Source organism: Microbacterium sp. GXF0217 (assembly GCF_054798195.1).
Window position 1 is genome coordinate 278,893 of sequence record NZ_JBSJZG010000002.1, and the last position, 115,343, is coordinate 394,235.

Below are 115,343 nucleotides of genomic sequence, written 5' to 3' on the forward strand. Positions count from 1 at the left end.
ATCATCGTCGGCCGCGCGGACTCCGTGACCGGTCCGTATCTGGACGCCGACGGGGGAGAGCTGCTCGATGACGGCGGCACGGTCGTGCTGACGGGCGAGGGCGACCGCATCGGACCCGGTGGCCAGTCGGTGTCGGGCGACATGCTCGCATTCCACTTCTACGACGGCGCCGCCGACGGCATCCCGACCCTCGGCCTGCAGCCGATCGTGTGGCGGGACGGGTGGCCAGAGGTCCCCTCCGAGAAATAGTTCTTGGCCGGGAGCGGGCAGTCTGCTAGCTTTGCCGGTAGTTAAATCAGGGGTTATGTTTATCCCTGTTCATCCGGAGCGTCAGTGCTGACGCCCCGACCGCAGAGAGGCGGAGGATGGCTCTGACTCAGGTACCACGACGGCGCAGATCCGTGTGGGCGCAGATCAAGACCAGCAGGATGCTGATCTTCATGTGCGTTCCGGCGATCGCGTTCTTCCTGGTCTTCAACTACGCGCCGCTGCCCGGTGTCTGGATCGCGTTCACCGACTTCAACTACCGCGACGGCATCTTCGGCAGCCCGTTCGTCGGCTTCAAGAACTTCGAGTTCCTCATCAAGTCCGGGATGCTGTGGGATCTCACCCGCAACACGATCCTCTACAACATCGCGTTCATCGTGCTCGGCAACATCCTGCAGATCGCGATCGCGATCATGTTCAACGAGGTGCGGCTGAAGTTCTTCAAGAAGGTCACGCAGGGCATCATGTTCCTGCCGTACTTCATCTCGGTCGTGCTGATCGGTGTGATCGCGTTCAACATCCTGAACTACGACACCGGCGCGCTGAACACCCTGATCGAGCAGACCGGCGGCGACCCGATCAAGATCTACAGCATGGCCGGCATCTGGCCGCTGATCATCATCATCGTCCACCTGTGGCAGAGCACCGGCTACGGATCGATCGTGTACTTCGCGGCGATCATGGGCATCGAAAAGGGCCTGTTCGAAGCCGCCGAGATCGACGGCGCCTCGGCATGGCAGCGCATCCGCTACGTGATCCTGCCGAGCCTCAAGCCCACGTTCATCATCCTGTTCCTGTTCTCGCTCGGCGGCATCATGAGCGGCAACTTCGGGCTGTTCTGGAACCTCGTCGGCAACAACGCGGCGCTCTTCTCGACCACCGACATCATCGAGACCTCGGTCTACCGGATGGTCATGTCGCAGAACAACTTCACGACCTCCACGGCTGTGGGGCTGTACCAATCCCTCTTCGGCTTCGCCATCGTCATGACGGCGAACTGGATCGTGCGAAGGATGAACAAGGACTATGCCCTCTTCTGACGTCACCCTGACGGCACCCGCTGCCGATTTCGCCGACACCGGAGCGACGCGCACCCTGCTGCTGCCCAAGAAGGGCAAGGGGCTGTTCGACCGGTCGCCCAAGCCGCGTGCGATCAAGCTCTCCGCGAGCGATCGCTGGCTGCGCGGGATCTCCTACGTGTGGATCACGCTGTTCGCGCTGTTCTGCCTGCTGCCGTTCGTCCTGATCGTGTCGGCCTCGTTCTCCAGCGAGTCGGCCATCCGCACCGACGGATTCGGGCTCTGGCCGAAGGAGTTCACGTTCGCGGCTTACGAGCTGATCTTCCAGTCGCCGCGGCAGATCCTCGGGGCCTACGCCGTCACGGTGACGATGACGGTGCTCGGAACCGCGATCGGCCTGTTCGTCATCGCGATGACCGGCTACGCGCTGTACCGGCAGGACTTCGCCTTCCGGAACCAGATCTCGTTCTTCATCTACTTCACGACGCTGTTCTCCGCGGGCCTCGCACCCACGTTCCTGTGGGTGGGGCGCGACCTCGGACTCCGCGGCACGTACCTCGCGGTGTTCCTGCAGCTGCTCATGACCCCGTGGCTCATCATCCTCATGAAGAACTTCATGAAGACGGTGCCGTACGAGATCGTCGAGTCGGGCAAGATCGACGGCGCCGGCGACTTCCGGATCTTCGCGAAGCTCACGCTGCCGATGATGAAGCCGGCGCTGGCGACGATCGGACTGTTCCTCGCTCTCGCCTATTGGAACGAGTGGTATCTGTCCTCGCTGTATCTCGGCAGCACCGTCGAGTTCAAACCGTTGCAGTACTACCTGTACAACGTGATCAACACCGCGAGCGCCCTGCGCAACTCGGTCGCAGGCGCCAACGTGAGCATCGCGGATCTGCCCAGCAACACCCTGAAGATGGCGAGCGCCGTCGTGGCGACCGGGCCCATTCTGCTGTTCTACCCGTTCGTCCAGAAGTACTTCGTCAGCGGCATCACGGTCGGTGCGGTCAAGGGCTGACCCGCCGAAGCTGACGTCCCTGGCCCGACCCGGGCCGCCCCCTGCAATCACAGAGCCGAAGGAGTCTCACATGAAGAAACGGATCCTCACATCCGCAGCGGCGCTCGCCGTCGTCGGACTGGGTGTCGGAGCCCTGGCGGGCTGCTCGCCCGCCGGCGGCGAGGAAGGCGGCGGCGACGCCACCAAGATCACCATGCTCGTCCTGGGCAACAAGCCCACCAACGGCCGCCTCGAGGCGATGCTGGACGAGCTCAACCCGAAGCTGAAGGAGAAGGTCAACGCGACCCTCGACTTCTTCTACGTCGAGTGGGCCGACTGGCAGACGCAGTACAACGTTCAGCTGCTGTCCGGTGATGACAACATCGACCTGATCACGACGGCGACCGACTGGCTCTACGCGTGGGAGAACTCCGAGAAGGGCGCGTTCCTGCCGCTCACCGAGGACATGCTCAAGGAGAACGCCCCGCAGACGTGGGAGCAGGTGGATGCCGAGGGCCACTGGGATCTCACCAAGCTGAACGACGAGATCATGTTCATCCCGGAGGACAACTACACCCAGTACACCAACCACGGGTTCTTCTACCGGGGTGACTGGGCGACCGCTGCCGGGTTCGAGAACGGCGAGATCACGAAGTTCGAGGACTTCACGACCTACTTCCAGTGGGTCAAGGACAACCAGCCAGAGGCGTACCCGTGGGATGTCGTCGGCACCAACGAGGCCGCGCTCACCGGGTACTGGCAGGGCCACACCGACCTCGTCACGCTGCAGGGCGTGAGCGCGGGCATCTTCGCGCCGTTCCAGCTCTCGGCGGCCGACCCGACCACGGTCACCTCGGTCTACATGGAGGGCGACGAACTGCTCGAGGCGGCTGAGCTCGCCAAGGAGTGGAACGACATCGGCGTGTGGCGCGAGGACGCGCTGAACTACGACGGAGATACCCGTGAAGAGTTCTACGCCGCCCTCAGCGGTGTCGACCAGCACCACACCCAGACGTACATCGGCGCCATCGTCGACAACATGACGAAGAAGCAGCCCGGCTCCGACCCCAAGATGTTCTACTGGGGCCAGGAGAACGGCAACGTGTACAAGGACATCCTGACGCACGGTGCCATGGCAGTCAGCGCGAACTCCAGCAACCCCGAGAAGGCGCTTCAGGTGTACGACCTGATCCGCAACGACGAGGAGATCTACGACCTGGTCAACTTCGGCATCGAGGGCACCGACTACGTCATGACCGATGACGGGATGCTGGGCTTCCCCGAGGGCTACGACCCGTCCGTCGACTCGCTCGGCTCGAACTTCTGGGCCGGCCGCATGGACGAGTACGAGCCGCAGCGCGTCACCGAGGCGCCGAACAAGGATGAGATCTACGCCTCGCTGGATGAGGTCGCCAAGGAGTACCCGTACTCGACGCTGATCGTGGACAAGAGCATGATCGACCCGACGCTCGCCGCGATGGGCGCCGTGCTCTCGGAGTACATCCCTCAGCTGCAGTACGGCAAGTTCGAGGACCCGGCCGCCGCCATCGACGAGATGCGGCAGAAGCTCACGGACGCTGGCTACGAGGACGCCAGGGACTCCCTGCAGGCGGACATCGACGCCTGGGCCGAGGGCCAGGACCTCGGTTAGACCACAACGCCGGGTGGGCCGAGAGGCCCACCCGGCACTGCATCCTTCTTCGACCGAGAGGATCGAGCAATGCCCGGCATCTTCGCCGCCGATTCCGCGCTCATGCGCACGCTCTCGCGCATCGCGGACGTCATGATTCTCAACATCCTGTTCATCGCGACGTCGTTGCCGATCGTGACGATCGGCGCCTCTCTCACCGCGCTGAACGCGACGGCCATGCGCATCGTCGCGGGCGAGGACCACTCGATCACGCGCGACTACTTCACGGCGTTCCGGCGCGACTTCCGCCAGGCGACCGTCATCGCGCTGCTTCTCGCGGCGGTCTGCGGCGCCTTCGCGGCCTGGTACCTCGTCGTGACGAAGCTGATCACCGACCCGATTCTTCAGTTCGTGCTGCTCGGCGCCTGGTACGTGCTCGCCTTCATCGCGGTGACGTCCGTCCTCTTCGTCTTCCCCTACCTCGCGCGCTTCGAGGATTCGACGCGCGACGTCTTCCGCAACGCTCGCCTGATCGGTCTGCGTCACCCGCTGGCCGCGCTCGCGGTCCTCGCGGTCACGGTGCTGGCGGTCGTCGTCAGCATCTTCTCCCCGCAGGTCACCGGTTACGGCCTGCTCTGGCTGCTCATCGGCTTCAGCGGCCTCGCCGTCGTCCACGCGGTCGTCTTCACGCGGGTGTTCGCCCGCTACGCGCCCACGGCGGATGCCGCATGACCGGCGTGCAGACGCTCGCCGTCACGCAGTGGCTGTTCGCACTCGAGGATCACCGCGGTGCGTGGGCCAAGGGATTCGATGACTCCGACTGGCGCGCGGTCACGGTGCCGCACGATTGGAGCGTCGAGCAGGACTTCGCGTCGGAGCACGCCAGCGGCACCGGATACCTGCCGGGCGGCATCGGCTGGTACCGCGCCCACGTGCCGCTCGACGCCCTCGCGCGCGACGAGGACTCGCACATCACGCTGGCCTTCGGCGGCGTCTACAAGAATGCGGACGTCTGGGTCAACGGCTACCACTTCGGCGGACGCCCGAACGGTCACGTCCCGTTCGCCTTCGACCTCACCGAGATCGTCTCCTACGCTCCGGATGACGATCTCGTCATCAGCGTGCGCGTCGATCGCACCGAGATCGCTGACTCGCGCTGGTACAACGGCTCCGGCATCACCCGGGGGGTCTCGCTCGACGTGCACGGACCGGTCAGGGTCGCGCCGCAGAGCACGGCCTTCACCTCGTCGGACGTCACGGCGGAGTCCGCGGTGATCCGCATCGCGCAGACTCTGGTCAACGACCGGGCAGAGGATGCCGATGTGCGCGTGCGGCACGAGCTGCGCTCGCTCGGCTCCGGCGTCGAGCACGTCTTCGAGCGGGACATGCGGGTGCCGGGAGGCGGCACCGTCGAGCTCGTCGTGGACGGTCGGCTTCCGCATCCCGAGCGCTGGTCGGATACCGATCCCGCACTGCACCGCCTCACGACGCAGCTGACCTGGCGGACCGGTGCCGCGCGCGGTCGCAGCGAGAGCAGCGAGACCGTCGGCATCCGCTCCCTCGTGTTCGACCCGAACGGCGGGCTGTTCGTGAACGGGGAGTCCCGCACGCTCAGGGGGGTCTGCCTGCACGAGGATGCGGGCTGCTTCGGCGTCGCGGTGCCCGCCCAGGTCTGGTTGCGGCGGCTGCTCGCCCTCAAGGACATGGGGTGCAACGCCATCAGGATGGCGCACAATCCGCACGACCGGGTGCTCTACGCGCTGTGCGATGCGCTCGGCTTCTACGTGATCGACGAAGCGTTCGATGAGTGGGACAACCCCAAGAACAAGTGGTGGCAGGGGCACAACGTGTACCCGCCGAAGCACGAGGGCTACGCGACGCACTTCCCGCAGTGGCACGAGCGCGATCTGCGCGACATGATCGCCGCGCACCGCAATCACCCGTCGATCATCGCGTGGAGCATCGGGAACGAGGTCGACTACCCGAACGACCCGTACGTGAGCGAGCTGTTCCAGGAGATGACCGGCAACAACGACGCGAACAAGCCGGCGCAGGAGCGCGTCTACGATCCGAGTCGACCGGACATCCGCCGGCTCACCACCATCGCGCGTCGGCTGGGGCGGATCGTGCGCGAGGCGGACCCGAGCCGACCCGTCACGCTGGCGGCCGCCTTCCCCGAGCTCTCCAGCCGGACGGGACTGCTCGATGACCTCGACGTCGTCGGCTACAACTACAAGGAGCAGCTCTACGCCGCCGACCACGAGCGCTTCCCTGCCAAGCCGTTCCTCGGGAGCGAGAACGGTCACGGCTACGCCGAGTGGCGCGCGGTCGCGGACAACGCGTACGTCGCGGGCCAGTTCCTGTGGACCGGCATCGACTACCTCGGCGAGGCCCGCGGCTGGCCCGTCCACGGATCCGGGGCCGGGCTGCTGACGCTCGCCGGGTTCCCGAAGCACGAATGGCACCTCCGCCGGAGCTGGTGGTCAGACGAGCCGACCGCGTACCTCGCGGTGCGGACGCACGAGCCGCAGACGGCGCGCAAGAACTTCTGGACCCACCCGATCTCACGGCAGTGGGATGCCGGGGTCGGGGCGATCGAGGTCCTCGCTTTCGCCTCCGGCGGTGACGCACGACTCACGGCGGACGGGACGGACGTACCACTGGAGTTCGACGTGGACGGCGGGTACTGGCGTGCGGTCGTCTCGGCATCCGCTGCGGTTGTCGCGCTGCGCGTGCAGGACGGAGAGGACCTCGTGGCGAGCGATGAGCTGCGCCTGTCCGGGGCGCCGGACCGACTGGATGCCGTGGTGTGGACGGCACCCGAAGACGCCGCCCGCCTCTGCCGCGCCGCGGGGATCGAGATCGACGACGTGATCCAGATCGAGTGCGCCCTGCGCGCGGAGGATGCCGACGCGAACGGCGACGCGATCGTGAGCGTCGGTGTGGAGGGCGGGACGCTGCTCGGACTGGAGAACGGCGACCTCGCCGACGTCACACCGTATCGACAGGCGGAGCGCCGCACATTCGGTGGGAGACTGGCAGTCTACGTTCGACCAGGGGAGGAGACGACGGTGCGGTTGACTGCGGCCGGTCTCGAGACCGCTGAGGTGCGGGCGTGAGTTCCGTAGTGCCTCGACGCACGTCGCGCGACATCCGCAGCGACTCCATCATCGACGTCCTGCACGCGGTGCTCTCGGCGCGTGAGACGACGCGCGCCGCGCTCGCCAGGGCCACGGGCCTCAGCGCGGCGACCATCGTCACCATCGTCTCCGAGCTCATCGACGAGGGCATCGTCGTCGAGACGAAGACGTCTGCCGGTCAGGTGGGTCGACCGACCGCGGTGCTCGCGATGAACACCGCACGCGGGAGGGTCGTCGGCATCGACGTCGCCGAGACGTACGTGCGCGCGGTGATGTTCGACACCGCGCTGAACCCGCGGGCACAGGCCGAGAGCGTGCACGACGAGCATCTTCTCGAGCCGGAGGGCTTCGTCGAGGCGATCGGCACGGTGCTGGACGACCTGCTCGCCAGGGAAGGCGTCGAACGATCCGAGGTCCTCGGCGTCGGGATCTCGATGCCCGGGCTGATCCAGGAGCCCGGGGGCATCGCCGTGGTCATCCCGAACTGGGAGTGGCGCAACGTCGAGTTCGATCAGCTCCGGGAGCGGATCGGTCTGCCTCTCGTGATCGACAACCCGCTCAAGGCGATGGTGGCGGCTGAACTCTGGCTCGGCCGTGGGCGTTCGGCCTCGAGCATGGCGACCGTGAACCTCGGCACCGGCGTCGGGGCGGGAATCGTCCTGGAAGGCCGGGTGCTGCGCGGATCGACCAACTCGGCGGGGGAGTGGGGGCACTCGCTCCTCGTGCTCGACGGGCGACGGTGCCGCTGCGGGCGGCACGGATGCGTCGAGGCGTACATCGGCGTCCCCGGCATCCAGCAGACGCTGCGCGAACTCGCTCCGAGCCATCCGCTCGCGGATGTGGACATGCAGCGCGACTTCATCACCGGACTCGCCGCGGCCGCGCAGGCGTCGGATGCGGCGGCGGAGCAGACGGTCGACCGCACCGCTTACTACCTCGGCTCCGCGCTGGCCGATCTCGTGGCCGTCGTGAACCCGGAGGTGGTCACGCTCACGGGCTGGACCACCTGGTCGCTCGGTGAGCGACTGCTGCCTGCGGCGCGCGAGCGGATGCGCGATCAGTCGCCCGGTCGTGCTGGGGAAGCGCTCGAACTCGAGGTCTCGACGGTGCGGGGCAACCCGGTCGCCACCGGGATCGCCATGATCGCGCTCGAGCGCTCGCTCGTCGACGTCGGCCTGCTCACCACGCGCATTCCCGTCGCGCTCTGACGCGAGCAATTTATCGATACAATCTGAGCTGTCAAGATCCTGCAGTCAAGTCAGACGGAGACGTGCATGCCCATCGAAGCCGACGACCACCGCCTCGCCCCCGAGTACGTCGCCGCCCCAGGCCGTTACCAGGACGTGCCGTTCCTGCGGGCCGGTGCCAGCGGCATCCCGCTGCCGCGGGTCTCGCTCGGGCTGTGGCAGAACTTCGGACGCGATCGCTCGCTCGACTCGCAGCGCGAGATCCTGCTGCATGCGTTCGATCGCGGAATCGTGCACATCGACCTGGCGAACAACTACGGCCCGCCCTACGGTCAGGCGGAGAAGACGTTCGGTGCCGTGCTGGCGAGCGACCTCGGCCGCTACCGAGACGAGCTGTTCGTCTCGACCAAAGCCGGCTACGACATGTGGCCGGGGCCGTACGGCGACGGCGGCTCGCGCAAGTATCTGATGCGTTCGCTCGAGCACAGCCTGCGCAGCATGGGCACCGACCATGTCGACCTGTTCTACTCGCACCGCTTCGACCCCGACACCCCGATCGAGGAGACGGTGCAGGCGCTCGCCGACATCGTCCGCAGCGGCAAGGCGCTCTACGTCGGCATCTCGAACTACTCCGCCGAGCTCACGCGCCGCGCGCACGAGCTGCTCGCCGCTGAGGGCGTCCGCCTGCTCGTGCACCAGCCGCGATACTCGCTGTTCGACCGCTCGCCCGAGGCCGAGCTATTCCCGGCGCTGCGAGAGCTGCAGGTCGGGTCGGCCGTGTTCTCGCCGCTCGCGCAGGGACTGCTGACCGGCAAGTACCTGGACGGCACGGTGCCGGAAGGCTCTCGCGCCACCCGGTCGTGGTACCTCGACGGTTCGGCGCTCACCGACGACTACCTGCGTCGCATCCGCGGGATCGACCAGGTCGCCAAGGATGCCGGGATCTCGATCCCGCAGCTCGCGGTCGCCTGGGTCCTGCGTGATCCCGTGGTCACGACGGCGATCGTCGGCGCCTCGCGCACGAGCCAGCTGGATGACGCGGTCGCCGCGAGCACGCTCGATCTCTCGGCGGACGTCATCGCCCGGCTGGAGGAGTTCGGCGCCCCGGTGGGCGGCTCGATCTGACGCACTGAGACGCCTGCATCCTGCAGTGGATTCTGCATCCTGCAGGTCGACCCTGCGCGAGCGGCCCTGCATTCACGCGGATGTCCTGCAGGATGCAGGCGCTTCAGCGAGGCGGCGATCTGGACCGGGCGCGCTGACGCCCGTTGCTTCCGGATAGGCGGGGTCAGGCCAGACGCAGGAGGTCGTCATCCTCGAGGACCTCGTGGAGTTCGGCGCGCACGCGCGGCGTGTTCATCCCCCGGTGCAGCACGAGCATGAGGCGGCCGTCGAACGTGTCGAACAGCATCCCGTGTCCGGCGTTGCCGTCGACCAGCACGTCCAGCTGCTCCCACGGGCCCTGCAGTCGTCCGGAGCGCGAGCGGGCCATCGTCTCGACGTACTCCGAGCCGCCGTCCGATGTCGGTCGGTAGGTGGCCCAGATCATCAGCAGCGCGCCGCCGGGGAGCCGGCGCAGCTGCGGACCGTCGGTGACGTAGGGCATCCGCGTGCGCGCGCTCGGCGGGAGCTGATCGAGCAGGAGCGCCGAGGAACCGCGGAACAGCAGGATCGGGTCGCCCGAGGCGGAGTGCAGATCGTCGGTGAGGGGCACGGCTTCGATCGTGCCGTCGAAGATCTGCACCCACTCGTGCGCGTAGACCATCCATGGGGCGCCGTCGTCGTCGATGAACAGCGTGCCGTCCAGCGTCATGAACTCCGCAGGGGTGACCGGAGCGTCGGTGCGGAGCAGCTCGAACGGCCCGGCTGGATGGTCAGCGACGGCGATCACCGTGCCCCGCGCGGTCGGTACGATCTCGCGCGCGGACTGGTCGGACACGGCGCGGAAGCGCGCGCCGCCGGGGATCTCGATTTCACGACGGGAGTCGTGCAGCGTCGTGAACAGGTAGTACCGGCCGCGGTACTCGTGCACCTCCGGCGCCCAAGGGGCCTCGTCTGGTGCTGCCCAGCTGCCCTCCGGCACGCGGAACACCTCGACGGGTTCTGCAGACCAGTTCTCGAGATCGGTGCTGCGGTAGGCGACGATCGCCGTCGTGCCGCGGGCGGCGGTGTAGAGGTAATAGGTCTGCTCCGGCACGAACGGCAGGATGAAGGGGTCGTGGGCCCAGAAGTCGTCGAGTCGCTGCGTCATCGTGCGTTCCTTCGCTTGTTTCCTGAAACGATACACAGCTCTCGAGTGCGAAAGCGTGGCGTTCCGGAGGGCGCGACAAACGTCGGACTCGTCGATTCTGGCCGATATTCAATTGTGATGCAACTAGTTTCACTTTTTGCTTGGAAAGCGCTCGCCGCCTGGGTTACAGTCCCTTCTGACGGAGCCGCCACGGCCCATGATCAAGGGAGATGCAATGACACACGCAATGATGCGTCCGATGAGTCGTCGGGTCGCGTTGGTCGCCGTCTCGGCGGCCGTATCGATGCTCGCGCTCGCCGGCTGCTCCAGCGCGGACGACGCCGGTGCGACGGGAGACAAGACCACGATCCGCTTCCTGTACGCGACGGGAGACGAGACCTGGAACGCCACGGTCGACGCGCTCGTCCAGGCCTTCAATGAGCAGAGCGACTCGACCGTCGTCGAACTCGATCCGCTCCCCGCGGGAAGCGACTACGCCACGGCGCTCAAGACGGTCGACGCGACCGGAAAGTGGCCGGCGATCGTCGACATGCGCGACACCTTGACCTACGTGAACGCGGGCAAGCTGGCCCCGATCCCCGGTGACGTCACCGAACTGCTGCAGCCGGACGCCTTCGCGGCGGCGGCAGACGGCAACGTGTACACGACGCCGTACAGCGCCCTGAACGGTGAGATCGGCATCAACGTCGTCTACAACAAGGACTACTTCGAGGAGAACGACCTCGAAGTGCCGACCACCTACGACGAGTTCATCTCGCTCATGGAGGAGATCAAGGCGAACGGCGACGTGCCGCTCGCCACCGCTGCCGCCGAGGTTTGGCCGGCGGATCAGCTGTGGAAGCCTCTCGCCGCTCCGACCTTCGCGGAGTACGGCGACCAGGGCGGGTTCTGGAACGTCGCCGCTGAGGGCGGCGCGGACGTCGAAGACCTGCGTGCGCCGCTCGAGCAGCTCGAGTACATCACCGACAACTTCCTCCTCCAGGGATGGCAGTCCACAGCGGATGCTCAGACGACCACGCTGCTCGTGAACGATCAGGCCGTGATGGCGACCTCATCCGCAGGCCTCGGCCGGCTGATGGACATCAGCAAGGTGGACCCGGACTTCAATGCAGGAATGTTCATCATCCCCGCCGAGGACGGCAAGCTCTATGTGCTCAAGAACAGCCCCATCGGCGACACCGCCGGAGGCCTCGCGATCTCGTCGCAGGCGGCGGAGGACGAGGACGTGATGGCGTCCTCCGTGGAGTTCCTGAAGTACTTCTACTCGGTGGACGCGGCGAACCTCATGCAGGAGAACGGGTGGCTGTCCCCGAACATCGTCAAGTCCGACGAGGTCACGCAGAACGACTCGATCCCCGGTGCCGATGACTACTTCGCGTTGCTGGAGAACCCGAACCTCGTCTGGTACGAGAACGCACCCGAGATGAGCACGTTCAGTGCTTTCAACACGTTCTTCCGTCAGGCGCGCATCGAGATGCAGGACAAGCAGACGACGATCGATCAGACGATCGAGAAGTCCCAGGCGGAGTTCGACGCCCAGGTCGCAGCCGCCGGTTGATCTCCTGTCGGGGGTCCGAATGCCGTTCCGGCCGTTCGGACCCCCGACACCCCATCCCACGTCCCGTGCCCGTAGGAGGACACATGAGCGATCAGAGCTCGATGGAGGGCGGTGCCGGCGTCGTCAGCGCCACGGCGCTGCTCACCGGCGAACCGCCCCTCAAGGGTGCGCCGGATATGGCGCCGCCCACGGCATCGCGCAAGCGCGGCCTGCGCGTCGCGACACGAGGACGCCTCGTACTCTTAGGTTTCGTCGCCCCGGCGCTGGTCATCTACCTGCTGATGGTGATCGTCCCGTCGCTGCAGTCCGTGCAGCTCAGCTTCACGGACTGGGACGGCATCAGCGAGTCGTACGACTACGTCGGTGTGAAGAACTACGAGGACATCCTCACGAGCAGCCGCTTCTGGAACGCGGTGAAGAATACGCTCATCCTCGGACTCGGCTCGGCGCTCGTCATCAACGTGATCGCGCTGCTCGTCGCCCTCATGCTCGACAAGCTCAACCACGCGCAAGGGCTGTTCCGCACCGCCGTGTATCTGCCGGCACTGGTCAGCGCGTTCATCATGGCGACGATCTGGAAGTACCTGCTGAACTACAACTTCGGCATAGTCAACACCCTGCTGCGCGACCTCGGGATGCCGGACTGGGCGAGGGACTGGCTGGGCGACAGCAGCATCGTCGTCTGGGTGATCCTCTTCATCACCTGCTTCACGCTCGGCGGGAACACCACGCTGATCTACCTCGCGAACCTGCAGTCCGTTCCGCAGGAGCTGCTGGAGGCGGCGCGCATCGATGGGGCCGGCAGCTGGAAGGTGTTCTGGAACGTCACCTGGCCGATGATCGCGGGCGCGGTGACGGTCAACATGACGCTGGCGATGATCGCCGGCTGGGTGATCTTCGATCAGGTCATGGTGCTGACCTCGGGCGGTCCGGGCTTCGTCAGCGAGACCATGGCGTTCTTCATCTACAAGGTGGGCTTCGGCGAGTACCGTGCCGGGTTCGGCTCGGCCGCCGCCGTCGTCCTGTTCCTCGTCGTGATCGTCAGCACGGTCGGAGCGAACGCATACATGCGCAAGAGGGAGATCCAAGCATGAGTGCTGCAGACGCGACGCGCGCGCAGGTCCTGCCGAAGAAGACGAGGACGCCGCGCGAGAAGAAGAAGTGGACGATCGGCGAGATCATCGTGATGGTCGTCCTGTCCGTCCTGGTGCTGGCCGTCGCCTCTCCGGTCGTCTACGCGCTGCTGCAGTCCTTCCGGTCGTACTCGGAGATCACGATCGACCCGATGGGGCTGCCGACCCGGTTCACGCTCGACAACTACGTCGCGCTCTTCCAGCAGACCGACTATCCGGAGGCTCTGCTGAACACCCTCATCATCACGGTCGGCACGGTGGTTCTGCTCGTCGCCATCGTCCCGATGGCCGCGTACGGCATCGAACGCGTCGGCGGGTGGACCGGCCGGTTCCTCTACATCCTGTTCATCGCCGGACTCATGATCCCGTTCCAGGTCCGGATGATCCCGCTCGTCAAGGGCTTCAATGACGTCGGCCTGTACAGCACGTTGACGGCGGTCATCCTCGTCCATCTCGGCGGTGCGGCCAGCTTCGGGATCCTGTTGTACTGCAGCTTCATCAAGGGCATCCCCGTGGAAGTCGAAGAGGCGGCGCACGTCGATGGTGCCGGTCGCCTGCGCACCTTCTGGCTGATCGTGTTCCCCATGCTGATGCCGGTGACGAGCGCGTTCGTCATCATCCAGGCGCTCGGGCTGTGGAACGACTTCTTCATCCCTCTGGTGTTCCTCGATTCGTCGTCGGCCGGAACGATCAACGTCGCGATCAACCGGATGGTGGGGCTTCTCACTTCGCAGTGGCAGCTGATCTACACCGGAGCGATCCTCGCGATCATCCCCTCGATCGCGATCTTCGCCGGCTTCCAGCGCTACTTCATCAAGGGCATGTCGGTCGGGGCGGTGAAGGGATGAGTGCCGTCACGACCTCCAGGATCGGACGTCTGCTCGGGTATGACGGCGCTGTCGCCACCATGCTCCTCGCCGTGTTCCAGTACTTCCTCCTCTCGGCATCCTTCGTCGTCTGCCTCATGCCGACGCTCGTGTTCCAGGCGCTGGTGGGATGGCAGCTCACGCATCTCGCCCTGTCGCTGGGAGCGGTATCGCTGCTGCCGCTCGGACCCGCGCTCCAGGCGCTCGTCAAGGCAGCCGATCCGCTGCGTGCACGCGGTGCGAATGCGCGTGCCGGGCGCATCTTCTGGTCGGCGTTCGCGGATGCCGCGCGCACCCGGTGGGCGATGGCCGCCGTCATCCCCGTCGGCGTGCTCCTGCTCGGCTACGACATCGCGGTTCTCGGTGGGAACGCCGAAGCGCTCCTCGCCGTCACCGCGCTGGCGGCGGTGGGCGCCGTCGTGCTGATCTCCTCGATGTTCGCCGTCGCGGCCGGCTCGGGACTCCGCGGCATCGCGCTCGCCCTCGCTGCCGGCCGGATCGTGCTGCGGCGCCCGCATCTCGCCCTGGTGTGGCTCCTGCTCGCGGGCGTCTCGATCCTCATGACCACGCTGCCCGTGGTCGGTGCGATCGCCTGGTTCTCTGCGCCGGCGCTCGCTGCCGTGGCCGCGGTGATCTGCAACCGCACGCTCGGATTCGCCGGCGCCCTCGAGCGGGTGGACGCATGACCGCTGAACTCGGGGCCTTCACCGTCTCCTGGAACGCGGATCGGCCGGCGTCGCTGTCGTTCAGCGGAGGCCGTGCGGTGCCCCTCATCGAGATCTTCACCGCATCCGAGCAGCGCGCTCGCACGAGCCAGGCCTACACCCGATCGTCCGTCGGGTCGCGGTTGCGGTCCGCGCACGCGGATGCCGGACCCGACACCGTCACGATCGTGCAGCGCGACAGCGAGACCGGGCTCGAGGTCGAAAGCACTCTCACCCTCTCGGGGGCCGCATTGCGCGCACAGCACAGCGTGCGCTCGACGACCGAGGAGACCGTCGTCCTCACGGCGATCAGCTCGCTCAGCTTCGGCCTGGGATCGGGAGCAGACGCGGGCGCTGCCTACGACCTGCTGACGGCACGCAGCGAATGGCTCGCCGAGAATCGCTGGTCTCGGCGACGCCTCGTCGACGAGCTCCCTCCGCTCGCGCTTCCCCTCCATGGTCAGGACGGCCGTGGCCACGCCTTCGTCACCAGTCATGGCGCGTGGTCGACGGGCGAGCACCTTCCCGTCGGCGCGCTCGTGCACGAATCGGGCGCAACCGTCGCCTGGCAGATCGAGAGCGGCGTCGGTTGGCACGTCGACATCAGCCAGGGCCTCGAAGGCATCGGCGTATCGCTGCTGGGTCCGACCGACCTCGAGCATCAATTCGCGCACGCCCTCTCACCGGGCGAAGCGTTCGTCACGGCGCCGGTCGCACTCGCTCTCGGGACCGAGCTCGAATCCGCATTCGTCGGTCTCACGAGCCACCGGAGGGCGATCGTTCGCCAGTGCGGCCCGGAGCTCCCTGTCGTCTACAACGACTTCATGAACACCCTGATGGGGCAGCAGAGCTCCGAACGGCTGCGGCCGCTGATCCTCGGCGCGGCCGAGGCCGGCGCCGAGGTGTTCTGCATCGATGCGGGCTGGTTCGCCGACCCCGAGGTCGGCGACTGGTGGGACACAGTCGGCGAATGGCGGGAGGCGCGCAGCATCTTCGACGACCGCGGCCTGCGCGGGATCATCGATGACATCCACACCGCGGGCATGCGCTCCGGGCTCTGGCTGGAACCGGAGGTCGTCGGCGTCCGCAGTGCAGCCGCATCCGAGCTTCCCGAGGAGGCGTTCTTCCGACGCTTCGGTACGCGGGTGCGCGAGCACGACCGGTACCACCTCGACTTCCGCCATCCTGCCGCACGCGCGCATCTCGACGAGACGGTCGACCGGCTCGTGCGCGATTACGGGGTGAGCTTCCTGAAGCTGGACTACAACATCAACCCCGGCGCGGGCACGGAGTGGCGCGCGACCGCGGCCGGTGATGGTCTGCTCGGGCACGTGCGGGCCTTCGGCGAATGGCTGGATGAGGTGCAGGCGCGGCATCCTGGTCTCCTGATCGAGAACTGCGCGTCTGGGGGGATGCGGGCCGACTACGCCTACCTGTCCCGAACCCACCTGCAATCCACGAGCGACCAGCAGGACTTCCGGCTCTATCCGCCGATCGCGGCTTCGGCGCCGGCGTCGATCCTGCCCGAGCAGTGCGGGAACTGGGCGTACCCGGCCGTGGACATGACGGATGCCGAGACGGCGTTCACGCTGGTCACCGGCCTCAGCGGTCGGCTCTACCTCTCCGGTTTCCTCGGCGAACTGCGCGAAGCGCAGCGGGAGCTCGTTGCGGAGGCGGTCGCGCTGCACAAGCGTCTGCGCAGCGGTCTCGCGCGAGCACAGGCGTTCTGGCCGCTCGGGCTTCCGGGGTGGGACGACGACGCCGTATGCCTCGGGCTCCACTCCGATGGCGAGACGCTGCTGTTCGTCTGGGATCGCAGCGACGACGCCCGCTCGATCCGGATCCCGGGGGTCACGGGCGACGTCGAGCAGGTCTTCCCCGCGGGGGACGCATCGTGGGCGCTCGATCGCGAGACCGACGGCATCCGTCTCGACACGAGTGCAGGGATCGGAGCACGTGTGCTGCGCGTGACCGGAGCCGTGCGATGAGCGCCGGTATCCGAACGGGCGAGCTCTTCGTCGACGATCGGGGGCGCGTGGCGCAGCTCCACGGCATCGGCATCCAGCGGGTCGGCGAGCACTGGTACGCCTGGGGCGAGGACAAGACGGCGGGCGATCGGTTCACCGCTGTCGCGTGCTATCGCTCCGCCGACCTCGCCCACTGGGAGTACGTCGGAGACGCCCTGCGCGCAGGCGAAGGGGATCTGTCGCCCGATCGCATCATCGAACGCCCGAAGGCGCTGCACCGCCCGGATGGCCGATGGGTGCTGATCCTGCACGTCGAGAGCGCGGACTACTCGGACGCGCGGGTCGGCTACGCGGTCGCCGACCGTCCCGAGGGCCCGTACGAGTACCTCGGCAGCGAGCGTCCGCTCGGCAACATCAGCCGGGACATCGGCGTGTACCAGGAGGACGGTGTCGGTTATCTCCTCTCCGAGGACCGCGAGAACGGGCTGCACATCTACCGGCTGCGCGATGACTACTGCGGTGCGGAGGCGGTCGTCGTGACGCTGCGCCAGCAGAATCGCCCGGAGATCGGCTACGAATCCCCGACGCTCGTCAAGAGCGACGGCGTCTACTACCTGTTCGGCTCAGACCTGACCGGGTGGGATCTCAACGACAACAAGTACGCCACGGCGACGGCACTCCATGGCCCGTGGTCCGACTGGCGCGATTTCGCCCCACCGGGCAGCCGCACGTTCGATTCGCAGGTGAGCGTCGTGCTGCCCGTGGGAGCCGGTCATGTCTATATCGGTGACCGCTGGTCGCGGGACGACCTCGCCTCATCGGCACCGGTCTGGTTGCCGCTCAGCGTCGGGGAGGGTCGCGCCGCACTGCGGTGGCGCGACGAATGGAGCATCGAGGAGATGAAGAAGTGACCCGTCGCCCGCGCGCCGTGTCGGTGATGAACCCGCCAGCGCTGGCCGAGAACCTGTTCGGTCCGCACTGGCAACGACTCCATGAACTCGTGGACCTTGACCGCTCCGTGATCACCGACTTCAGCGAGCCGCGCGACCGTGAGCGTCTCATCGAAGCAGAGGTCGTCCTCGCCGGGTGGGGCTGCCCCTACATCGACGCCGACCTCCTGGACAGGTTGCCGAAGCTCGGCGCCCTCGTGTTCGCGGGCGGCGCGGCGAGCGCCGTGCTGGACACCGCAGAGGCGACGCGTCGCGGCATCGCATTCACGAATGCCGGAGACGCCAACGCGCAGGCGGTGGCGGAGTACACGGCCGCGACGATCCTGCTGGCGGGCAAGCGCGTCGGGTTCGCCGAACGCCTGTACCGTCAGCGGCGAGCATTCGTCGATCGCGAGCTCGAGTTCGCCGACACCGGGAACTACGAGCGCACGGTCGGGCTCATCGGCGCCTCGCGCATCGGTCGACGCGTCGCCCAGCTGCTGGTGCCGACCGATCTGCGCGTACTGATCTACGATCCGTACGCGTCGGAGTCCGAGATCGTCGCCCTCGGTGCGGAGAAGGTCGGACTCGACGAGCTGCTCGTCGGGTCGGACGTCGTCTCGCTCCACGCGCCGGCATCACCGGAGACCGAGCGGATGCTGGGGGCGGGAGAGCTCGCTCTGCTGCGCGACGGCGCCGTGATCATCAATACCGCCCGCGGTGCTCTGATCGATCACGACGCGCTGCGAGTGCACCTGCGCGACGGGCGCATCGAGGCCATCCTCGACGTCACCGATCCGGAGCCGCTGGCTCCGGACGACGAGCTGTGGACGCTGCCCAACGTGAACCTCACCCCGCATCTTGCCGGCGCGACCGGCAACGAGCTGCACCGGCTCGGACGGGACATCGTCGACGAGCTCGCGCGGTACATCGCGGGTGAGCCGTTCCACGCCGTCGAACAGGTGCCCGGGTTCGTGAGCGCCCGGTGAGGGCCCGGCTCGTCGTCGATGACGAGCCGCTCGCACTGAACTGAACCGCGCGCCTGCGCGCATCGGACGAAGGAGACCGCATGCCCCCCATCAGCCGTCGCACATTCGTCCAGGCCTCCGGCCTGGCGTTCGCCCTTCCGGCGATCTGGACGCCCTCGGACGCGCGTGAGTCCGAGGCGGCGAAGGCCTCGACGCCCCCGCGCCCCCGAGCGCTCGACCGGATCGGCTTCGGCGACGTCGTCTCCGAGCAGGTACACGGTTTCGCGGCATCCGGATCCTCGGCACTCGTCGGAGCGCTCGTCCAGCCTGCGCGGACCCTCGACCCGACCGAGCCTGCCGAGGTGTGGGGCGGCACCATGCGCTTCCGCATGAAGGTCGACCCGGCCCGCACGACCTACGTCTCGGTGAAGCTGTGGGGTGAGGACTTCGGCACGGTGGAGCAGGAATGGCGACTGCAGCTGTTCGTCGACGGGAAGGCTGTCGGCTGGTTCGAGCAGGGTCCGGTGGACAGCCTCGACCAGAACAGTCAGGAGCCGCGCATCGCGGGGCAGTTCTACCTGCACACGATCCCGCTTCCGGAGACTCTGACGGCGGGACGGACGGACCTCGAACTCGAGGTCCGCTCGCTGGGCCGGCTGTGGTCCTACGGAAACGCGGACAACTACTACCGGGCGATGACGACATCCACGCGGCCCATCTACGCCGCGTACACGCACGTGGACGCGTACTTCGTCCCAGCGCCGGACGACGTGTTCGGCAGCCCCGTCGCCGAGCGGCGACGGGCGGATGACTCCGCGGATGCCGTGGCACTGGTCCGTGAGCGCGTCCTGGATGACCAGCGTCAGCTGCTCCACGGCAAGCCGTCGGCGTCCATCGATCCCTGGGCCTGGATGACGCTCGCGCTCGGGTACGGATGGAAGGACAGCCCCGCATACGGTTCCGAGCTGGCCCTTACCAAGATCTGCGAGGCGATCGATGCGAACTATGTGGCGTGGAAGGCGAACGACGCGGTCCTCACGGCGTCCGGCCAGCAGTGGCTCGGCTTCGGGCGGGTGGCGCTCGCGCTGGACACGCTCTGGGGCGACATCGAACCGCTGCTGACGGCCCAGGTCGCGACCGGGAGCATCGTCGTTCCGAATGCCGGGTTCGAGGCGGGCACGGCGGGATGGTCGGTCCAGAAGTGGCGCGGCACCGGTGCGGTCTCAGCAGACACCGAGATCGTGCGTTCCGGCGCGGGGGCGATCCGGGTCGTCGCGGATCAGACGGCGATCGGCAGCGTTGTCGGCGTGACGCTCGGATCGGGCAGTCGGCCGCTCGTCGGAACGGGGACCTATCGGGTCTCGGTGTGGTGTCGCGCCGAGGCCGTGACCGGCGTCGGCCCGTACCTCGACGTGCTGTTCTACGATGCCGCCGGTGCCGTGCTGCAGGCCGATCGCAAGTTCTTCGCCGATGGCGGCACGCATGACTGGCAGCAGATCACCGCGACGCTGGATGTCCCGGCGAAGGCGGCGGCGATGCGGATCGACCTGCGACTCGAAGGGGCGGGTACCGCCTGGTTCGATGACGTCGAACTCGTTCAGACCGCGGGCGCCCCGCCGCAGTTCCCCGACATGCCGGTGCGTCGTGACGCGTACCGTGAGATGCTCGTGGCCAGCCGGGAGTTCTGGCGCCAGAACCAGCGGCACTACACCAACCAGGTGCAGTTCACGAGCCTGGGCATCTACCTGTGCAACAAGGGGCTCGAACTGCTCTCGCCTGCGGATGCCTGGCCGGAGGAGCGCGCCCGCGAATGGATCTACGAGGCAGTGGGGCTGCTTCCGCTCTCCAGCGGAGAGAATGCCGACGGCAGCAAGAAGTGGAAGCTCGGGCGCGACTACCGGATCTACAGCGCGCAGGGGCTCAGCCGTGAGCTCGGCTACGTCGGCGGCTACGGGGAGATCACCGGAGACCTGCTCACCGGCATGTACGAGGCGGTCACGCGCGGCAGCATCCGTCGAGAGGACGAGAAGCTGCGCGCCCACATCGAGACCTGCCTGCACGCGCGCGGCTGGTTCCGCCATGAGGGCTTCACCGCCGACGGTGAGCGGGTCATGCGTCTGGAATCGATCGTCGGCTGGCGCAATGAGCACTACGCGGGAAAGGTCGTCTACGCGACGCCGACCGACAAGGACGTCAACCCCATGCAGGCGGCGTCGGTCTTCCCGACAGCGCAGCTCGTGGGGTGGACTCAGGAGATGATCGACGACGGCCAGTTCGGGCCGATCCTCGAACTCCTGCACACCGACCGTTCCAGCCGCATCGGACTCAACGCGGCACGGTTCCTCATGCACGACCTGCCGACGTTCCAGGCGACTGCGGCCAGCAGCACGCGCCTGCCCGCCGGATGGGGACGTCCGGACTTCCTCTTCGCGGATGCCACGGCCGGTGTCGTCGCACTCAAGCGGGGCGACGAGGTGCTGTACGCGTCGCTGTACTGGCGGGCGCGTCAGGCAGTCAACCGCTGGTCGCGCGTGCACCTGCTGCGCCCCGACACCGAGCGCAGCGGAACCGTGGTGAACGAGGTCGAGTTCGGCTCCGCTGCCCCGGTCGGAAACTTCACGATCCAGGACTGGGTCTGCTGGGACTACACGATCAACGACAGCGACGGGAACGGGCTCTTCCCCGGCGGGTTCACCCCTCCTGGCCCTGCGCTGCACCAGGCGTACGCGGGGGAGCAGCTCCCGATCGCACGGACTCCCGCGGACATGGACCCGAAGCTCGGAGCCACCGAGATCGGAGTCGAGGCCGTCGAGTCAGGGCGGGCGCCCTTCTACCGGCTCTCGTACGCCGGCTACCACATCGCCATGAACACGACCAAGGATCAGACCTTCGCTTACAAGTGCCCTGCCACCGGTCGCGGCATCGACTGCGCGACCGGGCGTTCCGTGACCCTGCCCAAACAGCGCTGGGTCGGCCCCGGCGAGACCGTCGTGCTGTTCGATCCGGCCAGCCGCCGCTGATGAGGAGAGCCACCCGCATGACCGCCGCCGTCCGCAACCCGATCCTGCGGGGCTTCACCCCCGACCCGTCGGTCCTGCGCGTGGGCGACGACTACTACATCGCGACGAGCACGTTCGAGTACCACCCGGCGGTGCGCCTGCACCACTCGACGGACCTGCGGTCCTGGCATGTGGTCGGCCACGCCCTCGAACTGGACCTGCGCGGCGTACCGGACTCCGGTGGTGTCTGGGCTCCCAGCCTCAGCCATGCCGAGGGGAAGTTCTGGCTGGCCTACTCGATCGTGCGCTCCATGGACGGCGACGACAAGGACATCGACAACTACCTCGTCACGGCCGAGAGCATCGACGGCCCCTGGAGCGAGCCCGTGCACCTGGGCTCGCGCGGGTTCGACTTCTCGTTCTTCCACGACACGGACGGGACGCATTGGATCGTCGGTGTGCAGTGGGACCAGCGCCCCGAGCATCCGTCGTTCGGGGGCCTCGTGCTGGAGCAGTATCTGCCGGACGAGAGGCGCACCGCCGGCACCGCGACGCTGCTGTACCAGGAGCCGACGCTCGTCGAGGGACCGAACCTCTACCGGATCGGCGACTGGTACTACATGCTGATCGCGGCCGGTGGCACCGGCTGGAACCACGCGATCACGATGGCGCGCTCGCGGAACCGACTCGGGCCGTACGCGCGGGACCCGCAGCCGTTCGTGCTGACGAGCCGCGACGCCCCCGGCATCCCTCTGCAGAAGGCGGGGCACGGAGAGCTCGTGCGGACCTCGGAGGGGGAGTGGATGCTCGTGCACCTCGCTGCTCGCCCGACCCTGCATCTGGGAGAGCGGTACAGCACGCTCGGCCGCGAGACCTGTCTGCAGCGCGTGGTGTTCGACGACGAGGGCTGGCTGCGGCTGGCGGGCGGCGGGCATCACGCCGTCCTGGGCGCGGAATCCCGACCGGCGTCTTCGTGGACGGAACGCTTCGCGCAGCCCGTGCTCGACGATCGCCGCTGGTCGACGCTGCGTGCACCGCTGTCATCGGGATCACTCACAGAGCGGCCCGGATGGTTGCGGCTGCGGGGTGGTCATTCTCCGGCATCCGTCTTCGACCAATCGATGATCCTGACGAGGGCCGAAGAGCACGAGACCGACTTCGCGGCGCTGGTGGATGCCGAGCCGCGCTCGACGCGCGAGAGCGCGGGCATCATCGCGTGGTACGACCGCAACGGGTGGATCCAGCTGCAGGTCGCTTGGGATGCCGAGAACGGCCGACACCTGCGTGTCGTGTCCCGCGACGGGGTGCGGACCACACGGTCGGATGCGGTGCCGGTCGCAGAGGGGCCGGTGCGCCTGATCGCGCGGTTGCGGGGCCCCGAGCTGACTTTCGCCTGGGCGGATGCCGACGGCGATGAGCATGTGGTGCCCGGCGTCTACCCGGCGTGGACGCTGTCGGACGATCACGGCGGACGGCTGCGGTTCACCGGGCTCTTCCTCGGCGTGCGCGCCGATGATCTCGACGGGCGCGGTTGGGGTGCTGACATCGGACCGATCACTCTCGAGCAGCGGGAGGTCTGATCCATGACGCCCGCTTACGACCCCCGCGACTTCGGTGCGGCCGGTGACGGCATCACGAAGGACACCGCTGCGCTGCAAGCGACGCTGGACGCGTGCGCGGATGCCGGCGGCGGCCGCGTCGTCGTCGAGCACGGCACCTATCTCACGGGCACCCTGCGGCTGCGCTCGAGAGTCGAACTGCACATCGCGGCATCGGCTCGCATCCTGGCGAGCGCCGACGCCGCGGACTATCCGGAAGACGTCCATCACAACCGCTATCGCAATGAACCCGACCTCGATCGGTGCCTGCTGTTCGCCGAGGACGTCGAGCACGTCACGGTGAGCGGGCCCGGTGAGATCAACGGCAACGGTCCTGCGTTCCCCCGGGTCGGGCAGTCCCGCCCCATGATGCTGCGCACGCTCCGCGCGAGCCACGTGCGAGTGAGAGACATCCAGCTGCTCGACGCAGCGGGCTGGACGACGGCATTCCTGGATTCGAGCTGGATCTGGGTCGAGAACGTGCGGATCCACAACGAATCGAACCTCAACGGCGACGGGTTGAACTTCGACGGCTGCCAGCACGTCTACGTGCGCGGATGCCACATCACCGGGACGGACGACAACATCTGTCTGCAGGCGTCGAGCCGCGAGCGCCCCACTCGCGATGTCCACATCAGCGACTGCGAACTGACCTCGGTCTGCGCCGGCGTCCGCATCGGTCTGAAGTCCATCGGGACGATCAGCGACGTCACGATCCAGGGCATCACCATGACGCGCGTTCTGCGCGAGGGCGTGAAGATCGAGTGCACCGAGGGCGGCGTCATCACCCGGATCGCGATCAGCGATCTGATCATGCATGACGTCCGTCGGCCGCTCTGGTTCCTCCTGAACAACCGTTTCGAGCCGGACGGCCTCGGCTCCTCCAAGGAGTTGGACGGCATGCCGGCGATCGGCGAGCTCTCGCACATCCGGGTATCGGGTCTGACCGCGGTCGACTCCGCCGAGATGGCCGCGGAGCAGTGGCGGTTCGACCACGACGTGCAGGGCACCGCCGAGTTCGCCGGTATCCGTGTGGATGCCGCCCGCGGCCGACCGATCCGATATCTCACGCTGCGCGACATCACGTATCTCCCCTGGGGCGGGGTGCAGGTGCCGTCGCACCGGCTGGAGGACTACCCCGAGGTGGTCGACGGCGCGCTGGTGAATACGGAAGGCGCATCGTCCAACTACTTCCCGACCTGGAGCCGGACGACCTTCCTCGACGTGCGCAATGTCGAGCAGCTGCGGCTCGAGGCCGTGCTCTTCGAGGCTCAGCAGCCAGACGCGAGGCCGCCGTACCTCGTTCAGGGGTGCACCGTGCTCGTAGACGACGTCACCGTGCTGGATGCGGCTGGACCGCGGACACCGGTGATCTGAACGAGCGCGAATTCGCAAGAGACCCGAATTCGCACGAGAGAAGGAGAGAGATCGATGAGGATCCACGCACGACCGTTCGCACGGCGAGCGGTCGGCACCGTCCTGGTGGGGCTGATCGCCCTCGGTGGAGCAGTGACGACCGCGCAGTCGACCATAGCGACTGAGGCGCCGCTGCCGCCCGAGATCGTCCAGACCGTCAGCGATGAGGGCTTCGCCCACCCGGGCGTCGGATTCAGCGGAGACCATCTTGAGAACATGCGCGAGCAGGTGCTCGCCGGCGTCGAGCCGTGGGCGAGCTACTACGACGCCATGTCCGAGACGAAGTACGCGTCGGTGGACTTCCGTGCCGAGAACGCGCAGCCGGGGACCGACACCCCCAAGAACGACGCCTATGCGAGCGCCGGCATGCGGGCGAGCGCGCTGCGCGACAGTCTCGGTGCCATGGCGCAGGCGCTCGAGTACGTCGTCACCGGTGACGAGCGCTACCGCGCGAACGCCTTGCACGTGCTGCGCACCTGGAGCAGCCTCGACCCCGCGGAGTACGCGTACTTCGCGGACGCGCACATCCACACCGGCGTCCCGTTGTACTACATGCTCATCGCCGCCGAGGTGATCCGCAGCACGGAACCGGCGAACACCGAGCTCGACGGCTACGATCTGCGCTGGACGGACGAGGATCAGCAGCGCATCGAGGACAATCTCGTCCGTCCGGTGATGGAGACCTTCCTGTACTCGCAGAACAGGCTGTGGAACCAGCACCTGTACGGCGTCATCGGCATGGTGGCCGCGGCGATCTTCCTCGACGACGCCGACCTGTACGCCGAGCGCGTGGAGTGGTTCACGGTGAACGCCGGGTACGAGAGCGAGCACGACCTCTACGGCGGCAACGTGAACGGCTCGCTCGCCGAGCTCTTCCGCGAGATCCCCGCCGACGACCCCGCCAACACCACCGGGGAGAGTTACATCCAGCACAGGGAGATGCTGCGCGATCAGGCGCACGGGCAGGGCGATGTCGATCTCTTCGTCGCACTCGCCCGCATCGTCGAGGTCCAGGGCACCCGGCTCGACCCCGAGCACGGCACGATCTCGGAGGCGTCGGACGCGGTCTCGGCGTACGACTTCCTCGACAACCGCATCCTCGAGGGTGCCGACACCTTCTACGCCTTCATGATGGGGGAGGAGGTGCCGTACGTCCCCGCGACCGAGGGCGGCGCAATCTCCCAGGCCTACCGAGGGCGCCTGCAGGATCCGCTCAGCGAGGCGTACCTGCAGTACACCTACGTCGCCGGAGTCGATGTCGAAGAAGAGGCGCCGTACGTCGCCGCCCTCTACGAGCAGCGTGACGGTCCGCTGTACCACTACGGCGCGAACGTGCAGAACTTCTGGAACGACCGCGGATCGGATTACACCGGCGCCGAGTACTGGGTCGCGTTCCCCGAAGCACTCGCCGAGGCGGACGACGCCGTCGCGCCGCTGGAGGCGGATGCCGAGCTGTCGGTCGCGAAGTTCGGCCGTCCGCTCGGCGACGGCGCGCGTCGCGAGTCGGATGCCGACGGCACCGCGTTCATCCGGCTGGATGCCGCCGCGGATGACGCGCAGCTGGCCGTGCGGCGGGCGGTCTGGGGGGATCGGAGCAAGCCGTCGCTCGTCGGCATCCGGGTCCGCAGCGACAGCGTCGCCCGCCTCCAGGCGTCGCGCACTGCCTCCGACGTTCCGTTCGCCGAGATCGTCGTCCCGGACACCGGCGGCGAGTGGCGATCCGTGTGGGTCGATCTGAACCTCGCGCAGACGCCAGGCGCAGTGGGCGACAACATCGTGTTCCTGCGAGCGACCGGATCGGATGCGCGGGTCGACGTCGCCGGAGTGCTCGCCCAGGCGAACGGCGTGCTCACGCCGCCGGTGTTCGCGGACGCGCCACGGCTCGACGCCGTCGCCGTCGTCGGCGAGGAGTGGTCGCGGACCCTCGAGGTCACGGATATCGGCGGCGATGCCGTCACCCTCGCCCTGCAGGACGCTCCGGAGGGTGCCGCGATCGCGGCGACCACGGTGTCCTGGACACCGGCCGAGGCGGGCGACGCGGCCATGGTGGCCGCGGCATCCGACGGCGCGGCGGTCACGGCGCTGCCGATCTCGGTGACGGTCGCGGCGACGAGGGCGGAGGCCGTCCAGGAATGGGCCGCAGGGCTCGGGGACGCCGGCGCGTACACCTCGGCCAGCTGGGCCGCGTTCTCGGATGCCCGGGGTACTGCGGAGGCAGGCATCGACTCCGCGGACGATGCCGCCTTCGCCGGGCTGCTCAGCGACCTGGGCGATGCGGTGCACGGCCTCGTCGCCCTCAATCCGGCCCTCGCCGACGGCACGCTCGACTACCGGGGCCTGGTCTCGGCGGCACCGCTGGCGACCGCGCAGCTCATCGCGCTCACCGACGGTGACAATCAGACGCACTGGGGCGACCAGCGGGTCACCGGCATCGTCTTCGACTTCGGGACCGGCTTCCGGGTGAGCGCCGATCGCTTCGGCATCCAAGCGAGGGACACGTTCGCGAACCGTGCCGAGGGCACGAACGTGTACGGCTCCGACGATGGCTCCGACTGGACCCTGCTCACCGAGCATCCGAACGCGGGGCAGGATGCCGCGATCGAGTGGATCGACGTGCACGAAGACGTGCGGGACCAGCGATTCCGGTTCCTGAAGTTCCAGGTCGACGAACCGGGCGTCCCCTCCGACCCGAGCTATCCGGGCCTGTGGAGCATCGCCGACATCCGCATCGACGGTCGGCGCACCGAGGCGGTGGGGACGATGGACACCGTCACGCTGTCCTCGCCGGATGCCGTCGCAGGACGCGTCGTGCCCGGAGACACCGTCGAGGTGCACCTGGCCGGTCCGGTGGACAACGCCGATGTGAGTGTCACGCTCTTCGGCGCGGCGGCCGAGGTGTCCTCGCCCGAGCCAGGGCAGTGGATCGCCACGGCACCGGTGCCGCAGGAGGCCCCACGCGGTGCAGTCGCGTTCTCGGTCGCGTTCACCGCGCCGGGCGGACAGGCCGCCGCCCCTGTGGCAGCGACCACGGACGGCTCCGTGCTCTCGGTATCCAGCGATGATGGTCTTGCCGATGATGCGTTCCGTGCGGCGACCGTGCTCCGCCCGGACGGGCAGGCCGATCCGGCGTGGACGCAGAACGCGGCGCGGATGTTCGACGGCGACGCGGCCACTCATTCGGATACCCGGCTGAACAGCGGCGTCTACGGCAACGTGTGGGACTTCGGCCCGGATGCCGCGTTCGCCCTGACCGGAGCGGAACTGCTGGTCCGTCAGGACGGGTACGGCACGTCACGAATCGCCGACATGCGGCTGGAGGGGTCGCAGGATCTCGTCACCTGGACGCGGCTCACCCCCGCGGTGCCGGCGAAGACACTGTCATGGCAGCAGTGGGCTGTCGACGACGACACGGCCTACCGATACGTGCGCATCGCGAACGGCCAGATCCTCGGCGTGGCCGAGCTGCGCCTGTTCGGCGAGCGCGTGAGCGTGGCCGTCGAGCCGACCTGGGATGCGGCCGCCGTCTACGACGACGGAGACCGCGTCCAGCACGAGGGCGCCGTGTACGTCGCGCAGTGGTGGACCAAGGGGCAGGAGCCTGGTGCGTCGACGACGGGCTCGTGGATGCAGGAGGGATCGCTCGTCGCCGATGCCGGCGAGGGCGTCCGGGCGTGGACGTCGTCCTGGGTCTACACCGGCGGTGAGATCATCGCCCATGAGGAGCGCGCGTATCGTGCCCGCTGGTGGACCCGCGATCAGGAGCCCGGTGCGGCGAACGGGCCCTGGGAGGATCTCGGCGCCTATTGACGGCGGACGACGGGGCCGGTGCTAAGAACGCACGGGCCCCGTCGATCCGCGGACGATCAGTTCGCTGGGCAGCACGATCGGCCCGTCATAGGGCTCGCCGACCGCGATGCGTCCGGCCAGCTCGCCGACGTCGTGGAAGGGCGCGCGCACGGTGGTGAGGCCAGGGGTGAGGTCGGCGACGAGCTGCATGTCGTCGAAGCCGACGACGGAGATCTGCTCCGGGATCGTGATGCCGGCGGCGTGCAGACCGCGGCAGACGCCGACGGCCATGATGTCGGTCTGGCAGGCGATCGCGGTGACGTCGGGATGCCGCTGCAGCAGAGCGGCCGTGACGGCCGCGGCCTCCTCCGAGGAGTTGCCGGTGGCCACCGTCAGGTCGTCGTCGAACTCGATCCCGGCTTCGGCCATGCCATCCTGGTAGCCGAGGAAGCGCTGGTGAGACGTGGTGGTCTCGTCGAGTGAACCGACGAACGCGATGCGTCGGTGGCCCAGATCGGCGAGGTGGCGGACTCCGCTCGCCACGCCTCCGCGATGGTCGTAGTCGATCGAGGCGATGTGCGGCAGGTGCGGCAGCGCCGCGCGGCCGCACAGGATGAGCTGGGCGCCGACGCGCGCCAAGGTCTCGGAGTAGCGCTGAGCCCGCTGCTCGAACTCCTCGGTGGCCGGGGTGGCGCCGACGAGCAGCACGGCCGCGACGCGCTGCTCCGTGAGGGCGTCGATGAGCGCGGCCTCGCGCTCGGCGTCCCCGCCGGTGGTGCACATCGTGAACAGGTGGCCGTTGGCGGTCGCGATGTCCTCGGCGCCGCCTGCCATGGAGGCGAAGGTCGGACCGACCATCACACTGGACACGAAGGCGATGCTGCGCCGGCCAAGGCCCATCATCGACCGAGCGAGGCCGTTGACCACGTAGCCGAGCTCCTCGGCCGCCGCGAGAACGCGGGCGTGGCTCGCGGCCTTGCCCGCGGCGCGGCCGGCGAGGACGCGGGATGCCGTGGCCCGTGAGACTCCGGCCAGCCGCGCGACGTCCGCGAGGTTGGCTCCGCCGGCTCGTTCCGGCCCTGGCGACGCGGCGCGACGTGCGGGGGCGTCGTCGGGGGTGCTGATGCTCACAAGGGAAATCTACGCGATGGGCGGACGTTTCCGGGGCGCCTCGACGCAACTAGTTCCACCCGTTCCCGCGGATGCTTCGCGCCTGCATCCTGCAGTGGATTCTGCATCCCGCACGTCGACTCTGCGCGAGCGGCACTGCATTCATGCGGATGTCCTGCAGGATGCAGGCGCCTCAGTAAAGGCGGGTGCGGCTACGCGAGCTCGATCACCGACCAGGAGACCGGCGGCAGCGTCGCGCGGACGACCCCGTCGACGACCTCGACGCCCGCGAGCGGCACCATGCCGACGCGATCGGGGGCGGTCTCGAGGTTCGCCGTCAGACGGTCGCCGCCCTCGGGGATCGTGAGCGTCTCGGCCGCTGCGACCCGCAGATCGCCGAAACCGCGGAGGTCCAGCGTCAGATCGTTCGACGACTCGAGCGACCGGTTCGCGACGAACACCACGACGCGTCCGGTCTCCTCGTCCCAGGTCGCCGCGGCATCCACGGCATCCACGTCGCCGTATCGTTTGGTGCTGATCTGCGTCGCGTTGACGGCGAGACGCAGAATCCGCCCCTTCGCCAGTCGGGCCACCCGCTCGAACGGCCAGAAGCTCGTCTGGCGCCACGCGGGCCCGCCCTCCTCGGAGCGGATCGGCGCGATCACGTTGACCAGCTGCGCCTGGTTCGCGATCTTCACGCGGTCGCCGTGCCGGAGCAGGCTGTTCAGCAGGGTGCCGACGACCACGGCATCCGTCACGGAGTAGGTGTCCTCGATCAGGCGGGGGTGCTCCTTCCAGCCGGCCGCCTCGATCTCGCCCACCTCGACGCTGTTGTACTTGTGCTGATCCCACACGTTCCACTCGTCGAACGAGATGTTGACCTGCTTGGTGTGCTTGCCCGCGGCCTTGACCGCGTCGACCGTGGCGATGACGCCCTCGATGAAGGCGTCCATGTCGACGGCATCCGCGAGGAACGACTCGGTGTCGCCGTCGTGCTCCTGGTAGTACGCGTGCATCGAGATGTAGTCGACCTCGTCGTACGCGTGCGTGAGCACGGTGTGCTCCCAGGTGCCGAACGTCGGCATCCCGCGGTTGGACGACCCGACCGCGACCAGCTCGATCGACGGGTCGACGAGCTTCATCGCCTTGGCCGTCTCCTGGGCGAGGCGCCCGTACTCGGCCGGCGTCTTGCCGCCGATCTGCCACGGACCGTCCAGCTCGTTGCCGAGGCACCAGAGCTTGATGTCGAAGGGCTCGGCCGCGCCGTTGCGCCGGCGCAGGTCGGACCAGTACGTGCCACCGGGATGGTTCGCGTACTCGACCAGTGCGCGCGCCTCGTCCATGCCCCGCGTGCCGAGGTTGATGGCCTCCATCACCTCGACATCGGCCTCACGCGCCCAGTCCATGAACTCGTGCAGACCGAACGCGTTGGTCTCGATCGTGTGCCACGCACCGTCCATCCGCACCGGACGATCGGCGACGGGGCCGACGCCGTCCTCCCAGTTGTAGCCGGAGACGAAGTTGCCGCCCGGGTACCGGATCACGGTCGGACCCATCTCCCGCACGAGGGCAAGGACGTCACGGCGGAACCCGCGCTCGTCCGCCTGCGGGTGCCCTGGCTCGTAGATGCCGGTGTACACGCAGCGCCCCATGTGCTCGACGAACGACCCGAAGAGCCTCCTGGGCACGTCGGCGATCGTGAAGTCGCGGTCGATGGTGATGCGGGCCTGAGACATTGCTCTCCTTGTTCGGTGGGCTGTTCGATGGGTCGGGCGGGATCACTGACCGCCGAAGCCGCTGGTCGCGACGCCCTTGACGATCTGCTTCTGGAAGATGATGAACACGATGATGAGCGGCAGTGCGGCGAGGACAGCCTGCGCCATCACCTGGGCGTACTGCACGCCGTAGGCGCTGATGACGGTCTGCAGACCGACCGGCAGCGTCATGAGCGTCGTGTCGTTGATCACGAGGAACGGCCAGAGGAAGTTGTTCCACGCGCCGATGAACACGAAGATCGCGACCGAGGCCAGGATCGGCCGGGAAAGCGGCAGCACGATCGACCAGAAGATCCGGAATCGGCTCGCTCCGTCCACCCGAGCCGCGTCCTCGAGCTCGATCGGGATGGCGTCGAAGAACCGCTTCAGAATGAACACCATCGCCGGTGCCACGACCTGCGGCAGGATCAGGCCCCAGTACGTGTCGATCATGTTGAAGGTGAGCATCTGGTAGAACAACGGGATGATCAGCACCTGCGGCGGCACCACGATCGACGCGATGATCACGGCGAACAGCCACTTGCGTCCGGTGAAGTCCAGCCGCGAGAACGCGTAGGCCGCGAGGGCCGAGATCGCGAGAGTGATCGCGGTGACGGCCACCGACGTCCACAGGCTGTTGAACGCCCAGATGTAGACGTTGCCCTGCGACAGGATCGCGACGAACGACTCGACGGTGGGCCCGGACGCGCCGATCCACGACGGGTCGCCGGAGGCGGCATCCGTTTCGGTCTTGAAAGCCGTGGCGACCGCCCAGAGGAACGGCAGCAGCCAGCCGATCGCCATGAGCAGCAGCACGATGAACGCGGTGACGCGCAGCGGGCCGAAGGGCTTCTGCCCCGGAGCGTGCGAACGGCGAGCGCGCCGCGGCTTCGCGACGGTGATCGTCTCGGTCGGAGAGAGAGTTGCGGTGGACATCACTGCTCCTTCCGGCGGCGCGTGACCAGGGCCTGGGCGACGCCGATGATGACGATGATTGCGAAGAACACGTAGGAGATGGCGGCCGAGTATCCGAATCGGTAGCTGACGAAACCGGCTTCGTAGATGTACTGGACGATCGAGCGCGTGGTGTCGCTCGCGACCCCGCCGAGCATCTGGTACGCCTGGTCGAACAGTTTCAGGGACGCCAGGATCTGCAGGATGAGGATCAGCACGGTGGCCGGGCCCAGCTGCGGGAGAGTGATCGACCAGAACTGACGCCATGCTCCTGCGCCGTCGAGGGATGCCGCCTCGTACTGCTGCGGCGGGATGTTCTGCATCGCGGCGAGGTAGAGCAAGAAGTTGAAGCCGACCGTCCACCAGACCGTCGCGATGACGATCGACAGCATGTTGGTGTCCGGATTCTGCAGCCACGCGATCGGTTCGAGACCCAGCGACGTGAGGATGTTGTTGGCTGCACCGATCTGCGGATTGAAGATCCACACCCAGATCTGCGAGATGACGGTCGAGGCGAGCAGGTAGGGCATGAAGAACGACAGTCGCCACAGCCACTGACCTGGCAGGCCGCGGTCGACGAGCGCCGCCATGATCAGCGCGATGACGACGAGGGGAACGGTCGACAGCAGCGTGAACCACACGGTGTTCCACAGCGACTGCCACATGACCGGGTCCGTGAGCGCCTCGGCGTAGTTCGCGAAACCGACGAGCGAGCCGCCGGCCCCAGTCAGGGACTGATCGGTGAAGCTCAGGTAGATGCCGTGCACGATCGGCCAGACGAGGAACAGCAGGAACGCGACGAGGAACGGGGCGAGGAACGCCCAGCTGATCAGCTGCTCGCGCTTCGCTGGTCCGGACTGGCGGCCGCGGTGATCGGATGCCTTGCCGGTCACGATGACGCGCGTCGAGGAGGAGGCGGTCGTGGTCATGACTTCCAGGTCCCTTCGGGGTCGGCCGGGTTCGGTTGGGCGAGCATGGTGTTCACCCGCGACTCGAAGCGGTCGATCGCGGCGGCCGGGTCATCTCCGGAGAGCAGGACGCCCTGCACCGCGGCGCCGAACTCGCCCTGGAAGTTGGATCCGGACCCGGTGAACCACGCGATCGGGTCGTACACGACGTGCTGCGCGGCCTTGGCGTAGTGCGCCTGCGGGATGAGGTCGGCGTACTCCGGCGACTCGGTGACCGGCAGGAACGCCGGGATGTGCCCGGCCTCCGCCCAGCCGAACGAGCCCTTGAGCATGTCGGCGACGAACTGATAGGTCAGGTCGCGCGTGACCGGATTCGCGTTGGTCTGGTGCGGCAGCACGAAGGAGTGCGAGTCGGCGTAGACCGCCTGGGTCCCGTAGATCGCCGGGATCATGGTCGCATCGAAGGGGATGCCGGCGTTCTGCATCGTCCTCAGCTCCCAGACGCCGGTCATCAGCATCCCGCTCTGACCCGTCGCGAACTCCGCCACGGCGGTGCCGTAGTCGGCCTGGGCCGCGGCGATCTCGCCGTCGAGCAGCGACTGCATGAAGGTCAGGACCTCGACCGCGGCATCCTTGTCGATGACGGCCTTGCCGCCCACAGGCAGCTCGATCTCGAGACCGTGCTGCGCGTACAGGCCGTAGAACAGGCGCCACATCTGGGCGCCGTCGCCGAGGTAGCCGTAGGAGAGCGCGTGCCCGTCGGCGGCGCCGGCCACCTCGCGGAGCTGGTCGAGGAACTCCTCGGGGGAGCTGGTCTCCTTCAGGGATCCGTCGGGCTCGAGAGCGCCGGCCGCATCGCAGATGTCGGTGTTGAACATCAGGACGAACGGGTGCGCGTCCAGGGCGATGCTGTACATGCCCTCGCCGACGAAGCCCTTCTCCCAGATCGGCTTCGGGAAGGTCGAGCTGTCGATGCCGAGCTCCGCGAGCTTGTCGAGATCCCAGGTGTCCAGAAGGCCGCCCGGTGCCCAGCCCACGGTGCGGGTGGCGTGCATGATCGCGACGTCGGGTGCGCGTCCGCCGGCGCCGGCCATGGCGAGCTTGGTGTAGTACGGCGTTCCCCACGCGAGGACCGTCGGACGGATGAAGTACGCGCTCTGGGCGTCGTTCACACCCTGCAGCAGGTTCGACATCGTGACGCCGTCACCGCCGGAGAGCAGGTGCCAGAACTGGAGCGTCTGGGTGTTCGAACCGGTGGCGGTTCCTGGGGCGCAGCCGGCGAGCAGCATGCTGCCGGCAGCCACCGATGCGGCAGCGAGGAACTGCCTTCGGGACAGATCGAGCGGGGGCGTCATCGTCACTCCTTCGTGACAGTCGTCGTTGCTTCGGGGATCGAGCGGTCTCATCATTACATCGTGGTAATCCGTGGCGCAAGCCTTCGGCCGAAGTGCGTGCCGGCCAGCCGGATCAGCCGGTGTAGCCGCGCGGGGCAGCAGCGGTGCTGGTGCGATCGAGCAACCGATGCGCCATCGTCCGCGCCCGCAGCGGCGCCGTCGGCTGATCGATCCGGGTCAGGAGCAGCTCGAGCGCAGCCTCGGCGAACGTCTGCCGATCGAACCCGATCGTCGTGAGCGATGGAGACGTGAACTGCGAGAACTCGACGTCGTCGAAGCCCGTGACGATGACGTCCCCTGGGACGTCGATGCCGTGGTCGTGCAACGTGTGCAGGGCGCCGGCGGCCATCGAATCCGTGAGGGCGATCACGGCATCGAAGGCGATCCCTCGCGCGAGCAGTTCCTTCATGCCCTCGGCTCCCGCAGCCATCGACCAGGGCAGCCGGTTCACCTCGCGCGCACGTTCGACGGGCAGTCCGGCTTCGCGCAGTGCGTCATGGACGCCGGCGAGGCGGAGCCGACTCGTCGCGGTGGCGACCTCGTTGCGCTCGTCGGCGCCGATCACGGTGATCCGGCGCGCGCCTCGAGCGATCACGTGCCGTGTGACATCGGCCGCCGCGAGTCTGCTGTCGATGAGCACCTGGTCGGTGCGGTGCTGCTCGACCTCGCCGATCACGACGATCGGAGGCAGCCGGTCGGCGTAGCGGATGGCGCTGTCCTCCAGTCGGATCGGATTCAGGATCAGTCCATCCACGAGGTGGGCGCGTGCGCGGGAGAGCAGTTCCCTCTCGCGGTCGGGCTCCAGCGCGGTCTCCTCGATCTGCACCGCGAGCCCGCGCTCGTGGGCGGCCTCGACGATCCGGTGCACGAGTTCGGCCGAGTAGGCCGTCGCGAGATCAGGGAGGGCGAGGGCGATGATGCCCGTGCGTCCCTGCCGCAATCCCCGAGCGCTCAGGTTGGGGACGAAGTCGAGCTCGGCCATGGCGGCCTCGACACGCGCCCTGGTCTCCTCCCGCACGACGATCGTGCCCGTCACGACGTTGGAGACCGTCTTGGGAGAGACGCCGGCGAGTGCGGCGACGTCCTTCATCGTCGCGCGCGTCGGCGTCGTCGCTGTCATGCGGGCCAGCCTAACGGCGGGCCGGTCGGGTGCAAGTGCGACGGTGCGCGACCGGCGCGCGCCGCGGTATCAAGGGTGGTCCTGCGGGCGGTGATGTCGATTCGCCGAATCCGAGGGGAACGCCTCAGCTCGTCGGGATCCAGACCCGCATGGTCGACGGACCGCGTTGCGCCCACGAGTGGTACGGGATGAGCGCGACATCGGAGGCGGCTCCGGTGTCGCGCTGTGCCACGCGGACACGAACCGTGCCGTCCGTCTCGGCCGGGGCGATCGTCGCATCGAGGACGGCCTCGGCGACGTCGGCACCGAGATCGGTCGACTCGAGCACGAGCACCTCGGGCCCTCGCTCGACGACGACGCAGCCGCGGACGGCATCCACGCGGGGATCCGGCTCCGTCACACGCGGCGCGACGGGCAGGTCCAGCTCGACGACGTCTCCACGGCGGAAGGCGCGTCGCACGGTCGCCACGCCCGGTGAGACGGCAGACTCGGCGCGGTCCACGCGCAGTGTCGCCCCGTCCGCCCACGACGGCACCCGCAGGGTGAGCGTCCATTCGCCGTCCTCGACGATCGTGATCCGCACGCGACCGTCCGTCGGGTAGTCCGTCGAGACATCGAGCGCGACGACGCGTCCGTCGGGCAGCGTCGTACGCACCCGTGCCGGCGCGTACTGGTGCAGTTGCACGCCGTCCTCGTCCGCCGTGGCGATGTACGCGTCCAGGCTCGCGAAGGTGCGGGCGACGTTCGGGGGGCAGCACGACACCTCGAACCACGGCGCGCGCAGCGACGACGACGCCCTGGGCGACGTCGCAGAAGGATCGGCCGGAACCCCGGGGACCCGCTGATGCAGCGTGTTCGCGTAGTAGAACGCCGTGCCATCCGGGGAAGGAGACGTCGCCACGACGTTGAACAGCGTCCGCTCGATGAGATCACCGTACGACGGGGATCCTGTCGCCAGCAGCAGCCGCCACGAGAACATCACCGAACCGATTCCGGCGCACGTCTCGGAGTAGGCGCGGTCGGTGGGCAGCTCCCAGTCGTCGCCGAACGCCTCGTCCTGGTGATGCGACCCCTGGCCGCCGGTGATGTAGGTACGACGTTCGAGCGTGCGGTCCCACTGGCCGAGCAGCGCCGCCAGCAATCCCTCGTCGGAGTGCTCGACCGCGACATCCGCAGCTCCTGCGGACAGGTAGTTGGCCCGAACAGCGTGCCCGCGCAGCGCGATGGCATCGCGCACCGGCACATCGTCCTGGTAGTACTTCCGACCCCATTCGATGTCCCGCAGCGAGCCTCGTCCGTGTCGCTCGATGAACAGGGCGGCCTGATCGATGAATCGCTGCTCGCCCAGAGCGCGACCGAGTTCGGCGAGCCCGACCTCGACCTCGGCGTGCCCGCAGATCGCGTCACGTCCGTGCGGCCCGAACTCGCGGCACACCAGGTCGGCGGCGCGCCGAGCGATCCCGATGAGGCCGTCGTCGGCATCCGGTCGGGTGCGCACACGCGCGACGGCCGCCTGGAACAGGTGACCGAGGCAGTACAACTCGTGCCCCCATTCCAGGTTCGACCAGCGCGCGCCCTGGCCAGGCCGGCCGAAGTTCGTGTTCAGATAGCCGTCCGGCTCCTGGGCTGCGGCGACGCGCGCGACGATCGCGCGGAAGCGCGCTTCGAGGGGCGAGGAGGCCGAAGCATCCGTCCGTCCGATCTCCCACGCGAGCGCTTCGAGGTACTTGTAGATCTCGGAATCGGCGAACTCCCTGCCCTGCCGGCCAGCGGGAAGGCTCCCGGATGCGGCGAGGTCGAAGTTGCCCAGCCATCCCTCCGACTCCAGGCGCGACTCGATGTGATCCAGCGTCGCCGAGCCGTTCACGTGCTGGCGCTCGGCCCAGAAGCCGCCGGTGATCGTCACCTCGTCGAGCCCCAGAGGGCGCAGGCGTCCGCGCGTGGGGACAACGGGGGCAGCGGGCTGTGAAGTGGTGTCGTACATGGTCATCCCTTGAAAGCGCCGGACATGAAGCCGCGCACGTAGTGCCGTTGGAGGATCAGGAACAGGAGGATGCAGGGGAGTGCGAGAACGACGACACCGGCCTCGGTCGCGCCGTAGTCGACGACCCCCTGCACCTGCCCGCGGAGATTGGCGACGGCCAGGGGCAGCGTCATCCGGTTGGAGTCGCTGATGAGGATCAGCGGAGCCATGAAGTCGTTCCACGCCGTGAGGAAGGCGAACAGTCCGACCGTGACAAGGCCCGGCTTCACTGCGGGCAGCAGCACGCGCCAGAGGGCGCTCCAGCTGGAGCATCCGTCGACCATCGCGGCCTCGTCGAGCTCACGCGGGATCGATTCGAACGAGATGCGCATCATGAACATCGAGAACGGCAGCTGGAACATGGTGATGACGAGCGCCACGCCGACCAGTGAGTTCTGCAGGCCGACCGAGTTCAGGATCACGTAGAGCGGGATCAGCAGTGTCGCGTACGGCACCATGAGGATCGCCAGCGTCACGAGGAACAGCGCGTCCTTGCCGGGGAACGAGAAGCGGGCGAAGGCGTAACCGCCCAGCAGCGAGATGAACAGGGTGAGCGCGACGGTCAGCACCGAGACGAACAGTGAGTTGCCGAGGTACACCCAGATGCCCGCCTGGTACTCGCCGAGTGCGGCGTAGTTGCCGAAGCCCCAGCCATCGGTCTGGCTCGTCCCGGCAAGGGGGCTCACGCTCGAGACCCCGGTCCAGATCAGCGGGTAGAGGAAGATCACGGCCAGTGCGGTCGTGAAGACCCAGTACGGGATGCCGTAGACGAGGCGTCTCATCCTGGAGCGGTACCGCGGGGCGGTCGGCTGGTGATTCGGCGCGATGAGGGTGCGGGTCAGTGTCTGAGACATGGGATCGGCCTTCGACTCAGTTCTCATCCGGGCGCCGGAAAGCGCGTAGCTGGAAGACGTTGATGATGATGAGTGCGAGCAGCACGATCACCGAGAGCGCGCCGGCGATGCCCAGGTCGTTCTGGCCCTGGAACGCGACGTTGTAGATGAGCTGCACGACCGTCATGGTGCTGTTGTCCGGTCCGCCCTTGGTGAGGATGTAGAACTGCTCGAACGCGAGCAGCGACCCTGTCACGCACATGACGATCGTCAGCGCGAAGGTCGGACGCAGCAGCGGGACCGTGATGTCTCGGAAGGTCTGCCAGCGACTCGCCCCATCGATACGGGCGGCTTCGTAGACGTCGTCGGGGATGCCCTGCAGGCCGACGAGCATCAGCAGCATGTAGAACCCGGCGTAGCGCCAGACGATGAGGAAGATCGTCGACCACAGCGCCCCTTCAGGCGTGCCGAGGAACGTGATCCCCCAGGACTTCATGAGATCGGCGAAGGGCCCGGCGATCGGGGAGTACAGCACGTAGAACAACAGGGATGCCGAAGCCAGGCCGAGAGCGCTGGGAATGAGGAACGCGGTGCGCAGGAATCCCTTCCAGCGGGTGGACTCCTGGACGAGCAGTGCGAGGCCGAGGCCGAGGCCGATCAGCAGCACCGTCGCGATCAGGGTGTACTTGAGGGTGAACCAGATCGAGTCCCAGAACAGCCGATGGTTCACGGCGTCCACGTAGTTCTCGGGGAGGTTGACGCCCTGATTGCCGCTCAGCAGCGGCCAATCGGATGCCGACATCTGGAACACCAGCACCAGAGGCACGACGAACAGCAGCGCCACGAAGATCGCGGTCGGGGCTGCATACAGCCAGCCCTGGACGGGGCCGCCGTAGCCAGTGCGCGACCGGCGGCGGCCCCTCAGGAGTGCAGTCGATGTCATGGTCACTGCGAGAGGATCGCGGTGATCTCGTCGTTGTCGGCGTCCACGGAATCGGTGCCCTTGAGCACCGCGTTGCGCACGAGGTTCAGCCAGGGGCTGCCGGGCGCGTTGAACGCCTGCTGGAAGTTGATCGCGACCGGGGTGTCGCCCTGCGCGGCCACCTCGTTGATCGTGACCACTCGCGGGTCGGCTGCCGCGTACTCGTTGTCGGCGAGGTCGCCGCGCGAGACCGCGCTGCCGTCCTTCGCGAGCACCTCGACCTGCGCGTCCTCGGACATCATCCAGTTGAGGAAGTTCCACGCCTGCGGTGACTGCTCCGAGTCCTTCGAGATACCGATCCCGTCACCGCCGACGAACGTGGATGCGCCGCCGTCGACACCGGGAAGACCCGCCACTCCCGCGTCGAACTCGAGCGTGGGCAGCAGCGTCGCCGGGAACGGCATGACGCCGACCTTGCCCTCGCTGAACGCGGCCGTCCAGGTCGGACCCGCCTCATCCGTCGAGCTCGGCAGGATCGCGCCGGCCTCCTGGAGCCCTGCCCAGGTGTCGTACACCTCCTGGGCGGCATCGCTGTTCAGCAGCGACTCCGTCCCGTCGTCGGAGAGGACCTCCTCATCGGATGCCCAGACCGAGGGGAACCACGTGAACACGAGGCATCCACCGCAGTTCAGACCGGTGGCGGTGCCGTACGTGTCCGGCTTGTTCAACGCCTGCACCGCCTCGGCGGCGGCAGCGAACTCCTCGAGCGTCGCCGGTGCCTTCTCCGGGTCGAGGCCCGCCTCGGCGAAGAGCTCCTTGTTCCAGAACAGCATGGACAGATCGAGCACGAACGGCAGCACGTACTCCTTGTCCTCGTAGGTGCCTGCCGACAGGTGGCCCTCGTTGATCGAGTCCTTGAAGTCGAGGCCGTCGATCTGCTCGCTGATGTCGGCGAACAGGCCCTGCTGCACCCAGTTCGGCACGTACACGATGTCGGCGGCGAAGAGGTCGGGCAGCCCGCCGGAGCCGGCGGCAGCCCCGACTTTGGCCACGTAGTCGTCGTTGGGGACGACGGTGAGCTCGACCTGGTTCTCGTGGGTCTCGTTGTAGGCATCGACGAGAAGATTGGCCTGGTGCTCCAGAGGAGCGCGAGTCCAGAGAGTCAGCGTCGACCCGTCGTCGACGCCCTCGGCGGGGATCGCCTCGGCCGGTTGCTCCGGGTCGCCTCCACCCGCGCAGGCAGCGAGCGAGCCCACCAGTGCGGCGGTCGTGGCGATGGCGATGGCCGCACGTCTGATCGTGCGGCGTCGTGGGGTGTGCATGAGGTGCCTCCTCGGCTCTTCTTCGAGCGGTATCGAGCGGATGCTGAAGACGGGGATCAGGGCGCGAGCGAAAACTCCGAAACCCCTTTCGAAAAGGTATAGCGTGTGAATCATCCGCCGGTCAAGAGGCGGTCCGATAACCTTTCAGCAACGAGTCGGCACCCGTCGGGACCAGGAGGATGCGGTGGCAGCAGGCGAGACCACGGCGAAGGCCGCGACGCTCAACGATGTCGCGCGTCGTGCGGGAGTATCGATCGCGACGGCATCTAAAGCGCTCAACGACCGGGGCGACGTCGCCGCGACGACCCGCGTCCGCGTCCGTGCTGCCGCCGACGAGCTGGCCTTCACGCCCAACGCCATGGCGAAGGGACTGCTCGCCGGACGGACCGGGACGGTCGGGCTTCTCACCAGCGACCTCGAGGGCCGGTTCATGCTGCCCATCCTCATGGGAGCGGAGGATGCCTTCGGCGCAGGGCGCGTCAATGTGTTCCTGTGCGATGCGCGCGGAGACGCGATCCGCGAGCAGCACCATCTGCGCGAGCTGCTGAGTCGCCGCGTCGACGGGATCATCGTCGTCGGACGGCAGACCGACCCGCGGCCATCGCTCGGACAGGACATCCCGGTACCGGTCGTCTATGCGTACGCGCCATCGGACGACCCGCACGATGTCTCGCTGACGCCGGACAACGTCGAAGGCGGTCGACTCGCCGTCGAGCACCTGCTCGCCTGCGGGCGCCGGAGCATCGCGCACATCTCAGGCGACCCCGCCTATGCGGCGGCGCAGGATCGACTGACCGGGGCGCGTGCGGCGCTCGCCGACGCCGGGCTCGACCTCGTCGGGTCGCCGATGTTCTCGGAGTGGACCGAGCACTGGGGGCGCGATGCCGCGGCGCTGCTGCTGCAGCGGCATCCGGAGATCGATGCGATCTTCTGCGGATCGGATCAGATCGCCCGCGGAGTGCTGGACTCGGCCCGCGACCTCGGTCGCGCCGTGCCCGATGATCTCGCCGTCATCGGATACGACAACTGGGAGGTCCTCGCGACCAATTCCCGACCCGAGCTCACGAGCATCGACGCCAACCTGCAGCAGCTCGGGCGTCACGCCGCTCAGCGCGTGTTCGACGCGATCGACGGCGTGGACATCGGAGACGGCACGCGGACGCTGCCGGTGCGGCTGGTCATCCGTGGGTCGACGATCGCGCGGCGATAGGACGGCCGCCCCCGCGCGTCACACGTGGTCGCGCCAGGAGTGCTGAGGGTCGAAGCCGAGCACGCGTCGCGCCTTGTCGATCGAGAGCAGGGTCTCGTTCGGCCCGATGGCGCGCGTCACGGGGACGTCGGGGAAGACCTCAGCGATCAGTTCGGCGTTCGGACGCGACATCACGGTGTCCGCCGCCGCGATGATGAACGCGTCGAACCCGGGCCCGGCGACTTCCAGCGCACGCTGCACGGCCTGCGCGCCATCGCGGGCATCGATGTAGCCCCAGAGGTTCCACTTGCGCAGCAGCGCATCCCGGTCGAACGACGGGAACTGCGCGTAGTCCTCGGGATCCATCACGTTCGAGAAGCGCAGGGCGGTGATCGAGGCCTCCGGATGCCAGCGCACGAGTTCGGTGGCCAGTTGCTCCTCGAGCGTCTTCACGAGCGAATAGACCGATTCGGGGCGTGCCGGATACTCCTCGTCGACCGGGATGTACGGCGGCGGCACGTCGAACGGGAGCCCCAGCACGGTCTCGCTGGACGCGTAGACGATGCGCCGGATGCCGAGCCGCATCGCCGCCCAGAACACGTTGAACGTGGCCGGCATGTTGTTGTGGAAGGTGGCGACGTCGCTGCGGATGCCAGGGGCGGGGATCGCGCCCAGATGCACGACCGCGTCGATCCCGTCGTGCCGGTCGCCGACCGCGGTGAATGCGTCGACGACCTGGCCGTAATCGGTCAGATCGACCTGGACGAAGTCCGGCCCGCGGACGCCCGTCACATCCATTCCGATGACGTCGTAGCCGTTGGATCGTAGTTCGCGTGCGACGACGCGGCCGAGCTTGCCCGAGGACCCCGTGAGAGCGATGCGCATGTCACCAGACTGGCACGACGACGAGCGGATGGCTCCGCTGGCCATACACTCGACGGCGTGAGCGAGTCGATCAGCACCCAGGGGCGCACGGTCGGCGTGCGCGACGTCGCCGCCCTCGCAGGTGTCTCGCGGCAGACCGTCTCGCGGGTGCTCAACGATCACCCCGAGGTCGCCGCGGACACCCGTGACCGCGTGCTCGCCGCCATGGACGACCTCGGCTACCGCATGAACAACGCCGCCCGAGCGCTCGGCACGCGGCGGACGCGCACGCTCGGCATCCTCGCGTCCGACGCCCTGCTGTACGGTCCGTCGCGGAGCATCGCGGCCATCGAATCCAGCGCGCGCGAAGCCGGGTACTGGGTGTCCGCCGCCTTCGCGGATGCCGCGGACGATGCCGCGGTCGCCGCAGCCGTGGATCACCTGATCGCGCAGGGGGTCGAGGGCATCGTGGTCGTCGCGCCGCATGCGCGGACGCTGCTCGCGCTCGACGTCTCGCGCATCGGCATCCCCGTCGTCACGCTGCACTCCGCCGGACGCGGCGCCCGTGGCCTGTCGGTCGACCATGCCGCGGGTGCGCGGCTCGCCGTCGCCGCGCTGGCGGATGCCGGGCACGCACGCATCGCGCATCTGGCCGGTCCCGTCGACTGGCTCGAGGCGGAGTCCCGCGTCGAGGGATTCCAGGCCGAGCTGGCGGATCGCGGGCTGCCGCCCGGACGCGTGCTCGTCGGCGACTGGACGGCCCGCTCCGGCTACGACGCGGCAGCCGAGATCCGCGGCACGGGCGCCACGGCCGTGTTCGCCGCGAACGACCAGATGGCGCTCGGCCTGCTCACCGGCCTGCGCGAGGCCGGCCTGGATGTGCCGGGGGACATCAGCGTGGTCGGCTTCGACGACATCCCGGACTCGGCGTACTACTGGCCGCCGCTCACGACAGTCAGGCAGGACTTCGGCGAACTCGCCCGTCGCGCCGTGGCGTCGCTGATCTCGGGAGCGGATGCCGCGGCATCCGCTCTCGCGCCCGTCGCGCCCGTGCTCGTGTCGCGGGCGTCGGTGGCGCCTCCTCGCCCGCAGGGGTGAATCCGGGGGCGGTCGGTGCGGCCCGTTTCTGCCCGCCGTCTTGACGCCGGCAGCCCCGCATGGCACACTACTGTGACCGGTCACAGTGACCGGTGAATCCGCTGCATGATGAGGTATCCGTGAGCAACGAAGCCCCTGTCTTCGCCCCTGAGATCGAAGCCGCCATCCAGACCGTCCGCGAGGACGTCGCCCGACTCCACGGCGAACTGGTCCGCTACGAGCTGATCGTCTGGACGGGAGGCAACGTCTCCGGCCGCGTCCCCGGTGCCGACCTGTTCGTGATCAAGCCGTCCGGCGTGAGCTACGACGACCTGGCCGCCGACAACATGATCCTGTGCGATCTGGACGGCAACGTCATCCCCGGCACCGCCGGCAGCGAGCGCAGCCCGTCCAGCGACACCGCTGCCCACGCCTACGTCTACAAGAACATGCCCGACGTCGGCGGCGTCGTGCACACGCACTCGACATTCGCCGTCGCCTGGGCGGCGCGCGGCGAGGAGATCCCCTGCGTCATCACCGCGATGGCCGACGAGTTCGGGGGACCCATCCCGATCGGCCCGTTCGCGATTATCGGCGACGACTCGATCGGTCGGGGCATCGTGCAGACCCTCACCGGCCACCGCTCCCGTGCCGTGCTCATGCAGAATCACGGACCGTTCACGATCGGCGTCGACGCGAAGGACGCCGTCAAGGCCGCTGTCATGGTCGAGGACGTCGCCCGCACCGTGCACTACGCCCGTGAGGCCGGCCCCCTGATCCCGATTCCGCAGGAGGCCATCGACAGCCTCTTCAACCGGTACCAGAACGTCTACGGCCAGAACTCGGACGCCCGCCGATGACCGGTCGGCACGGATCGGCGCGCGAAGATCTTCTCGCCGGCCGCACGAGCCTCGGCATCGAGCTCGGCTCGACCCGCATCAAGGCGTGCCTGATCGGCTCCGACGCCACCGAGGTCCTCGCCACCGGCTCGTTCTCGTGGGAGAACAGCTTCGAGGACGGCCTCTGGACCTACGCGATCGACGAGGTGTGGGAAGGCCTGCAGGCCGCATTCGCCGACCTGGTCGCCGACGCGCACGACCGCTACGGCGTGAAGCCGACGACGTTCGGCGCGATCGGCGTCTCGGCGATGATGCACGGCTACCTCGCCTTCGACGAGGCGGGGGAGCTGCTCGTCCCCTTCCGCACCTGGCGCAACACCAACACGTCGGTGGCTGCGGCCGAACTGACCGAGCTGCTCGGTGTGAACATTCCGCTGCGCTGGTCGATCGCGCACCTGCATCAGGCCGTCGTGGATGCCGAGGCGCACGTCCCGCAGCTCGACTTCGTCACGACCCTCGCCGGCTACGTGCACTGGCGTCTCACCGGCGAGCGCGTGCTCGGCGTCGGTGACGCCTCCGGCATGTTCCCGATCGACTCGGCGACCGGAGACTACGACGCTCGGATGATCGCGGCCTACGACGAGCGCGTCGCCAGCCGGCTCCCGGCTCCGGTGAAGAACCTGCTCCCCGCTGTTCTGCCCGCCGGCGCTTCGGCCGGCACGCTGACTGCGGAGGGCGCGGCCCTGCTCGATCCGACCGGGGCGCTGGCATCCGGCATCGCGCTGTGTCCGCCAGAGGGAGACGCGGGCACCGGCATGGTCGCGACCAATTCGGTCGCCCCTCGAACCGGCAACGTGTCGGCGGGAACCAGCATCTTCGCGATGGTCGTGCTCGAGCATCCGCTCGCCGAGGTCCACCACGAGCTGGATCTCGTCACCACCCCGGCCGGCGACGCCGTGGCCATGGTGCACTGCAACAACGGCGCCAGCGAACTGGCTGCCTGGGCCGGCCTGTTCACCCGCTTCTCGGCGGCCGCAGGGCAGCCGCTGAGCGATGACGCCGTTTTCGAGGCGCTCTTCCGCGAGGCGCTCGAAGGCGAAGCGGATGCCGGTGGCCTGATCGCCTACAACCACCTCGCGGGTGAGCCGATCGCCGGTCTCACCGAGGGGCGGCCGCTCTTCGTCCGCACACCGGACAGCGCCTTCACGCTCGCCAACTTCATGCGCGCACAGCTGTACGGCGTGTTCGGAACCCTTGCGCTCGGCATGCAGGTGCTCGCCGCCGAGGGCGTCGGACTCGACCGCATGTTCGCGCACGGCGGGATGTTCCGCACGGCGGGGGTCGCGCAGCGCTTCCTGGCCGGCGCACTGGACGCTCCTGTTGCCGTGGGAGAGCTCGCTGGCGAAGGCGGGGCGTGGGGCATCGCGGTGCTCGCGTCCTACCTCGCGCACGCGGAGGATGCCGACCTCGGCACCTTCCTCGAAGAGAGCGTATTGGCCTCGGCGTCCCTCTCCACCGTCGACCCGGACCCTGCCGACGTCGCCGGTTTCACCACCTACCTCGACCGCTACCGTGCGGGTCTGGCCATCGAGGCCGCCGCCACCGAAAATCTCTGAAGGACCATCGCATGCCCCAGCTCACCACCTCCCTCGACGGCTACGAAGTCTGGTTCCTCACCGGAAGCCAGCACCTGTACGGACCCGAGACGCTCGCGCAGGTCGCCGAGCAGTCGCAGGAGATCGCCCGCGTTCTGGATGCCGCGGGCGACGTGCCCGTGACCATCGTCTGGAAGCCGGTGCTGACCGACTCCGCCGCGATCAAGCAGGCGGCGCTCGAGGCCAACGCCGACGACAAGGTCATCGGCCTCGTCGCCTGGATGCACACGTTCAGCCCGGCCAAGATGTGGATCGCGGGGCTCGACGCGCTGCAGAAGCCGCTCGCGCACCTGCACACGCAGGCCAACGTCGAGCTCCCGTGGGCCGACATCGACTTCGACTTCATGAACCTGAACCAGGCGGCCCACGGCGACCGCGAGTTCGGCTACATCCAGACCCGCCTGGGCGTGCCGCGCAAGACGATCGTCGGCCACGCATCCGACCCGCGCGTGCAGCAGGAGCTCGGCACCTGGCAGCGTGCCGCCGCGGGTCTCGCCGCCGCCCGCTCGCTCAAGCTCGCCCGCTTCGGCGACAACATGCGCTTCGTCGCGGTCACCGAGGGCGACAAGACCGAGGCCGAGCTGCGCTTCGGCGTCCAGGTCAACACGTGGGGCGTCAACGAGCTGGCGGATGCGGTGGCTGCGGCATCCGATTCCGACATCGACGCTCTCGTCGCCGAGTACGAAGAGCTCTACGAGGTCGTCCCCGAGCTGCGCAAGGGCGGCGAGCGGCACCAGTCCCTGCGCGACGGCGCCGCGATCGAGATCGGCCTCCGCTCGTTCCTGGAGGAGGGCGGCTTCGGCGCCTTCACCACCAGCTTCGAGGACCTCGGCGAACTGAAGCAGCTTCCGGGCCTCGCCGTGCAGCGCCTGATGGCGGAAGGGTACGGCTTCGGCGCCGAGGGCGACTGGAAGACCGCCGTCCTGGTCCGCATCGCGAACGTGATGGGCGCCGGCCTCCCCGGTGGTGCGAGCCTCATGGAGGACTACACGTACGACATGACCCCTGGCGACGAGCTCATCCTCGGCGCGCACATGCTCGAGGTGTCGCCGTCGCTGACCACGGCGAAGCCCACGCTCGAGATCCACCCGCTGGGCATCGGCGGCAAGGAGGACCCCGTGCGCCTGGTCTTCACCGCGGATGCCGGACCTGCCATCGTCGTCGCCATGAGCGACATGCGCGACCGGTTCCGCCTGACGGCCAACGTCGTCGAGAACGTCGAGCCGCGCGCATCGCTGCCCAAGCTCCCCGTCGGCCGTGCCGTCTGGAAGCCCGCGCCGGACTTCAACACGAGCGCCGCCGCCTGGCTGACGGCCGGTGCCGCGCACCACACCGTCATGTCGACGGCAGTCGGGCTCGAGGCGTTCCGCGACTTCGCCGAGATGGCCGAGGTCGAGCTCCTCGTCATCGACGAGGACACCACGCTCGTCGAGTTCCAGAAGCAGGTCCGCTGGAACCAGGCCTACTACCGTCTCGCGCAGGGGCTCTGAGCCTCAGCATCCCGCGTCACCGACCCACCACTGCGTCGGAGAATTCCACAATGTCGGACGGATCCCCCGGAGTCCTCCGACATTGTGGATATCTCCGACCGAAAGGACCCGCATGACCCCGATCTCCGGCCGGCAGTTCCGCATCGCGGCATCCGGATACGAAGCCGACATCGCGAGCATCGGCGCGTCGCTGCGCTCGCTGACGTTCGACGGACGCGACCTCGTCGTGCCCTTCGATGCCGATGAGCTGCGTCCCGGCTACCGCGGTACGACGCTCGCTCCGTGGCCGAACCGCATCGTCGACGGCCGCTATTCCTTCGCGGGCGTCGAGCATCAGCTCGCGCTCACCGAGCCGAGCCGCGGCCAGGCGCTGCACGGGCTGCTGTCCTGGGTGGATTTCGCCGAGCGGACCGTCGAGGCGGACCGCGTAGTGCTCGGGGCGGTCATCGCGCCGCAGGACGGGTATCCGTTCCGCATCGACGTCGAGACCGAGTACCGCCTCGACGCGGACGGTCTGCAGCAGACGGTCACGGCGCGCAACCTCGGGACGGATGCCGCACCGTGGGGCACCGGACCGCACCCGTATCTCGTGGCCGGTGACGGATGCGTGGACGAGTGGACGTTCGCGCTTCCGGCATCCGAAGTCCTGACCGTGACGCCAGACCGGCTGAGCCCCGTGGCCGTCGATCCGGTGACCGACCACCCGGAGTGGGACTTCCGAGGGGCGCGCGAGATCGGCGAGGTGTTCATCGACCACGCGTTCACCTCGCTCTCGCGCACCGACGGCATCGCCGAGGTGCGGCTGACCACAGCCGACGGCACCGGCGTCGCGATGCGCTGGGATGAGCGCTGCCCCTGGGTGCAGGTGCACACCGCCGACACCGGCATCGATGCGACGCATCGGATCGGCCTCGCCGTCGAGCCGATGACCTGCCCGCCAGACGCCTTCAACTCCGGTGTCGACCTCGTCGTGCTGGAGCCGGGTGCGTCGCACGCAGCCTCCTGGCGGATCGCCGCGCTGTGACCGTGTCGCGACCGCCGATGGGGTGGAACAGCTGGGACTGCTACGGCACCACCGTCACCGAGGCCGAGGTCATCGCCAACGCCGAGTTCATGGCCGAGCACCTGCTGCCGTACGGATGGGACACGATCGTCGTCGACATCGACTGGGCCGACCCCACCGCGCGATCGCACGGCTACAACGCGGATGCCCCGCTGCACCTCGACGCGCACGGCCGGCTGATCCCCGACCCAGAGCGCTTCCCGAGCTCCGCCGGGGGAGCGGGCTTCGCCCCGATCGCGGCGCGCGTGCACGAACTCGGCCTGCGCTTCGGCATCCACACCATGCGTGGCATCCCGCGGCGGGCCGTCGCGCAGGACCTCCCGATCCTCGGAGCGGATGCACTCGCATCCGCGGTCGCCGACGCGACCAACGTGTGCGAGTGGAACCCCGACATGCTCGGGCTCGACCACACGCAGCCGGCGGCGCAGGCGTACTACGACTCCACGCTCGCGCTCTACGCCGAATGGGGCGTCGACTTCATCAAGGCCGACGACATGCTCTGGCCGTACCAGGCGGCCGATGTCGCGGCGTACGCCACGGCGATCGAGCGCTCCGGACGCGACATCGTGCTCAGCCTCTCGCCCGGCCGCGACCTGTCGCTCGAACGGCTCGATCACCTGCGCGAGCACGCCGACATGTGGCGCATCTGCGACGACCTGTGGGATCAGTGGTCGGATGTCGAGGCGAACTTCGCCCGCTTCGCCCGCTGGGCGCCGTTCGCGGGGCCCGAGGGCTGGCCGGACGGCGACATGCTGCCGCTCGGACGCATCGGCATCCGTGCGGAACGCGGCGAGCCGCGCGACGATCTGCTCACCCCTGATGAGCGCATCTCGCTGCTGACGCTGTGGGTCATCGCCCGCTCGCCGCTCATGATCGGCGGCGACCTGCCCTCGTCCGACCCGGCGACGATCGCGCTGTTCCAGAACGCGGACGTGCTCGCGGTCCTGTCCCGGTCGAGCCGCAACCGCGAGGTCTTCCGCGAGGGGGCGCTCGTGCTGTGGGCCGCGGACGGTGCCGACGGCGAGCGCTACGCCGCCGCCTTCAACCTGGGCTCCGAGCCGATGGATGCGGTTCTGGATGCCGGAAACATCGGCTTCCCGGCATCCGGTGCCGCGACCGAACTGTGGACCGGACGCGACGTGCCGCTCGCGCCGGTCGTCGTGCAGAGCGACGACGCGCGCGGCGTGGCCCCGGGGAGCGCAGCCCTGCGCGTGACCCTTCCCCCGCACGGCGCGGCGCTGCTGCGGATCTGACGCGCGCTCCTTCCGGTCGCAGCGGGCGCCGCCCCTGCGACCGGAAGCGGCGTTCCCGTCGCAGTTCGCGCCGCCTCCGCGGAGGTCGGCAGCGTTCCGGTCTCACTCTGTGCCGCTTCCGCGTGGTCTGAGCGGCATCAACTGCGACCGGAACCGCGGCGACCGCACCGCTCGCACGCGACGCGGGGCTTGTCACCGGACGCCGCGGACTGCTTGGATATGTGTTGACGTCAACTGTTGACGTCAACACACCCGTCGGACGGGTGCTTCGATCCACAAGGGAGTGCGAATGACGAAGTCGACCCGCGCCGCGATGGTGGCTTGTGCCGCCGCGGTGCTGACCGTGGTGGCGGCGGTGCCTGCGCATGCCGCCGTGCCGACCGGAGACCCGGTGACGTACACCGCGTATCCGGCGATCCAGGATCCGGGAGCCGGTGCAGCCGGCTACTTCCAGCCGTTCTGGTTCGACGACAACGGCGCGCACATCCAGGCGCACGGCGGCGCCGTGGTCAGTGCGCAGGAGCTCGGCGTCGACGGCGGCGACGTCGTGACCGGTGCCGAGGACGGGCGCACCGTCTACTACTGGTACGGCGAGGACCGCAGCAACGGCTACTACGGCAGCCCCGGTGTGCATGCGTACAAGTCCTACGACACTCTCAACTGGACGGACGAGGGCATCGTCCTGCGCTCGGTCTCCAGCGCAGAGGAGTTCGAGACCGACTACTTCGATGCCCTGTACGACACCGTCGACGATGCAGGACAGCCGCGCACCGAGCGCATCGCCGAGCTGAACTACCACCTCAACACGAGCGACGCTGCCGAGTTCACCACGATCTTCGAGCGTCCCAAGGCGCTGTACAACGCGAGCACGGGCAAGTGGGTGCTGTGGTGGCACTCGGACGGCCAGACGACACCAGGCGGCAGCATGTACGCCCGTTCGATGGCCGGCGTCGCCGTCTCGGACAGCCCCACGGGTCCGTTCCGGATGACCGGCGTGTACCGGATGCCGAACCGCACCGACTACAAGGCCTGCATCTCCGCAGCGGTGCCAGGCCAGGCGCGCGACATGACCGTCTTCCAGGACGACGACGGCATCGCGTACATCGTCTACTCGTCCGAGGAGAACCGCTCGCTGTACATCGCGGAGCTCGACGCGTCGTACACGAACGTCACTCACACGACCGGCTCCGACACCCTGAACGTCGGGCAGTACTCGGAAGACGGTCGCTACCCGTACGTCTTCGCCGACGGAACGGCCGACGCACCCGTGCGCGGCGAGGACTTCCAGATCGTGAAGGAGTGCGGGATGCTCGAGGCCCCCGCGCTCTTCCAGCACGGCGGCAAGTACTACGCGGTCGCATCGGGAGCGACGGGCTGGGCACCGAACCCGCAGACCTATCACACGGCTGACAGCATCCTCGGCACCTGGATCCGCGGCGTCGAGTCCGACGACTCCTCCGAGACCGTCGCCTACAACGCGATCCCGGAGGGCGGCGACGGGCTGCTCTCGATCGGCGACACCCGCCGCACCACGTTCGGCTCGCAGTCCACGAACGTGCTGGATCTCGGTGGCGGACGCTTCGTCTACATGGGCGACCGGTGGAACTCCGGTGCCGCGGATTCCACCTACGTCTGGCTTCCCATCACGATCGGTGAGAACGGGCGCGCCGAGATGCGCAACCCCGCTGTCGAGGATCCGACCCGCTGGGCGAACGGCTGGGATGCCACGTACTTCGACTCCCACGGCCTCGGCACCGAGATCTGGAGCGTCACGGACGACGGTCTGCCCGAGACGGTCGAGCCGGGTGCGGACCTGGCCGGCGTTCTGCCCGCCACGGTTCCGGTGAAGGTCGGCGAGACGACCGTCGAGACCGCGGTCACCTGGAGCGCCACGTCGTTCCCCGAGCGCGGCACGCAGACGATCACCGGGACGCTGGCCGCCGACGCGGACTTCACCGAGGGGCGCACCTTCACCCGCACGATCGAGGTGGCCACCCCCGGCATCGTGAACCTCGCCCTGGAATCGGCGGTGTCGGCGTCCAGCAGGCTGGACCTCGCCCCCACCGTCGCCGACGGCAACGTCAAGGGCAAGGGCTGGGATGACTGGGTCGGCGGCGGCGCGTACCCGAAGTCGAGCTGGCTGTCGTTCTCCTGGCCGCTCGCGCAGGATGTCGACGAGGCCGTCGTGCACACGTACAAGGACGGTGCGGGCGCGACCTGGCCGTCGCACGTCGCGGCCGAGTATCTGGATGCCGCGGGCGACTGGGTCCCGGCGGACGCCGGTGTCGACATCGCACAGGATGCGTCGGCATCCGCTCCGGTGGCGAAGCTGGACCTCTCCGACCTTCCGCAGACCAACGGGGTGCGGTTGCAGCTGACGACGCAGACGAGCACCTGGCAGTCGATCTCGGAGGTGCAGATCTGGGGTGCGGACGGCATCGATGACATCTGCGCCGCCGAGGGCACGACGGTGTCGGCGAGCTTTCACCAGACCGAGTGGGCCACGCTGCCGGCGCAGAACGCCTGCGACGGCAAGGCGACGACCTCGTGGTCGACGTGGACCGGCGGCACGGCGCAGGACTCGGCGACTTTCACTGTCGAGCCGGCCGCTGCCGCGGTCATCGACCGCGTCGGATTCACCAACATCGAGGGGACGATCGCCGGCGTGAGCGTCGAGTACCGCGACGCGCAGGGCACCTGGCACGCGACCACGGCGCAGGACGTCGCGCCGAGCGCCAACGGCAAGCCCACGACGGTCCTGTTCGATCCGGTGCTCGCCTCGGCGCTCCGGTTGAACTACGCGACGCCGGGCTCGTACCTGAAGATCCCGGTCCTCGCGGTGGGAACGACGCCTGCCGATGTCGTGCCGGCCGTGACCACTCGGTGCATCGCCGGCAAGGTGCAGCTCGTCTCGACCGTGCGCAACAGCGGCGCGAGCACGACGGATGCCGTCGTCGAAACGCCGTTCGGCCGCCGTGTGATCGAGGAGGTCGATCCCGGGGCCACCGGCCAGGCCGTTGCCGCCACCAAGCGCGCAGCGGTCGACGCGGGTGAGATCACGATGACGGTCGGCGAGACGCAGGTGACCGCGGGCTACGCCGCGGCGACCTGCACGAAGTAGCCCCGGCGTTTCGAATCGCTCGGATGGCCCTCGGATGCGTCCGGGAACGGTCATTCGGGCGATTCGAACGCGGGCGCGGGAGCGGGACCGGCGAGTAGGGTTCAAGAGTGAGCAGGACCACCGGACGCGTGACGATCGCGGACATCGCGGCCCGCGCCGGTGTGTCGATCGGTGCAGTCTCGTTCGCGCTCAACGGTCGCAAAGGGGTCTCGCAGGAGACCCGCGCCCGCATTCTCGCCGTCGCCGATGAGCTCGGCTGGGCGCCGGCGAGCGCCGCGCGCTCGCTCGCCGGAGCGAAGACCGCGACGTTCGGGCTCGTGCTCGCGCGCGATCCGCGCAACCTCGGTGTCGAGTCCTTCTACATGCAGTTCCTCGCCGGCATCGAGACCGAGCTCTCGCTGCGCAACCACGGCCTGCTGCTGCAGGTCGTCCCCGATCTCGAGAGCGAGCTCGAGACCCTGCGCGGCTGGCACAAGGCCCGTCGCGTCGACGGCGTGATCGTCACCGATGTGCGCGTCGACGACCCGCGCATCGCGTATCTCGCCGACACTCCCGGGCTCCCGGCCGTGGTGGTGGGCGATCCGAGCGTGGCCGAGGGCCTGACGACGGTCGGCACCGACGACGCGACCGCCGCCCGTGCGGCCGTCCGTCACCTCGTCGACCTCGGCCACCGGCGCATCGCCCGCGTCGCGGGGATGGTCGAGCTCGCGCACACGCGCATCCGGGACGAGGCCTTCCTCGACGAGATGCGGATGCGGGATGCCGAGTCCATCGTGCTGCACACTGACTTCACCCCCGCCGAGGGCGTGGCGGCGACGAGATCGGCTCTGACCGGACCGGACGTCCCGACCGCGATCATCTACGACAACGACATCATGGCGGTGGCGGCGCTGGGCGTCGCGGCTCAGCTCGGCATCCGGGTCCCCGACGACCTGTCGATCATCGCGTGGGACGATTCGGTGCTGTGTCAGCACACGTATCCGCGGCTGACGTCGCTGAGCCATGACGTCGTGAACTTCGGCGCGCACGTGGCGCGGCGGCTGTTCGACGTCGTCGGGGGAGCGGCCCCGGAAGCCGATCTCGACTCCACGCCGGTGCTGCAGCCGCGCGAGTCCACCGGACCCGCGCGGCCGTAAGCCGTTCAGTCGACCGCGGTCAGGTGCAGCACCAGCGCCTGAGCCGGCCACAGGGTCGGCAGCTGAAGGCCGACCCGCTCGAGCACCGCACCGGGAAGAGTGATCTCTCCTGCCCGCACCCACGGCGGGAGGACCCAGCCCATCCTCGTCTCGCCGATCTCGTCGCGCACGCGCACGCGGTAGTGCCGGTCGGGGTTCAGCCCCGGCAGGCGCAGCCGCTCGGCTCGGGCGTCCTCGATGCTCGCGACGGTCGCGATCACGAATACGGCCTGTGCGGCATCCCGTGCCACGTGGCCGGACACGCGCCAGGCGGGGTCGCGCAGATCCGGGTGCACCACGCGACCGGTGTGCACGATCGGACGCAGCTCGCGGTACAGCGCCGTGAAACGCGCCAGCGCCGCAGCCTCGTCGGCGTCGCAGGCGAGAATGTCCCACTCCAGGCCCGCGCAGCCGAGCAGGCTCGTCGCGATCCGATACGAGAGGTCGGTCACGCGCCCCGAGCTGTGCGACTCGGTCGGGCCGACGTGCGCGCCGACCAGCTCGGGCGGAAGCAGCAGCCCCGTCCAGCGCTGGATGTCCTGCCGCTCGATCGGGTCGTTCGAATCGCTCGCCCACACGCGATCGGTCACCTGCACGATGCCGAGATCCGTCCGGGCCCCGCCGCTGGAGCACGACTCGATCTCCAGCCCTGGATGCCGTGACGTGAGCGCGCCGATCAGCTCGAGCACGGCGGCCGTCTGGGCGTGCGACCCGGGGATGCCGTCGTGCACGCTCTCGACCAGGTCGCGATTGTGGTCCCACTTGATGTAGTCGATGCCGAGCTCGCTCACCAGGGCGCTCATCTGCGCGAGGATGTGGGCCGCGGCATCCGGGTTCGCGAGGTCGAGCACGTACTGCGTCCGCCAGCTCAGCGCCGGGTCGTGCGCGAGATGGCGCTGGTCGTGCAGGAGCCAGTCCGGATGCGCGCGGGCGAGGTCCGAATCGAGGCTGATCATCTCGGGCTCGAACCAGAGGCCGAACTGCATTCCGAGCGCGTGCACCCGGTCGGACAGCACGCCGAGGCCGTCCGGCCAGGCGCGGGTGTCGACGATCCAGTCGCCCAGGCTCGTGGTGTCGTCGTCGCGGCCGACGAACCAGCCGTCGTCGAGCACGAAGCGTTCGACGCCCACCTCGGCGGCGCGCTCCGCGAGCGCGATGAGGCGGTCGGGGGACTGGCGGAAGTACACGGCCTCCCACGTGTTCAGCGTGAACGGCCGGTCGGTGCGCGGATGCTGCGGGCGCGAGCGCAGCCAGTCGTGCACGCGCGCCGCCATCGCGTCGAGGCCATCCGCGGCGTACGAGAACACGACGGTCGGGGCGGAGTACGCGGCGCCTGGCGCGAGCACCAGCTCGCCGGGGCGGAACAGCTCGCCGCCGCCGATCAGCGTGATGCTGTCGGTCACGCGGTCGGTGCGGTACGTCGTATCGCTCGGCCACGCCACGTGCGATGCCCACACGCGCCCCGAGCGCCAGCGGGGCTCCGCCTCGGAGGCGATGAGGAGCGTCGCGGCGTCGTGCCCGGGGCGGCCTCGGCGGGACTGCCTCGCGATCGAGCCCGCCGGGAAGCCGGTCGTGACCGGGCGCTTCTCCCTGGTCCACCGGCCGTCGAAGGTCGTCAGGTGCGAGGCGGTCGTCGGAACGGGAAGCGTCGGCTCGAGCCATTCCACCTCGACGGCTGGCGCGTCGGCGGCCCCGGCGTGCCGCAGCGCGGCGTCGACCAGGACGAGCCCGCCGTCGGCGATCGCGATGCGCTGCGTCAGCATGAGACCGCTGGATCCGTCGCGGGCGGTCACCTCCAGCGCTTCGGCGGTGCCGGATGCCGTCTCGAGCGTCCAGCGGGGGTGGTGCAGGCGGCCGTCGCGGCGCAGTTGCACGCCTGGTCGTCCGCTCCAGCCGTCGGCCTCGGCGGGCAGGAGGTTCAGCTGCACCGCGGCATCCAGGGTGCCCGGCGCACTCTGGCGGCCGAGGGCGTCGGCCGCGGACTCGAGGTCCGTCGCGCTCAGTGGGCCGAGGGTGTCCCCCCAGTGCAGGATGCGGGGCAGGTCATCGCCGCGGGCGTCGATGACGAGGCAGACCCCGTCGCGCTCCAGTGCGAACATTCCGGTCATGCGTCGTTCCTCTCCTGCGGCGGGCGCTCGCCCGTGCCGCGTTCGACGATCCAGGTGGGGAGTTCGATGCGGCGAGGAGGGCCCGCGGGGTCCTGCATCCGCTCCATCGCCAATCGTGCGGCCTGGCGGCCCATCTCGACGGGGTCGTAGGTGATCACCGTGACGCCGATGATGTCGGCGGTGTCGAAGTCGTCGAAGCCGATGAGCGCTGTGCGCTCGTCCTCGCGGTCGCTCAGGGCGCGCAGGGCACCGATGGTCATGCGATTGTTGCCCGTGATGATCGCGGTCGGAGCATCCTCCGAATCGAGCAGCTCGCCGACGATGGCGTCGGGAAGTTCGGTGCGGTGGTCGCTCAGCCGGCACCACGCGTCCGTGTCGTGGATGCCCGCCTCGGCCATCGCGGCGCGATAGCCCGCGATGCGGTCCACCTGGGTGGAGACGCTCGACGGGTTGCAGACATACCCGATGCGCCGGTGCCCGAGCGCGAGCAGCCTGCGGGTCGCCTCGTGCAGGATCCGGCGGTTCTCGAGGACGATCGCGTCCGCCAGGACGTTCGTGGCGGCACGGTCGATGGAGATCACCGGGGTCCCCAGCTGGCGCTCGCCCTCGAGGTACGCCTGGTCGTCCGCGACCGGGATGATCAGCAATGCGCCGATGCGCTGCCCGAGGAGTGCGTCGACAACGCGCGCCTCGCCGGCGGCGGTGTCATCCGTCGTCGCGAGCAGCAGGTGGTGGCCGTGCGGGGCGATCTCGGTCTCGATGCCCGAGGCGACCTTGTAGTAGAACGGGTTGCCGAACTCGCCCATCACGAAACCGACCGTGTCGGTGCCGCCGCCGCGCCGCAGATGCTGGGCGAGGGTGTTCGGCCGGAAGCGCAGGCGCGTCGCCGCCGCCTGCACGCGCTCCGCCGTCCCCGGCCCGACGAGCTCGGGCTGGTTGAACACCCGGGAGACCGTCTTCGCGCTGACTCCGGCGAGGCGCGCGACATCGTCCAGGGTGGCCCGAGGCTGCACAGTCGTCATCGAAAAGGCTCTCGTTCGGAGTCGTGAATGCGCTCCATCGTAGCCACGAAACCAGCCATGACAACGACGGACAGCAGACGCGCTCGAGCGGACGACTGAAAGAGCCGGTGAGAAAAGCCCAGATCATTCGGTAGAAGAGGGGTCGAATTTCAGGCCCGCGGTGGGGCAGTATTTGACTAAAGCGCTTTACATTCGCCGGACTCTGTCCTACGCTGACATCCACATCCGGCGGGTCCTGTTCTGCTGCTCCGCCGGTCGACTGCCACCACATCAAGGGAGATTCACATGGCATCACGCAAGGCAATTGCCGGCCTTGTCGTCGCAGCGACGACCGCAGCGCTCCTGCTCACGTCGTGCTCGAGCGGCGGCGGCGGCGACGACGCGGACAACACGATCGACGGCGAGGTCACGGGCGACATCAAAGTCGTGACCTGGCGCACCGACCTCGTCGAGGACGGCACGCTCGACGCGTACGCCGAGGAGTTCACCAAGAAGTATCCGGACGTCACGGTCACGTTCGAGGGCATCACCGACTACGCGGGCGAGATGCTCACCCGCATGAGCACCGACAACTACGGCGACGTGATCGGCATCCCCGCGATCCAGCCCGACCAGTACGAGCAGTTCCTCGAGCCGCTCGGCGACACGGCCGACTTCGAGGACACCTACCGCTTCCTCCCAGCGGCGAGCTACGAGGGCACCCAGTACGGCATCGCGTTCGGCGGCAACGCGAACGGCGTCGTCTACAACAAGAAGGTCTTCGAAGCGGCCGGCGTCTCCGAACTGCCGACCAGCGAGGACGAATGGCTGGATGCGCTGCAGAAGGTCAAGGACTCGACCGAGGCCGTTCCGATGTACACGAACTACAAGGACGGCTGGCCGCTGACGCAGAGCTTCGGCAACCTCGGTGGCATCACGGACGATGCGGATGCCCCGATCACCCTCGCCGAGGACCCCGCTCCGTGGACCGAGGGGACCGACATGTACGCGATCGATGGTCTCCTGTACGAGACGGTCGCCGCCGGTCTCACCGAGGCCGACCCGCTCACCACGAACTGGGAGCAGTCCAAGGTCGACCTCGGCACGGGCAAGATCGCCACGATGCCGCTCGGCTCGTGGGCGATCTCGCAGGTGAAGCAGGCCGCCGAGGACAATGGGGCCTCAGCGGACGACATCGGCTTCATGGCGTTCCCCGCCAACGTCGACGGCACCCAGCTCGCGGTGATCGGCGGCGACTACAACCTCGCCGTCAGCAAGCACTCGAAGTCGAAGGCCGCCGCCTGGGCGTGGATCCAGTGGGTCGTGTCCGAGTCCGGGTACACCGAGACGCAGGGGATGGTCTCGCCGCTCAAGGATGCGCCGCTGCCGGACTCGCTCACCGATTTCGAGGCGGCCGGCGTCGAGCTCATGGAGATCAACGCGGCCCCCGCAGGCAAGGAAGGGCTGCTCAACGAGGTCTCCAGCGACTCGCAAATCGACCTGTACGGCCCGATCTACCGGCAGAAGCTCATCGATGTGGCGCGCGGCGCAGCCGACGGCGACAAGGAGAGCTACTTCGCCGAGCTGAACGAGCGCTGGGGCGCGTCGGTCGACAAGCTCGCAGGCTGAGGCAGAGGGCGGCAGAGACATGGCCATCGCAACATCGGGCGCGGCGCCCGCGGACAGCACTGCCGCCCTCACGACGCCCACGCGGCCCGGTCGGTTCGGCGGCACGCGCCGTCGGACCGACCCGACCCGCAGCGGAGTGGCGGGCAAGGGCCCGCTGCAGAAGCTCACCCCCTGGTTCTTCCTCGCCGGCGCGGTCGGACTGCTGCTGCTGTTCACCTACTGGCCGGCGCTGAACCTCTTCTACTTCAGCGTCACCGACTGGGACGGCATCGATCTCGAGAAGAACTTCGTCGGGCTCGACAACTTCGTCGAGGTGTTCACGGATCCGCGCATCTTCTCGGTGTTCGGGGTCAGCCTCTACTACTTCGCCGCGTCGTTCGCTCAGATGGCGATCGCGCTGTACTTCGCCACGATCCTGAGCTTCTCGACGCGGTTCTCGAACCTCTTCCGCGGCATCCTGTTCTTCCCCTATCTGATCAACGGCGTCGCGATCGGATTCGTCTTCCTCTATCTCTTCCAGCCCGGCGGCACGCTCGACACCGTGCTGGGCTGGTTCGGGATGGTCGATCCGCCGCAGTGGCTCGGCGACCCCGACATCGTCAACTGGTCGCTGTCGGCGACCTCGGTCTGGCGCTACACGGGCATGAACTTCGTGCTGTTCCTCGGCGCGATCCAGTCGATCCCGCATGAACTGTATGAAGCGGCGGATCTGGACGGCGCCAGCCGATGGCAGCAGTTCTGGGCCATCATCTTCCCCGGCATCCGACGCGTGATCGGACTGTCGTTCATCCTCGCGATCTCGGGCAGCCTGGCCGTCTTCGAGATCCCGTTCATCATGACCGGCGGGGCGAACGGCTCCGCCACCTTCGTGATCCAGACCCTGCAGACCGCGTTCACGTTCCGCAACGTCGGGCTCGCATCCGCCATGGCGGTGGTGCTGCTGGCGATCGTGCTGGTCGTCACCTGGATCCAGCGCAAGGTGTTCCCTGACGAGAAGGTCGACCTGACATGACCACCGCAACCGAGCGCACCATGCCCGTGCGCACCACTCCGCCGCGGACGATCCGCGGACGCTCGTTCCTCGATCGTCTCAAAGGAGGCAGCGCGACCACCGCGAAGTACACCAGCCTGGTGATCGCGGCGATCGTCACCCTCCTCCCGCTGTCGGTGCTGCTGTTCGCGAGCATGAAGACCGCGCCCGAATACGCGCAGACGGGGCCCTTCGACCCGCCGGCGAACTGGCTGAACTTCGAGAACTTCATCACCGCGTTCACGAGCGGGAAGATGCTCGAGGGGTTCGTGAACACCACGATCGTGCTGGTGGTGTCGCTGGTGGGCACGATCCTGCTCGGCACCATGGCCGCCTATGCTCTGGACCGGTTCGAGTTCCGTGGCAAGAAGCTCGTCTTCGCCCTGTTCCTCGTGGCAACCCTCATCCCGAGCGTCACGAGTCAGGTCGCGACCTTCCAGCTCATCAACGGCCTCGGCCTGTACGACACCAAAGCCGCACTGATCCTGCTCTTCATGGGCACCGATATCATCGCGATCTATCTGTTCATCCAGTTCATGCAGTCGATTCCGGTGTCGCTCGACGAGGCGGCCATGATCGACGGCGCCAACCGCTGGACGATCTACTGGCGCATCGTGCTGCCGCTGCTGAAGCCCGCCATCGCGACGGTCGTCATCATCAAGGGCATCGCGGTCTACAACGAGTTCTACACTCCGTTCCTCTACCTCCCGTCCGAGGGCCTGATCTCCACCTCGCTGTTCCGGTTCAAGGGACCGTTCGGTGCGCAGTGGGAGGTCATCGCCGCTGGTACCGTGCTCGTCATCATCCCCACTCTCATCGCCTTCCTCCTGCTTCAGCGCTGGATCTACAAGGGCCTCACCTCAGGAGCCGTCAAGTGACACTCGTCCGCACGCCGCTGCATTCCGACTGGACCGTCCGCGCCTCGCACGGACCGGCGCCCGAAGACATCGACGGCCGGATCATCCCCGCCGTGGTGCCCGGAGTCGTGCACATCGACCTGCTCGCTGCGGGGCTCATCCCGGATCCCTACCTCGATGACAACGAGTCTCTGCTGGCCTGGATCGGGCAGGTCGACTGGACCTATGAGACGACCTTCGGCTGGACCGCCGACGCGCACACCAGGCACGATCTCGTCTTCGACGGGCTCGACACCGTGGCGCAGGTGCGGCTGAACGGCCACGTCGTGCTCGAAGCCGCCAACCAGCACCGCACATACCGGGTCGACGTGCGCGACGCCCTCGTCGAAGGCGCGAACCGGCTCGAGGTCGCCTTCCGCTCGCCGGTGCGGCACGCGAACGCGCTGAGCCAGGAGCTCGCGCCCAGGCCGCGTGCCTACCCGACGCCGTTCGAGGCCATCCGCAAGTCGGCCTGCAGCTTCGGCTGGGACTGGGGCATCGCGACCGCGACGAGCGGCATCTGGCGGCCCGTGCGACTGGAATCGTGGTCCGTCGCCCGGATCGCCGAGGTGCGCGTGGCCGCCGACCGGGCCGAGCAGGGCGGGCGGCTCACCGCTCGGGTGCTGATCGAACGCGCGGATGCCGCAGACACCGCACCCCTGACGCTCGACGTGGCGGTCGCCGGCAGCACGACGACTGTGGATGTCGCAGGCGTCACCGCCGATATCGCCCTCGACGCTCCGGAAGCCGACCTGTGGTGGCCGATCGGCTACGGCGCGCAGGCGCTGCACACGGCATCCTTCACGCTGTCGGATGCCGACGGCGTGCGCGACGAGACCGAGCGCAGGGTCGGGTTCCGCTCGATCCGCTGGAACACCGAGACGGATGCCGATGGCACGCCGTTCACCCTGGTCGTGAACGACCAGGAGGTGTACGTCAAGGGCGTGAACTGGATCCCGGACGACGCGCTGTTCCCCCGCGTCGACCGCGCGCGCTACGAGCGTCGCCTCCGCCAGGCGGCGGCCGCGAACCTGAACCTCGTGCGGGTCTGGGGCGGGGGTATCTACGAGTCCGAGGACTTCTACGAACTGTGCGACGAGCTGGGGCTGCTGACCTGGCAGGACTTCCTGTTCGCCTGCGCCGCGTACCCGGAGGAGGAGCCCATCCGCAGCGAGGTCGAGGCGGAGGCACGTGAGCAGATCGTCCGGCTCTCGACGCACCCCTCGCTCGTGCTGCTCACCGGCAACAACGAGAACATCTGGGGCTACGAGGACTGGGGGTGGAAGCAGGAGCTCGACGGGAAGACCTGGGGCGCGTACTACTACTACGATCTGTTCCCGAAGCTCGTCGACGAGCTCGCCGCGCACGTGCCGTACAGCCCTGGCAGCCCGTTCAGCCCGAACGGCGAGCATCCGAATGCCGAGCCGCACGGCACCATGCACCTGTGGGAGCAGTGGAACCGGCAGGACTATCTGACCTACCGCGATCACGCGCCGCGTTTCGTCGCCGAGTTCGGCTGGCAGGGCCCGCCGGCGTGGTCGACCATGACGCGTTCGATCTCGGATGAGCCGCTGACACCGGAATCGCCGGGCATGCTCGTGCACCAGAAGGCGATGGAGGGCAACGTCAAGCTCACCCGCGGTCTGCTGCCGCACTTCCGCATGCCGACCGACACCGACACCTGGCACTGGGCGATGCAGCTGAACCAGGCGCACGCTGTGCGGTTCGCGCTCGAGCACTTCCGCTCGCTCGCTCCGCACAACTCGGGAGCCGTGGTGTGGCAGCTCAACGACTGCTGGCCGGTGACCTCGTGGGCCGCGATCGACGGCGACGAGCGGCTGAAGCCGTTGTGGCACGCCCTGAAGAACGCGTTCGCGCCGCGGGTCGTCACGATCCAGCCGCGCCCTTCGACAGGCTCAGGGACGGATGCCGGCCTGAGTGTCGTGGTCGGAAACGACACGGACGCCGCGTGGAGCGGTGACCTCGTCGTGCGCCGTGTGCGATTCGATGGGACCGCGCTCGCCGAGCAGACGGTGCCGGTCACGGCATCCGTTCGAGGGACGGCGACCGCCGCGATCGCCTCCGACGTTGCGACCGCGCAGGATGCCGCGGGCGAGCTGATCGTGGCGAGCATCGGAGATGTGCGCGGGTACTGGTACTTCACCGAGCCGCGGGACTCGCAGCTGCCGGCCGCGGACGTCTCGGTCGAGACGGTCGCGGTCGATGGGGGCACCGAGGTGCGCGTGACGGCGAACACCCTGGTGCGCGATCTGGCGCTGCTGGCGGACAAGGTGCATCCGGACGCGTTCACCGAGGACGGCCTCATGACGCTGCTGCCGGGCGAGACCGCGACGCTGCTCGTGCAGCACGTCGTCCCGATCGACGCGGCAGCGCTCGCGTCGCCGCGTGTCCTGCGCACCGCCAACGAGCTGGTCGGCCGGTGACCTCGTCCCCCAACTCCCTGAGCATGTCGAAGGGCGCCCCCTCCCTCGGATACATCGCAGGAATGACGTGGGGCTGGACGGGCGTTCGCGGCACCTGGGCGGCGGATGCGGCATCCGATTCGATGGCGGCGATGGTCGATCACGGGGTCACCTGGACCGCCCTCGCCTACGCTGTCGAGCAGGCCACCGCGCAGTCGACCGAGATGCCGTGGGATCAGGCGCCGACGGTCACCGAGACCGAGATCATCGGCGCGATCCGACAGGCCAAGGCGCTCGGGCTCAAAGTCTGTCTGAAGCCGGTCGTGAACGTGTCGGATGGCACGTGGCGCGCGTACATCGGGTTCTTCGACTGGGACGTCCCCGGGGAGCCGAGCTGGACGCAATGGTTCGCCTCGTATACGGAGTTCATCCTGCATGCGGCACGCATCGCCGAGGCGGAGGGGTGCGAGATGCTCTGCATCGGCTGCGAGATGGTCCGCGCGGATGCGCGCGCAGAAGAGTGGCGTGCACTCATCGCGGCCGTCCGCGAGGTCTACAGCGGCATCGTCACGTACAACTGCGACAAGTACCAGGAGGATCACGTGTCCTGGTGGGATGCCGTCGACGTGATCACCTCGAGCGGCTACTACCCGATCGACCGCTGGGATGCCGAGCTCGACCGCATCGAGGAGCTCGTCGCGGCATCCGGCAAGCCGTTCTTCTTCATGGAGGCCGGATGCCCTTCGCGCACCGGCTCGTCCGACAGGCCCAACGACTGGAGCCTGTCAGGGTCGCCATCCGGCGCGGAACAGCTGCGCTACTACCGCGCGATGTTCGCTGCCTGCGATGCTCGGCCGTGGGTGGGCGGCTTCATGCTGTGGGACTGGCCTCCGGCGCTGTACTCCGAGGCGGATGCCGCGGCGAACGACGACTACTGCCCGTACGGCAAGCCTGCGGGGGAGTTCCTGCGCGAGACCTACCGGGCCAAGACGTCCGGTGAGGCTTCCGGACGCTGAGCGCGTGACGGAAACCGCAGCCGTTCGAGGAGGGCAGATGACGCGCTGCCGGACGTCGTCAACCGAACCTGCGTGGGACGCCTGCTTGGTCCTACGATGAACTCGTGAACGAGACGCCGGAGAATCCGCAGCCCACCCCGCCCTCCGCGCCGGATCAGCCGGGCGCCGGTGATCACGCGTTCGAGGCAGTCATGTCGTCGGGCTCGGACGCACCGGTGGAGCCGGGCGCGTCGGATGCTCCGGCCTCCGCGCTGGCCGCCGCTCAGGCCGCTCCGGTGCCGGATGCCATCGCCCCGGCATCCGCGGCGTCGGACGCGAGCCAGCCGGACGCGGGTCAGGCGAACGCTGCCCAGCCGGGCGCTGCCCCGTCGGATGCCGCCCAGCCGCGCGCCGCGCAGCCCGAGTTCGTCGCTCCGGGCGTGCAGCCGTCGCCGGCGTCGCCCGAGGTCCCGGCGCAGCCGTACTCCGCTCAGCCGTATCCGGACCAGGCGTACCCGGCGCAGCCGTACACCGGTGATGCGTACGCGGCGGCTCCCGGCACGGTTCCGGCGCAGCCGTATCCGGGGGCGCCAGGCCAGCCGTACGCCGCGGCCGCGTACCCGGCCGGCTACGACCCGAATGCGCCCGCATACGATCCGAACGCCCCGGGAGGCGTCCCGCCCTACGGCGGCTACCCCGCCGCGGCTCCTGCGCCGAGGAAGCCGCTGTCGAAGGGTGCGCTGTTCGGCATCATCGGCGGCGCGGCGGCCGTCGTGCTCATCATCGCTGCGGCCCTCATCGTCCCCGCGATACTGCGCGGGCCGGCGATCACGGCATCCGATGTCGTCGAGGACTACCTGACCGCCCTCTCAGAGGGCGATGCCGAGGCGGCCCTCGAGTACGTCGAGACCTATGGTGATGACGCTCTGCTGACGGACGAGGTCCTCGCGGCGTCGCTCCAGCTCGGGGCGATCGACGACATCGTGGTCGAAGAGGTGTCAGACGGCAACGAGTTCGAGACCAGTGTCCCCGTCACGTTCACGATCGGCGGTGAGGAGGTCTCGCGCGACTTCCTCGTCTACAGCTACCTCGGGGACGACGACGACTGGCACATCGCCGACGGGCTGATCTCGGTCTCCGGCTTCTACGGATTCGAAGGTCTCGGGCTCACCGTGAACGGTGCCGAGGCGCCCGAGAACGCCGCGGTCTTCCCCGGCACGTACGAGCTCGCAGTCGGCGTTGAGCAGTTCGCGATCGAGGGCGACACGACGACCTTCGTCGTCGCCTCGGATGCGGATGCGGAAGCGCTGTGGGACCTGCGGCCGACGCTCACCGAGGACGGCGTCGCTCAGTTCCGGTCGCTCGTGCGCGCATCGGTCGAGGAATGCGTCGCGATGAACACCCTGACCACGCCGTGCGGTCTGGATCTCACCGGCATCGATCTCGACGGAGCCACTGCGGTCGACGGCACGGTGACGCGCACCATCACCGCCGAGGGACAGGCGACGCTCGACAGCATGACCGCCGAGGTCTCCTCCGGTTCGATCGTCACCTCGTACGACTCGGTCGACATCGACATGACCCTACAAGGCGACCAGGGCGGCTCGCGCCTGGACTTCGAGGTCCTGTTCGGCGGATACCTGAACTCGCCGAAGGTCGATTTCGCTGCCGAGACTCCGGCGGTCACCTGGGAGTGACCACGGCATGACGAGGGGGGATGCCGCGGCATCCACCCCCCTGCTCGGTCCGAAGGCCTCAGGCCAGCGCGTCCATCAGCGCGCGGGCGGCCGACGCCGACGACTGCGGGTTCTGGCCGGTGATGATCCCGCCGTCGACGACGACATGATCGCTCCACGGCGCTGCCGTGGCCACGTTCGCCCCCTGCGCGCGCAGCGCGGACTCCAGCAGGAACGGCGCGTGATCGGCGAGACCGCCCAGGCGCTCCTCTTCATCGGTGAACGCGGTGATGCTGCGCCCAGCCACGAGCGGCGTTCCGTCGGCGGTGCGCGCCGGCAGCAGAGCGGCGAGTCCGTGGCAGACCGCGGCCAGCGGGCGACCTGCCTCGACGGTGGCGGCGATCAGGGCACCCGAGGCCGAATCGCTCGCGAGATCCTGCATCGGGCCATGTCCTCCGGGGTAGTACACCGCGTCGAACTCCGCGGCATCGACGTCGGCGAGGACGAGGGGCGCGTGCAGTCCGGGCACCGCGGCGATGGCCTCGGCATCCCCGTCCTGCAGGCTGCCGGCGTCGACGGCCGGAGCGACGCCGCCGGGTGTCGCGAACGCGACCTGATGGCCAGCCTCGGTGAGCAGGCGGTACGGGGTGAGCAGTTCCTCGGCCCAGTAGCCGGTCGGGTGCTCGGTGCCGTCCGTGAGCGTCCAGGTGCGGGCGCCGGTGACGACGAAGAGGATGTTCGACATGCGTTCTCCTAGGTTCGAGCGGCATTCCGAGAGCGGATGCCGCGGGCGGGCGATACTCGGACCAACCACGGCTCCGGCCGTCTGATTCCGATACATTTTCGATATGAGCGATCGGAATTCCGATGGACTGGCCGACCTGAGCCTGTGGCGCAGCTTTCTCGCCGTGCACCGGTCCGGATCGGTGTCGGCGGCGGCGAGGACCCTCGGCGTCGCCCAGTCGACGATCACCGCGCATCTGCAGGCGCTCGAGCACACGGCGGGCGAGGTGCTGTTCACCCGAACCGCCAGGGGAATGCTCCCGACCAGCAGCGGCGACCAGTGGGCGGTGCGGCTGTCCGAGCCCTTCGCGCGTCTCGCCGATGCCCTGGGCGGTGCAGGCCGTGGCGCGGTGGCGCACAGCATCCGGATCGGAGCGGCCGCAGAGTTCGCCGCCGCTGTCGTGATGCCGGCGCTGGCGTCGGCGATCGCGGCAGGGCTTCAGGTCCACGTCACCACCGGGCTCGCGGACGACCTGCTCGATGACGCCAGAACGGGACGTGTGGATCTCGTCGTCTCCTCTGTCCGTCCGCGCGGACGCTCGCTCGCCGCTGCCGGACTCATCGACGAGGAGTTCGTCCTCGTGGCGTCGCCGCATCTCGGCATCGACCCGGCCGAGGTGGCGGAGAACGGACCCGCGGCGCTGTCGCGCTCGCCGCTGCTCGCGTACGCGCACGACGTGCCGATCCTGCGCCGGTACTGGCGCCACGTCTTCGGCCTGCGCCTGGAACGCGAGCCCGCGCTCGTCGCCCCTGACCTGCGCGCCCTCGCCGCCGCCGCCGTGGCCGGTGCCGGCGTGACCGTGCTGCCGACCTATCTCATCCGTTCCGAACTGGCCGACGGCAGGCTCCGGATGCTGGTGGACACCGATGACCCTCCCATCAACACGCTGTTCCTCGTCCGGCGTCCTGGTGCGCCGGCCGAGGCATCCCGGATCGTCGAGGACGCCCTGCGGCAGGCGGTCGCCGAATCGCGCTGATTCAGCGGGAGAGCCAGCCGCGCAGCATCCGCGTCACCCAGGGCAGCACCCAGTACGTCATGACCGGAGTCAGGACGAGCGTCGTCACGAGCACCCGCAGCCAGATCGGGAGCTCCCCGAACCCGGGCACCGGCGTCATGAGGTACGTGAAGAGCAGGTTCACCGGGAAGAAGCCGAGCCAGATCGTGACGGCCTGCTTCCAGCGCGCGGGAGCCTGAACGTCGGGCTGCGCATCGGCAGGAATCGGCACGGCTCCGGTCGCCGGTTCGTCGAACCAGCCCTCGATGCCGGTGCGCCGCTTGGAGCGTTCGCTGAGCACGAGCCCCTGACCAGTCGCGTGCCACCGGGCGCGCTCTGCGGAGTTCTCCCACGCCTCCAGCGTCTCGGTGGTCGCGAAGCGGTACAGCATGTACCAGACGTGCGAGCTCTCACCGGCGCGGATCCACCCGGATCCGAGGAAGCCCGGATGCTGGTTGGCGAGATTCACCCCGGTCTGCACCCAGGCGGTCGCCTCAGAGATGTGGGCGGGGTCGACCTCGCGGCGGATGGAAACGGTGATGGGTTCGCTGGACATGGTGGGTCCTCGGGAGTCTCGGGTGCTTGTGGCGCATACGAGTGTATGCCGAGGTGGCGCCCAGGCGGCTCGTGGCCTGTGCTGCGGGGTCAGCGCGGCACGACGAGCGGCGTACCGGTGTGCGGATCGGGTATCACCGAGCACGCCAGGCCGAAGACCTCCTCGACGCGCTCGGCCGTGACCACGTCATCGGGGGTCCCGTGCGCGACGACCGCGCCGTCGCGCATCATGATGATGTTGTCCGCGAAACGTGCGGCCTGGTTCAGGTCGTGAAGGACGGCGACCACCGTGCGTCCCTCCGCGTGGAGGCGGTGGAAGAGTCGGAGCAGATCGTACTGGTGCGCGATGTCGAGGAACGTGGTGGGTTCGTCCAGCAGCATGGTCGGCGCGTCCTGAGCGAGCAGCATCGCGACCCAGACGCGCTGCCGCTGCCCGCCGGACAGCTCGTCCACGAGGCGGCCGGCGACTTCGGTCGTCCCCGTCGCAGCCAGGGCGGCGGCCACCGCTGCCTGGTCGTCGCGCGACCACTGCCGCAGGATCGTCTGATGCGGATGCCGTCCGCGGGCGACGAGGTCGGAGACGCGGATGCCGTCAGGGGCGATCGATGACTGCGGCAGCATGCCCAGCGTCCGGGCGATCTGCTTGGTCGGCAGCTTCGCGATCGCGATGCCGTCGAGCAGGACCTCGCCCGCGCTCGGGCGGATCAGCCGGGCGAGTGCACGCAGCAGGGTGGACTTGCCGCAGGCATTGGGACCGACGATCACGGTGAAGGATCCGGCAGGGATCTCGACGTCGAGGTGCTCGGAGACGATGCGACCGTCGTAGCCGATGGTGGCGTCGTGCGCGTGCAGGCGCGGGGCGGTGGCGATGGTCGGGGTGGTCAACGTCTTCTCGCTTCGTGGATGAGCAGCCAGGTCAGATAGATCCCGCCGAGGCACACCGTGACGATCCCGACGGGAAGCTGGGTCGGGGCGAACAGCCGCTGGGCGAGCAGATCGCTCGAGACGAGCAGCAGGGCGCCGACGGCGGCCGACCCCGTCAGCGTCACGCTCGCCGACCCGGTGAGTCGGCGGGCGATCTGCGGAGCAGCCAGCGCGATGAAGGCGATCGGACCCGCCATCGCTGTGACGACGGCGGTCAGGCCGACGCCGACGACGATGAGGGCGATGCGCAACGGGCCGGTGCGGATGCCGAGCGCAGCCGAGGCGTCGTCGCCGAGCTCGAGCATGTGCATGCGGTCCGCGAGCGCCGCTGCCGCGACGGCGAGCGGCACGATGAAACAGGCGGCGACGCCGACCTGCTCTGCGGTGATGAGGTTCAGGGAGCCCGCCCCCCACGCGCTGGCGAGGAGCGCGATGTTGAGATCCGCATTGAGGATGATCCAGGAGTTCAGCGATGCCAGCATCGACGCGACGCCGATGCCGACGATGATGAGCCGGAAGCCGTGGAACCCGCGTCGGAAGGCGAGCAGATAGACGACGAGTGCGGTCGCGATCCCGCCGGTGATCGCGGCGAGCGCGGTGGTCGCGGTGCTGACGCCGATCGTGGTGATCACGAGCAGGGCACCGGTGTAGGCGCCGGCATCGAAGCCGATCACATCCGGGCTGCCCAGAGGATTCCGGGTCAGCGATTGGAAGATCGCTCCGCCCACCCCGAGTGCGATCCCGAACAGGATCCCGGCCGCGATCCGAGGCATCCGCCATTCCAGGATCACGAGCTCCGCGCGGGGATCGCCGAACCCGAACAGCGTCGCGATCACCTCGGAGACCGAGAAGGGTGAATCGCCCACCCCGAGGGCGACGATCCCGACCGCGATCGCGGCGACGAGCACGCCGACCGAGACGATCGACGCCCGCACGCCGATGCGCCGCGAGAAGAGAGCGGTCCGCGGTGAGACGATGCGGCGCCCTGCCGCCACAGGCGGAACATCGGCCGATGTGTCCACGGGGCCGGTGAGGGATGCCGTCATAGCCCGCTCACCCCGCGGCGTCGCACGAGCGCGATCAGCACCGGCGCCCCGATCACGGCGGTGACGATCGAGACCGGCAGCTCGCCGGTCGGAAGCACCAGGCGGCCGACGATGTCCGCGCTGAGCAGCAGCAGCGGGGCGGCGAAGAGAGTGCCGAGGAGGATCCAGCCCTGGTGCGGCCCGACGAACCAGCGCACGGCGTGCGGCACCATGAGCCCGACGAACGCGATGGGCCCGGCGGCGGCCGTCGCCGCACCGCAGAGCAGCGTCACCGCGACGATCGACAGCACCCGCGTCAGGACGACCCGCGAACCGAGCGCCGTTGCGAGGTCGTCGCCGAGGGCGAGCGCATTCAACGCTGAGGCGAGGGCGAAGGCGAGGACGAGCCCGAGGGCGATGAAGGGCAGCACGCTGTACACATCGGGTGTCAGGGACCCGAGTGAGCCGGCATTCCAGGTCCGCATCGAATCGAAGGCCTTCGGATTGAGCAGTCCGATCGCAGCGACGACCCCGCCCATCACGGCGCCGAGGGCGACGCCGGACAGGGTCATCCGCATCGGGTCGGGGGCGCTGCGGCCCGCGGTGCCGATCAGGTAGACCAGCACGGTCGCCGTGATGGCGCCGGCGAAAGAGAACCAGATGTAGCCGCTCGCCGCCTGCAGGCCGAAGAACGCGACCCCGATCGCGACGCCGAGCCCGGCGCCGGCGTTGACGCCGAGGATGCCGGGGTCGGCCAGCGGGTTGCGGGTGAAGCCCTGGATGAGCGCGCCGGCGATCCCGAGCGCTGCGCCGACGGCGATCCCGATGACCGTGCGCGGGATGCGCATGCCGCGCACGATCGTGCCGGGGTCGCCGACGCCGGAGATGAGCCCGGCCCACACCTCGGGCAGTGACAGCCGCTGGGAGCCGAACGCGAGGCTGGCGATGCACGCGAGCACGAGGGCGCAGGCGAGGATGAGCACCACCAGGCCTCGGCGTGCGGCCGAGACCTGGGAGGTGTGCTCCTCGGTGAGGACGCTGGTCATGAGAGGGCGATCACAGGCCGAGCTTCTCCAACTCGGCTTCGTACTCGTCCTCGATCTCCTCCTCGGAGCGGCTCTCGTCGTTCCACATCGCCGTCAGGCGACTCAGGACCGCGTCATCGAGACTGTTGTACTTCTCCCGCCATTCCTCGGCGTTCGCGGTCCAGTAGCCGATCACCTTGTACGCGGTCGAGGGGAGCTTCAGCTCGTGGCGCAGGTACCTGCGCACGCCACGGGTCGCCTTGGTCTCTCCGGCCACCCAGACGTAGCCGGGCCCGGTCGGCAGCTCGGAGGCGCGCAGGATCTCCTCGATGCGGGTGGGGCCGTGGCCGTTGCCGCCGTGCACCCAGTGCAGCTCGACTCCGGGGGCGACGACGATGTCCAGCTCGTCGTCCTCGGATGCGACCTCCACCACCACGCGGGTGCGGATGCCCACCGGTGCGGTCTCGGCCAGCCGCGCGGCAGCGGGGAGGCCCGTGGCATCCGCGATCAGCAGCTGCCACTCGATCCCCTCCTCCGGGGCATACAGCCCCTTCGGAGTGTTCACGCCGATCACGTCACCCGGTTGGGCGCGGAGCGCCCAGGCTGCGGCGATGCCGCCGTCGTGCACGACGAAGTCGATCGTGAGCTCCTGCGCGGCCTCGTCCCACGCGCGCACCGTGTAGGTGCGCATCGGCGCGGGGTCGACGCCTTCCGGGAAGTCCCAGTAGCCGTCATCCGTCGGGAACGGGAGATTCGGCTCGGACTGCCCGTCCTGCGGGAAGAAGACTCGGAAGTACTCGTCCCCGACACCGGTGGTGACGAAGCCGTCGAGCCCCTCGCCGCCGAAGACGACGCGGACCATGCCGGGGCTCAGGCGCTCGACGCGGCGGGCGATGATGCGATGCACGAGGTTGACGGTCATCCGAGCAGCGCCTCCTCGACGATGGTCAGGAACGCATCCTGGCCGCTGGGCGAGCCATACAGCATCTCGTAGTTGTACGGGTAGTACTCGCCGCTCTGGATGAACGACAGGTTCTGCCACAGCTCGTTCTGCTGCAGCGCTTCGTCGTCCTCGACCCACAGCACGCCGTCCTCGTCGGCGCCGGAGAACACGACGTCGATCCCGTCGAGCTGCCCGACCTGCTCAGGGCTGAGCTGCGCGTACTCATCGCTGGCGGGCAGCCCCTCCTCCGTCGCGTTCATGAGCGGCGACATCTCGAGCCCCAGATCGGCGAAGACCAGGCACGGCACGCCGTAGCACGACGTGGTCACCTGGCCCTCGTAGTAGCCGATGTCGGCGACGACCGGGTGCACGTCCGCCGCCTCCAGGCGATCGCGGATGTCGGCGACGCGGGCCTCGTACTGGTCGACCCAGGCCTGCCACTGGTCCTCGCGGCCGAGGTCGACCGCCATCTGTCCGGCGACGTCGCGCCAATCGCCTCCGTCGAAGGCGTTGTAGGTGTAGGTCGGTGCGATCTTCTGCAGCTGAGCGTCGAGGTCCTTCTCGTAGCCGAGTCCGTTGAGGATGAAGTCGGGTCCTGCTTCGAGGACCGCTTCGAGGTTGAACTCGGGGAAATTGCCGAACGTGTCGAGCCCGGCGAGCTCCTCCTGCGGGAAGAAGTCGGGGAACGCGGTGAAGTCGTCGCGGATCGGCTGCGACCCGGCGAGATCGTACCCGAGCGTGATGAGCAGATCGACGTCCGTCGTGTAGAAGCCGAGTGCGGCCGTCGGCTCGAGAGGCATCTCGATCTCCGCTCCGGCGGGTGTGGTCAAGGCGATGGTCTCGTCGGTGCCGGAGCCGGCGGCGGTGGAGCCGGCGCAGGCGGTCAGCAGGAGGCCGGTCGCGACGAGCGCGACGAAGGGGAGGTGCTTGGAGCGCATGGGTGTCTTTCGGGAGGAATCGGGAAGCCGCAACTCAAGTAAGGGTTGGCTAACCAATTGTGCAACGCCCCTGTGTCGCGCATCGGACAGGGCGTGTCGTCCTCAGGCCGACTTCCGGGCGGCTTCGCTGCGCGCGGACGCGAATTCACCCGGTGTGCGTCCGAGTTCGCGGCGGAACGCCTGCACGAACGCGCTCGGGGTCGCGTACCCGGAGCGCCGGCTGACGGCTGCCACCGTGTGGTCGGCGGCGAGCCATTCGATCGCTCTGCGCATACGCGCGCGGGTGCGCCAGGTCGAGAAGCTCATGCCGGTCTCCGCCGCGAAGAGGCGGGACAGATTCCGGGGGCTCGCACCGACGCGACGCCCCCAGTCCTCGATGGATCGGTTGTCCGCGGGATTCGACAGCAGCGATTCCGCGACGACGCGCGTCCGCGCATCCAGAGGGAGGGGCAGGTCGATCGTGCTGATCTCGACCGGCTCAAGCAGGCCGAGGATGAGCTCCTCCGCATGCGCGCGCGGACCGGACGCGAGGTAGGGCGGCGACTCCAGGCGGTCGAGGAGGGCCCGGACGACCTCCGGCATCGCGACCGCCGTCGTCGACGCGGAGATGGACGGTGCATCGGCATCGACGTATGTGCAGCGGAACCGGGTGCCGGCGGCAGCGGCGACCCGGTGGGCGGTGCCGGCCGGGATCCACAGGCCGAGCGTGCCGGGGATCGCGAAGTATCCGTCGTCGGTCTCTGCGGTCAGCGCGCCCTGGGTTCCCCACAGCAGCTCATGCTGATCCGGATGGACGTGGGACTCCCACTCGGCCGAGTCGTGGAGCTCGAAGCCGTTCGTCCCGATCCGCCAGCGTTCCGCCGCCTCCTCGGTCTGTCCGCTCTGCGACATCACTCGTCCGCCTATCGTCTTGCGGTCATGGGTAAGGCGACCCTAAGCTACCACGACGTGCCCCTTCTTGCCTCGCCCTGGATCCGCGGACGTCGCGGACGTCTGATCAGGGCTTCAGTCGGCTTCTCGCTCCACCAGACGTGCGAGGCTGCGGTCCCGATCATGGTCGGCGTCATCATCGACATCGCGATCGCCGAGTCGGATCCGATCGGACTCCTCCTCGGCATCGGAGCGCTGTTCGGCGTGTTCCTGCTGCTTCTGCTGTCCTGGCGCACGGGGGAGCTCGCGGCCATCACCCTGTATGCCGAGATGGACTATTCGGTGCGGCGCGATCTCCTCGCGCGTGTGCTCGACCCCATCGGACATGCGCGCAGACGCGGCGGCGAGTCGCTGTCGACGCTCACGAGCGACGTCGCGGAGACGGCCTCCATCGCCTGGATCCTCGGTCGAGGCATCGCGTTCGCCGTGGCGATCGGGGTGGCAGCGGCCGGGCTCCTGTGGGTCTCGATTCCGTTGGGAATCGCGGTGCTGGTCGTCACGCCGGTGCTGGTGGTGGTCGTTCACCTCGTCACGGGGCCGCTCGAGCGACGCACCGGGGCCGAGCAGGCCGCGCTCGCGGACTCCACAGCGATCGCGTCGGATCTGCTGGCCGGACTGCGCACGGTGAAGGGGCTCGGCGCCGAGGCGGAGGCGACCAGGCGATTCCGAAAGGCCAACGCTGCCACTCTGAGCGCCGCACTGCGCACGGCGACCGCCGAGGGTGCGTTCGCCGGTGCGACGGCGCTGCTTTCCGGGATCTTCCTCGTGGCACTGGCATGGATGTCCTCGCAGGCGGTGCTGGACGGCGTGATCAGTGTGGGGCAGATGGTGACGGTGGTGGGCCTGGCGCAGTTCCTGCAGTGGCCGATGGCTTCGCTCGCCTTCGTCGGCGCGGACGTCGCGAAGGTCCGCGCATCGCGCCGTCGCATCCATGAGCTCGCCGCGGTCTCGGGAGCACATGCGGTGCCGAACCCCGCCGTACCGGCTCCGCGCGGTCGAGTCGAGGTGGGCGGCTTCTGGCTCGATGACGGCGACGGGCCCGTCGCGATCGAGCCGGGCGAGCTCGTCGGCATCCGCGCAGATGAACCGGATGCGATCGCACTGAGCGCGCTCTTCGCCGGAGAGGCGGCGCTCGAGCACGGCGACGTCCTCATCGACGGGGACGCGCTTCGACGCCCGCCGGAGCCGGGGGCGGCCAGAGTGGTGTCCGCGCCGCACGAAGCGACGCTGCTCACCGGAACCGTTGCGGACAACATCGGCACGCGCGACGACGACGCGCTCGCCGATGCCGCCGCACTCGGCGACGTCCTGGCAGTCGGAGGATGGGATCGCCGGGTGGGGGAACGCGGCACGCTGCTCTCGGGCGGCCAGCGTCAGCGGGTGGCGCTCGCCCGCGCCCTGGCCTCGGACGCGCGGGTGCTCGTGCTCCGAGAGCCCACGACTGCAGTGGATGCCGTCACGGAGGCGCGCATCGCCTCCGGCATCCGCTCCTATCGGAAGGGGCGCACCACGATCCTGATCACGCACAGCCCGACGCTGCTCGCCGCCTGCGATCGTTCCCTCACGATCGCCGATCGTCGAGGAGTGCGCGCGTGAGCCTGCCGCTTCCCGTGGCCGAAGGCCGCCGCACCCGGCGCGTCCTCGGCGGATTGATCCGCGCGCACGCGCGGGGGTTCTTCCTCGCCGTGCTGGCCCTCGCCCTCGCGGCGGGGGCTGGCGTCGCCAGTCCGCTCCTGCTCGGCGCCGCCATCGACGCGGTCGCCGTCGCGGATGTCGACGCCCTGCGGATCGTGCTCCTCGGTCTGCTGACGATCGTCGTCATCCAGGCGGGCATGGCGCTCTGGTCGCGGATCGCGGTCGCCCGCGTCGGCGAGCGGATGCTGGCGGATCTGCGCGATCGTCTGGTCTTCCACGTGCTGCGCCTCCCGGAGCGCCGAGTCGAGGCCGCCGGACGCGGCGAGGTGGTCTCTCGCGTCTCCGGCGACGTGGCCGTGGTCGGCGAGACCGTCTCGTCGGTGGTGCCGAACGCCGCATCCGCGGGCTTCTCGATCGTGGCGTCGGCGATCGGGCTCGGGGCGATCGATCCGAGGCTGACCCTCGCCGCCTGCCTCGCCGTGCCGATCCAATGGGTCGCGCTGCGTCATCATCTCCGACGCTCCATGCCGGTCTACCGGGCGTCCAGAGCGGCGGCCGGCGAGCGGTCGCAGCGCATGCTGGAGGGCATCGACGCGCAGGCGACCGTCTCCGCGTTCGGACTCACCCAGCAGGTCGAGGAGCGCGTCGACGAATCCGCCAGGGAGGCCGCGGATCTGACGGTTCGCGCCGCCCGTCTGGGGGTGCGCTTCTGGGGCAGGCTCAACCTCGCCGAACTCGTCGGGCTCGCCGCGCTGCTCATCGCCGGATTCTTCCTGGTCGGGGAGGGGGCCATCACCCTGGGCGCGGCGACGGCGGGGGCGCTGATGTTCCTGAACCTCTTCGGTCCGATCGGAACCGTGCTGGCGGGATTCGACGACCTGCAGCGGGCATCGGCGAGTCTGGCGCGGCTGGTCGGGGTGCTCGACGAGCCCGTCGAGACACCACGAGCCGATGAGGTCGACGCCGGCGGCGTGCTTCGCTCCGATGTCGGGGTCGTCATCGAGGGCATCCGGCATGCCTACGTCGGCGCACCGGTTCTCGTTGGTGTGGATCTGCGCATCCGTCCCCGAGAGCATGTCGCGATCGTCGGTGCCACCGGCGCAGGGAAGTCGACCCTCGCGGCGATCGTGTGCGGCCGATTGGATGCGCAAGCCGGAACAGTGCGCTTCACGGGCGACGCACAGCCGAGGATCGCGCTGGTGGCTCAGGAGAATCACGTGTTCGCCGGTCCGCTCGCCGATGATCTCCGGCTCGCCGCCCCGGTCGCGGGCGACGAGGATCTCGAGGCCGCGCTCGCAGTGGTGGGGGCGAGCGCCTGGGTGTCTCGCCTGCCGGACGGTCTCGGCACCGTGATCGGCGCCGGAGGCGTGATCCTCACCGACGTGCAGCGGCAGCAGCTGGCGCTGGCTCGCGTGCAATTGCGCGACCCGCAGGTGCTGGTGCTGGACGAAGCGGCCTCCGAAGCGGGCAGCGCCGACGGCGACGTGCTCGATCGCGCAGCTCTTCGTCTCGCCGAGGGGCGCACGACGATCACGATCGCGCACCGGCTCGAGCAGGCCGATCGTGCCGACCGCGTGATCGTGATGGATGCGGGGCGGATCGTCGAGGCGGGCGCTCCCGCTGAACTCCGCGATGCCGGCGGCGAGTACGCGCGGCTCTGGGCCGTGAGCGGGCACTGACCGATCGGTTCACGTCGCGCGGCGCCGATACGCGTCGCGCAGGAGGAAGAAAGGAGACCCCCGCCGACCCGATTCGGCGGGGGTCTCGCGCGGTATGGAAACCGCGAGAGGGAGCAGAGCTCACCGTGGCGCGGAAAGTTTCGTGACTACCCGTTCCGGTCTGATTCTTCCGCGCAAGAGCAGTTGTAATCGTCCGAAGTGTCCGGCAGGTGAACGCCGATCGAACTTCGCCTCGGCGCTCTGGAAGCGCTTGCGATATCGACCTTCGAGCGGGAGGGAACTCGACTAATCGCAAGGGATACTGCCTGGAAGCGCTTGCAGACTTTCCTGCCCGAGTGCTAGCTTCGGGGCACAGCAAGCACCCGAGCACGTCGTCGTGCCCTCCCTCCTCAGGAGATCTCCGTGTCGAAGAAGACCGTTCACCGCCGCACCGCTCTGCTCACCGCCGTTGCCCTCGCCGCCACCGGCATCGGCGCCGCCGGCGCAGTCGCCCCGGCATCCGCTGCCGACCGGACCGTCGCCCTGGTGGGAGACCTGCAGTCCGAACTCGGCTGCGCCGCCGACTGGGCCCCCGACTGCTCCGAAACCGAGCTCGCGCCCACCGGCGCCGACGGGATCTACAGCGCCGAGTTCGAGGTGCCCGCGGGAACCTACGAGTACAAGGTCGCCCTCGACGACGCCTGGGATGAGGCGTACGGTCTGGACGGCAGCGGAGACAACATCCCGCTCACGATCGACGGCCCATCGACGCTGCGCTTCACGTTCGACGACGCGCTCAAGCGGGTAGGACTCGAGGTCGTCGACCTCCGCGCCGAATACACGACCGACGACGACGCGCTCATCGCCGCCCCCGTGCGCCAGCCGGGCGATGGCGAGCAGTTCTACTTCGTGATGACCGACCGCTTCGCGAACGGCGACCCGTCGAACGACACCGGCGGGCTCGAGGGCGATTCGCTCACGACCGGCTTCGATCCCACGAACAAGGGCTTCTATCAGGGCGGTGACATCGCGGGGCTCCACGAGAACCTCGACTACATCGAAGGCCTCGGCACCACCGCGATCTGGCTCACCCCGAGCTTCGCCAACAAGCCGGTCCAGGGCGAAGGCGCGAACGCCAGCGCCGGCTACCACGGCTACTGGATCACCGACTTCACCCGCATCGATCCGCACCTCGGTACCAACGCCGAGCTCGAGGCTCTCATCGCCGATGCCCACGACCGCGGCATCAAGGTGTACTTCGACATCATCACCAACCACACGGCCGACGTCATCGACTACGCCGAGAAGACCTACGACTACGTCGACATGGCGACCAGCCCGTACACGGATGCCGCGGGCACCGCCTTCGATCCCGCCGATGTCGCAGGGAGCGCTGATTTCCCGGAGCTCGACCCCGCCACGAGCTTCCCGTACACCCCCGTGGTCACCGATGCCGAAGCCAAGGTTCCCGCATGGCTCAACGACCCGACACTGTACCACAACCGCGGCAACTCGACCTGGGCGGGGGAGTCCGTCACGTACGGCGACTTCGACGGTCTCGACGACCTGATGACCGAGCACCCCACGGTGGTGAACGGCTTCGTCGAGGTCTACCAGGACTGGATCGACCTCGGCATCGACGGATTCCGCATCGACACGGTCAAGCACGTCGACTTCGGGTTCTGGGAGCAGTGGTCCCAGGAGGTCCTCGATTACGCGCACGCCCAGGGCGACGACGACTTCTTCATGTTCGGCGAGGTGTACGACGCCGACCCGGTGAAGCTGTCGCCGTACGTGCGCAAGACCGACATGAACTCGGTGCTGGACTTCACTTTCCAGTCGTCCGCGGTGAGCTTCGCGGCGGGCAACTCAGCCAAGGGGCTGCAGTCGCTGTTCGCCGGCGACGACTACTACACGACCGCCGACTCCTCGTCGACGGCGCTGCCGACGTTCCTCGGCAATCACGACATGGGCCGGGTCGGGTCGTTCCTCGACAACCTGGACGCACCGCTGGAGCGCGATGAGCTCGCGCACGAGCTGATGTTCCTGACCCGTGGCCAGCCGGTCGTCTACTACGGCGACGAGCAGGGCTTCACCGGTCCCGGCGGCGACAAGGACGCCCGCCAGACGCTGTTCGCGACGCAGGTCGACGAGTACGCGGACCAGAATCTCATCACGGGCGAGCAGGCCGGATCCGTCGACCGGTACGCCATCGACGCTCCGCTGTACGCGCACATCGCGGAGCTCTCGACGCTGCGCTCATCGCACCCCGCCCTGTCGACCGGGGCGCAGGTCGAGCGCTACGCGGCATCCGGCCCCGGCGTGTACGCCTTCTCCCGGGTGGATGCCGAGGAGAAGGTCGAGCACCTCGTCGCGGTCAACAACGCGACCTCCGTGCAGACCGTCGACATCACGACGCTGACGGCGGATGCCGGCTTCACCCCGATCCACGGCGAGGCCGCAGCCCTCACTACGGATCAGAGCGCCGCGACGAGCATCACGGTGCCGCCGCTGTCGGCGGTCGTCTGGAAGGCGGATGCCCCGGTCACGGCGCCGGCAGAGGCGGCGCCGATCACCCTCACAGTCCCCGCGGCGGGTGCTGCGATCGACGGTCAGGCGGCCGTGACGGCGGACATCGCCGACCAGTGGGCCCAGACGAGCTTCTCCTGGCGCGTCGCCGGCGCGGACGAATGGCACGCGCTCGGCACGGCGGAGGACACCGACCCCCGCGTCTTCCACGATCTCGGCGACCTGAAGAACGGCACGCTGGTCGAGTACCGTGCGGTGACGACGGATGCCGCAGGGCATCACGCCGCGGCATCCACCTACGCATCCGTCGGCAATGCCGTGACCCTCATGGAAGAGGAGGAGCCGCAGCCGGCGTTCGATTCGGTGACGATCGCCGGGAATCTGAACTCCGAGATGGGCTGCGCGGCCGACTGGGAGCCCGGCTGCGAGAAGGCGAAGCTGGCCCTGCGTGCCGACGGCGTCTGGGCGGCGACCTTCGACCTGCCCGCCGGCGACTACGAGTACAAGGCCGCGATCAACGGCAGCTGGAGTATCAACTTCGGTCAGAACGGAGTTCCCGACGGCTCCAACATCGCGATCACGCACACCGGCGGCGCGATCACGTTCTACTTCGACCCGCGGACGAACATCGTGCAGTCCAGCGCCGAAGGTCCCACGGTCACCCTGGCCGGATCCCTGCAGGACGAACTCGGGTGCGCGGCGGACTGGGCGCCGGACTGCCTCGGCACGCTCATGGCCGACGGCGACCGCGACGGCATCTACGAGTTCTCGTCCGCGGAGCTTCCCACCGGTGCGTATGAGGTGAAGGTCGCGCACGGCCTGAGCTGGGCCGAGAACTACGGCGCCGACGGCGTGCGCGACGGGGCGAACATCTCGTTCAGCGCGAGCGAGGGCAAGGTCACGACCTTCCGATACACGCTCGAGACCCACATGCTCGAGGTGCTCAGCGATGATCCGCCGCTGCCGGGGGCGGGGGAGCTGCGCGCGCACTGGATCGACGAGACCACGATCGCATGGCCTGCGGATCTCGGCTCCACCGACAATGCCGGATATGCACTGCACTCGGCATCCGACGCGTCCCTCGCACTGGCGGACGGTCAGGTCACCGGCGGCGAGGCGATCGCGCTGACGGTCGACGGCACGCTGACCGAGGACCAGACCGCGCGCTTCCCCGCGCTCGCCGGATACCTCGCACTGAAGGTGTCCGACGCGGATGCCGCAGCTCTCGTCCGCACGCAGCTGGCGGTCTCTCAGGCAGGCGTCGATGGAGCCGTCACCGCGTACACGGGGGTGCAGCTGCCCGGGGTGCTGGACGACCTGTACGCGCCCGCACTCGACGAGATCGACCTCGGCACGACTTTCCAGGGCAAGAAGCCGACGTTCCGACTGTGGGCGCCGACGGCGCAGCAGGTGACGCTGCTGACCTGGGACCCTTCGACTGACGCGGCGGGAGATCCCGTCCGTCACGAGGCGACCTGGGACGCAGCATCCGGCGTCTGGCGGGTGAGCGGCGACAAGAAGCTGAAGAACGTCGAGTTCCTGTGGGAGGTCGTCGTCTACGCCCCGAGCACGGGGGCGATCGAGACGAACCTCGTGACCGACCCGTACTCGACGGCGCTGACGCTGAACTCCGAGCGCTCCGTCGCCGTCGATCTCGACGACAAGGACTGGCAGCCGAAGGTCTGGAAGAAGGCGAAGGCGCCCGAGGTCGAACGCGACGTGGATCGCGCGATCTACGAGCTGCACATCCGCGACTTCTCGATCGGCGACGAGACGGTCCCCGCCGAGAAGCGCGGCACCTACCTCGCGTTCGCCGAGGACAGTGCGGGGACGGATCAGCTGCGCGAGCTGGCGGATGCCGGGATCAACACGGTTCACCTCCTGCCGTCCTTCGACATCGCGACGATCGAGGAGGACCGTTCAGCGCAGGCCGCACCGGCGTGCGATCTCGCATCGTTCGCTCCCGACTCCGCCGAGCAGCAGGCGTGCGTCGGTGCTGTCGCCGGGGCGGACGGATTCAACTGGGGCTACGACCCGTTCCACTACTCCGCTCCGGAGGGCTCCTACGCGGTGAACCCGGACGGCGGTGCCCGGGTCGGCGAGTTCCGCACCATGGTCGGTTCGCTCCACGACATGGGGCTCCAGGTCGTGCTGGACGAGGTGTTCAACCACACCGCGGCATCCGGCCAGGCGGACACCTCCGTCCTCGATCAGGTCGTGCCCGGCTACTACCACCGCCTGAACGCGGCCGGCTCCGTGGAGACGAGCACCTGCTGCCAGAACGTGGCGACCGAGCATCTCGCAGCGCAGAAGCTCATGGTCGACTCGATCGTGACGTGGGCGGCGGACTACCGCGTCGACGGGTTCCGCTTCGACCTGATGGGGCACCACTCGAAGGACAACATGCTCGCCGTCCGCGACGCGCTGGACGAGCTGACGCTGGAGGAAGACGGCGTGGACGGTGCCGCCGTCTACCTGTACGGCGAGGGCTGGAACTTCGGCGAGGTCGCGGACAACGCCCTGTTCGAGCAGGCCACCCAGGGCCAGCTCGGAGGGACGGGCATCGGCACGTTCAACGACCGGCTGCGGGATGCCGTGCACGGCGGCAGCCCCGTCGACGGCTCCTCCACCTTCCGCCAGGGCTTCGGCACCGGCCTCGGAACCGACCCGAACGGAGACCCGATCAACGGAACGACCGAGCAGGCGATCGCCGATCTCGGTCACGAGACGGATCTCGTGAAGCTGGGCCTGGCCGGCAACCTGCGCGACTACGCGTTCACGACGAGCGACGGACTCGTGACCGCGGGGTCGGGCATCGACTACCGCGGCGCACCGGCCGGCTACGCCGACGAACCGGGCGAGGTCATCAACTACGTCGACGCGCACGACAACGAGACGCTGTACGACCTGTCGGTGCTGAAGCTGCCGACCGGCACCTCGATGGCGGATCGCGTGCGCATGAACACGCTGTCGCTCGCCACCGTGACTCTGTCGCAGTCGCCCTCGTTCTGGCACGCCGGCACCGAGCTGCTGCGGTCGAAGTCGCTGGATCGCAACAGCTACGACTCCGGCGACTGGTTCAACCGGATCGACTGGACGGGCCAGGAATCGACCTTCGGCTCCGGGCTGCCGCCCGCGGCGGACAACGAGGACAAGTGGTCCCTCCTGGCGCCGCTGCTGGCTGACCCGGCGTTGAAGCCGGCTGCCGCGGACATCGCGTCGGCCGAGGCATCCGCTCTGGATCTGCTCCGCGTCCGCGACGAGGTCGACCTGCTGCAGCTGGGATCGGCGGAGCTGATCGGTGAGAAGCTGACATTCCCGAACAGCGGGACGGATGCCGCCCCCGGCGTGATCGTGATGTTCATCGATGATCTCGTGGGCGATGACGTCGACCCTGCTCTGGACGGTGCCCTGGTCGTGTTCAACGCCTCGCCGGAGGCGGTGACGCAGTCGGTCTCGTCGCTGGCAGGGCGGGACTTCGCCCTGACGCCGGCGCTCGCGAACGGCGCGGATGCCGTCGTCAAGACCACGACCTGGGATGCCGCGACCGGAACCGTCACGGTGCCGGCGCGCTCGGTCGCGGTCCTGGTCGATGAGCAGCCGGAGCCCGTGGACACGAAGATTCGTCTGACGTCGGCGAAGATCACGGCCAAGGCCGGGTCGACCTACACACTCGAGGCGACCGTCACGGCGGCGGACAAGACGGCCCCGGTCGGCACGGTGACGCTGACCGACGGCAGGAAGGTGGTCGCAACGGTGGAGCTGACAGCGGATGCCGCGGGGAAGGTCGTGGTGACCATCCCGAAGATCAGTCGCGGCCTGCACCTGCTCGGTCTGCAGTTCGACGGTGCCGAGCCGTACGAGCCGTCGCGCACGCTGCTTCCGCTGCCGGTGCTCGTCCGCTGACCCGCCGAAACGACAGCGCCCCGCCCCTCGCATGATGCCGAGGGACGGGGCGCTGTCGGGCGTGATCAGTCCGCGAGCACTCCGCGACGACGCGTGACGAACAGCGCGGCGCCCGCGGTGAGCAGCGCGGCTGCTCCGAGCGCGATGCCCCACGGCGCGGCGGCACCGGTCGTCGCCAGGCCGCCGGTGGCGAGTACGGTCAGCGGCGTCTCGATCGGCTCGAGATCGCCCGAGGCGATCACGAGCGTGTGCGCACCCGGTGCGAAGTCCGCCGGAATCGCGACCGTGAACTCGACAGTGCCGGAGGCGTCGGCCGCCGGGATGCCCTGGACCACGATCGGGTCGCTGTGCAGCGTCGCCGTGATCTGCTGTCCCGCGTCCAGGCCTGTGACCGAGACGGTGAGCGTGTCGCCCTGCTCGACCTGGTCGGACGAAAGGGAGACGGTCGCCCAGGCATCCTCAGCGGGCTCGCTCGGACCGGGCGTCGGCTCCGGCGTCGGCTCGGTCGAACCGTCGGCGACGACCGCGCGGCCGAGCTCGGCCGGGGAGACCGGGCTGTTCGTGGCGAAGTACGCCACGGTGGCGGTCAGGTCGACCTGGCCGGTGTCGGTGCGGTCGGTGCCCTCGGCGAAGGTGGTGAAGTTGTCGCCACCGGCCGCGAGGAACGAGTTCGTCGCGACGGTGTACTCGGCGGTCGGGTCGACCTCCGCACCCTGGAACGACATCGACACGATGCGCTCGCCGCGAGCGGCCTCGGGGTCGTACTCGTAGCTGAAGCCCGCCGAGACGCCGAGGTGCAGCTTGGGCCGCTCCGAGCCGTCCGGCTGCCACTGCTCCTCGAGGATGTCCTTCAGCTGCGCACCGGTCAGCGTCACCGTGACCAGCGTGTTCGCGAAGGGCTGGACGTTGGCGACGTCACGGTAGGTGAGCGTCCCGTCCGTGCCATAGAGCAGGTCGGCGCGCAGTCCACCCGGGTTCATGATTCCGATCTGCGCCGGCGTTCCTGCGTAGTCCTCGTTGGACGTGGCCCACAGGTACAGGTCGGCGACCGTGTTGCCCAGCGTCGACTCGACGCCGCGGTCCGCACCGGCCGGCTCCCCACCGCGCAGGATGTCGGCCGTGATCGAACCGACCTCGACCGAGCCCTCCTCGTCGGCGGTGGCCTGGGCGGCGGTGACGATCTCGGCGACCTCGGGGTCAGCGGGGAAGGCGGCTGCGCCGTCGACCACGAGCGGGACCAGCGCGCCCTCGATCGAGACGAGATCCTTCGACGCGGTGTCCACCGAGATGTCCAGCTTGCCCAGCGTCGTGCCGTACTGGTGCGCCTGGATCACCGGACGCTCCACGCCCGTCGGACCCTCGATGACGCAGGAGTAGCTCTGGTGGGTGTGGGCGGACACGATCGCGTCGATCTCGGCCGAGGCGTCGTGCACCAGCGCGCCGAAGTCGGTCGTGTCCGCTTCGACGGCCTCGCAGGAGGACTGCGCAGCACCCGTGTGCGAGAGCAGTACGATCACGTCAGCGGCATCCGCTTCGGTGATCTCCGCCGCGACACGGTTCGCGGCCTCGAGCTGGTCGCCGAACTCGATGTCGGCGATGCCGGTCGGGGTCACCATGGCTGCCGTGTCGGCCGTGACGGTGCCGATGAAGGCCACGCGCACGCCGTCGACGTCCTCGACGTAGTACTCGTCGAGCGCCGGAGTGTCGGTGCCCTTCAGGTACACGTTCGCGGCCAGGCCGTACTGTCCGCCGCCGAAGCGGGGCAGGACGCGGTCGGTGAGGTCGACGAAGCCCTGGTCGAACTCGTGGTTGCCCGCTGCGCTGACATCCAGACCCGCCGCAGCCAGGGCGTCAATGGTCGGGTTGTCGTCGTCGATGAACGAGGTGAACGTGGACGCGCCGATGTTGTCACCGGCCGACACGAACAGCGTGTTCGGGTTCTCCGCCTCGAAAGAGTCGACGGCGCCGGCCACGACAGCGGCCCCCGCCTCGCCGTTTCCGAGGTTCTCCTCGATCCGGCCGTGGAAGTCGTTGATCGTCAGGACCTGGATGTCCGTCGTCGTGCCGGTGTCCTCGGCGCCGATCGCGAACAGGGTGACCGTTCCGGAGACCTCGTTCGCGACGGCGAGCAGCGGCTCGCCGGTGGCGGACTCGGCGGCCGGGATGAACGCGATGCCCTCCGCGCCGAGGTCGCCGGCCTGGGACAGCACGGCGGTCGGGTCGTCGGCATCCTCGACCGAGACCGAGAAGTCGCGGTTGTTGACGTAGGTCACGAACGACGAGGCAGCCGGGTCGGTGATGTCGAACACGGCGACGCCGCCGACGCGCTCGAAGCCGATGAACGCGTAGGTGCGCCCGTCGACCTCGCCGATGGTGAGGTTCTCGGGCTCAGGGCCCTTGTCGTCGCTGCGGCCCTCGAGGTTGGACTCGCTGTGGTTGGAGTTGAAGAACTCCGGAACGGCCGCGGCCGTGATCTGCTCGAACGCGTCGCCGGAGTCGAAGATCTGCTCTCCGTCCGTGGTCCAGATCGAGAAGGAGCGTCCACCGAACGAGTACAGCTCGTCGTAGCAGCCCTCGGCCTCGTTGAAGCCGTTCTCGATGGTGACGTTGAGGCGGCCGAGGTCGGCGTCTCCGGTGAGAGCGGCGAGGTTCTCGCAGACCGGGCCGTAGCCGTCCTCCGCCAGATCCTTCACGCGGCTCGGCTCGACGTAGTCTCCCCATTCGCGGGCGTCGCCCTCGTTCGCCGTGACGAGATAGGTCGTGCCCCCGGCGGTGTACGAGTTGAGGCCGTCGGGCATGTAGATGCCCTTGAGGCCCTCGAACGTGCGGATGTCGATGACATCGTCCTTGTCGCTGGCATCCAGACCATTGCCCTCGAGCGAGTGGTCCGTGAAGCCCAGCGAGAAGATGTCGGTCACCGTCGCCGAAGCCAGATCGACGGTCGCGATCGCGTTCGCCTCCTGCAGAGCGGCGTACGCGGTGCCGCCGTCGACGGCGATGTACTCGGGCTCGAGGTTGCGGCTGACCGGGAAGTCGGCCTCGGGTGCCGGGCCGAACACGCGCACGTCGGCGGGCAGCGTCTGAGCGCCGCCCTCTTCGAACGCGTGGAAGTCGGCGATGCGGACAGCGTCCTGTGCCGGAGCGGCGATCGTGTCGGGAAGCGAGACGATCGCGACCGAGCCCTCAGGGTCGCTCGAGAAGTCGTCTGCTGGCTCGCCCTCGTTCGCGACGACGGCGTACGCGCCGTCGGCCGAGAAGGTCACCATGTCGGGCAGAGCGCCGACGGTCACCTGGCCGAGGATCGCCGACTCGGCATCCGCCGCGTTCGCGTCGAAGAAGACCAGATGGCCCTCGTCCGTCTTCACCGGCGCCTCGAAGGCGATCACGCCGAGGCCGTCCTCGCGGATGGCGACAGAGTTCGCGACACCGTCGGACTCGATCGAGAACAGCTCGGCGATGGCGGTCGGATCGGCGTAGTCCAGCACGTCGACCGAGCCGGCCTGCGCGTTCACGACGAACAGGCGGTCGCCGTGCGCGTGCACGATCTCGGCGGCCGACTCGTCGAAGACGCCGGATTCGAAGGTGCCGACGGGCGACAGCGCGAGGGCTGCGTCCTCGGCGGAGTGGACGATCGGCGAAGGCACGATCGCCGCCTGGGCGGCGGAGACCGCGATGAGCGGTGTGAGCGCGAGGGCACACGTCAGGGTGGCGGCGGACGTCGTCCAGACGGCGCGCCGTGAGGGGCGAGAGGGCATCATTTCCTCGGGGTTCGGGAGCGGGCGGGATGGGCGCGCGACGACGCTCATGGCCGTAAGAACAGCCGAGACCTGACTATCGGCCGTGGATGGCGACCGGGTGAACGAACGGGAAACAGCCGGCACACCACTCGCTCTGCACCGACGGCGCGGAGGCGGGATGTTGTCCACAACCCGCAGAATTCCGTGACCGGGTGCGCGGCGCCTCGGCGATCATCGCCTCATGACTGATGCGAACACGACCCTCAAGGACCTGGTCCTCGACCGCGATGACGACCTCCGTGACCTGCTGCACGTCCTGCTGCGGCAGGCGAACCTCCACCAGATGTGGCTGCTGTTCATCGATGAGCACGGCCGCCTCGGCGATCCGCTCATGCCGATGGACGACTACCCGGACGACCCGCACGAAGAGGTGGAGGTCGATGACCTCGGCCGCGTCGACCAGGCGCACCTGCTCATGCACCGCAGCGGCATGCTGCTCGAGGCCACAGGCAACGCGAGCGTCGTACTGGTGTGGGAGCGGGTGGGCCCCAGCACGCTGGACGATGAGAATCGAGCATGGGCACGTGCGATGGCCGCTGCCGCCACCGTGCTCGGCGTGCCGCTGCGCGCACAGTTCCTGCTGTACAACCGGGGAATCCGTCAGCTCCACGCGGACGACTACCTCTAGATACTAGGACACCCTAGTAAATCAGAGAGGGGCAAAGTAAACTTTCCTTGCGCCAACGAGGGCGCGAAGGGACTGCGCACAATGACTCGGATCATCCCCCATTTCATAGGCGGATCGCACGTGGCTCCCGACGGGGGCCGCATCGCTGACGTCTTCGACCCCAGCACCGGTGCCGTTCAGGCCCGTGTCCCGCTCGCGAGTGCCGACGAGGTCCGGCTGGCCATCGCCGACGCCGAGGCGGCGCAGCCGGGGTGGGCGGCGACCAACCCGCAGAAGCGCGCGCGGGTGCTGATGCGGTTCCTCGATCTCGTGCACCGCGACATGGACGACCTCGCCCGGCTGCTCTCCAGCGAGCACGGCAAGACGTTCGACGACGCCAAGGGCGACATCCAACGGGGCCTCGACGTCATCGAATTCGCCGCCGGAGCCCCGCACCTGCTCAAGGGCGAGTACTCGACGGACGCCGGTACCGGCATCGACGTCTACTCGATGCGTCAGCCGCTCGGCGTCGTCGCCGGCATCACACCGTTCAACTTCCCCGCGATGATCCCGCTCTGGAAGGCCGGGCCCGCGATCGCCGCCGGCAACGCCTTCATCCTCAAGCCCAGCGAACGAGACCCGTCCGTTCCCGTGCGGCTCGCGGAGCTGTTCCTGGAAGCCGGGCTCCCGGCCGGCATCCTCAACGTGGTGCACGGCGACAAAGAGGCCGTCGACGTGCTGCTCGAGGACGAGCGCGTCCAGGCGATCGGCTTCGTCGGGTCCACGCCGATCGCCGAGTACATCTACGCCACCGCCGCCGCGCACGGCAAGCGCGCGCAGTGCTTCGGCGGCGCGAAGAACCATCTCATCGTCCTGCCGGATGCCGACCTCGACCAGGTCGTCGATGCGCTCATCGGTTCCGGGTACGGATCGGCCGGGGAGCGCTGCATGGCCATCTCGGTCGCCGTGCCGGTCGGGGACGACACCGCCGATGCTTTGGCCGCCCGACTGACCGAACGGGTCGCGCAGCTGCGCGTCGGCCCGTCGCTCGCGGACGACGTCGACTACGGCCCGCTCGTCACGCGCGCAGCGGTCGAGCGCGTCGAGGGATGCATCCAGCAGGGCGTGGATGCCGGGGCGACCCTGCTCGCCGACGGTCGAGGTCTCGTCGTCCCCGGGCATGAGAGCGGGTTCTTCCTCGGGCCGACCCTGTTCGATCACGTCACCACGGACATGTCGATCTACCGGGAGGAGATCTTCGGGCCCGTCCTCGTGATCGCGCGAGCGCGGGACTACGAGGAGGCGTTGGCGATGGCATCCGATCACGAGTTCGGCAACGGGGTCGGAATCTTCACCCGCGACGGGGACGCGGCCCGCGACTTCGCCGCGCGGGTGAACGTCGGCATGGTCGGCGTGAACGTGCCGATCCCCGTTCCGCTCGGGTACTACACCTTCGGCGGGTGGAAGCGCAGCGGCTTCGGCGACCTGAACCAGCACGGTCCTGACGCGTTCCGCTTCTACACGAAGACCAAGACCGTGACGAGCCGATGGTCGGCCACCGGCCTGCGCTCGGCGGCTGAGCCCGTCGAAGCGGGCGCCAGCTTCGTCATGCCCACCACGCGCTGATCCGGCGCCACACGACACATCCCACAAGGAGTATCCATGACCCTCATGACGACGACAGAGGAGCGGCAGGCGATCCTGCAGGCGGTCCGCGAGTTCACAGAGACCGAGCTGGCCCCGTACGCGCTGGAACGCGACGAGAACCACGTGTTCCCCCGAGAGAGTCTGCAGCGCGGCGGCGAACTCGGACTCGGCGGCATCTACGCGAGCGAGGAGTTCGGCGGCACTGGCCTGTCGCGCATGGACACGGTCGCGATCTTCGAGGAGCTCGCCAAGGGCGACCCGGCTGTCGCGTCGTACATCTCGATCCACAACATGGTCGTCGGGATGATCGACCGGTACGGCGACGACGCCCAGCGGTCGCGCTGGCTGCCGGAGCTGACCGCGATGAGCGGCTTCGGCGGGTACTGCCTCACCGAGCCGGGCGCCGGATCGGATGCCGCGGCCATTGCCACGAGCGCGATCAGAGACGGCGACGACTACGTGCTCACCGGGGTGAAGCAGTTCATCTCGGGTGCGGGCGAAGCGGCGGTGTATGTCGTGATGGCGCGCACCGGTGAACCCGGCGCGCGGGGGATCACAGCGTTCCTCGTCCCCGGTGATGCACCAGGTCTCGCGTTCGGGGCTCCCGAGAAGAAGATGGGCTGGCACGCGCAGCCCACCCGCCAGGTGATCCTGGACGAGGTGCGCGTTCCGGCCGCCGATCGGCTGGGCGAGGAGGGCGGCGGCTTCAAGATCGCGATGTCGGCCCTCGACGGCGGACGCCTCAACATCGCGGCGTGCTCGCTCGGCGGAGCCCAGTGGGCGCTGGAGCAGGCGATCCGCTACGTGCACGAGCGCTTCACGTTCGGCGACCCGCTCGCCGAGAAGCAGAGCATCGTGTTCGCGATCGCCGACATGCGCGCGCAGCTGCATGCCGCACGGCTCATGGTGCACGACGCGGCCGCCGCGGTCGACACGGCCGCTGCGGATGCCTCGGTGCGCTGCGCGATGGCCAAGCGCTTCGCGACGGATGCCGGGTTCGACGTCGCGAACCGGGCGCTTCAGCTGCACGGCGGCTACGGCTACCTGCAGGACTACGGCATCGAGAAGGTGGTGCGCGACCTGCGCGTGCACCAGATCCTGGAAGGGACGAACGAGATCATGCAGCTGATCGTCGGACGAGAGACGCTGAAGGCCGCATCATGAGGATCGCATTCCTCGGCCTCGGCCACATGGGGCTGCCGATGGCCCGCAATCTCATCGCGGCCGGCCACGAGGTCATCGGCTTCGACGTGATGGCGTCGGCTCGGGATGCCGCGGCATCCGCCGGGATTCCCCTCGCCGACTCGGGAGCGGATGCCGCGGCATCCGCCGAGGTCGTCATCACGATGTTCCCAGCCGGCGCGCACGTGCTCTCGGCCTACCGGGACGGCCTGCTGGATGCGGCTCCCGCGGGCGCGCTCTTCATCGAGTCATCGACGATCGCGGTCGCCGATGCGCAGGAGGCGCACGCGCTCGCCGTCGCCGCAGGTCACCGCCAGGTCGACGCACCCGTCTCGGGCGGCGTGGTGGGCGCCGAGAACGCGACGCTGGCCTTCATGGTGGGCGGCTCGGACGACGACTTCGCCGCCGCGCAGCCGATTCTCGAGACCATGGGCAAGCGCATCGTGCACTGCGGCGGGCCGGGGCTCGGTCAGGCCGCGAAGGTCTGCAACAACATGATCCTCGGGGTCTCGCAGATCGTGGTCGGCGAGGCCTTCGTGCTCGCCGAGCGCCTCGGTCTCAGCCATGAGGCGCTGTACGAGGTCGCCTCGAACGCCTCGGGTCAGTGCTGGGCGCTGTCGACGAACTGCCCGGTGCCGGGGCCGGTGCCCACGAGCCCCGCCAACCGCGATTATCAGCCGGGTTTCGCGGGCGCGCTGATGGCGAAGGATCTGGGGCTCGCGCTCGAGGCGATCGAGCAGACGGGGACGGATGCTCGGCTCGGCCGGCTGGCGCAGGAGATCTATGCGGCCTACGCCGCGGGCGAAGGCGGTGGCCGCGACTTCTCCGGCATCATCGCCGACATTCGCGACGGGACCGTGTGAGGATCGTCTCGGGCGATTCGAAGCCGGTGAGTGAGGAGGCTCCATGAGCGAGTACGAGACGATCCTGGTCGAACAGCGCGGCCGCGTCGGGTGGATCACGCTGAACCGACCACAGGCGCTGAACGCCCTCAACGGGCAGGTCGCGACCGAGGTCACGGCCGCCGCGGTCGCCTTCGACGCCGACGACGGCATCGGTGCGATCGTCGTCACCGGCAGTGAGAAGGCCTTCGCCGCTGGTGCCGACATCAAGGAGATGGAGTCGATGACGGCATCCGAGATGCTCGCCACCGACCATTTCGGGATCTGGCGCGATTTCGCCGCCGTCCGCACTCCGGTCATCGCCGCCGTCAGCGGCTTCGCGCTGGGCGGCGGGTGCGAGCTCGCGATGATGTGCGACATCATCCTCGCCGCCGACACAGCGACCTTCGGGCAGCCGGAGATCAACCTCGGCGTCATCCCCGGGATGGGCGGCACGCAGCGGCTCATCCGCGCGATCGGGTACTACAAGGCCGCTGAGCTGGTGCTGTCCGGGAGGCTGATGGGTGCGGAGGAGGCGGAGCGCGCGGGGCTCGTCTCGCGCGTGGTGCCGGCATCCGAGCTGCTCGCGGAGGCGTCGACGCTGGCCGAGACGATCGCGGCGAAGTCGCTGCCGAGCCTGTACGCGGCCAAGGCCGCACTGGATGCCGCGATGGAGACGACCCTCGCCGACGGTCTCGCGCACGAGACGCAGGCCTTCGCCGGGCTCTTCGACACTGACGACCAGAAAGAGGGCATGGCTGCGTTCCGCGAGAAGCGGGCACCGCGGTTCACGAACAGTTGAGGGTGCGTCGAGAAACCACTGCGCGCGCGAGAAACGCCTGCACACATGGTTTCTCGCGACGAGAGTGGTTTCTCGCTGAGCGGGTGTCAGGCGCGCAGCGCCGTGAGCACCTTCTCCACGCGGCGGGCGCGCGTCTCGTCCGTCTTCGCCTCGGCGACCTGGCGGGCGTGCTCCTTGCGCTTCGAGTACGAGAGCGCGTCGAACGCGGCACGCAGCGCGGGGTCCGCGTCGAGCTCGGAGGTCAGTGCCAGTGGCAGGACGACTTCGCGCTCGGCGGCATCGACGGTGATCGCGACGTCGACCTCCTGGCCCATCTCCAGCCCCACCTCCGCGCGCGCGGCCTTGCTGAAGCCGATCATGTTCAGCCCGCCCATCCGGGCGATCCGGAGGCGGATGCGGCGATCGCCGAAATCGACGACCACCGGGAAGGCCTTGCCCGCACCGAAGGATGCGACCTGCTCGTCGGTGAGCACGATCGCGGCCGCAGGGCCGTGCGGCTCGAGGACGGTGTGCAGGCGCAGTTCGGTCATGCCGGACAGATTACGCGCGCTCGACCTCCGTGGCCAGGATGGCGCCGCGCTCGTCGATCAGCCGCCGCATGTACGCGCGCTGGAACAGTCGGTCGACGAGTGAGCCGATCGGCCCGAAGGGGGAGCGCAGCGTCACGGTGTCGCGCATCAGCGTCCCCTCAGGATGCTCGTCGAACTCGTGCTCGTGATGGAACTGCGCGAAGGGACCGCTGATCTGCTGATCGCAGAAGCGGTGCGGTGGATCGAGGTCGAAGACGACGGATGTCAGGTGGAACGGGATGCCGAAGTGCCGTGCGCGCCAGGTCACGGTCGAGCCCTCGGTGAAGACTCCGCCGTCTGGTCCGGCGACCATGGTCTCGCCGTAGCGGGCCATCGTCCGCACATGCAGCTGCGGGTCGAGGGATGCCGCGTACACCCGATCGGGCGCGGCACGGATCACCCGCTCGACGACGAAGGACGCCATCAGAGCGGATCGGGCTGCGGCCGCGGATCCGTGAAGTCCCCGGCATCCTTGCGGAGGCGCGCCACGATGCCGACGAGGTCGGAGGCGTCCTCGGAACTGATGCCCGGTTCGGTGAAGACCTCGGCGTTCAGGGCGGCCGTCGCGCGCTCGACGAGGTCGCGGCCGGCGTCCGTGAGGGCGAGCATCGCGGCCCTGCCGTCGTGCGGGTGCGGTTCGCGGACGATCAGCCCGTCGCGCACGAGCCGGTCGGACGTGCTCGTGACCGTGGTGGCGTGCACCTGCAGGCGGGACACCACGCTCGACAGCGGCAGGCGCTCGCGGCGGCTGAAGGCGAGCAGGCGCAGCACCTCGTAGCGCGCGAACGACAGCTCGAAGGGCTTGAGCGCCGCGTCGACTCTGGCGAGGAGCAACTGCTGCGCGCGCATCACTGAGATCACGACCGTCATGCCCTCTGCGGCATCCGTCCAGCCGTGCGCGAGCCATTGCCGCTTCGCCTCGGCGAGCGGATCGATCGGCAGGGGTCGGTGCTGGGCCACGTTTCCACGCTACCCGGACCTGCCGCCGAGTCCGTGCGGCGCGCTACGCTCGGAGGCGTGGGGCGCCCGGTGGTCGGCGGCCGTGGGACTGAGTTTCACCGGACTAGACTCGGAGTGTCGTGAGGAGCAATCGATGAAGATCTTCGTCCTGGTCAAGGAAGTGCCGGACACCTACGGTGATCGCCAGCTGAATCTGGAGACCGGACTCGCCGATCGTGCGGCGGGCGACGTGGTGCTGGATGAGATCACCGAGCGCGCTCTCGAGGTCGCGCTGCGCTACGCGGACGCGAACGCCGGGACCGAGGTGGTCGCCCTGTCGATGGCCCCCGCATCGTCCACGGCATCTGTGCGCCGAGCGCTCGCGATCGGAGCCGGCTCCGCCGTGCACATCGCTGACGAGCAGCTCGTCGGCGCCGATCTCGGGCTGACGGCCGAAGTGCTCGCGGCGGCGATCCGGCGCGGCGAGCCAGACCTCGTCATCGCCGGCAACCTCTCGACCGACGGCTCGGCCGGTCTCATCCCCGGCATGCTGGCCGAGCATCTCGGCTTCGCGCAGGCGACCGCGCTGAGCGCGGTGGAGATCACCCCCGAGGGCATCTCGGGCACCAGGGCAGCGGATGCCGGGGCGCAGCCGATCTCGGCATCCCTCCCGGCGGTGATCTCGATCACCGAGGCCTTGCCGGATGCCCGCTTCCCGAACTTCAAGGGCATCATGGCGGCCAAGAAGAAGCCGCTCGAGGTGCTCTCGCTCGACGATCTCGGCGTCTCCGCCGACCCCGGCGCGGCGCCGCGGACGATCATGACCTCCGTCGCCGAGAAGCCGCCGCGTGCCGCCGGCGTCAAGATCACGGACGAGGGGGATGCCGCAGCGCAGCTGGTCGACTTCCTCGTGCAGAACAGGCTGGTGTGACCATGAGCTACCCCGACAACCCCGTCCTCGTCCTCGTCGACGTCACGCCGTCCGGAGAGGCCGCGGCCAGCACTGCGGCGCTCATCGGCGCGGCGTCGACGGTCGGCACTCCGGTCGCGCTCGTCCCCGGCGGCTCGCAGAGCGCGGTGGATGCCGCGGCCGCTGCGGGTGCAGCCGTCGTGCTGACCGCGCCTGTGGACGACACCGCGCTGGTGGTGCCGCTCGTCGATGCGCTGCACGCCGCATTCCAGCAGGTCTCGCCGGATGCCGTGCTCGTGTCGAACTCGATCACCGGACGCGACGTCGCCGGCCGGCTCGCGGTGCGCACCCGCAACGCCGTCTCGGTCGACGCGATCGGCGTCTCCCGTGACGAGGACGGCGTCGTGGCGCATCACTCCGTGTACGGCGGCGCCTACCTCGTCGACTCGGCTCCGACCTACGGCGCCCCGATCATCACGGTGCGGCAGGGGGCCGTCGACGCTCGGGCTGACGCCGTCGCGACGCCGACGGTCGAGGAGCTCGCCGTGACGGCATCCGGAGCCCCCGCGGCCGCAGCCGGCGCGATCGAAGCGGTCGAGCAGGCTTCCTCCCGCCCTGACCTGCGCGGTGCCGCCCGTGTCGTCTCGGGTGGCCGTGGTCTCGGGTCGAAGGAGAAGTTCGCGCTCGTCGAACAGCTGGCCGACGCACTCGGCGCTGCCGTCGGCGCGTCCCGCGCAGCGGTGGATGCCGGGTACATCCCGTACGCCCACCAGGTCGGACAGACCGGTGTCTCCGTGTCGCCGCAGCTGTACATCGCGCTCGGGATCTCTGGCGCGATCCAGCACAGGGCGGGCATGCAGACCGCGAAGACGATCGTGGCGATCAACAAGGACGGCGAGGCGCCCATCTTCGACGTCGCCGACTTCGGCATCGTCGGCGACGTGTTCGCGGTCGTGCCGCAGGTGATCGAGGCCCTCGAAGCGCGGGAGAAGTAGTGCTGCGCCGCGGACTGCCCCGTGTGCCGGGCGGAGAGCCGTGGCCTCCGGGTGACGTGCTGATCGACGAGCCCTCGGTCGCCGCCCCGCTCGGGGCCGAGGTCGACTCCGAGGCGGTCGCGCCGGCTGCGAGAGCCGGGGGAGTCGGGATCGCCGTGTCGGCCCCCCGTGTGGATGCCGATGCCGCCCGGGGAGTGCCGGCAGCCCCCCGCGCACTGCGCCGCGGACTGCCGCGCACGACCGGGGGCGATCCCTGGCCCCCTGCCGGTTCGGTCACGGATGGCTCGGCGACCTCGGGTGCGGCGCTCGGCGCCCCGGCGGCGACGGCGGCCGGACTCGGCACGACACCGGCTGCGGTCTCGGCGCCCGGCGTCTCGGCGAACGCGCCCGCAGCGTCCGGTGACGCCGCGGCGACTGCCGCCGCAACCGCGGAGACTCTGGCGGGGACGACACCCGGAACCCCTGGAGTGGCAGGTGCTCCGGAACCGGTGAACACGGCCGACGCCACGCTGCGTCGCGGCCTTCCGCGCGCCCCCGGGGGCGAACCATGGCCCCCTGCCGGAACCGCGGTCACCGCGCTGTCTGTCGCTGCGTCCGTCATGGCGCCGACTCCTGCCGGCCCCGTCGCCTCCGCCGGCCCTGGGGTCAGCACGCCAGATGTCGGACCGATCGGCACAGAACGTCCGACACCGGGTGTGTCGTCCCCCCAGGTGAACCAGGCAGACACCGCGCTCGCGCGCGTCGCGGTCCCACTGGCTGTTCCGCGCACGGTGTGGCAGGGCGTCGCACCGAAGCGCTTGCCGGCCGCGGCATCCGAATCCGGGCGCCCGACGTGGACGCAGGCCATCGCCGGTCTCCTGGGTCTTGCGGGGCTCGGCATCCTGGGCATCGCCGCCATCGCCTTCGTCCGGACGATCCTCAGTACGCCGGTGATGATGGACTTCCTCGCGGCGTTCCCTGGCGAGTATCACCTGCCGGAGGGCGCCGCCGTCGGCATCCCCGGGTGGGTGGGCTGGCAGCACTTCTTCAACATGTTCCTGATGGTGCTGATCATCCGGACGGGCCTCACGGTGCGCTCCGAGAAGCGCCCCACCGTGTTCTGGACCTCGCGCCGCAACCCGAAGCACAAGATCAGTCTGACCCTGTGGCTGCACCAGGCGCTGGACGTGCTCTGGCTCGTCAACGGCGTGATCTTCGTCGTGCTGCTGTTCGCGACGGGGCACTGGGTGCGCGTCGTCCCGACCAGCTGGGAGGTCTTCCCGAACGCGCTTTCGGCCGGCCTGCAGTACGTGTCGCTGGACTGGCCGACCGAGAACGGGTGGGCGAACTACAACAGCCTGCAGCAGCTGGCCTACTTCACGACGATCTTCATCGCCGCCCCGCTCGCCGCGATCACGGGCGTGCGGATGTCGGGCATCTGGCCGAAGAAGGCCGAGAAGCTCAACAGGGCGTATCCGGTCGAGTGGGCGCGTGCCGTGCACTTCCCGGTGATGATCTACTTCATCGCGTTCATCGTCGTGCACGTCATCCTCGTGATGGCGACCGGTGCGCTGCGCAACCTCAACCACATGTACGCCTCGCAGGATCTCGTCAGCTGGACGGGGTTCTGGGTGTTCGTCGCGTCGCTCGTCGTGATCGCCATCGGCTGGTTCGCAGCCCGGCCACTGATCGTCGCCCCGATCGCGAAGGGCTTCGGCAACGTCTCAGGGCGTTGATTCGACCGGGACTCGACCCGGAGACCTCGGAGGAGGAAGAGCATGGCAGAGGCATACATCGTCGACGCGGTTCGTTCGCCGGTCGGCAGACGAGGCGGCGCGCTCTCCGGCATCCACCCGGCCGATCTCGGCGCGCACGGCCTGCGTGCGCTGATCGATCGCACCGATGTCGACCCTGCGGCGATCGACGACGTCATCATCGGCGCGATCGATGCGATCGGCGGACAGGCCGGCAACGTTGCGCGAACGGCCGCGCTCGTGGCCGGGTTCCCCGAGCACGTCCCCGGTGTGACGATCGACCGGCAGTGCGGCTCCAGCCAGCAGGCCGTGCACTTCGCCGCGCAGGCGGTCATGAGCGGCACGGCCGATCTCGTCATCGCCGGCGGGCTGCAGAACATGTCGCAGGTGCCGCTGACGTCATCCGTGGTCGTGGGGGAGCAGTACGGGTTCACGACCCCGTACGCCGAATCGCCGGGATGGACCGCGCGGTACGGAGACCAGGAGATCTCGCAGTTCGCCGGCGCTGAGCTGATCGCCGAACGATGGGGCATCACGCGCGAGGCGATGGAGCAGTTCGCGATCGAGAGCCACCGCCGCGCCGCCGCCGCGCAGGACGACGGGCGCTTCGACCGCGAGATCGTGCCGCTGAACGGTCTCACCGCGGATGAGGGCGTCCGCCGCGACACCACCCTCGAGCGCATGGCCGGGCTGCAGGCGCTGCGGCCGGGCGGGCGGATCACCGCGGCGGTGGCCTCGCAGATCAGCGATGCCTCCAGCGCTGTGCTGATCGCCGGCGAGCAGGCCGTGAAGGACCACGGGCTCACGCCTCGCGCCCGCATCGATCACCTCTCGGTGCGCGGCGACGACCCGGTCCTGATGCTCACCGCACCGATCGCCGCCACGACGCACGCACTGAACGGCACGGGTCTGACGATCGACGACATCGATCTGTTCGAGGTCAACGAGGCGTTCGCCTCGGTCGTCCTGGCCTGGATGCACGACATCGGCGCACCCCACGAGAAGGTGAACGTCAACGGCGGGGCGATCGCTCTCGGGCATCCCATCGGCGCGACGGGTACACGGATCATGGCGACGCTGCTCAACGAACTCGAGCGCACCGGTGGCCGCTACGGGCTGCAGACCATGTGCGAGGGCGGCGGCGTCGCGAACGTCACGATCCTCGAACGCCTCTGACGCGATATCCGCTCCCCACGAAGACCGCGAGACCTGCTCTGCGGCGTGAGACGTACTCCGACGGTATGCGTCTCAGCCCGCAGAGCAAGCCTCGCGGGAGATGAGGATGCCGGGTCAGCGGACGAAGCGGACCTCGGTCAGCGTCTCGCCGAGGAACGGCTCGGTGTGCGTGGCGCCGTCCAGGTGGAAGCCGTTGCGCGTGTAGAAGCGGTGCGCGCGCGGGTTGTCACCGGCGACCCACAGGTACAGCGGCTCCTCCTTCTCGACGGCCGCATCGAACAGCTTCTGCCCGAGACCGGTGGAGTGCCAGGCATCCAGGAGATAGATGAAGTAGAGCTCGCGGTTCGCGGGAGCATCCTTGTCGCGCGCAGGGCCGGAGCCGACGAATCCGACGATCTCTCCGTCGACGAGCGCTGCGCTCATCTTGAACTCGGGGCCCTGAACGGCCCAGTGCGTCCACAGCTCGGCGAGCCGCCGAGGCGAGACCTTCTCGAGTGCTGCCTTGCTGATCAGGTGGTCGTAGGTCTCGTGCCAGCACTGTGCGTGCACACGACCCAGAGCCTCCGCATCCACATCACGGACCGGACGGACGATGACTTCTGGCTGGGCTTCGGCGCTCATGCCGCGACTCTACGCGCGGGCAGGGGGAACCGGAAATCTACCGCGTGTAGAAGCCGGGGCCTCCCACGACGGAGCGCCGGACTTGTGCGCGACCGACAATGAAGTTCCCTCTTCGTGCAGGTACTCGCTACTCTCGCGCCTTGTGAACGTGATCTGGCGGACCCTGCTCGTGATGTGGAGCGCGCGGCGTCGCGCCCGGCGCGAGGGGCGACTCTCCCCCACCGAGATCGGACGCATCAGGCTCACAACGCTGCCGACCGACATCGACGTTCTTCGGCACATGAACAACGGCCGCTACCTGTCGCTGTTCGACCTCGGCCGCTGGGATCTGCTCGTGCGCACCGGCATGAGCGACGTCATGAAGCGCAACGGCTGGTACGCGGTGGTGTCGGCCGAGACGGTGACGTTCCGCAAGTCGCTCGAGTTGTGGCAGCGCTTCGACGTCGAGTCGCGCCTGCTCGGTCACGACGACAAGGCGATCTACATGGAGCACCGCGCGGTCGTCGGCGGCGAGATCTATGCGCGGGTGATCGTCCGGGCCAGGATGCTCAAGCGCAGCGGCGGCACGCTCTCGCATCAGGAACTCTTCGCTGCGGTCGGCCGCCCGGAGGGCATCCCGGATGTCGAGCCGTGGGTGCACGAGTGGGCGGCGGCCTCCGCATTGCCGCCGACGCGCGCTGAGGCCCCCAGCGTCTGGTCGTGATGCGGCGCGCTAACGTAGCTTCGTGCTGACCCTCCTCGCCTCGACCTGGCGCGTGCTCGCCGGGCACTGGCCCGCGCTCGTCGCGTGGTACCTGGCGGGATACCTGCTGCACTTCGGGCTCATCCAGCTCGCGGGCTTCGTCGGCGCGTACACGACCACCGGCGGCATCCTGCTGCTTCCGCTGGCCATCCTCGCGCGCCTGATCGCCTTCGTCGCCATGTTCCTCGTGGTCCGCGACGGGCTCCGCGAACTGCAGGCGATCGCCCCCGTGCCCCAGGCGGCGGCCGAGCGGCGCGAGACGTTCCTGAACACGCTGCTCGCCAGCATCCTGCCCTTCTTCGCGGTGTACGCCGCGTGGGGGATGCTGCAGGACGACGTGATCGCGTACGACTTCCGTGCGCTCCAGGTGCGCACCGACATCAGCTGGCAGGCCATCGCGAATCAGACCGAAGCGCCGACCGGCGCTGTCGGCAGCAATCTGACCCTGGATGCCGTCACCGGCGTGCTCATCATCGTGGCGTTCGCCGGGCGATGGGCATGGAAGAAATGGCCTAAGAAGCTCCCGGCGCCGTTCTCGGTGGTCGCTGTGTACCTCGAGGCCGTCTGGGTGCTGCTCTCGATCATGGTCATCAAGGACGCCCTCGAGGCGCTGAACTCCTGGGTGGACAGCCGGGTCGGCATCCAATGGGCACTCGATCTCCGAGAGTGGGTCAGTGCGCAGCTGGTCCCCGTCGCGTGGGTGTGGGACGGCATCGAATGGTTCATCGGACAGCTCGCCGGTCTCGTGGTCGAGCCGCTCGCCTGGCTCGCGATCGCCGGCGTGATCTACGGCCAGGCGATCGCGGCCGAGAAGCCGAAGCTCGACATCGCGCTGTACAAGAGGGCACGAACGCACGTGGACAAGGTCCCCACGCTGCTGCGTCGGATGCTGGGGCAGCTCGGCGCCGAATTCACATCGCGTTTCACCCCGATCATCGATGCAATCGTGCTGATGTGGCGCGCAGGGCCGGTTCTGATCGGCACGTACGTCCTGCTGTACACGATCGTGCTGGCCGGTGACACGACGCTCGAGTATGTGATCACCCGGATCATCGGGCCGCAGAGCCGCGTCGATTTCTGGGTGGTGGTCAGCGACGCGCTGGTACTCCTCGTCGCGCTCATCATCGAGCCGATCCGCATCGGCGTCGTCGCGGGGGCGTACGACACCTCACTCGGTGCGCTGCGTCGGCACCGGATGGCGGAGGCGGCGACCGCGCCGACCGGCGGTCAGGGCTCGACCGAGAACCTGAGGAACGAGGGGTACGAATCGAGCTCGCCCACTTCGACCCAGAACAGTCCGGCGGCATCCTCCGGCACGATGTAGCCCACGATGATCTCGTACGGGACGACGGGACCGGGCTCGCCGTTCTCGTCCTCCTCCGGAGTGATGCACGTGATGTGCTCGTCCGGGGAGTACGGGATGCTGAGGGCGTTGTTCATCTGCTGCCAGCGCCGCCCGGTGTCCTGCTCCACCAGAACGGGTGAGAAGCACGACGGCGATTCGCCGTGCGGGTCGACCGGCAGGGCCACGGCGATCACCCGGGCATCCGAGGGGGCCGTGAGCTCTTCCACGTCCGTGACGTCCACCGCTCGCACCGGACCCCATGTCGTGTCGGCGAGCTCGAGACTCTCGTCCTCGCCGGCCGCCAGCGGGATCGTCGGCTCGTACAGGTAGTACCGCGACCAGGCGACGCCGACGAGCGTCGCCGTCGTCACCGGGATGAGGACCGCGAGCGCGATGAGCGCGATGCGATTGCGCCGCCACCAGCCGGTCATGGGTGCGTCCAATCGGTTTCGGGCACCTCGGCATCCGCGACCGGTGCGAGCGCGCCGAGGTCGATCTCGAGCTCGGCGACCGAGTCGGCGCGAGTGTCCGCCTTCGCGGACAGCCGCAGGATGGCGGTGCCGGAGCGGGCATCCTCGGGGAGCTCGAAGGCGAGCGCGCCGCTCTGCGAGACGCCGGTCACCAGCGGCGTCGACAGGAACGACGGCACGCGCTCAGTGGGACGGAACGACTGACCGTCGATGATCAGCGCCGCGCCGTTGAAGCTCATCCCGAACTGGTCGAGGTTCGCCTCGGCATCCAGTTCGACCACCAGCCAGGTGCCCTCGGCGCTCCAGCCGTTCGCCCCTGACACCTTGTCGGCGAGCGTCACGTCCTGCACCGTCACCGCGAAATCGCGGCCGACGGCCTCCTCGCCGATGGCCGCAGGGACGATGAACGGCTCGACGGAGGCGCTGTCGTCCGGGGCGACGAGCGCGACCAGCCACGCCCCGACCAGGAGCGCAGCGGTGATCAGCCAGGGGGTCGCGCGCTTCACTCCGACACCCCCGCACCGACGTCCTCGACCGCGAGTGTCGCGTACGCACCGACCGCCTCGTCGTCCCAGTACTCGCCGTAGACGAAGAATTCGCCGGTGTACTCGGTTGCCGTGAGCAGGGCCAGGCGGATGTCGTCGCCGTCGGTGAAATCGGAGGCGGGCACCGCCCAGGTCAGCACCAGCTGCGCCGGCACTCCCGGCTGCAGCCAGGGGTCGAGAGTCGCATCGTCGTAGCGGGCGACACCAGGCGGGACGTCGGAGACGTCCTCCACGCGGATCTCGGCGAGGGATGCCGCCCCTGTCGCTGTCGAGGCCCGTGCCGCGTCGTCGACGTTCGTGACGTCCATGATGATCACGAGCAGACGCTCGCCGCTCTCCGGTCGGACGCCCGTATCGTTCAGCTCATCGATGAGCACGGCGCGCTGCGGGGTCATCTCCCACCCTGCTCCGGTGAACGTGTCGCCGGCCGCGAGCTCGGGCAGCGGCGGTTCGGGGACGCCCCCGAGGCCGCCGAACGCGGCGGTGGCGCCGAGGATGAGCACGGTCGCGACGCCGCCGATCCACTTCGTCGAGACCCGCGACGTGACCGCGGACACCCACTTCTTCGGCTCGGCGGCGGTGGTCGTCGGGGAGTTCGACGACGCGGCGGACACCGCGCTGTCGATCGCGCTGCGCGCACCCCCGGACTCTGCCACGGCAACAGCCTAGAGTTCCGCGCCTGGTCCGGAGAAGTCGGTGTGCGCGGGCGGTCGCGCGGTTCCGGTGAGATCGTGAGCGGGGGCGCCCCCGTAGGGGCTATTCTCGACGGCAACCCGGAGGAGATCCCATGACCGACAACACCGACCGCACCCCGGATCCGCGTCGTGATGATGTGCCGCCGCCCGCACCGCACCTGCCGAGCCCCGGCGCTGGCTATCCGGGCACGTCGCCCGGCGGCGGCGCCTACCCCGACCCGACCGTTCCTGTGGTCTACCCGCCGACCGGTGCGCCAGGCGACCAGCAGATCGGCAGCGCCGGACCGTACGCGATCGGATACCGCGGGCCGTCCGCGTACGCCGGCCCGCCGTCCGCGGCCGCACCAGGACCCGGCGGCCTCGCGATCACCGCACTGATCCTCGGCATCGCGGCGTTCCTGGCCGCATGGGTCCCCTTCCTCGGCCTGATCGTCGCCATCGCCGGCATCGTCGTGGGCATCGTCGGCGTCCGTCGTCGCCAGGGGCGTCCGCTGTCGATCACCGGGCTCGTCCTCTCCGGCATCGCCTTCCTGATCGCGCTCGTGATGACACTGATCATCGCCGTGCTCATCCCGATCGCGGTCGAGAATTCCGATGCCACCGCCGCGAGCGTTCACAACTCGGTCCAGGGGATCGTCGACCAGAGCTGAGCGGCGACACGGCGCGGCTCGCTGTGCCTCAGCGGAAGACGCCGTGTGCGCTCCTAGGCTGTGGCCATGGTCGTCTCACCCGTGTCGTCCGATCCGCTGGCCGAGCGCGCGGTCGCGCTGGTGCGGCGCTGGGTCGCGGAGGCGGCGATCGTCGAACCGGATCCGGCGGCGCAGCGCCTCGCCGACGTGCTCCGCGACGACCGCGGCCTCGCCTTCACGCTCGGCTTCGTGGATGGCGTGCTCCGGCCGGAGAGCCTGAGCGCCGCGGCGGCGCAGCTGCGACGCATCGCCCCCGACGTCCCTGACTTCCTCCCGTGGTACCTGCGCGGAGCGGTGCGCGTCGGCGGCGGCATCGCCCCGGCGCTTCCCGCGCCGACCGTGCCGATTGCGCGCCGGGCGCTGCGCGAGATGGTCGGGCATCTGATCGTCGACGCGCGACCGGCGAAGCTGGGGGCCGAGATCGGCCGCATCCGCGAAAGCGGAGCCGCACTCAACATCAATCTGCTCGGCGAGGCGGTGCTCGGGGAGGCCGAAGCGCAGCGCCGCCGAGACGGCATCCATGATCTGATCCGGCGCCCCGATGTCGAATACGTCTCGGTCAAGGTCTCGTCGATTCTCAGCAGGCCGGATGCCTGGTCGTTCGACGAGGTGGTCGATGCCGCGGTGGACCGTCTTCTGCCGCTGTACCTCACCGCTCTCGAGCACGGCGTCTTCATCAACCTCGACATGGAGGAGTACCGCGACCTCGATCTGACGATCGCGGTGTTCACCCGCATCCTCGAGGAGCCCAAGCTCGCCCATCTGGAGGCCGGCATCGTCCTGCAGGCCTACCTTCCGGACGCCCTGTCCGCCCTGCGCGAGCTCACCGTCTGGGCGCGCGACCGCGTAGAGCACGGCGGTGCGCGCATCAAGGTGCGCCTCGTGAAGGGTGCGAACCTGCCGATGGAGCGGGTGGATGCCGTGCTGCACGGCTGGCCGCAGGCCGCATACGACACCAAGCTCGACACCGACGCGAACCACCTGCGCATGCTCGATGAGGCGCTGCAGCCGGCGAATGCGGCGGCGGTCCGCATCGGCGTCGCCGGCCACAACCTGTTCGACATCGCGTACGCCCGTCTGCTGGCGAGCGATCGGGGGCTCTCGACGCCCGCCGAGTCCGCCGACAGCCCTGACATCGAGGTCGAGATGCTGCTCGGCATGGCCGAGGGGCACCGTCACGCGGTGTCGAAGGACGTCGGACCTGTGCGGCTGTACGTCCCCGCGGTGCATCCGCGCGAGTTCGACGTCGCCATCGGGTACCTCGCGCGTCGCTTGGAGGAGAGCGCGTCGCCCGCCAACTTCCTCTCGGCCGCGTTCCATCTCGCCGAGGACGCGTCGCTGTTCGCCCGCGAACAGGACCGATTCCTCGCCGCCCTCGAACGCTCGGAGCATCGCACCCTGCGCGCTGCTCCGACCAGGACCCAGGACCGCCGGGCGCCCGTGCACGAGTCGGCGCGCAGCGTGCCGCCCGCTCCGGTGCAGGAGACCGACCTGACGAACATCGTGCTCGGGATCTCGCGCGGCTCCGAGGACGACCCGTTCCTGGAGACGGCGGTCTACTCGCAGCTCGAGACGGTTCCGGATGCCGGTGGTGCACCGGGCTTCGTCAACACGGCGGACACCGACCTCGCTCTCGCGGCGAATCGGGAGTGGGCGCACGGCATCCGCTCCCGCGTCAGCGGATCCGCCCTGGGCGTCGACCTGGTGCGCGCGGCGCACGTCGCCGATGAGGCCGCGGTCGAGGCGGTCCTCTCACGGGTGCGCAGCGGAGGGGCCGCGTGGGGAGCGCGGCCGGCGGCCGAGCGCGCCGAGGCGCTGCTGCGTGCCGCCGTCGCTCTCGAATCCCGTCGGGCCGCGCTCATCGAGGTCGCAGCGAGCGAAACAGGCAAGGTGCTCTCCGAGGGCGACATCGAGGTCAGCGAGGCCGTCGACTTCGCCCGGTACTACAGCGCCAAGGCGCGGGAACTGGATGCCGTGCCCGGGGCGACCTTTGTGCCGTCACGCGTCACCGTCGTCGCGCCGCCCTGGAACTTCCCGCTCGCGATTCCGGCGGGGGGAGTGCTGGCTGCGCTCGCCGCGGGCTCCGGCGTCGTGCTGAAGCCCGCTCCGCAGGCCCGGCGATGCGCGGCCGTGATCGCCGAGGCGCTGTGGGAGTCCGGCATCCCGCGTGATGTGCTCGTGCTCGCGGACGTCGCGGAGGGGCCGCTCGGGCAGGCGCTCATCGCGCACCCGGATGTCGACAGAGTGATTCTCACCGGGGCATGGGACACCGCTGAGCTCTTCCGATCCTGGCGGCCGGATCTGCCGCTGCACGCCGAGACGAGCGGCAAGAACGCGATCGTCGTGACCCCATCGGCCGACATCGATCTCGCGGTCGCGGATCTTGTGCGCAGCGCCTTCTCGCACGCGGGGCAGAAGTGCTCCGCGGCATCCCTCGCGATCCTGGTCGGTCCGGTCGGGCGCTCGCAGCGCTTCGCCAGACAGCTCGCTGATGCGACGCGCTCGCTGCGCGTAGGGTGGCCGAGCGAGGCCCGCGTCGACGTCGGGCCGCTGATCGAGCCGCCCTCGGGCAAGCTCGCCTGGGCGCTGAGCGAACTCGACGAGGACGAACGCTGGATCGTGCGTCCCGCTCCGGTGCCCGGCGATGCGACCGGACGGCTGTGGAGTCCCGGCATCCGTGCGGGCGTGCTGCCCGGATCGAGATTCCACGCCGAGGAGTTCTTCGGGCCGGTGCTCGGCATCATGCACGCGCCCACACTGGAGCGGGCGATCGAGTTGCAGAACGCGGTGGCGTACGGGCTCACCGCCGGGCTGCACACGCGGGACCCCGACGAGCTCGCCCTCTGGCTGGATCAGGTCGAGGCGGGAAACCTCTACGTCAACCGCGGAATCACGGGCGCGATCGTCCAGCGGCAACCGTTCGGCGGCTGGAAGCGCTCTTCGGTGGGGCCCGGCGCCAAGGCGGGCGGTCCGAACCACCTGATCGGACTCGGAACCTGGCGCGCGGGGAGCGCTGCTCCGATGTCGAGCACGCTGCATCTGCGCGGACTGGACGCCCGGATCACCGACCTCATCGAGGCCGCGCAGCCGTCGCTGGACTTCGAGCGGTTCGAATGGCTGCGCCGGGCGGCGCTGTCCGATGCGATCGCGTGGGATCGCGAGTTCGGCCAGGTCCACGACGTCTCGCGCCTCGGTGTGGAGCGGAACCTGTTCCGCTACCGTCCTGTGGGGGTGTCGATCAGAGCGACAGCGGATGCCGGATGGCACGAACTGCTGCGCGTCATCGTCGCGGCGATCCGCAGCGGAGCGGATTTCTTCGTCTCCACGCCGGTCGGGCTGCCAGCGGAGGTCCGCCGGTCGCTGACCGAGCTCGGCGCGAACGTCGCGGTCGAATCGGACGAGGAGTGGGTGCAGCGGATGTCGCATCCGGCTGATCTGCTGGACACCGCGCCACCGCCGTCGCGGGTGCGCCTGGTGGGGTCGCGCGATGCGGTCGCGGACGTGCACCGGCTGTTCGCCGACGCCGTCGACGGCGATCCGGATGTCGCCGTCTTCGCCGGTGAGGTGACCTCGGCGGGCCGCATCGAGCTGCTGACGTTCCTGCACGAGCAGTCGATCTCGATCACCGCCCACCGGTTCGGGCAGCCGGACGCCTGGAGCGCCGCCGTGATCTGACGCCCACGATCCGAGCATCCGAAGTGTAAAAGATTCTTGACATCGATGGCGCGGAGGCGCACACTGGCCATGTCAATAATCTTTTACATGGGGGTGGCGGTCATGGTGTACGAAGAGCGCAACGTCTGGACCAGCCTGGTCGTGAGCATCATCGTCATGACGGGCTACGTGATCGTCATCCTGCAGGCCGCGGACGGCGGTCCGCTGACGGATGTCGACTGGTTCCCGATCATGCTGTGGACGATCGGCATCAGCATCGCGGTGACCATCGTCCTCAGCATCCTGTGGGGTCTGTTCGCCCGGACGAAGGACCCGGACGGAGTCGGCCGCAGCGATGAGCGCGACCGCGACATCAACCGCATGGGCACGCGGGTCGAACAGGCTTTCATCGTGATCGCCGGGCTCGGCGTCATCGCGCTGTGCGGGGTCGGCGCCGACGTGTTCTGGATCGCCAACACGATGTTCGCGGGCTTCGCCGTGGCGACGATCATCGGCGGCATCGCGCGGGTCATCGCCTACCGGCGGGGACTGGTCTGATGGTCAAGCCCACCCGCGTCACGAACACGATCCGCGCCAGGCGCGAGCAGGCCGGAATGACCCAGGCCGAGCTCGCCACGAGGGTCGGCGTCACACGCCAGACCCTGATCGCGATCGAGCAGGGCAAGTATTCGCCGACGCTCGAGCTCGCGTTCCAGATCGCCCGTGCCTTCGGCGCGGGACTCGACGAGATCTTCCAGTACCCGGAGCAGGAGACGCGACCGTGACCGAGACGATGACGGCGTGGCAGCGCGAGACGTACGGGGCGGCCGCGGGCACCGCCCCGGCCGAGCTCCCCGTTCCGACGCCGGGGCGCGGCGAGGTGGTGATCCGTGTTCATGCCACGGCGCTCAACGCGGGCGATCGGCACATCCTGCACGGTGAGCCGCTGCTCGTGCGGCCGGTGTTCGGACTGCGACGGCCGAAGCAGCCGGTGCGCGGCATGGATGTCGCCGGCACCGTGACGGCCGTCGGACCCGGCGTCGTCAGCGCCGAGATCGGCGAGGACGTCGTGGTCGAGCTCCCGGGTGGTGGCGGCCTGGCGGCGTTCGCCGTCGCCCCCGCATCGCGTCTGGCCCCGCGCCCGCCGGGGGTGACTCCGGCCTTCGCGGCCACCCTGCCGATCGCGGCTGGGACCGCCTGGCAGGCGCTCGACCTCGCGGGCATCGGCATCGACGGCGATGCGCAGCCGCGCGTGCTGATCCTCGGTGCATCCGGTGGCGTCGGAACGTTCGCCGTGCAGCTCGCGGCGCTCAGGGGTGCGGAGGTCTGGGCGTCGTGCGGGGAGCGCAGCGCCGCCCTCGTCCGCCGACTCGGTGCAGCGCGCACGTTCGATCTCCGGCAGCCGTCGCCGTCTTCGCTTCCTGATGGCGGCTTCCACGCCGTGCTCGACATCGCCGGTGGGATGCCGCTGCGGCAGCTCCAGCGCCTCCTCGCGTCCGGCGGGCACGCCGTGCTCGTCGGAGGGGAAGGCGGCGGCGTGCTCGGCCCGATCCCGCGGATGCTGGGGGCTGCCGTCCGCTCGATCGGCTCGCGCCGCCGCATCCGCTCGCTGGCGGCAGCCGCGCACCCCGAGATCCTGGGCAAGCTGCTCGAGCTCGTGGACGACGGCCTGCTCGTGCCGGTCGTCGAGCGCGAGTACGCGTTCGCCGAGGCATCCGACGCCCTGGTGCATCTCGAAGCGGGGCACACGACGGGCAAGGTCGTGGTGCACGGCGCCTGAGCGCCTCGGCGCGACCGGCACGGCGAAATCTGGCGCGTTCACAGCGCCGGATGACACAATGGCATCTGGCGTGCCCGTGTCGCATCTTCCCCGTCTCCGCCGAGCTCCGGGTCGAAGGCCCGCCGGGCCCCTGGACAGCGTCCGCCGCATCTCTTGCTGAGGAGCACCATGTCGACGCCCGAGACCGCCCTGCGCCAGGCCAAGGGACCCGCTGAGGTCCCTGTCCGCACCGCGCACCACCGCCGCTACCTGATGTGCCGTCCAGAGCACTTCACGGTCAGCTACACGATCAACCCGTGGATGGAGCCTGCCAAGCCCACCGACACGGCCAAGGCGATCGCGCAGTGGCAGAAGCTGCACGACCTCTATCTCGAACTCGGCCACGAGGTCGAGCTCATCGAGCCGCTCGCCGGCTACCCCGACATGGTCTACACGGCCAACGGCGGCTTCGTCATCGGCGGTCGCGCGTACGTTCCGGAGTTCCGCTTCGCCGAGCGTCAGGGCGAGGCCCCGGCCTTCGCCGACTGGTTCCGCGCGAACGGCTTCGACACCGTGCTGCCCGAGGAGGTCAACGAGGGCGAGGGCGACTTCCTGCTCGTCGGCGATGTGATCCTCGCCGGCACCGGCTTCCGCTCCACCGGCGACAGCCACCGCGAGGTCGGCGAGGTGTTCGGCCGCGAGGTCGTCTCGCTGAATCTCGTCGACCCGCGCTTCTACCACCTGGACACCGCCATCGCGGTGCTCGACCCCGTGCAGGGCGTGGACAACGGCGGCCCGGAGCGCGCCAACATCGCCTACCTGCCCGGCGCGTTCGACGATGCCAGCCGCGCGATCCTCGAGGAGCGCTTCCCCGATGCGATCCTGGTGTCGGATGCCGACGGTGCGGTGTTCGGGCTGAACTCCGCGAGCGACGGATACAACGTCGTCATCTCGCCGCGCGCGACCGGCTTCGAGAAGCAGCTGCGCGAGCGCGGCTACAACCCGATCATGCTCGACCTGTCCGAGCTGCTGCTCGGCGGCGGCGGCATCAAGTGCTGCACGCTCGAGCTGCGAGGAGCATCGGCATGACCCTGTCCGAAGTCGCGGAGGCGCACGTCGCCCACAACTACCACCCGCTGCCCGTCACGATCGCGCGCGGCGAGGGCGCCTGGGTGACGGATGTCGAGGGCAAGCGCTACCTCGACCTTCTCGCCGCGTACTCCGCGGTGAACTTCGGTCACCGGCATCCGGCGCTCGTCGCGGCCGTGACCGAGCAGCTCGGACGCGTGACGCTCACGAGCCGCGCGTTCATGAGCGACCGGCTCGAGCCGTTCGCCGAGGCCCTCGCTCGGCTGTGCGGCAAGAACCTCGTGCTGCCGATGAACACCGGCGCCGAGGCCGTCGAGACGGGCATCAAGGTCGCGCGGGCGTGGGGATACCGCGTCAAGGGCATCCCCGCGGATGCCGCGCGCATCGTCGTCGCCGCAGGCAACTTCCACGGCCGCACCACGACGATCGTCAGCTTCAGCGACGACGAGTCCGCGCGCAGCGGCTTCGGCCCGTTCACCACGGGGTTCGACGTCGTCCCGTTCGGGGATGCGGATGCCGTGTCCGCCGCGATCACGGCGGACACCGCCGCGGTGCTCATCGAGCCGATCCAGGGCGAGGCCGGGGTCATCATCCCGCCGGAGGGCTACCTCCGCCGCATCCGTGAGATCTGCACCGAGCGCAATGTGCTGTTCATCGCCGACGAGATCCAGGCGGGCCTCGGCCGGGTCGGCGAGACCTTCGCGTGCGACCGCGAGGGCGTCGTGCCCGACCTCTATCTGCTGGGCAAAGCGCTGGGCGGCGGCATCCTCCCGGTGTCGGCCGTCGTCGGAGACAGCGACGTGCTCGGGGTCATCCGCCCCGGCGAGCACGGCTCGACGTTCGGCGGGAATCCGCTGGCCGCCGCCGTCGGGCTGCGCGTCGTCGAGATGCTGGAGACCGGCGAAGTGCAGGAGCGCTCACGCGCACTCGGCGCTCACCTGGCCGCTGGACTCGACAAGCTCATGGGCCACGGCGTCACCGCCGTGCGCGCCGCCGGCCTGTGGGCCGGGGTCGACATCGATCCGGCGAAGGGAACCGGTCGCGAGATCGCCGAGAAACTGCTGGACCGCGGCGTGCTCGTCAAGGACACGCACGGGCAGACGATCCGCATCGCGCCGCCCCTCGTGATCCGCGCGACCGAGATCGATTGGGCGCTCGAACAGCTCCGGCTCGTTCTGGAAGGCTGAGCGCGCCGCTCGCGATCACGCCGGGCTGTCGTCGGGGTCGAGGCTGCGCAGCGTGTCCTCCTCGGCCGCATTGTCGGCCGTGAGCTGTTCCTCGGTCGTCTCATCGCCGCCGAGGGGCGCGTCGCCTTCGTCGACGTCCGGTCCCTCGGCGGGCTCCTCAGGGTGCGGTGTTCGTCCGGTGTGCTGGTCCATCGGGCGAGAGTATGCGCGGTTGCCGCCGCGGCGAAGGGCATTGACAACCGCGCCGCTCAGCGCACGGGCGACGCGCCGTCTTCACCGTGCTCGGGGATGTCCTGGTCATCGTGCGACGACAGCTCGTCCTCCGAGACGAGCTCGTCGACGTCGAGGACGTTGGGTCCGGCATCCGCACGGCTCTGGGCATCCAGCAGCTCCGGCGGGATGCGGATCGGCGTCGTGGGTGCGACCGGCATCCCGAGGCGGCGCTGCAGCTGGCGCAGCCAACGCGGCTGAGCCCCGAGAATGCCCTGTTCGGCGCGGGATTCGACTTCGAGACCGTAGTAGTCGCCGATCTTGTCGATGAGCTGCGCGCGCTCCGCTCTGGCGTAGGCGCGGCGTTCTCGGATGAAGGCGATGGCGGTGGCCCAGCAGATCAGGATCATCACCACGCTGAACGGCAGGGCGATCGTGATCGCGGCGGTCTGCAGCGCCGTCAGACCGCCGGCCAGCAGCAGGGCGATGGCGAGGATCGCGGTGACGGCGACGAAGAACGCGCGGATCCAGCGCTTGGGATTCTGCTGACCGCCGGTGGCGATCATGCCCATCACGAGCGCACCGGAGTCCGCCGATGTCACGAAGAAGATCGCGATCAGCAGGATGGCGCCGATCGTGACGACTGTCGTGCCGGGCACATGCTGCAGCAGCGCGAACAGCGCGCCCTGCAGGTCGACCGTGCCGTCCTCGTTCGTGAGCGTCCCCGGAGACTGCAGCTCGATCGCCAGGGCGGATCCGCCCATCACGGCGAACCACAGGATGCCGAGCAGCGTGGGCACGAGGATGACGCCGGCGACGAACTCCCGCACCGTGCGTCCCTTCGAGATCCTCGCGATGAAGATGCCGACGAACGGCGCCCACGAGATCCACCACCCCCAGTAGAACGAGGTCCACTGCGCCTGCCACTGCTCGCCCGCCTCGCCCTGGAACGCACTGACGTTGAACGACAGGCCGACGAAGTTCTGGATGTAGTAGCCGATCGACTGCACGAACTCGCGCAGCAGGAATTCGGTCTGGCCCATGACGAGCAGGTACAGCACGAGGAGACCGGCCATGACGAGGTTGATGTTGGACAGCCACTTCATGCCCTTCGTGACGCCCGAGAGCACCGAGGCGAGCACGAAGACCGAGATGATGAGGATGATGACGACCTGGGTCGGCTCGTCCGGCTTGCCGAGGCCAGCGGACGCGAGACCGGCACTGATCTGGATTACCCCGAGTCCGAGCGATGTGGCGACGCCGAAGAGCGTTCCGACCAGTGCGACGATGTCGATCGCGTGGCCCCAGCCGCCCTCGACGCGCTTGCCGAGCAGCGGCTCGAGCGTCCATCGGATCGAGATCGGCCGGCGCCGGCGGTGGATCGCGTAGGCCAGCGCGAGGCCGATCACGACATAGATCGACCAGGCGTGCACGCCCCAGTGCAGATAGGTCTGACCGAGCGCGGCCTGGGCGAGCTGCTCCGGGGTTCCCGTCACGCCGGGGCGGGGGTTCGTGAAGTGGCTCAGCGGCTCGGAGACGCCGTAGAACACCAGGCCGATGCCCATGCCGGCCGCGAACAGCAATGAGAACCAGCTCATCAGCGAGAACTCAGGCTCGTCATCGTCGCGACCGAGCTTGATGTCGCCGAAGCGGCTGAACCCCAGGAACAGGCTGAACGCGACGAACAGGGCCGCGATCAGCACGTAGTACCAGTTGAACGCATTGACGATCGTGTTCTGGATGGCCCCGAACATCTCCTCGGCGAGATGCGGGGCGATCAGCGTGAACGAGACGAAGGCGAGGATGATCGCCGCGGCGGGCCAGAACACCCACTTCTGCAGCGGCGGCAGTGATCGCCGGTGCTCCGGCGTGCTGCCGTCAGTCGATGAGGCGGATACCGAGGCATCCGTGTTCTGCGCGTTCTCCGGTCCGCTCATTCTTCCAAGTTAGCGAGATCGCGCACCGCGTGGGGGAGGAACTCAGGCTGGGGCGGGACCGGAGGAGCGGCGCACGATGAGTTGGGGTAGGGGCACGTCGAGATCGGTGGCGTGCTCAGGGTCGATGAGGGCGAGGAGTCGATGCAGGGCCGCTCGGCCCTGCAGCTCGAAGGGGTTGTGAACAGTGGTGAGGGGCGGGTCGTAGAACTGCGCCTCAGGGATGTCGTCGATGCCGACGACACTGACGTCCTCTGGGACGCGCTTGCCGGCTTCCTTCAGCGCGAGCATCGCGCCGAGAGCGGTCTGGTCGTTGGCGGCCACCACGGCCGTGGCACTGCTGACCAGTGCGCCGTCGATGACGGCGGTATATCCGGATCGCGCCGACCAGTCGCCTAGCACTACGGCTGCCGCCTCCAGGCCGTGACGCGCGAGCGCCGTGTGGAACGCCCTGGTGCGGTTCCGTGGCGCCGACATCTCACTGTGGGACAACCTGGTCCAACTCTTCGAGATGCGAGGCGGCATCTTTCTGAGGTGGATTCTGAACACCGTCCTCTACGCCGTTGTCGCGGCCGTCGGCGCGACGCTCCTCTCGGCGATGGCGGGCTACGCGTTCGCGAAGTACGAGTTCCGCGGGGGCTGGTCAGCCCCTTCGGCGTCTACCTCATGCGGGTGTACGCCGCGGACGCGATCCCCGACAGCATCGTCGAGGCCGCGCGCGTCGACGGGGCCGGAGAGTTCCGTACCTTCTGGCAGATCGGGCTGCGGCTGCTCGGGCCGGGGCTGGTCACAGTGTTCCTGTTCTCGCTGGTGGGCACGTGGAACAACTACTTCCTGCCGCTGATCATGCTCAACACGTCGGAGCTGTATCCGATCACGGTCGGACTCGCGCAGATCCAGGCGGCGGCATCCGCGGGCGGCGGTTCGCAGGCGGTTTTCTCGACGGTCATCACAGGATCGTTCGTCTCGATCCTGCCGCTGGTCGTGGCGTTCCTCTTCCTGCAGCGCTACTGGCAGACGGGGCTGTCGGCGGGCAGCGTGAAGGAGTGAGCCCTCACGTCACCTCAAGAGGCGCTCGGC

The 115,343-nt window shown here is 68.9% G+C and carries 89 protein-coding genes and 1 pseudogene (1 of these 90 running past the window's edge); 57 read left to right on the top strand and 33 right to left on the bottom strand.

What is annotated here, in order from left to right; translation table 11 throughout:
- The 8 genes from ACWAT3_RS04725 to ACWAT3_RS04760 all read left to right on the top strand — a co-directional run.
- Positions 1 to 249, top strand: partial view of an arabinan endo-1,5-alpha-L-arabinosidase gene (locus ACWAT3_RS04725; protein WP_460796292.1) — the 3' portion only. It extends 744 nt beyond the left edge of the window; the window shows 249 of its 993 coding nt (coding positions 745-993); its start codon lies off the left edge, out of view; the stop codon is at positions 247 to 249.
- A 116-nt stretch (positions 250 to 365) separates the two neighbouring features.
- On the top strand, positions 366 to 1,307 hold the full coding sequence (locus ACWAT3_RS04730) for an ABC transporter permease (RefSeq protein ID WP_460796294.1): 942 nt from the start codon (positions 366 to 368) through the stop codon (positions 1,305 to 1,307).
- Positions 1,294 to 2,304, top strand: a complete 1,011-nt coding sequence (locus ACWAT3_RS04735) for a carbohydrate ABC transporter permease (RefSeq protein ID WP_460796296.1) — start codon at positions 1,294 to 1,296, stop codon at positions 2,302 to 2,304. The genes ACWAT3_RS04730 and ACWAT3_RS04735 overlap by 14 nt, the downstream gene beginning before the upstream one ends.
- A 70-nt stretch (positions 2,305 to 2,374) precedes the next feature.
- The gene (locus ACWAT3_RS04740; RefSeq protein ID WP_460796298.1) at positions 2,375 to 3,934 is read left to right on the top strand and encodes a DUF3502 domain-containing protein; all 1,560 of its coding nucleotides are present in this window, start codon (positions 2,375 to 2,377) and stop codon (positions 3,932 to 3,934) included.
- A 69-nt stretch (positions 3,935 to 4,003) separates the two neighbouring features.
- Positions 4,004 to 4,645 carry a YesL family protein gene (locus ACWAT3_RS04745; RefSeq protein ID WP_460796300.1) on the top strand — a complete coding sequence of 214 codons (642 nt, stop codon included), beginning with the start codon at positions 4,004 to 4,006 and terminating at the stop codon, positions 4,643 to 4,645.
- Positions 4,642 to 7,032 (top strand): glycoside hydrolase family 2 TIM barrel-domain containing protein, encoded by a 2,391-nt coding sequence (locus tag ACWAT3_RS04750; protein ID WP_460796302.1) that lies wholly within the window; start codon positions 4,642 to 4,644, stop codon positions 7,030 to 7,032. Before ACWAT3_RS04745 ends, ACWAT3_RS04750 begins: the two co-directional genes overlap by 4 nt.
- On the top strand, positions 7,029 to 8,261 hold the full coding sequence (locus ACWAT3_RS04755) for an ROK family transcriptional regulator (protein WP_460796304.1): 1,233 nt from the start codon (positions 7,029 to 7,031) through the stop codon (positions 8,259 to 8,261). The genes ACWAT3_RS04750 and ACWAT3_RS04755 overlap by 4 nt, the downstream gene beginning before the upstream one ends.
- Before the next feature lie 66 nt (positions 8,262 to 8,327).
- The gene (locus tag ACWAT3_RS04760; protein WP_460796305.1) at positions 8,328 to 9,365 is read left to right on the top strand and encodes an aldo/keto reductase; all 1,038 of its coding nucleotides are present in this window, start codon (positions 8,328 to 8,330) and stop codon (positions 9,363 to 9,365) included.
- 163 nt (positions 9,366 to 9,528) lie between these two features.
- Here the strand turns inward: ACWAT3_RS04760 and ACWAT3_RS04765 are convergent, their stop codons facing one another.
- Entirely contained in the window at positions 9,529 to 10,491 is a 963-nt protein-coding gene (locus tag ACWAT3_RS04765; RefSeq protein WP_460796307.1) for a glycoside hydrolase family 43 protein, read from the bottom strand.
- Positions 10,492 to 10,729: 238 nt separating this feature from the next.
- Here ACWAT3_RS04765 and ACWAT3_RS04770 point away from each other — a divergent pair, with 238 nt between their 5' ends.
- The 11 genes from ACWAT3_RS04770 to ACWAT3_RS04820 all read left to right on the top strand — a co-directional run bounded on the left by ACWAT3_RS04770 (position 10,730) and on the right by ACWAT3_RS04820 (position 28,436).
- Entirely contained in the window at positions 10,730 to 12,049 is a 1,320-nt protein-coding gene (locus ACWAT3_RS04770) for an ABC transporter substrate-binding protein (protein ID WP_460796309.1), read from the top strand.
- 83 nt (positions 12,050 to 12,132) lie between these two features.
- Positions 12,133 to 13,143 carry a carbohydrate ABC transporter permease gene (locus ACWAT3_RS04775; protein WP_460796310.1) on the top strand — a complete coding sequence of 337 codons (1,011 nt, stop codon included), beginning with the start codon at positions 12,133 to 12,135 and terminating at the stop codon, positions 13,141 to 13,143.
- Entirely contained in the window at positions 13,140 to 14,030 is an 891-nt protein-coding gene (locus tag ACWAT3_RS04780) for a carbohydrate ABC transporter permease (protein ID WP_460796312.1), read from the top strand. Before ACWAT3_RS04775 ends, ACWAT3_RS04780 begins: the two co-directional genes overlap by 4 nt.
- Positions 14,027 to 14,734 (top strand): hypothetical protein, encoded by a 708-nt coding sequence (locus ACWAT3_RS04785; protein ID WP_460796313.1) that lies wholly within the window; start codon positions 14,027 to 14,029, stop codon positions 14,732 to 14,734. Before ACWAT3_RS04780 ends, ACWAT3_RS04785 begins: the two co-directional genes overlap by 4 nt.
- Entirely contained in the window at positions 14,731 to 16,740 is a 2,010-nt protein-coding gene (locus tag ACWAT3_RS04790; protein ID WP_460796315.1) for a glycoside hydrolase family 36 protein, read from the top strand. Before ACWAT3_RS04785 ends, ACWAT3_RS04790 begins: the two co-directional genes overlap by 4 nt.
- Entirely contained in the window at positions 16,737 to 17,630 is an 894-nt protein-coding gene (locus tag ACWAT3_RS04795; protein WP_460796316.1) for a family 43 glycosylhydrolase, read from the top strand. The genes ACWAT3_RS04790 and ACWAT3_RS04795 overlap by 4 nt, the downstream gene beginning before the upstream one ends.
- Positions 17,627 to 18,637 (top strand): hydroxyacid dehydrogenase, encoded by a 1,011-nt coding sequence (locus tag ACWAT3_RS04800; RefSeq protein ID WP_460796318.1) that lies wholly within the window; start codon positions 17,627 to 17,629, stop codon positions 18,635 to 18,637. The genes ACWAT3_RS04795 and ACWAT3_RS04800 overlap by 4 nt, the downstream gene beginning before the upstream one ends.
- Positions 18,638 to 18,717: 80 nt before the next feature.
- Positions 18,718 to 21,636, top strand: a complete 2,919-nt coding sequence (locus tag ACWAT3_RS04805; RefSeq protein ID WP_460796319.1) for a carbohydrate binding domain-containing protein — start codon at positions 18,718 to 18,720, stop codon at positions 21,634 to 21,636.
- Between the two features lie 17 nt (positions 21,637 to 21,653).
- Positions 21,654 to 23,195: a family 43 glycosylhydrolase gene (locus ACWAT3_RS04810; RefSeq protein WP_460796321.1), complete on the top strand. Its 1,542-nt coding sequence runs from the start codon at positions 21,654 to 21,656 to the stop codon at positions 23,193 to 23,195.
- A gap of 3 nt (positions 23,196 to 23,198) precedes the next feature.
- Positions 23,199 to 24,590 (top strand): glycoside hydrolase family 28 protein, encoded by a 1,392-nt coding sequence (locus tag ACWAT3_RS04815; protein ID WP_460796323.1) that lies wholly within the window; start codon positions 23,199 to 23,201, stop codon positions 24,588 to 24,590.
- A 54-nt stretch (positions 24,591 to 24,644) separates the two neighbouring features.
- Positions 24,645 to 28,436, top strand: a complete 3,792-nt coding sequence (locus ACWAT3_RS04820; RefSeq protein WP_460796325.1) for a carbohydrate-binding protein — start codon at positions 24,645 to 24,647, stop codon at positions 28,434 to 28,436.
- A gap of 21 nt (positions 28,437 to 28,457) precedes the next feature.
- On the opposite strand, the gene ACWAT3_RS04825 is transcribed toward ACWAT3_RS04820, so the two are convergent.
- The 10 genes from ACWAT3_RS04825 to ACWAT3_RS04870 form a co-directional block, all read right to left on the bottom strand.
- On the bottom strand, positions 28,458 to 29,546 hold the full coding sequence (locus ACWAT3_RS04825; RefSeq protein ID WP_460796326.1) for a LacI family DNA-binding transcriptional regulator: 1,089 nt from the start codon (positions 29,544 to 29,546) through the stop codon (positions 28,458 to 28,460).
- Between the two features lie 191 nt (positions 29,547 to 29,737).
- Entirely contained in the window at positions 29,738 to 31,261 is a 1,524-nt protein-coding gene (gene arfA, locus ACWAT3_RS04830) for an arabinosylfuranosidase ArfA (RefSeq protein ID WP_460796328.1), read from the bottom strand.
- A 42-nt stretch (positions 31,262 to 31,303) separates the two neighbouring features.
- Entirely contained in the window at positions 31,304 to 32,215 is a 912-nt protein-coding gene (locus ACWAT3_RS04835) for a carbohydrate ABC transporter permease (RefSeq protein WP_460796329.1), read from the bottom strand.
- Positions 32,215 to 33,162 carry a carbohydrate ABC transporter permease gene (locus ACWAT3_RS04840; protein WP_460796331.1) on the bottom strand — a complete coding sequence of 316 codons (948 nt, stop codon included), beginning with the start codon at positions 33,160 to 33,162 and terminating at the stop codon, positions 32,215 to 32,217. The genes ACWAT3_RS04835 and ACWAT3_RS04840 overlap by 1 nt, the downstream gene beginning before the upstream one ends.
- Positions 33,159 to 34,496 carry an extracellular solute-binding protein gene (locus ACWAT3_RS04845; protein ID WP_460796332.1) on the bottom strand — a complete coding sequence of 446 codons (1,338 nt, stop codon included), beginning with the start codon at positions 34,494 to 34,496 and terminating at the stop codon, positions 33,159 to 33,161. The genes ACWAT3_RS04840 and ACWAT3_RS04845 overlap by 4 nt, the downstream gene beginning before the upstream one ends.
- 112 nt (positions 34,497 to 34,608) lie before the next feature.
- Positions 34,609 to 35,655, bottom strand: a complete 1,047-nt coding sequence (locus ACWAT3_RS04850) for a LacI family DNA-binding transcriptional regulator (protein WP_460796334.1) — start codon at positions 35,653 to 35,655, stop codon at positions 34,609 to 34,611.
- Positions 35,656 to 35,779: 124 nt separating this feature from the next.
- Entirely contained in the window at positions 35,780 to 37,645 is a 1,866-nt protein-coding gene (locus ACWAT3_RS04855) for a glycoside hydrolase family 127 protein (protein ID WP_460796336.1), read from the bottom strand.
- Complete coding sequence (locus tag ACWAT3_RS04860; RefSeq protein ID WP_460796338.1) at positions 37,642 to 38,532, bottom strand: carbohydrate ABC transporter permease; 891 nt, start codon at positions 38,530 to 38,532, stop codon at positions 37,642 to 37,644. Before ACWAT3_RS04860 ends, ACWAT3_RS04855 begins: the two co-directional genes overlap by 4 nt.
- Positions 38,533 to 38,548: 16 nt before the next feature.
- On the bottom strand, positions 38,549 to 39,454 hold the full coding sequence (locus tag ACWAT3_RS04865; protein WP_460796340.1) for a carbohydrate ABC transporter permease: 906 nt from the start codon (positions 39,452 to 39,454) through the stop codon (positions 38,549 to 38,551).
- Positions 39,455 to 39,456: 2 nt separating this feature from the next.
- Positions 39,457 to 40,755 carry an ABC transporter substrate-binding protein gene (locus ACWAT3_RS04870; RefSeq protein WP_460796342.1) on the bottom strand — a complete coding sequence of 433 codons (1,299 nt, stop codon included), beginning with the start codon at positions 40,753 to 40,755 and terminating at the stop codon, positions 39,457 to 39,459.
- Between the two features lie 184 nt (positions 40,756 to 40,939).
- On the opposite strand from ACWAT3_RS04870, the gene ACWAT3_RS04875 reads away from it, so the two are divergent.
- On the top strand, positions 40,940 to 41,965 hold the full coding sequence (locus tag ACWAT3_RS04875; RefSeq protein WP_460796344.1) for a LacI family DNA-binding transcriptional regulator: 1,026 nt from the start codon (positions 40,940 to 40,942) through the stop codon (positions 41,963 to 41,965).
- Positions 41,966 to 41,983: 18 nt separating this feature from the next.
- On the opposite strand, the gene ACWAT3_RS04880 is transcribed toward ACWAT3_RS04875, so the two are convergent.
- The gene (locus tag ACWAT3_RS04880; RefSeq protein ID WP_460796346.1) at positions 41,984 to 42,829 is read right to left on the bottom strand and encodes an NAD-dependent epimerase/dehydratase family protein; all 846 of its coding nucleotides are present in this window, start codon (positions 42,827 to 42,829) and stop codon (positions 41,984 to 41,986) included.
- A 57-nt stretch (positions 42,830 to 42,886) separates the two neighbouring features.
- Between ACWAT3_RS04880 and ACWAT3_RS04885 the strand changes: the two genes are divergently transcribed.
- The 8 genes from ACWAT3_RS04885 (at position 42,887) to ACWAT3_RS04920 (ending at position 54,442) form a co-directional block, all read left to right on the top strand.
- Entirely contained in the window at positions 42,887 to 43,906 is a 1,020-nt protein-coding gene (locus ACWAT3_RS04885; protein ID WP_460796347.1) for a LacI family DNA-binding transcriptional regulator, read from the top strand.
- Positions 43,907 to 44,025: 119 nt separating this feature from the next.
- The gene (locus ACWAT3_RS04890) at positions 44,026 to 44,745 is read left to right on the top strand and encodes an L-ribulose-5-phosphate 4-epimerase (RefSeq protein ID WP_460796349.1); all 720 of its coding nucleotides are present in this window, start codon (positions 44,026 to 44,028) and stop codon (positions 44,743 to 44,745) included.
- On the top strand, positions 44,742 to 46,340 hold the full coding sequence (locus ACWAT3_RS04895; protein WP_460796350.1) for a xylulokinase: 1,599 nt from the start codon (positions 44,742 to 44,744) through the stop codon (positions 46,338 to 46,340). The genes ACWAT3_RS04890 and ACWAT3_RS04895 overlap by 4 nt, the downstream gene beginning before the upstream one ends.
- A gap of 11 nt (positions 46,341 to 46,351) precedes the next feature.
- Positions 46,352 to 47,869: an L-arabinose isomerase gene (gene araA, locus ACWAT3_RS04900; protein ID WP_460796352.1), complete on the top strand. Its 1,518-nt coding sequence runs from the start codon at positions 46,352 to 46,354 to the stop codon at positions 47,867 to 47,869.
- Between the two features lie 112 nt (positions 47,870 to 47,981).
- Positions 47,982 to 48,893, top strand: coding sequence for an aldose 1-epimerase family protein (locus tag ACWAT3_RS04905; protein WP_460796353.1), 912 nt, complete (start codon positions 47,982 to 47,984; stop codon positions 48,891 to 48,893).
- A gap of 17 nt (positions 48,894 to 48,910) precedes the next feature.
- The gene (locus ACWAT3_RS04910; RefSeq protein ID WP_460796792.1) at positions 48,911 to 50,185 is read left to right on the top strand and encodes a glycoside hydrolase family 27 protein; all 1,275 of its coding nucleotides are present in this window, start codon (positions 48,911 to 48,913) and stop codon (positions 50,183 to 50,185) included.
- A gap of 289 nt (positions 50,186 to 50,474) precedes the next feature.
- Entirely contained in the window at positions 50,475 to 53,306 is a 2,832-nt protein-coding gene (locus ACWAT3_RS04915) for a glycoside hydrolase family 43 protein (protein WP_460796354.1), read from the top strand.
- Between the two features lie 107 nt (positions 53,307 to 53,413).
- Positions 53,414 to 54,442, top strand: a complete 1,029-nt coding sequence (locus tag ACWAT3_RS04920; protein WP_460796356.1) for a LacI family DNA-binding transcriptional regulator — start codon at positions 53,414 to 53,416, stop codon at positions 54,440 to 54,442.
- A 5-nt stretch (positions 54,443 to 54,447) separates the two neighbouring features.
- Here ACWAT3_RS04920 and ACWAT3_RS04925 read toward each other — a convergent pair whose 3' ends face one another.
- Positions 54,448 to 56,589, bottom strand: coding sequence for an alpha-galactosidase (locus tag ACWAT3_RS04925; RefSeq protein WP_460796357.1), 2,142 nt, complete (start codon positions 56,587 to 56,589; stop codon positions 54,448 to 54,450).
- Positions 56,586 to 57,611 (bottom strand): LacI family DNA-binding transcriptional regulator, encoded by a 1,026-nt coding sequence (locus tag ACWAT3_RS04930; protein WP_460796359.1) that lies wholly within the window; start codon positions 57,609 to 57,611, stop codon positions 56,586 to 56,588. Before ACWAT3_RS04930 ends, ACWAT3_RS04925 begins: the two co-directional genes overlap by 4 nt.
- A gap of 285 nt (positions 57,612 to 57,896) precedes the next feature.
- On the opposite strand from ACWAT3_RS04930, the gene ACWAT3_RS04935 reads away from it, so the two are divergent.
- The 6 genes from ACWAT3_RS04935 (at position 57,897) to ACWAT3_RS04960 (ending at position 66,260) form a co-directional block, all read left to right on the top strand.
- Positions 57,897 to 59,219 (top strand): ABC transporter substrate-binding protein, encoded by a 1,323-nt coding sequence (locus ACWAT3_RS04935; RefSeq protein WP_460796360.1) that lies wholly within the window; start codon positions 57,897 to 57,899, stop codon positions 59,217 to 59,219.
- 19 nt (positions 59,220 to 59,238) lie between these two features.
- Positions 59,239 to 60,231: a carbohydrate ABC transporter permease gene (locus tag ACWAT3_RS04940; protein WP_460796363.1), complete on the top strand. Its 993-nt coding sequence runs from the start codon at positions 59,239 to 59,241 to the stop codon at positions 60,229 to 60,231.
- Positions 60,228 to 61,127: a carbohydrate ABC transporter permease gene (locus ACWAT3_RS04945; protein ID WP_460796365.1), complete on the top strand. Its 900-nt coding sequence runs from the start codon at positions 60,228 to 60,230 to the stop codon at positions 61,125 to 61,127. The genes ACWAT3_RS04940 and ACWAT3_RS04945 overlap by 4 nt, the downstream gene beginning before the upstream one ends.
- Positions 61,124 to 63,589, top strand: coding sequence for a glycoside hydrolase family 2 protein (locus ACWAT3_RS04950; protein ID WP_460796366.1), 2,466 nt, complete (start codon positions 61,124 to 61,126; stop codon positions 63,587 to 63,589). The genes ACWAT3_RS04945 and ACWAT3_RS04950 overlap by 4 nt, the downstream gene beginning before the upstream one ends.
- The gene (locus tag ACWAT3_RS04955) at positions 63,586 to 64,584 is read left to right on the top strand and encodes a glycoside hydrolase family 113 (RefSeq protein ID WP_460796368.1); all 999 of its coding nucleotides are present in this window, start codon (positions 63,586 to 63,588) and stop codon (positions 64,582 to 64,584) included. Before ACWAT3_RS04950 ends, ACWAT3_RS04955 begins: the two co-directional genes overlap by 4 nt.
- A gap of 104 nt (positions 64,585 to 64,688) precedes the next feature.
- Positions 64,689 to 66,260 (top strand): hypothetical protein, encoded by a 1,572-nt coding sequence (locus ACWAT3_RS04960; protein ID WP_460796370.1) that lies wholly within the window; start codon positions 64,689 to 64,691, stop codon positions 66,258 to 66,260.
- A 58-nt stretch (positions 66,261 to 66,318) separates the two neighbouring features.
- On the opposite strand, the gene ACWAT3_RS04965 is transcribed toward ACWAT3_RS04960, so the two are convergent.
- The gene (locus tag ACWAT3_RS04965) at positions 66,319 to 66,984 is read right to left on the bottom strand and encodes a type 1 glutamine amidotransferase domain-containing protein (RefSeq protein ID WP_460796371.1); all 666 of its coding nucleotides are present in this window, start codon (positions 66,982 to 66,984) and stop codon (positions 66,319 to 66,321) included.
- 103 nt (positions 66,985 to 67,087) lie between these two features.
- Here ACWAT3_RS04965 and ACWAT3_RS04970 point away from each other — a divergent pair, with 103 nt between their 5' ends.
- On the top strand, positions 67,088 to 67,999 hold the full coding sequence (locus tag ACWAT3_RS04970) for a LysR family transcriptional regulator (RefSeq protein WP_460796373.1): 912 nt from the start codon (positions 67,088 to 67,090) through the stop codon (positions 67,997 to 67,999).
- Position 68,000: 1 nt separating this feature from the next.
- On the opposite strand, the gene ACWAT3_RS04975 is transcribed toward ACWAT3_RS04970, so the two are convergent.
- From ACWAT3_RS04975 to ACWAT3_RS05005, 7 genes are all read right to left on the bottom strand, one after another.
- Positions 68,001 to 68,573 carry an antibiotic biosynthesis monooxygenase gene (locus tag ACWAT3_RS04975; RefSeq protein ID WP_460796374.1) on the bottom strand — a complete coding sequence of 191 codons (573 nt, stop codon included), beginning with the start codon at positions 68,571 to 68,573 and terminating at the stop codon, positions 68,001 to 68,003.
- 89 nt (positions 68,574 to 68,662) lie between these two features.
- Positions 68,663 to 69,457 carry an ABC transporter ATP-binding protein gene (locus ACWAT3_RS04980; protein ID WP_460796375.1) on the bottom strand — a complete coding sequence of 265 codons (795 nt, stop codon included), beginning with the start codon at positions 69,455 to 69,457 and terminating at the stop codon, positions 68,663 to 68,665.
- Complete coding sequence (locus ACWAT3_RS04985) at positions 69,454 to 70,542, bottom strand: FecCD family ABC transporter permease (protein ID WP_460796377.1); 1,089 nt, start codon at positions 70,540 to 70,542, stop codon at positions 69,454 to 69,456. The genes ACWAT3_RS04980 and ACWAT3_RS04985 overlap by 4 nt, the downstream gene beginning before the upstream one ends.
- Positions 70,539 to 71,567, bottom strand: coding sequence for an iron chelate uptake ABC transporter family permease subunit (locus ACWAT3_RS04990; protein ID WP_460796379.1), 1,029 nt, complete (start codon positions 71,565 to 71,567; stop codon positions 70,539 to 70,541). Before ACWAT3_RS04990 ends, ACWAT3_RS04985 begins: the two co-directional genes overlap by 4 nt.
- Before the next feature lie 10 nt (positions 71,568 to 71,577).
- Positions 71,578 to 72,468 (bottom strand): siderophore-interacting protein, encoded by an 891-nt coding sequence (locus ACWAT3_RS04995; protein ID WP_460796380.1) that lies wholly within the window; start codon positions 72,466 to 72,468, stop codon positions 71,578 to 71,580.
- Positions 72,465 to 73,427, bottom strand: a complete 963-nt coding sequence (locus ACWAT3_RS05000) for an ABC transporter substrate-binding protein (protein ID WP_460796382.1) — start codon at positions 73,425 to 73,427, stop codon at positions 72,465 to 72,467. The genes ACWAT3_RS04995 and ACWAT3_RS05000 overlap by 4 nt, the downstream gene beginning before the upstream one ends.
- Before the next feature lie 102 nt (positions 73,428 to 73,529).
- Complete coding sequence (locus ACWAT3_RS05005) at positions 73,530 to 74,318, bottom strand: helix-turn-helix domain-containing protein (RefSeq protein ID WP_460796383.1); 789 nt, start codon at positions 74,316 to 74,318, stop codon at positions 73,530 to 73,532.
- Between the two features lie 57 nt (positions 74,319 to 74,375).
- On the opposite strand from ACWAT3_RS05005, the gene ACWAT3_RS05010 reads away from it, so the two are divergent.
- From ACWAT3_RS05010 to pulA, 3 genes are all read left to right on the top strand, one after another.
- Complete coding sequence (locus ACWAT3_RS05010; protein WP_460796385.1) at positions 74,376 to 75,953, top strand: ABC transporter transmembrane domain-containing protein; 1,578 nt, start codon at positions 74,376 to 74,378, stop codon at positions 75,951 to 75,953.
- On the top strand, positions 75,950 to 77,671 hold the full coding sequence (locus ACWAT3_RS05015) for an ABC transporter ATP-binding protein (RefSeq protein WP_460796387.1): 1,722 nt from the start codon (positions 75,950 to 75,952) through the stop codon (positions 77,669 to 77,671). Before ACWAT3_RS05010 ends, ACWAT3_RS05015 begins: the two co-directional genes overlap by 4 nt.
- 402 nt (positions 77,672 to 78,073) lie before the next feature.
- On the top strand, positions 78,074 to 84,085 hold the full coding sequence (gene pulA, locus ACWAT3_RS05020) for a pullulanase-type alpha-1,6-glucosidase (protein ID WP_460796388.1): 6,012 nt from the start codon (positions 78,074 to 78,076) through the stop codon (positions 84,083 to 84,085).
- Between the two features lie 65 nt (positions 84,086 to 84,150).
- Here pulA and ACWAT3_RS05025 read toward each other — a convergent pair whose 3' ends face one another.
- A complete protein-coding gene (locus tag ACWAT3_RS05025; RefSeq protein ID WP_460796390.1) occupies positions 84,151 to 87,840 on the bottom strand; it encodes a choice-of-anchor I family protein in 3,690 nt (1,229 codons plus the stop codon).
- A 223-nt stretch (positions 87,841 to 88,063) separates the two neighbouring features.
- On the opposite strand from ACWAT3_RS05025, the gene ACWAT3_RS05030 reads away from it, so the two are divergent.
- The 5 genes from ACWAT3_RS05030 (at position 88,064) to ACWAT3_RS05050 (ending at position 93,001) form a co-directional block, all read left to right on the top strand.
- Positions 88,064 to 88,510 (top strand): hypothetical protein, encoded by a 447-nt coding sequence (locus ACWAT3_RS05030; protein WP_460796392.1) that lies wholly within the window; start codon positions 88,064 to 88,066, stop codon positions 88,508 to 88,510.
- Between the two features lie 81 nt (positions 88,511 to 88,591).
- The gene (locus ACWAT3_RS05035) at positions 88,592 to 90,115 is read left to right on the top strand and encodes a CoA-acylating methylmalonate-semialdehyde dehydrogenase (RefSeq protein ID WP_460796394.1); all 1,524 of its coding nucleotides are present in this window, start codon (positions 88,592 to 88,594) and stop codon (positions 90,113 to 90,115) included.
- Positions 90,116 to 90,151: 36 nt separating this feature from the next.
- Positions 90,152 to 91,300, top strand: coding sequence for an acyl-CoA dehydrogenase family protein (locus ACWAT3_RS05040; protein ID WP_460796396.1), 1,149 nt, complete (start codon positions 90,152 to 90,154; stop codon positions 91,298 to 91,300).
- Positions 91,297 to 92,181: a 3-hydroxyisobutyrate dehydrogenase gene (gene mmsB / locus ACWAT3_RS05045; protein ID WP_460796398.1), complete on the top strand. Its 885-nt coding sequence runs from the start codon at positions 91,297 to 91,299 to the stop codon at positions 92,179 to 92,181. Before ACWAT3_RS05040 ends, mmsB begins: the two co-directional genes overlap by 4 nt.
- A 43-nt stretch (positions 92,182 to 92,224) precedes the next feature.
- The gene (locus ACWAT3_RS05050) at positions 92,225 to 93,001 is read left to right on the top strand and encodes an enoyl-CoA hydratase-related protein (RefSeq protein WP_460796400.1); all 777 of its coding nucleotides are present in this window, start codon (positions 92,225 to 92,227) and stop codon (positions 92,999 to 93,001) included.
- A gap of 86 nt (positions 93,002 to 93,087) precedes the next feature.
- Here the strand turns inward: ACWAT3_RS05050 and ACWAT3_RS05055 are convergent, their stop codons facing one another.
- The 3 genes from ACWAT3_RS05055 to ACWAT3_RS05065 are packed head-to-tail and all read right to left on the bottom strand — an operon-like array spanning position 93,088 to position 94,530.
- A complete protein-coding gene (locus ACWAT3_RS05055) occupies positions 93,088 to 93,531 on the bottom strand; it encodes a YdeI/OmpD-associated family protein (protein ID WP_460796402.1) in 444 nt (147 codons plus the stop codon).
- Between the two features lie 10 nt (positions 93,532 to 93,541).
- Positions 93,542 to 93,994, bottom strand: coding sequence for an SRPBCC family protein (locus tag ACWAT3_RS05060; RefSeq protein WP_460796404.1), 453 nt, complete (start codon positions 93,992 to 93,994; stop codon positions 93,542 to 93,544).
- Entirely contained in the window at positions 93,994 to 94,530 is a 537-nt protein-coding gene (locus tag ACWAT3_RS05065) for a MarR family winged helix-turn-helix transcriptional regulator (RefSeq protein ID WP_460796405.1), read from the bottom strand. Before ACWAT3_RS05065 ends, ACWAT3_RS05060 begins: the two co-directional genes overlap by 1 nt.
- A gap of 133 nt (positions 94,531 to 94,663) precedes the next feature.
- Here ACWAT3_RS05065 and ACWAT3_RS05070 point away from each other — a divergent pair, with 133 nt between their 5' ends.
- Genes ACWAT3_RS05070 through ACWAT3_RS05085 form a run of 4 tightly spaced genes read left to right on the top strand, consistent with a single transcriptional unit; the run spans position 94,664 to position 99,323 of the window.
- Entirely contained in the window at positions 94,664 to 95,440 is a 777-nt protein-coding gene (locus ACWAT3_RS05070; RefSeq protein WP_460796407.1) for an electron transfer flavoprotein subunit beta/FixA family protein, read from the top strand.
- A 2-nt stretch (positions 95,441 to 95,442) separates the two neighbouring features.
- Positions 95,443 to 96,414 (top strand): electron transfer flavoprotein subunit alpha/FixB family protein, encoded by a 972-nt coding sequence (locus ACWAT3_RS05075; protein ID WP_460796409.1) that lies wholly within the window; start codon positions 95,443 to 95,445, stop codon positions 96,412 to 96,414.
- The gene (locus ACWAT3_RS05080) at positions 96,414 to 98,129 is read left to right on the top strand and encodes a cytochrome b/b6 domain-containing protein (RefSeq protein WP_460796411.1); all 1,716 of its coding nucleotides are present in this window, start codon (positions 96,414 to 96,416) and stop codon (positions 98,127 to 98,129) included. Before ACWAT3_RS05075 ends, ACWAT3_RS05080 begins: the two co-directional genes overlap by 1 nt.
- Positions 98,130 to 98,171: 42 nt before the next feature.
- Positions 98,172 to 99,323, top strand: coding sequence for an acetyl-CoA C-acetyltransferase (locus ACWAT3_RS05085; RefSeq protein WP_460796413.1), 1,152 nt, complete (start codon positions 98,172 to 98,174; stop codon positions 99,321 to 99,323).
- A gap of 114 nt (positions 99,324 to 99,437) precedes the next feature.
- Here the strand turns inward: ACWAT3_RS05085 and ACWAT3_RS05090 are convergent, their stop codons facing one another.
- Complete coding sequence (locus ACWAT3_RS05090; protein ID WP_460796415.1) at positions 99,438 to 99,944, bottom strand: GNAT family N-acetyltransferase; 507 nt, start codon at positions 99,942 to 99,944, stop codon at positions 99,438 to 99,440.
- Between the two features lie 142 nt (positions 99,945 to 100,086).
- On the opposite strand from ACWAT3_RS05090, the gene ACWAT3_RS05095 reads away from it, so the two are divergent.
- Positions 100,087 to 100,647 carry a thioesterase family protein gene (locus ACWAT3_RS05095; RefSeq protein ID WP_460796417.1) on the top strand — a complete coding sequence of 187 codons (561 nt, stop codon included), beginning with the start codon at positions 100,087 to 100,089 and terminating at the stop codon, positions 100,645 to 100,647.
- 22 nt (positions 100,648 to 100,669) lie between these two features.
- A complete protein-coding gene (locus ACWAT3_RS05100; protein WP_460796418.1) occupies positions 100,670 to 102,010 on the top strand; it encodes a hypothetical protein in 1,341 nt (446 codons plus the stop codon).
- On the opposite strand, the gene ACWAT3_RS05105 is transcribed toward ACWAT3_RS05100, so the two are convergent.
- The 3 genes from ACWAT3_RS05105 to ACWAT3_RS05115 are packed head-to-tail and all read right to left on the bottom strand — an operon-like array spanning position 101,914 to position 103,702.
- A complete protein-coding gene (locus tag ACWAT3_RS05105; RefSeq protein WP_460796420.1) occupies positions 101,914 to 102,462 on the bottom strand; it encodes a hypothetical protein in 549 nt (182 codons plus the stop codon). The two genes, ACWAT3_RS05100 and ACWAT3_RS05105, sit on opposite strands and share 97 nt — an antisense overlap.
- Positions 102,459 to 103,007 carry a DUF4352 domain-containing protein gene (locus tag ACWAT3_RS05110; protein ID WP_460796421.1) on the bottom strand — a complete coding sequence of 183 codons (549 nt, stop codon included), beginning with the start codon at positions 103,005 to 103,007 and terminating at the stop codon, positions 102,459 to 102,461. Before ACWAT3_RS05110 ends, ACWAT3_RS05105 begins: the two co-directional genes overlap by 4 nt.
- Positions 103,004 to 103,702 carry a hypothetical protein gene (locus ACWAT3_RS05115; protein WP_460796423.1) on the bottom strand — a complete coding sequence of 233 codons (699 nt, stop codon included), beginning with the start codon at positions 103,700 to 103,702 and terminating at the stop codon, positions 103,004 to 103,006. Before ACWAT3_RS05115 ends, ACWAT3_RS05110 begins: the two co-directional genes overlap by 4 nt.
- A 131-nt stretch (positions 103,703 to 103,833) precedes the next feature.
- Between ACWAT3_RS05115 and ACWAT3_RS05120 the strand changes: the two genes are divergently transcribed.
- From ACWAT3_RS05120 to rocD, 7 genes are all read left to right on the top strand, one after another.
- A complete protein-coding gene (locus tag ACWAT3_RS05120) occupies positions 103,834 to 104,391 on the top strand; it encodes a hypothetical protein (protein WP_460796425.1) in 558 nt (185 codons plus the stop codon).
- A gap of 66 nt (positions 104,392 to 104,457) precedes the next feature.
- The gene (locus ACWAT3_RS05125; protein ID WP_460796427.1) at positions 104,458 to 108,105 is read left to right on the top strand and encodes a proline dehydrogenase family protein; all 3,648 of its coding nucleotides are present in this window, start codon (positions 104,458 to 104,460) and stop codon (positions 108,103 to 108,105) included.
- Positions 108,106 to 108,174: 69 nt separating this feature from the next.
- Positions 108,175 to 108,642, top strand: a complete 468-nt coding sequence (locus ACWAT3_RS05130; RefSeq protein ID WP_460796429.1) for a hypothetical protein — start codon at positions 108,175 to 108,177, stop codon at positions 108,640 to 108,642.
- Positions 108,642 to 108,869 carry a helix-turn-helix transcriptional regulator gene (locus ACWAT3_RS05135; RefSeq protein ID WP_460796431.1) on the top strand — a complete coding sequence of 76 codons (228 nt, stop codon included), beginning with the start codon at positions 108,642 to 108,644 and terminating at the stop codon, positions 108,867 to 108,869. The genes ACWAT3_RS05130 and ACWAT3_RS05135 overlap by 1 nt, the downstream gene beginning before the upstream one ends.
- On the top strand, positions 108,866 to 109,864 hold the full coding sequence (locus ACWAT3_RS05140; RefSeq protein WP_460796433.1) for an NAD(P)-dependent alcohol dehydrogenase: 999 nt from the start codon (positions 108,866 to 108,868) through the stop codon (positions 109,862 to 109,864). The genes ACWAT3_RS05135 and ACWAT3_RS05140 overlap by 4 nt, the downstream gene beginning before the upstream one ends.
- A gap of 168 nt (positions 109,865 to 110,032) precedes the next feature.
- Positions 110,033 to 110,932, top strand: a complete 900-nt coding sequence (gene ddaH / locus ACWAT3_RS05145; protein ID WP_460796435.1) for a dimethylargininase — start codon at positions 110,033 to 110,035, stop codon at positions 110,930 to 110,932.
- On the top strand, positions 110,929 to 112,119 hold the full coding sequence (gene rocD / locus ACWAT3_RS05150; RefSeq protein WP_460796437.1) for an ornithine--oxo-acid transaminase: 1,191 nt from the start codon (positions 110,929 to 110,931) through the stop codon (positions 112,117 to 112,119). The genes ddaH and rocD overlap by 4 nt, the downstream gene beginning before the upstream one ends.
- A gap of 15 nt (positions 112,120 to 112,134) precedes the next feature.
- Here rocD and ACWAT3_RS05155 read toward each other — a convergent pair whose 3' ends face one another.
- Genes ACWAT3_RS05155 through ACWAT3_RS05165 form a run of 3 tightly spaced genes read right to left on the bottom strand, consistent with a single transcriptional unit; the run spans position 112,135 to position 114,788 of the window.
- Positions 112,135 to 112,311 (bottom strand): hypothetical protein, encoded by a 177-nt coding sequence (locus ACWAT3_RS05155; RefSeq protein WP_460796439.1) that lies wholly within the window; start codon positions 112,309 to 112,311, stop codon positions 112,135 to 112,137.
- Positions 112,312 to 112,367: 56 nt separating this feature from the next.
- Complete coding sequence (locus tag ACWAT3_RS05160) at positions 112,368 to 114,266, bottom strand: BCCT family transporter (protein ID WP_460796440.1); 1,899 nt, start codon at positions 114,264 to 114,266, stop codon at positions 112,368 to 112,370.
- 42 nt (positions 114,267 to 114,308) lie between these two features.
- On the bottom strand, positions 114,309 to 114,788 hold the full coding sequence (locus ACWAT3_RS05165; protein WP_460796442.1) for a substrate-binding domain-containing protein: 480 nt from the start codon (positions 114,786 to 114,788) through the stop codon (positions 114,309 to 114,311).
- Here ACWAT3_RS05165 and ACWAT3_RS05170 point away from each other — a divergent pair.
- Positions 114,730 to 115,313: pseudogene (locus ACWAT3_RS05170) on the top strand (carbohydrate ABC transporter permease); the annotation flags it as partial. The gene ACWAT3_RS05165 and the pseudogene ACWAT3_RS05170 sit on opposite strands and share 59 nt — an antisense overlap.
- Between the last annotated feature and the right edge of the window lie 30 nt (positions 115,314 to 115,343).

Excerpts from the sequence above, each read along its gene's own strand:
- ACWAT3_RS04730 (WP_460796294.1), top strand. The coding sequence starts at position 366 with ATGGCTCTGACTCAGGTACCACGACGGCGCAGATCCGTGTGGGCGCAG.
- ACWAT3_RS04735 (WP_460796296.1), top strand. The coding sequence starts at position 1,294 with ATGCCCTCTTCTGACGTCACCCTGACGGCACCCGCTGCCGATTTCGCC.
- ACWAT3_RS04740 (WP_460796298.1), top strand. The coding sequence starts at position 2,375 with ATGAAGAAACGGATCCTCACATCCGCAGCGGCGCTCGCCGTCGTCGGA.
- ACWAT3_RS04745 (WP_460796300.1), top strand. The coding sequence starts at position 4,004 with ATGCCCGGCATCTTCGCCGCCGATTCCGCGCTCATGCGCACGCTCTCG.
- ACWAT3_RS04750 (WP_460796302.1), top strand. The coding sequence starts at position 4,642 with ATGACCGGCGTGCAGACGCTCGCCGTCACGCAGTGGCTGTTCGCACTC.
- ACWAT3_RS04760 (WP_460796305.1), top strand. The coding sequence starts at position 8,328 with ATGCCCATCGAAGCCGACGACCACCGCCTCGCCCCCGAGTACGTCGCC.
- ACWAT3_RS04765 (WP_460796307.1), bottom strand. The coding sequence starts at position 10,491 with ATGACGCAGCGACTCGACGACTTCTGGGCCCACGACCCCTTCATCCTG.
- ACWAT3_RS04770 (WP_460796309.1), top strand. The coding sequence starts at position 10,730 with ATGAGTCGTCGGGTCGCGTTGGTCGCCGTCTCGGCGGCCGTATCGATG.
- ACWAT3_RS04775 (WP_460796310.1), top strand. The coding sequence starts at position 12,133 with ATGAGCGATCAGAGCTCGATGGAGGGCGGTGCCGGCGTCGTCAGCGCC.
- ACWAT3_RS04780 (WP_460796312.1), top strand. The coding sequence starts at position 13,140 with ATGAGTGCTGCAGACGCGACGCGCGCGCAGGTCCTGCCGAAGAAGACG.
- ACWAT3_RS04785 (WP_460796313.1), top strand. The coding sequence starts at position 14,027 with ATGAGTGCCGTCACGACCTCCAGGATCGGACGTCTGCTCGGGTATGAC.
- ACWAT3_RS04790 (WP_460796315.1), top strand. The coding sequence starts at position 14,731 with ATGACCGCTGAACTCGGGGCCTTCACCGTCTCCTGGAACGCGGATCGG.
- ACWAT3_RS04795 (WP_460796316.1), top strand. The coding sequence starts at position 16,737 with ATGAGCGCCGGTATCCGAACGGGCGAGCTCTTCGTCGACGATCGGGGG.
- ACWAT3_RS04805 (WP_460796319.1), top strand. The coding sequence starts at position 18,718 with ATGCCCCCCATCAGCCGTCGCACATTCGTCCAGGCCTCCGGCCTGGCG.
- ACWAT3_RS04810 (WP_460796321.1), top strand. The coding sequence starts at position 21,654 with ATGACCGCCGCCGTCCGCAACCCGATCCTGCGGGGCTTCACCCCCGAC.
- ACWAT3_RS04815 (WP_460796323.1), top strand. The coding sequence starts at position 23,199 with ATGACGCCCGCTTACGACCCCCGCGACTTCGGTGCGGCCGGTGACGGC.
- ACWAT3_RS04820 (WP_460796325.1), top strand. The coding sequence starts at position 24,645 with ATGAGGATCCACGCACGACCGTTCGCACGGCGAGCGGTCGGCACCGTC.
- arfA (WP_460796328.1), bottom strand. The coding sequence starts at position 31,261 with ATGTCTCAGGCCCGCATCACCATCGACCGCGACTTCACGATCGCCGAC.
- ACWAT3_RS04835 (WP_460796329.1), bottom strand. The coding sequence starts at position 32,215 with ATGTCCACCGCAACTCTCTCTCCGACCGAGACGATCACCGTCGCGAAG.
- ACWAT3_RS04840 (WP_460796331.1), bottom strand. The coding sequence starts at position 33,162 with ATGACCACGACCGCCTCCTCCTCGACGCGCGTCATCGTGACCGGCAAG.
- ACWAT3_RS04845 (WP_460796332.1), bottom strand. The coding sequence starts at position 34,496 with ATGACGCCCCCGCTCGATCTGTCCCGAAGGCAGTTCCTCGCTGCCGCA.
- ACWAT3_RS04850 (WP_460796334.1), bottom strand. The coding sequence starts at position 35,655 with ATGACAGCGACGACGCCGACGCGCGCGACGATGAAGGACGTCGCCGCA.
- ACWAT3_RS04855 (WP_460796336.1), bottom strand. The coding sequence starts at position 37,645 with ATGACCATGTACGACACCACTTCACAGCCCGCTGCCCCCGTTGTCCCC.
- ACWAT3_RS04860 (WP_460796338.1), bottom strand. The coding sequence starts at position 38,532 with ATGTCTCAGACACTGACCCGCACCCTCATCGCGCCGAATCACCAGCCG.
- ACWAT3_RS04865 (WP_460796340.1), bottom strand. The coding sequence starts at position 39,454 with ATGACATCGACTGCACTCCTGAGGGGCCGCCGCCGGTCGCGCACTGGC.
- ACWAT3_RS04870 (WP_460796342.1), bottom strand. The coding sequence starts at position 40,755 with ATGCACACCCCACGACGCCGCACGATCAGACGTGCGGCCATCGCCATC.
- ACWAT3_RS04880 (WP_460796346.1), bottom strand. The coding sequence starts at position 42,829 with ATGCGCATCGCTCTCACGGGGTCCTCGGGCAAGCTCGGCCGCGTCGTC.
- ACWAT3_RS04895 (WP_460796350.1), top strand. The coding sequence starts at position 44,742 with ATGACCGGTCGGCACGGATCGGCGCGCGAAGATCTTCTCGCCGGCCGC.
- araA (WP_460796352.1), top strand. The coding sequence starts at position 46,352 with ATGCCCCAGCTCACCACCTCCCTCGACGGCTACGAAGTCTGGTTCCTC.
- ACWAT3_RS04905 (WP_460796353.1), top strand. The coding sequence starts at position 47,982 with ATGACCCCGATCTCCGGCCGGCAGTTCCGCATCGCGGCATCCGGATAC.
- ACWAT3_RS04910 (WP_460796792.1), top strand. The coding sequence starts at position 48,911 with ATGGGGTGGAACAGCTGGGACTGCTACGGCACCACCGTCACCGAGGCC.
- ACWAT3_RS04915 (WP_460796354.1), top strand. The coding sequence starts at position 50,475 with ATGACGAAGTCGACCCGCGCCGCGATGGTGGCTTGTGCCGCCGCGGTG.
- ACWAT3_RS04925 (WP_460796357.1), bottom strand. The coding sequence starts at position 56,589 with ATGACCGGAATGTTCGCACTGGAGCGCGACGGGGTCTGCCTCGTCATC.
- ACWAT3_RS04930 (WP_460796359.1), bottom strand. The coding sequence starts at position 57,611 with ATGACGACTGTGCAGCCTCGGGCCACCCTGGACGATGTCGCGCGCCTC.
- ACWAT3_RS04935 (WP_460796360.1), top strand. The coding sequence starts at position 57,897 with ATGGCATCACGCAAGGCAATTGCCGGCCTTGTCGTCGCAGCGACGACC.
- ACWAT3_RS04940 (WP_460796363.1), top strand. The coding sequence starts at position 59,239 with ATGGCCATCGCAACATCGGGCGCGGCGCCCGCGGACAGCACTGCCGCC.
- ACWAT3_RS04945 (WP_460796365.1), top strand. The coding sequence starts at position 60,228 with ATGACCACCGCAACCGAGCGCACCATGCCCGTGCGCACCACTCCGCCG.
- ACWAT3_RS04965 (WP_460796371.1), bottom strand. The coding sequence starts at position 66,984 with ATGTCGAACATCCTCTTCGTCGTCACCGGCGCCCGCACCTGGACGCTC.
- ACWAT3_RS04970 (WP_460796373.1), top strand. The coding sequence starts at position 67,088 with ATGAGCGATCGGAATTCCGATGGACTGGCCGACCTGAGCCTGTGGCGC.
- ACWAT3_RS04975 (WP_460796374.1), bottom strand. The coding sequence starts at position 68,573 with ATGTCCAGCGAACCCATCACCGTTTCCATCCGCCGCGAGGTCGACCCC.
- ACWAT3_RS04985 (WP_460796377.1), bottom strand. The coding sequence starts at position 70,542 with ATGACGGCATCCCTCACCGGCCCCGTGGACACATCGGCCGATGTTCCG.
- ACWAT3_RS04990 (WP_460796379.1), bottom strand. The coding sequence starts at position 71,567 with ATGACCAGCGTCCTCACCGAGGAGCACACCTCCCAGGTCTCGGCCGCA.
- ACWAT3_RS04995 (WP_460796380.1), bottom strand. The coding sequence starts at position 72,468 with ATGACCGTCAACCTCGTGCATCGCATCATCGCCCGCCGCGTCGAGCGC.
- ACWAT3_RS05000 (WP_460796382.1), bottom strand. The coding sequence starts at position 73,427 with ATGCGCTCCAAGCACCTCCCCTTCGTCGCGCTCGTCGCGACCGGCCTC.
- ACWAT3_RS05005 (WP_460796383.1), bottom strand. The coding sequence starts at position 74,318 with ATGTCGCAGAGCGGACAGACCGAGGAGGCGGCGGAACGCTGGCGGATC.
- ACWAT3_RS05025 (WP_460796390.1), bottom strand. The coding sequence starts at position 87,840 with ATGCCCTCTCGCCCCTCACGGCGCGCCGTCTGGACGACGTCCGCCGCC.
- ACWAT3_RS05030 (WP_460796392.1), top strand. The coding sequence starts at position 88,064 with ATGACTGATGCGAACACGACCCTCAAGGACCTGGTCCTCGACCGCGAT.
- ACWAT3_RS05035 (WP_460796394.1), top strand. The coding sequence starts at position 88,592 with ATGACTCGGATCATCCCCCATTTCATAGGCGGATCGCACGTGGCTCCC.
- ACWAT3_RS05040 (WP_460796396.1), top strand. The coding sequence starts at position 90,152 with ATGACCCTCATGACGACGACAGAGGAGCGGCAGGCGATCCTGCAGGCG.
- mmsB (WP_460796398.1), top strand. The coding sequence starts at position 91,297 with ATGAGGATCGCATTCCTCGGCCTCGGCCACATGGGGCTGCCGATGGCC.
- ACWAT3_RS05050 (WP_460796400.1), top strand. The coding sequence starts at position 92,225 with ATGAGCGAGTACGAGACGATCCTGGTCGAACAGCGCGGCCGCGTCGGG.
- ACWAT3_RS05055 (WP_460796402.1), bottom strand. The coding sequence starts at position 93,531 with ATGACCGAACTGCGCCTGCACACCGTCCTCGAGCCGCACGGCCCTGCG.
- ACWAT3_RS05060 (WP_460796404.1), bottom strand. The coding sequence starts at position 93,994 with ATGGCGTCCTTCGTCGTCGAGCGGGTGATCCGTGCCGCGCCCGATCGG.
- ACWAT3_RS05070 (WP_460796407.1), top strand. The coding sequence starts at position 94,664 with ATGAAGATCTTCGTCCTGGTCAAGGAAGTGCCGGACACCTACGGTGAT.
- ACWAT3_RS05075 (WP_460796409.1), top strand. The coding sequence starts at position 95,443 with ATGAGCTACCCCGACAACCCCGTCCTCGTCCTCGTCGACGTCACGCCG.
- ACWAT3_RS05085 (WP_460796413.1), top strand. The coding sequence starts at position 98,172 with ATGGCAGAGGCATACATCGTCGACGCGGTTCGTTCGCCGGTCGGCAGA.
- ACWAT3_RS05090 (WP_460796415.1), bottom strand. The coding sequence starts at position 99,944 with ATGAGCGCCGAAGCCCAGCCAGAAGTCATCGTCCGTCCGGTCCGTGAT.
- ACWAT3_RS05105 (WP_460796420.1), bottom strand. The coding sequence starts at position 102,462 with ATGACCGGCTGGTGGCGGCGCAATCGCATCGCGCTCATCGCGCTCGCG.
- ACWAT3_RS05120 (WP_460796425.1), top strand. The coding sequence starts at position 103,834 with ATGACCGACAACACCGACCGCACCCCGGATCCGCGTCGTGATGATGTG.
- ACWAT3_RS05125 (WP_460796427.1), top strand. The coding sequence starts at position 104,458 with ATGGTCGTCTCACCCGTGTCGTCCGATCCGCTGGCCGAGCGCGCGGTC.
- ACWAT3_RS05130 (WP_460796429.1), top strand. The coding sequence starts at position 108,175 with ATGTCAATAATCTTTTACATGGGGGTGGCGGTCATGGTGTACGAAGAG.
- ACWAT3_RS05135 (WP_460796431.1), top strand. The coding sequence starts at position 108,642 with ATGGTCAAGCCCACCCGCGTCACGAACACGATCCGCGCCAGGCGCGAG.
- ddaH (WP_460796435.1), top strand. The coding sequence starts at position 110,033 with ATGTCGACGCCCGAGACCGCCCTGCGCCAGGCCAAGGGACCCGCTGAG.
- rocD (WP_460796437.1), top strand. The coding sequence starts at position 110,929 with ATGACCCTGTCCGAAGTCGCGGAGGCGCACGTCGCCCACAACTACCAC.
- ACWAT3_RS05155 (WP_460796439.1), bottom strand. The coding sequence starts at position 112,311 with ATGGACCAGCACACCGGACGAACACCGCACCCTGAGGAGCCCGCCGAG.
- ACWAT3_RS05160 (WP_460796440.1), bottom strand. The coding sequence starts at position 114,266 with ATGAGCGGACCGGAGAACGCGCAGAACACGGATGCCTCGGTATCCGCC.
- ACWAT3_RS05165 (WP_460796442.1), bottom strand. The coding sequence starts at position 114,788 with ATGCCGCCTCGCATCTCGAAGAGTTGGACCAGGTTGTCCCACAGTGAG.